100 protein-coding genes, 2 tRNA genes, 1 other RNA gene and 5 pseudogenes (2 of these 108 cut by a window edge) are annotated in these 115,343 nt (G+C 31.6%); 41 read left to right on the top strand and 67 right to left on the bottom strand.

Annotated elements, in window-relative coordinates; translation table 11 throughout:
• On the bottom strand, positions 1-720 hold the 5' portion of the coding sequence (gene aceB, locus CF386_RS05120) for a malate synthase A (RefSeq protein ID WP_089073337.1). Its footprint begins 864 nt before the window's first position; the window shows 720 of its 1,584 coding nt (coding positions 1-720); it begins with the start codon at positions 718-720; the stop codon falls past the left edge of the window.
• Between the two features lie 177 nt (positions 721-897).
• On the opposite strand from aceB, the gene CF386_RS05115 reads away from it, so the two are divergent.
• A complete protein-coding gene (locus CF386_RS05115) occupies positions 898-1,506 on the top strand; it encodes a peroxiredoxin C (protein WP_089073336.1) in 609 nt (202 codons plus the stop codon).
• 44 nt (positions 1,507-1,550) lie between these two features.
• On the opposite strand, the gene CF386_RS05110 is transcribed toward CF386_RS05115, so the two are convergent.
• From CF386_RS05110 to phoB, 7 genes are all read right to left on the bottom strand, one after another.
• Positions 1,551-2,228 (bottom strand): PhoU domain-containing protein, encoded by a 678-nt coding sequence (locus tag CF386_RS05110; protein ID WP_089073335.1) that lies wholly within the window; start codon positions 2,226-2,228, stop codon positions 1,551-1,553.
• Positions 2,221-2,970 (bottom strand): phosphate ABC transporter ATP-binding protein PstB, encoded by a 750-nt coding sequence (gene pstB / locus CF386_RS05105; protein ID WP_404824939.1) that lies wholly within the window; start codon positions 2,968-2,970, stop codon positions 2,221-2,223. The genes CF386_RS05110 and pstB overlap by 8 nt, the downstream gene beginning before the upstream one ends.
• A 12-nt stretch (positions 2,971-2,982) precedes the next feature.
• Positions 2,983-3,612 (bottom strand): ABC transporter permease subunit, encoded by a 630-nt coding sequence (locus CF386_RS05100; protein WP_145955013.1) that lies wholly within the window; start codon positions 3,610-3,612, stop codon positions 2,983-2,985.
• 352 nt (positions 3,613-3,964) lie between these two features.
• Entirely contained in the window at positions 3,965-4,468 is a 504-nt protein-coding gene (locus CF386_RS05095) for a hypothetical protein (RefSeq protein ID WP_089073332.1), read from the bottom strand.
• Between the two features lie 40 nt (positions 4,469-4,508).
• Complete coding sequence (locus CF386_RS05090) at positions 4,509-6,452, bottom strand: ABC transporter permease subunit (protein WP_158522305.1); 1,944 nt, start codon at positions 6,450-6,452, stop codon at positions 4,509-4,511.
• 140 nt (positions 6,453-6,592) lie between these two features.
• Positions 6,593-7,849, bottom strand: a complete 1,257-nt coding sequence (gene phoR / locus CF386_RS05085; RefSeq protein WP_404824964.1) for a phosphate regulon sensor histidine kinase PhoR — start codon at positions 7,847-7,849, stop codon at positions 6,593-6,595.
• A gap of 41 nt (positions 7,850-7,890) precedes the next feature.
• Positions 7,891-8,580 carry a phosphate regulon transcriptional regulator PhoB gene (phoB, locus tag CF386_RS05080; protein ID WP_089073329.1) on the bottom strand — a complete coding sequence of 230 codons (690 nt, stop codon included), beginning with the start codon at positions 8,578-8,580 and terminating at the stop codon, positions 7,891-7,893.
• Between the two features lie 133 nt (positions 8,581-8,713).
• On the opposite strand from phoB, the gene CF386_RS05075 reads away from it, so the two are divergent.
• Entirely contained in the window at positions 8,714-9,598 is an 885-nt protein-coding gene (locus CF386_RS05075) for a recombination-associated protein RdgC (protein WP_089073328.1), read from the top strand.
• A gap of 38 nt (positions 9,599-9,636) precedes the next feature.
• Here the strand turns inward: CF386_RS05075 and dnaJ are convergent.
• From dnaJ to grpE, 3 genes and pseudogenes are all read right to left on the bottom strand, one after another.
• Positions 9,637-10,775 (bottom strand): annotated as a pseudogene (gene dnaJ, locus CF386_RS05070) (molecular chaperone DnaJ).
• A 69-nt stretch (positions 10,776-10,844) separates the two neighbouring features.
• Positions 10,845-12,779 (bottom strand): molecular chaperone DnaK, encoded by a 1,935-nt coding sequence (gene dnaK, locus CF386_RS05065; protein WP_089073327.1) that lies wholly within the window; start codon positions 12,777-12,779, stop codon positions 10,845-10,847.
• 92 nt (positions 12,780-12,871) lie between these two features.
• Positions 12,872-13,483: a nucleotide exchange factor GrpE gene (grpE, locus tag CF386_RS05060; RefSeq protein WP_089073326.1), complete on the bottom strand. Its 612-nt coding sequence runs from the start codon at positions 13,481-13,483 to the stop codon at positions 12,872-12,874.
• A 133-nt stretch (positions 13,484-13,616) separates the two neighbouring features.
• On the opposite strand from grpE, the gene nadK reads away from it, so the two are divergent.
• The 3 genes from nadK (at position 13,617) to CF386_RS05045 (ending at position 16,597) form a co-directional block, all read left to right on the top strand.
• Positions 13,617-14,492, top strand: a complete 876-nt coding sequence (gene nadK, locus CF386_RS05055; protein ID WP_089073325.1) for an NAD(+) kinase — start codon at positions 13,617-13,619, stop codon at positions 14,490-14,492.
• A gap of 67 nt (positions 14,493-14,559) precedes the next feature.
• Positions 14,560-16,224 (top strand): DNA repair protein RecN, encoded by a 1,665-nt coding sequence (recN, locus tag CF386_RS05050; protein ID WP_145955012.1) that lies wholly within the window; start codon positions 14,560-14,562, stop codon positions 16,222-16,224.
• A 67-nt stretch (positions 16,225-16,291) separates the two neighbouring features.
• Positions 16,292-16,597 (top strand): outer membrane protein assembly factor BamE, encoded by a 306-nt coding sequence (locus tag CF386_RS05045; protein WP_089073323.1) that lies wholly within the window; start codon positions 16,292-16,294, stop codon positions 16,595-16,597.
• Between the two features lie 19 nt (positions 16,598-16,616).
• Here the strand turns inward: CF386_RS05045 and CF386_RS05040 are convergent, their stop codons facing one another.
• Together CF386_RS05040 and CF386_RS05035 are read right to left on the bottom strand one after the other, a co-directional pair.
• Positions 16,617-16,880: an RnfH family protein gene (locus CF386_RS05040; RefSeq protein WP_225971741.1), complete on the bottom strand. Its 264-nt coding sequence runs from the start codon at positions 16,878-16,880 to the stop codon at positions 16,617-16,619.
• Between the two features lie 27 nt (positions 16,881-16,907).
• Positions 16,908-17,336 (bottom strand): SRPBCC family protein, encoded by a 429-nt coding sequence (locus tag CF386_RS05035; protein ID WP_089073321.1) that lies wholly within the window; start codon positions 17,334-17,336, stop codon positions 16,908-16,910.
• 102 nt (positions 17,337-17,438) lie between these two features.
• Here CF386_RS05035 and smpB point away from each other — a divergent pair, with 102 nt between their 5' ends.
• Together smpB and ssrA are read left to right on the top strand one after the other, a co-directional pair.
• Positions 17,439-17,921, top strand: a complete 483-nt coding sequence (gene smpB / locus CF386_RS05030; RefSeq protein WP_089073320.1) for an SsrA-binding protein SmpB — start codon at positions 17,439-17,441, stop codon at positions 17,919-17,921.
• A gap of 48 nt (positions 17,922-17,969) precedes the next feature.
• Positions 17,970-18,356, top strand: a transfer-messenger RNA (tmRNA) gene (gene ssrA / locus CF386_RS05025).
• Positions 18,357-18,791: 435 nt separating this feature from the next.
• Here the strand turns inward: ssrA and mglC are convergent.
• Positions 18,792-19,826: a galactose/methyl galactoside ABC transporter permease MglC gene (gene mglC / locus CF386_RS05020; RefSeq protein WP_089073319.1), complete on the bottom strand. Its 1,035-nt coding sequence runs from the start codon at positions 19,824-19,826 to the stop codon at positions 18,792-18,794.
• Between the two features lie 10 nt (positions 19,827-19,836).
• Positions 19,837-21,351: a galactose/methyl galactoside ABC transporter ATP-binding protein MglA gene (mglA, locus tag CF386_RS05015; protein WP_089073318.1), complete on the bottom strand. Its 1,515-nt coding sequence runs from the start codon at positions 21,349-21,351 to the stop codon at positions 19,837-19,839.
• Between the two features lie 411 nt (positions 21,352-21,762).
• Between mglA and CF386_RS05010 the strand changes: the two genes are divergently transcribed.
• From CF386_RS05010 to CF386_RS05000, 3 genes are read left to right on the top strand one after another with little or no spacing between them, the layout of a single operon-like run.
• Positions 21,763-22,524, top strand: a complete 762-nt coding sequence (locus CF386_RS05010; RefSeq protein WP_089073317.1) for a glycosyltransferase family 2 protein — start codon at positions 21,763-21,765, stop codon at positions 22,522-22,524.
• Positions 22,525-22,526: 2 nt separating this feature from the next.
• On the top strand, positions 22,527-23,573 hold the full coding sequence (locus CF386_RS05005; protein WP_089073316.1) for a glycosyltransferase family 4 protein: 1,047 nt from the start codon (positions 22,527-22,529) through the stop codon (positions 23,571-23,573).
• Positions 23,574-23,585: 12 nt separating this feature from the next.
• Positions 23,586-23,798 (top strand): hypothetical protein, encoded by a 213-nt coding sequence (locus CF386_RS05000; protein ID WP_089073315.1) that lies wholly within the window; start codon positions 23,586-23,588, stop codon positions 23,796-23,798.
• On the opposite strand, the gene CF386_RS04995 is transcribed toward CF386_RS05000, so the two are convergent.
• Positions 23,799-24,404: an anthranilate synthase component II gene (locus CF386_RS04995; protein WP_089073314.1), complete on the bottom strand. Its 606-nt coding sequence runs from the start codon at positions 24,402-24,404 to the stop codon at positions 23,799-23,801. It lies immediately after the preceding gene.
• A complete protein-coding gene (locus tag CF386_RS04990) occupies positions 24,401-25,783 on the bottom strand; it encodes an anthranilate synthase component I family protein (RefSeq protein WP_225971687.1) in 1,383 nt (460 codons plus the stop codon). Before CF386_RS04990 ends, CF386_RS04995 begins: the two co-directional genes overlap by 4 nt.
• 277 nt (positions 25,784-26,060) lie before the next feature.
• Here CF386_RS04990 and CF386_RS04985 point away from each other — a divergent pair, with 277 nt between their 5' ends.
• From CF386_RS04985 to CF386_RS04915, 16 genes and pseudogenes are all read left to right on the top strand, one after another.
• Positions 26,061-26,435: an NADH-quinone oxidoreductase subunit A gene (locus tag CF386_RS04985; RefSeq protein WP_089073312.1), complete on the top strand. Its 375-nt coding sequence runs from the start codon at positions 26,061-26,063 to the stop codon at positions 26,433-26,435.
• A 2-nt stretch (positions 26,436-26,437) separates the two neighbouring features.
• Positions 26,438-27,007: an NADH-quinone oxidoreductase subunit B gene (locus CF386_RS04980; RefSeq protein WP_455430253.1), complete on the top strand. Its 570-nt coding sequence runs from the start codon at positions 26,438-26,440 to the stop codon at positions 27,005-27,007.
• Entirely contained in the window at positions 27,004-28,713 is a 1,710-nt protein-coding gene (gene nuoD / locus CF386_RS04975) for an NADH dehydrogenase (quinone) subunit D (RefSeq protein ID WP_089073311.1), read from the top strand. Before CF386_RS04980 ends, nuoD begins: the two co-directional genes overlap by 4 nt.
• Positions 28,714-28,724: 11 nt before the next feature.
• A complete protein-coding gene (gene nuoE, locus CF386_RS04970; RefSeq protein ID WP_089073310.1) occupies positions 28,725-29,273 on the top strand; it encodes an NADH-quinone oxidoreductase subunit NuoE in 549 nt (182 codons plus the stop codon).
• Positions 29,274-29,276: 3 nt separating this feature from the next.
• Positions 29,277-30,545: an NADH-quinone oxidoreductase subunit NuoF gene (gene nuoF, locus CF386_RS04965; RefSeq protein ID WP_089073309.1), complete on the top strand. Its 1,269-nt coding sequence runs from the start codon at positions 29,277-29,279 to the stop codon at positions 30,543-30,545.
• Positions 30,545-30,973, top strand: a complete 429-nt coding sequence (locus CF386_RS04960; protein ID WP_089073308.1) for a 2Fe-2S iron-sulfur cluster-binding protein — start codon at positions 30,545-30,547, stop codon at positions 30,971-30,973. Before nuoF ends, CF386_RS04960 begins: the two co-directional genes overlap by 1 nt.
• 23 nt (positions 30,974-30,996) lie before the next feature.
• A pseudogene (locus tag CF386_RS13635) lies at positions 30,997-31,104 on the top strand (hypothetical protein); the annotation flags it as partial.
• 96 nt (positions 31,105-31,200) lie between these two features.
• Positions 31,201-32,868, top strand: a complete 1,668-nt coding sequence (locus CF386_RS04955) for a molybdopterin-dependent oxidoreductase (RefSeq protein WP_089073307.1) — start codon at positions 31,201-31,203, stop codon at positions 32,866-32,868.
• Complete coding sequence (gene nuoH / locus CF386_RS04950; RefSeq protein ID WP_089073306.1) at positions 32,868-33,848, top strand: NADH-quinone oxidoreductase subunit NuoH; 981 nt, start codon at positions 32,868-32,870, stop codon at positions 33,846-33,848. Before CF386_RS04955 ends, nuoH begins: the two co-directional genes overlap by 1 nt.
• Positions 33,849-33,860: 12 nt before the next feature.
• Complete coding sequence (gene nuoI / locus CF386_RS04945) at positions 33,861-34,397, top strand: NADH-quinone oxidoreductase subunit NuoI (protein WP_089073305.1); 537 nt, start codon at positions 33,861-33,863, stop codon at positions 34,395-34,397.
• 15 nt (positions 34,398-34,412) lie between these two features.
• The gene (locus CF386_RS04940; protein WP_089073304.1) at positions 34,413-34,928 is read left to right on the top strand and encodes an NADH-quinone oxidoreductase subunit J family protein; all 516 of its coding nucleotides are present in this window, start codon (positions 34,413-34,415) and stop codon (positions 34,926-34,928) included.
• Positions 34,928-35,254, top strand: a complete 327-nt coding sequence (gene nuoK / locus CF386_RS04935) for an NADH-quinone oxidoreductase subunit NuoK (RefSeq protein ID WP_089073303.1) — start codon at positions 34,928-34,930, stop codon at positions 35,252-35,254. Before CF386_RS04940 ends, nuoK begins: the two co-directional genes overlap by 1 nt.
• A 133-nt stretch (positions 35,255-35,387) precedes the next feature.
• Entirely contained in the window at positions 35,388-37,115 is a 1,728-nt protein-coding gene (gene nuoL, locus CF386_RS04930) for an NADH-quinone oxidoreductase subunit L (protein ID WP_225971686.1), read from the top strand.
• Between the two features lie 18 nt (positions 37,116-37,133).
• The gene (locus tag CF386_RS04925; protein ID WP_089073302.1) at positions 37,134-38,600 is read left to right on the top strand and encodes a complex I subunit 4 family protein; all 1,467 of its coding nucleotides are present in this window, start codon (positions 37,134-37,136) and stop codon (positions 38,598-38,600) included.
• Between the two features lie 3 nt (positions 38,601-38,603).
• On the top strand, positions 38,604-40,109 hold the full coding sequence (locus tag CF386_RS04920) for an NADH-quinone oxidoreductase subunit N (protein WP_089073301.1): 1,506 nt from the start codon (positions 38,604-38,606) through the stop codon (positions 40,107-40,109).
• Between the two features lie 114 nt (positions 40,110-40,223).
• Complete coding sequence (locus CF386_RS04915; RefSeq protein ID WP_089073300.1) at positions 40,224-40,754, top strand: YajG family lipoprotein; 531 nt, start codon at positions 40,224-40,226, stop codon at positions 40,752-40,754.
• 63 nt (positions 40,755-40,817) lie between these two features.
• On the opposite strand, the gene trpR is transcribed toward CF386_RS04915, so the two are convergent.
• A complete protein-coding gene (gene trpR / locus CF386_RS04910) occupies positions 40,818-41,123 on the bottom strand; it encodes a trp operon repressor (RefSeq protein ID WP_089073299.1) in 306 nt (101 codons plus the stop codon).
• A 58-nt stretch (positions 41,124-41,181) separates the two neighbouring features.
• Positions 41,182-43,128, bottom strand: a complete 1,947-nt coding sequence (locus CF386_RS04905) for a transglycosylase SLT domain-containing protein (RefSeq protein WP_089073298.1) — start codon at positions 43,126-43,128, stop codon at positions 41,182-41,184.
• Positions 43,129-43,230: 102 nt separating this feature from the next.
• Between CF386_RS04905 and ettA the strand changes: the two genes are divergently transcribed.
• A complete protein-coding gene (gene ettA / locus CF386_RS04900) occupies positions 43,231-44,901 on the top strand; it encodes an energy-dependent translational throttle protein EttA (RefSeq protein WP_089073297.1) in 1,671 nt (556 codons plus the stop codon).
• Between the two features lie 358 nt (positions 44,902-45,259).
• Here the strand turns inward: ettA and radA are convergent, their stop codons facing one another.
• The 21 genes from radA to rlmE form a co-directional block, all read right to left on the bottom strand.
• Positions 45,260-46,648, bottom strand: a complete 1,389-nt coding sequence (gene radA / locus CF386_RS04895) for a DNA repair protein RadA (RefSeq protein WP_089073296.1) — start codon at positions 46,646-46,648, stop codon at positions 45,260-45,262.
• A gap of 46 nt (positions 46,649-46,694) precedes the next feature.
• A complete protein-coding gene (gene serB / locus CF386_RS04890; RefSeq protein WP_089073295.1) occupies positions 46,695-47,651 on the bottom strand; it encodes a phosphoserine phosphatase SerB in 957 nt (318 codons plus the stop codon).
• 52 nt (positions 47,652-47,703) lie between these two features.
• Positions 47,704-48,408, bottom strand: coding sequence for a purine-nucleoside phosphorylase (deoD, locus tag CF386_RS04885; protein ID WP_089073294.1), 705 nt, complete (start codon positions 48,406-48,408; stop codon positions 47,704-47,706).
• Between the two features lie 98 nt (positions 48,409-48,506).
• Positions 48,507-49,190: a TatD family hydrolase gene (locus tag CF386_RS04880; protein WP_158522303.1), complete on the bottom strand. Its 684-nt coding sequence runs from the start codon at positions 49,188-49,190 to the stop codon at positions 48,507-48,509.
• A gap of 29 nt (positions 49,191-49,219) precedes the next feature.
• Positions 49,220-50,806 (bottom strand): peptide chain release factor 3, encoded by a 1,587-nt coding sequence (gene prfC, locus CF386_RS04875; protein ID WP_089073292.1) that lies wholly within the window; start codon positions 50,804-50,806, stop codon positions 49,220-49,222.
• 28 nt (positions 50,807-50,834) lie between these two features.
• Positions 50,835-51,281: a ribosomal protein S18-alanine N-acetyltransferase gene (rimI, locus tag CF386_RS04870; RefSeq protein WP_089073291.1), complete on the bottom strand. Its 447-nt coding sequence runs from the start codon at positions 51,279-51,281 to the stop codon at positions 50,835-50,837.
• Positions 51,247-51,654 carry a DNA polymerase III subunit psi gene (locus CF386_RS04865; RefSeq protein ID WP_089073290.1) on the bottom strand — a complete coding sequence of 136 codons (408 nt, stop codon included), beginning with the start codon at positions 51,652-51,654 and terminating at the stop codon, positions 51,247-51,249. Before CF386_RS04865 ends, rimI begins: the two co-directional genes overlap by 35 nt.
• A gap of 51 nt (positions 51,655-51,705) precedes the next feature.
• Entirely contained in the window at positions 51,706-53,829 is a 2,124-nt protein-coding gene (pnp, locus tag CF386_RS04860) for a polyribonucleotide nucleotidyltransferase (protein ID WP_089073289.1), read from the bottom strand.
• A gap of 185 nt (positions 53,830-54,014) precedes the next feature.
• Positions 54,015-54,284, bottom strand: a complete 270-nt coding sequence (gene rpsO / locus CF386_RS04855; protein WP_089073288.1) for a 30S ribosomal protein S15 — start codon at positions 54,282-54,284, stop codon at positions 54,015-54,017.
• Positions 54,285-54,420: 136 nt separating this feature from the next.
• Positions 54,421-55,362, bottom strand: coding sequence for a tRNA pseudouridine(55) synthase TruB (truB, locus tag CF386_RS04850; protein ID WP_089073287.1), 942 nt, complete (start codon positions 55,360-55,362; stop codon positions 54,421-54,423).
• Positions 55,363-55,373: 11 nt separating this feature from the next.
• Complete coding sequence (rbfA, locus tag CF386_RS04845) at positions 55,374-55,742, bottom strand: 30S ribosome-binding factor RbfA (RefSeq protein WP_089073286.1); 369 nt, start codon at positions 55,740-55,742, stop codon at positions 55,374-55,376.
• 58 nt (positions 55,743-55,800) lie between these two features.
• Entirely contained in the window at positions 55,801-58,620 is a 2,820-nt protein-coding gene (infB, locus tag CF386_RS04840; RefSeq protein ID WP_089073285.1) for a translation initiation factor IF-2, read from the bottom strand.
• A gap of 23 nt (positions 58,621-58,643) precedes the next feature.
• Positions 58,644-60,137, bottom strand: coding sequence for a transcription termination factor NusA (nusA, locus tag CF386_RS04835; RefSeq protein ID WP_089073284.1), 1,494 nt, complete (start codon positions 60,135-60,137; stop codon positions 58,644-58,646).
• A gap of 18 nt (positions 60,138-60,155) precedes the next feature.
• Positions 60,156-60,614: a ribosome maturation factor RimP gene (gene rimP, locus CF386_RS04830; RefSeq protein WP_089073764.1), complete on the bottom strand. Its 459-nt coding sequence runs from the start codon at positions 60,612-60,614 to the stop codon at positions 60,156-60,158.
• A gap of 121 nt (positions 60,615-60,735) precedes the next feature.
• Positions 60,736-60,812, bottom strand: a tRNA-Met gene (locus CF386_RS04825).
• A gap of 56 nt (positions 60,813-60,868) precedes the next feature.
• Positions 60,869-60,952 (bottom strand) — tRNA-Leu (locus CF386_RS04820).
• A 13-nt stretch (positions 60,953-60,965) separates the two neighbouring features.
• Positions 60,966-61,346 carry a preprotein translocase subunit SecG gene (gene secG / locus CF386_RS04815; protein WP_089073283.1) on the bottom strand — a complete coding sequence of 127 codons (381 nt, stop codon included), beginning with the start codon at positions 61,344-61,346 and terminating at the stop codon, positions 60,966-60,968.
• A gap of 97 nt (positions 61,347-61,443) precedes the next feature.
• Positions 61,444-62,784 carry a phosphoglucosamine mutase gene (gene glmM, locus CF386_RS04810; RefSeq protein ID WP_089073282.1) on the bottom strand — a complete coding sequence of 447 codons (1,341 nt, stop codon included), beginning with the start codon at positions 62,782-62,784 and terminating at the stop codon, positions 61,444-61,446.
• An 11-nt stretch (positions 62,785-62,795) separates the two neighbouring features.
• Positions 62,796-63,617, bottom strand: a complete 822-nt coding sequence (folP, locus tag CF386_RS04805; RefSeq protein WP_089073281.1) for a dihydropteroate synthase — start codon at positions 63,615-63,617, stop codon at positions 62,796-62,798.
• 100 nt (positions 63,618-63,717) lie between these two features.
• The gene (gene ftsH, locus CF386_RS04800) at positions 63,718-65,637 is read right to left on the bottom strand and encodes an ATP-dependent zinc metalloprotease FtsH (protein WP_089073763.1); all 1,920 of its coding nucleotides are present in this window, start codon (positions 65,635-65,637) and stop codon (positions 63,718-63,720) included.
• Between the two features lie 43 nt (positions 65,638-65,680).
• Positions 65,681-66,316, bottom strand: a complete 636-nt coding sequence (gene rlmE, locus CF386_RS04795) for a 23S rRNA (uridine(2552)-2'-O)-methyltransferase RlmE (RefSeq protein ID WP_089073280.1) — start codon at positions 66,314-66,316, stop codon at positions 65,681-65,683.
• Between the two features lie 116 nt (positions 66,317-66,432).
• Between rlmE and yhbY the strand changes: the two genes are divergently transcribed.
• Entirely contained in the window at positions 66,433-66,726 is a 294-nt protein-coding gene (gene yhbY / locus CF386_RS04790) for a ribosome assembly RNA-binding protein YhbY (protein ID WP_089073279.1), read from the top strand.
• Between the two features lie 67 nt (positions 66,727-66,793).
• Here yhbY and greA read toward each other — a convergent pair whose 3' ends face one another.
• Positions 66,794-67,267, bottom strand: a complete 474-nt coding sequence (greA, locus tag CF386_RS04785; protein ID WP_089073278.1) for a transcription elongation factor GreA — start codon at positions 67,265-67,267, stop codon at positions 66,794-66,796.
• Between the two features lie 347 nt (positions 67,268-67,614).
• Between greA and CF386_RS04780 the strand changes: the two genes are divergently transcribed.
• Positions 67,615-68,787, top strand: a complete 1,173-nt coding sequence (locus CF386_RS04780; RefSeq protein WP_089073277.1) for a porin — start codon at positions 67,615-67,617, stop codon at positions 68,785-68,787.
• 43 nt (positions 68,788-68,830) lie between these two features.
• Positions 68,831-70,198, top strand: a complete 1,368-nt coding sequence (gene dacB, locus CF386_RS04775) for a D-alanyl-D-alanine carboxypeptidase/D-alanyl-D-alanine endopeptidase (protein WP_158522302.1) — start codon at positions 68,831-68,833, stop codon at positions 70,196-70,198.
• Positions 70,199-70,310: 112 nt separating this feature from the next.
• On the opposite strand, the gene carB is transcribed toward dacB, so the two are convergent.
• From carB to murJ, 9 genes and pseudogenes are all read right to left on the bottom strand, one after another.
• Positions 70,311-73,526: a carbamoyl-phosphate synthase large subunit gene (gene carB, locus CF386_RS04770; protein WP_089073275.1), complete on the bottom strand. Its 3,216-nt coding sequence runs from the start codon at positions 73,524-73,526 to the stop codon at positions 70,311-70,313.
• A 4-nt stretch (positions 73,527-73,530) separates the two neighbouring features.
• Positions 73,531-74,672 (bottom strand): annotated as a pseudogene (carA, locus tag CF386_RS04765) (glutamine-hydrolyzing carbamoyl-phosphate synthase small subunit).
• A gap of 87 nt (positions 74,673-74,759) precedes the next feature.
• Positions 74,760-75,569, bottom strand: a complete 810-nt coding sequence (gene dapB, locus CF386_RS04760; protein ID WP_089073274.1) for a 4-hydroxy-tetrahydrodipicolinate reductase — start codon at positions 75,567-75,569, stop codon at positions 74,760-74,762.
• 45 nt (positions 75,570-75,614) lie between these two features.
• Positions 75,615-76,559: a 4-hydroxy-3-methylbut-2-enyl diphosphate reductase gene (ispH, locus tag CF386_RS04755; RefSeq protein ID WP_089073273.1), complete on the bottom strand. Its 945-nt coding sequence runs from the start codon at positions 76,557-76,559 to the stop codon at positions 75,615-75,617.
• 2 nt (positions 76,560-76,561) lie between these two features.
• Positions 76,562-76,996, bottom strand: coding sequence for an FKBP-type peptidyl-prolyl cis-trans isomerase (locus tag CF386_RS04750; RefSeq protein WP_089073272.1), 435 nt, complete (start codon positions 76,994-76,996; stop codon positions 76,562-76,564).
• A complete protein-coding gene (lspA, locus tag CF386_RS04745) occupies positions 76,983-77,486 on the bottom strand; it encodes a signal peptidase II (protein ID WP_089073271.1) in 504 nt (167 codons plus the stop codon). Before lspA ends, CF386_RS04750 begins: the two co-directional genes overlap by 14 nt.
• Complete coding sequence (gene ileS, locus CF386_RS04740; protein ID WP_089073270.1) at positions 77,486-80,323, bottom strand: isoleucine--tRNA ligase; 2,838 nt, start codon at positions 80,321-80,323, stop codon at positions 77,486-77,488. Before ileS ends, lspA begins: the two co-directional genes overlap by 1 nt.
• A 29-nt stretch (positions 80,324-80,352) precedes the next feature.
• Positions 80,353-81,285 carry a bifunctional riboflavin kinase/FAD synthetase gene (gene ribF / locus CF386_RS04735; protein ID WP_089073269.1) on the bottom strand — a complete coding sequence of 311 codons (933 nt, stop codon included), beginning with the start codon at positions 81,283-81,285 and terminating at the stop codon, positions 80,353-80,355.
• A gap of 211 nt (positions 81,286-81,496) precedes the next feature.
• Positions 81,497-82,864, bottom strand: a complete 1,368-nt coding sequence (gene murJ / locus CF386_RS04730) for a murein biosynthesis integral membrane protein MurJ (protein WP_089073268.1) — start codon at positions 82,862-82,864, stop codon at positions 81,497-81,499.
• Between the two features lie 147 nt (positions 82,865-83,011).
• On the opposite strand from murJ, the gene rpsT reads away from it, so the two are divergent.
• Positions 83,012-83,272, top strand: a complete 261-nt coding sequence (rpsT, locus tag CF386_RS04725) for a 30S ribosomal protein S20 (RefSeq protein ID WP_089073267.1) — start codon at positions 83,012-83,014, stop codon at positions 83,270-83,272.
• A gap of 34 nt (positions 83,273-83,306) precedes the next feature.
• Here the strand turns inward: rpsT and nhaA are convergent, their stop codons facing one another.
• The 5 genes from nhaA to rppH are packed head-to-tail and all read right to left on the bottom strand — an operon-like array spanning position 83,307 to position 87,465.
• Positions 83,307-84,449, bottom strand: coding sequence for a Na+/H+ antiporter NhaA (gene nhaA / locus CF386_RS04720; RefSeq protein WP_089073266.1), 1,143 nt, complete (start codon positions 84,447-84,449; stop codon positions 83,307-83,309).
• Between the two features lie 12 nt (positions 84,450-84,461).
• On the bottom strand, positions 84,462-85,310 hold the full coding sequence (locus tag CF386_RS04715) for a thymidylate synthase (RefSeq protein WP_089073265.1): 849 nt from the start codon (positions 85,308-85,310) through the stop codon (positions 84,462-84,464).
• Positions 85,311-85,330: 20 nt separating this feature from the next.
• A complete protein-coding gene (gene lgt / locus CF386_RS04710; RefSeq protein ID WP_089073264.1) occupies positions 85,331-86,125 on the bottom strand; it encodes a prolipoprotein diacylglyceryl transferase in 795 nt (264 codons plus the stop codon).
• Positions 86,126-86,149: 24 nt separating this feature from the next.
• The gene (locus CF386_RS04705; RefSeq protein WP_089073263.1) at positions 86,150-86,947 is read right to left on the bottom strand and encodes a sulfite exporter TauE/SafE family protein; all 798 of its coding nucleotides are present in this window, start codon (positions 86,945-86,947) and stop codon (positions 86,150-86,152) included.
• A complete protein-coding gene (gene rppH, locus CF386_RS04700; RefSeq protein WP_089073262.1) occupies positions 86,944-87,465 on the bottom strand; it encodes an RNA pyrophosphohydrolase in 522 nt (173 codons plus the stop codon). The genes CF386_RS04705 and rppH overlap by 4 nt, the downstream gene beginning before the upstream one ends.
• A 126-nt stretch (positions 87,466-87,591) precedes the next feature.
• Between rppH and mutH the strand changes: the two genes are divergently transcribed.
• The gene (gene mutH / locus CF386_RS04695) at positions 87,592-88,266 is read left to right on the top strand and encodes a DNA mismatch repair endonuclease MutH (protein ID WP_089073261.1); all 675 of its coding nucleotides are present in this window, start codon (positions 87,592-87,594) and stop codon (positions 88,264-88,266) included.
• A 1-nt stretch (position 88,267) separates the two neighbouring features.
• On the opposite strand, the gene lysS is transcribed toward mutH, so the two are convergent.
• The 4 genes and pseudogenes from lysS to xerD form a co-directional block, all read right to left on the bottom strand.
• The gene (gene lysS, locus CF386_RS04690; RefSeq protein ID WP_089073260.1) at positions 88,268-89,761 is read right to left on the bottom strand and encodes a lysine--tRNA ligase; all 1,494 of its coding nucleotides are present in this window, start codon (positions 89,759-89,761) and stop codon (positions 88,268-88,270) included.
• 21 nt (positions 89,762-89,782) lie between these two features.
• Positions 89,783-90,877: pseudogene (prfB, locus tag CF386_RS04685) on the bottom strand (peptide chain release factor 2).
• 66 nt (positions 90,878-90,943) lie between these two features.
• Positions 90,944-92,665 (bottom strand): single-stranded-DNA-specific exonuclease RecJ, encoded by a 1,722-nt coding sequence (gene recJ, locus CF386_RS04680; RefSeq protein WP_089073259.1) that lies wholly within the window; start codon positions 92,663-92,665, stop codon positions 90,944-90,946.
• Between the two features lie 32 nt (positions 92,666-92,697).
• Positions 92,698-93,549 (bottom strand): site-specific tyrosine recombinase XerD, encoded by an 852-nt coding sequence (gene xerD, locus CF386_RS04675; RefSeq protein WP_089073762.1) that lies wholly within the window; start codon positions 93,547-93,549, stop codon positions 92,698-92,700.
• A 146-nt stretch (positions 93,550-93,695) separates the two neighbouring features.
• On the opposite strand from xerD, the gene fldB reads away from it, so the two are divergent.
• From fldB to srmB, 3 genes and pseudogenes are all read left to right on the top strand, one after another.
• Complete coding sequence (gene fldB, locus CF386_RS04670; protein ID WP_089073258.1) at positions 93,696-94,220, top strand: flavodoxin FldB; 525 nt, start codon at positions 93,696-93,698, stop codon at positions 94,218-94,220.
• Positions 94,210-94,926, top strand: a complete 717-nt coding sequence (locus CF386_RS04665) for a tRNA1(Val) (adenine(37)-N6)-methyltransferase (protein ID WP_089073257.1) — start codon at positions 94,210-94,212, stop codon at positions 94,924-94,926. Before fldB ends, CF386_RS04665 begins: the two co-directional genes overlap by 11 nt.
• A gap of 15 nt (positions 94,927-94,941) precedes the next feature.
• Positions 94,942-96,122, top strand: a pseudogene (gene srmB / locus CF386_RS13630) (ATP-dependent RNA helicase SrmB).
• Positions 96,123-96,184: 62 nt separating this feature from the next.
• Here srmB and CF386_RS04650 read toward each other — a convergent pair.
• Positions 96,185-96,760 (bottom strand): PadR family transcriptional regulator, encoded by a 576-nt coding sequence (locus CF386_RS04650; protein ID WP_089073254.1) that lies wholly within the window; start codon positions 96,758-96,760, stop codon positions 96,185-96,187.
• A 154-nt stretch (positions 96,761-96,914) separates the two neighbouring features.
• On the opposite strand from CF386_RS04650, the gene CF386_RS04645 reads away from it, so the two are divergent.
• Positions 96,915-98,090, top strand: a complete 1,176-nt coding sequence (locus CF386_RS04645; protein ID WP_089073253.1) for a Bcr/CflA family efflux MFS transporter — start codon at positions 96,915-96,917, stop codon at positions 98,088-98,090.
• A gap of 54 nt (positions 98,091-98,144) precedes the next feature.
• Here CF386_RS04645 and yaaA read toward each other — a convergent pair whose 3' ends face one another.
• On the bottom strand, positions 98,145-98,918 hold the full coding sequence (gene yaaA / locus CF386_RS04640; protein ID WP_089073252.1) for a peroxide stress protein YaaA: 774 nt from the start codon (positions 98,916-98,918) through the stop codon (positions 98,145-98,147).
• Between the two features lie 148 nt (positions 98,919-99,066).
• On the opposite strand from yaaA, the gene CF386_RS04635 reads away from it, so the two are divergent.
• Positions 99,067-99,246: a DUF3545 family protein gene (locus CF386_RS04635; RefSeq protein ID WP_089073251.1), complete on the top strand. Its 180-nt coding sequence runs from the start codon at positions 99,067-99,069 to the stop codon at positions 99,244-99,246.
• A gap of 5 nt (positions 99,247-99,251) precedes the next feature.
• Here CF386_RS04635 and CF386_RS04630 read toward each other — a convergent pair whose 3' ends face one another.
• From CF386_RS04630 to thrA, 5 genes are read right to left on the bottom strand one after another with little or no spacing between them, the layout of a single operon-like run.
• Complete coding sequence (locus tag CF386_RS04630; RefSeq protein WP_089073250.1) at positions 99,252-99,950, bottom strand: uracil-DNA glycosylase; 699 nt, start codon at positions 99,948-99,950, stop codon at positions 99,252-99,254.
• A gap of 58 nt (positions 99,951-100,008) precedes the next feature.
• Positions 100,009-100,398, bottom strand: a complete 390-nt coding sequence (locus tag CF386_RS04625; protein ID WP_089073249.1) for a PALP domain-containing protein — start codon at positions 100,396-100,398, stop codon at positions 100,009-100,011.
• Positions 100,398-101,282, bottom strand: coding sequence for a threonine synthase (thrC, locus tag CF386_RS04620; RefSeq protein WP_089073248.1), 885 nt, complete (start codon positions 101,280-101,282; stop codon positions 100,398-100,400). Before thrC ends, CF386_RS04625 begins: the two co-directional genes overlap by 1 nt.
• Before the next feature lie 20 nt (positions 101,283-101,302).
• Entirely contained in the window at positions 101,303-102,274 is a 972-nt protein-coding gene (gene thrB / locus CF386_RS04615; protein ID WP_089073247.1) for a homoserine kinase, read from the bottom strand.
• Positions 102,275-102,294: 20 nt separating this feature from the next.
• Complete coding sequence (thrA, locus tag CF386_RS04610; RefSeq protein ID WP_089073761.1) at positions 102,295-104,748, bottom strand: bifunctional aspartate kinase/homoserine dehydrogenase I; 2,454 nt, start codon at positions 104,746-104,748, stop codon at positions 102,295-102,297.
• A 180-nt stretch (positions 104,749-104,928) separates the two neighbouring features.
• Between thrA and aceK the strand changes: the two genes are divergently transcribed.
• Both aceK and arcA read left to right on the top strand, forming a co-directional pair.
• Complete coding sequence (gene aceK / locus CF386_RS04605) at positions 104,929-106,671, top strand: bifunctional isocitrate dehydrogenase kinase/phosphatase (protein ID WP_225971740.1); 1,743 nt, start codon at positions 104,929-104,931, stop codon at positions 106,669-106,671.
• 119 nt (positions 106,672-106,790) lie between these two features.
• The gene (arcA, locus tag CF386_RS04600; RefSeq protein WP_089073759.1) at positions 106,791-107,510 is read left to right on the top strand and encodes a two-component system response regulator ArcA; all 720 of its coding nucleotides are present in this window, start codon (positions 106,791-106,793) and stop codon (positions 107,508-107,510) included.
• 13 nt (positions 107,511-107,523) lie between these two features.
• On the opposite strand, the gene CF386_RS04595 is transcribed toward arcA, so the two are convergent.
• Positions 107,524-109,584, bottom strand: coding sequence for an ATP-binding protein (locus CF386_RS04595; RefSeq protein WP_089073246.1), 2,061 nt, complete (start codon positions 109,582-109,584; stop codon positions 107,524-107,526).
• Positions 109,585-109,880: 296 nt separating this feature from the next.
• On the opposite strand from CF386_RS04595, the gene gltB reads away from it, so the two are divergent.
• Complete coding sequence (gene gltB / locus CF386_RS04590; protein WP_089073245.1) at positions 109,881-114,332, top strand: glutamate synthase large subunit; 4,452 nt, start codon at positions 109,881-109,883, stop codon at positions 114,330-114,332.
• A gap of 18 nt (positions 114,333-114,350) precedes the next feature.
• Positions 114,351-115,343, top strand: the 5' portion of a protein-coding gene (locus CF386_RS04585) for an FAD-dependent oxidoreductase (protein ID WP_089073244.1). It continues 411 nt past the right edge of the window; 993 of the gene's 1,404 nt are visible here — the first part of the coding sequence; it begins with the start codon at positions 114,351-114,353; the stop codon falls past the right edge of the window.

The raw sequence follows: 115,343 nt of genomic DNA, 5'->3' as shown, positions 1-115,343 counted from the left end.
CCCTTCATCTAAACCAAAATAATTTTCAGTAAACTTAAACACATCACTCCACCACTTAGCTTCTTCATGAGATTCAAGTTTAGGAATATAAAAATAAGGTGCGGTTTTTTTATTAATTAATATTTGATAATTATGAAAAAAATACATCGTAAAGTCTAAAAGACAACCAGGAATAACTTCATTTTTAAAAAAAATATTTTTTTCATTTAAGTGAAGACCTCGCACTCTACAGAATAATATCGCTACCTGTTCATTAAGTGCATATTGTTTGCCTCTATCATCAATGAAATCGATAGTTCTATTATTAGCTTCTCGTAAGTAGTGCTGGCCTGCTAATACTTTCTCCCACGTTGGAGAAAATGAATCTTCAAAATCAGCCATAAAAACTTTGACATTTGAATTTAATGCATTGATTATCATTTTCTTTTCAACTGGTCCAGTGATTTCTACTTGTCTATTTAGCAATTCTTCTGGAATAGGATTTATTTTCCAATTACTTTCACGTATTGATTGAGTTTCTTTCAAAAAATCATAATCATATCCATTTTCTAGATGACTATTTCTTTGTAACATCAATTTTTGATGTCCAGAAACCATCTTCTCCAATACAGCATTTAAAAATAGAAAATATTTTTCAGAAAATAGGTATTGGTATTTTTCTGGAATTTTTTTATGACTCAAGTCTGCAGATATATTTTTAGCACTTAAATTTAAATTCATAGCTCATTCCTTTGAGTTATTAATAAGTTACAAACTAGATTTACTTTAGTTTTGACTATATTTCAATCTAAATTTTATATAAATAAGATTACAAATATATTTTTTTTAAATTTCTATTGTTTTTTTGAATTAGGTTCATATATATTAGATGAGTAAAAAAAAACTTAGGAGTTCAAAATGGTATTAGTAGGAAGACAAGCACCTGATTTTACAGCTGCTGCAGTTCTTGGGAATGGCGAAATTATAGAAAATTTTAATTTTAAGGAATTTACAAAAGGGAAAAAAGCTGTTGTATTTTTTTACCCTCTTGACTTCACTTTTGTATGTCCTTCAGAATTAATTGCTTTCGATAAAAGATACAATGATTTTCAAGCTAAAGGTGTTGAAGTAATTGGTGTTTCAATTGACTCTCAATTTTCCCATAATGCTTGGAGAAATACATCTGTTGAAAATGGTGGTATTGGTCAAGTTAAATACCCACTTATTGCAGATGTAAAACATGAAATTTGTCAGGCTTATGATGTTGAGCACCCAGAAGCTGGTGTGGCATTTCGTGGATCTTTCTTAATTGATGAAGATGGTTTAGTTAGACATCAAGTTGTTAATGATCTACCTCTTGGAAGAAATATTGACGAAATGTTAAGAATGGTAGACGCTTTAAATTTCCATGAGAAAAATGGCGAAGTTTGCCCTGCTCAATGGGAAGAAGGTAAAGCAGGTATGGAAGCATCTCCTAATGGAGTAGCCGCTTATTTATCTGAGCATGAAGCAGACCTTTCTAAATAAAATTAGTACAATAATTCCTATACAACTATGTGTAGGAATTATTACTAAAACCTTAAATCAACCCCTGTAACTACGTAATGCAAATAATACATTATTTCTTTACATCTATTTGTAATTCTCTTAATTTCCCTCGCTAAAATAAATATATGCGTCACATTCTCCAAATAAGCCAAATCAATTTTAACAGTTTTTTGCAGACTTTTTATAACATCCTCATATTCTGATTGGAGTAAATTATACTTATATGGTAATGATAAATCTTGAGAAAACTCCATTCTAGCAAAAGAATTTAAAGAGTATGTTAAAATGTCAAGTGTATGATTTGTTAATTTCCAAATCATTAGTATTAATGTTTCAGGTAAATCATCAAAAAAGCCATCTTTTGAAGATTGTGCTATATTAGTTACAGTGTTTGCAATCCTTTCAAGATTAGCAATGACCTTAATAATAGCAACCAAAAGTCTCAAATCACTGGCCATAGGTTGATATTTTGCAATCACTTTACATGAGAAATCATCAATTTTTTTTTCTAATAAATTAATTTTTATATCATTTTCAATGATTTTAGTTGCTAGCAAGTCGTTTCTTTTTTTAATTAGCCCCATAGCATTATATAATTGAGACTCTACCATTCCGCCCATTTCTAATGCATCAGTCTTAACGCGGTCTAAATCTAAATGAAATTTTCCGGTTGTTTGAAATTTATGTTGATTATTATCCATATCTTCCTGTTAAATATGCTTCTGTGAGTTTGTTTTTAGGATTAGTAAATAAATTATCAGTTAAGTCATACTCGACCACATTACCATTGTAGATTAAAGCCGTAAAATCTGAAATCCTAGCCGCTTGGTGCATGTTATGAGTAACAATTAAGATGGTATATTCTGTTTTAAGTTCATCTATTAGCTCCTCAATTTTAAGTGTAGAAATTGGATCCAAAGATGAAGTTGGCTCATCTAATAACAAAACTTCAGGACTATTTGCAATCGCTCTAGCAATTATTAATCGTTGCTTTTGTCCACTTGATAATAAAATTGCACTTGACTGTAATTTATGTTTAACCTCTTCCCATAAAAATGTTTTCCTTAATGTATACTCAACGCTATCATCTAAAACTCTTTTATTTTTAATATTGTTAGCTCTCAAACCAAAAACTATATTTTCATAAATACTCATTGGGAATGGGTGGGGATTTTGAACAACCATTCCTATTTTTCGTCTTAAACTTTCTAATTTATAATTTTTTTGATATATATTCGCAGAATTAAAATAAATTTTTCCAGTAGTAATGCACTCTGAATTCAGTTCATTTATCCTATTGAAACTCTTTAATAAGGTGGTTTTACCACAACCTGACGGCCCAATGAATGCGGTTACTTTTTTAGTTGGAATTGATAAATTAATATTTTCTAACACTAATTTATTATTCAAAACAACATTAAGATTTTCTGTTTTTAATTTCATCAAGCTCATAAATCAATAAATATCCATCTGTTTTTTATATAAAAATTTTAAACTATATAAAAACACATTCAAAATAATTATAAATATAAGGAACACAAAAATAACACCAAACAATAGAGGCTCAGTCTCTCTATAATTCAAAGATTCTTTGACTAATGGAAGTGATTGAAATTGACTGAAATTATTATCTAACTGATTTTTTTTATATATAAAACTGAGGATGGTATATAATACCAATGGAGATATCACTCCCAAAGACTTGGAAACTAATAAAGGTACAGCTGCAATAATTTGATCAAACACATTTGGTAGAATTACTTTCTTAAAAGAAAAAAGATCATTTGCACCAAGAATAACAGTATCTAATAAATAATAACGTTTTATAAATAATAACTTATCTCTAAAAAGAATAATTAAAGACGGCAAACTTATTATTGTCATCGTTATTAGTGGAACTATAAGGTTATAGCCTTTAAACTTATATTGCCATGAAATAAAAAAACCTAGAGCAAAGACACCCCATAAAACAGAAGGAATTGTTGCTAAATAAATTAAGAATTCACTAATAAAGTTTTTAAGTGGTGTTTTTTTATTTGTGTAAAATAAATAATAAGAGACTATTAAGCTTAAAGGTATTAACAAGATACTCATTAAAATTAAAACGAAACAAAAATACAAAATATTATTTATATTTGTGTTTTCATTAATCGACAAATGGTTAAAAGAAAATATATCTTTTAAGTTTTTAAAAAACAAAATCATTTTGTCATAAAAATCTAATTTATTGTTATAAGTTAACTCTCTAATCTTTGAAAGATTTAACTTGTTAAGCGAATTGTCATTAAAGTCATATACCAACTGATATTTGCTTAGTTCCTTTTCAATGTTTGCGATTTTTTTTGATTAATATTATAATCTTGATAAACTCTTTTTTGACGCTCAAATAATTGATTATTACCTACATTACTTTTACCAAATAAATGAAAATCTCTAATTAATTTTTCGATGTTTTTTTTATTTTTTCTAAATCAAGCCTTCTGAAAGATAATTCTTTTAACAAATTTTTCACTTCAAGTTTAGCTTTGTTAAATTTGCTAAGATCCAACACTTTATTTTGGTATTTTAAGCGTAACGGCTTAACAAATATCAAACTCCCATCATTAAGTTCTATTTGCGCAAAGGATTCTAATTTTATTTTACTAGAAACATGATTTGAATTAATATCGAAAAAAGTAGTATGCAATTTTCTATCATTAGATTTGATAATCATCTGTTTTCTATCAAGACTTTCATCTTTATTAACTTGATAAATAATGCCCAAAGCATTTTTTGTTATTTTATTTTTTGTTTCAAAGCTAAATTGATAAATATCATGTGGCCAATAAAAATTTATTCCTTTTAGAAGAATAAAAGCAAACATAACTATAAATAATGAAATACAAAGCATCAATGATAAAAGTGACATCAAATTTATTAAATTATCTTTTTTTGTTTTCATTGTATGTTCTATCCAATATCTTTATCAGAAGTTTATTCAATCAACTATAAAAAATATTACTTGATTTGAATAAGTTTTTATTTTTTGTTCTCAATCGAGAAATAAGAAAATTAATGAATAAAGTAAAAATAAAAACTCCCAGTGTAATCAGGTACAAGTTCTTATAATGACTCATCATATTCTGCACTTCTATATCATTAATATACAGTTCATTCTGTGAATTTGAAGCTAAGCTTAAAAGAAATAAAATAATAGTTATTTCTCCAACCGCACGACCAAAACTTAACATGATTGAAAATATATATGTTTGTGAAATTTGAGGTATGATGAGCCTCTTTATAATAAAAGAATATGAAGCACCGAGCATTATTGATTCCTCAATTAACTTTTTAGAAATTGAGTCTATTGCATCAATTAAAATACTGACCATTGTGGGGATTATAGCAATTCCAACAGCAAACCCAAGAAGCCATACACTTTCATTATCAATATCTACTTTATTAGTCGTAAAGTCTGGAATATGCAATATATCTTTCAGAAAAACAAATAAAATGATTACAGATACTGAAGTAACAAGTAATAAATAAGTATCAATTGAGAGAGTTGTCATCTTTTTTATTGTAAAGTTACTAGAAAAAAACTTATACATACTAATTACCATTACAATAATCAAAAACATTGCAATAACTAAATAAGACAAATTAATATTAATAATTGTATTTACACATAAATAGAAAATTAATGCGATTAATATAGTTGGAAAAACCTGAACTAGATTAAAAAAATATCTTGCTTTTTCTTTTACATATTCTGAGGCAAATATCCCTATGTAAATAGCAGCTAAAAATGACAAACTTAATCCAAGTAATAGAGCAATAAATGTAGCTTTTAAAGCTTTAGTTAGTGTAGGGATAATTTGTAACTTTGGATCTAGAAGTAAAGTATTAATATTATTTAAATATTGTTTATTACTTCCTGTGAAAAAATTATCAAAAATCTCACTCACAGATAATGTGTTGACATTATAGCTGTATAAATTTGAAACCCAACTGTGGCTATTGACTTCTATTAATGACTCAGTGAAAGGAGATAAATCTAGGTAAGATTCATTATTTGAAGGATTAACTACATTGCTTAATTTAAAGCTTACTAAAGGCTTCTGATTAAGAATATTGTACAAATCAACCCAACCGGACTTGTAAATAACAAAAAAGGAACGCTGATTATTTTCAGGAATAATTGTCACAATCTTTTGACTTTTCCGTGTATGAAAAAGCATTCTATTTACCACAGGACCTTTTGTTTGAGCTAGCTCTATGAAAACTTGTCCTTTTCTATTTAAAACCAAAAAATACTTACCTTTTCCGATCAAAAAAATCTTTTCAAAAAAACCGTTTCCAGGAATAAAGTTTTTAAAATTCAATAACTTGGCGCCACCTTTAAAGCTGTATGTGATAACATGTGTTTTATCAAATATATATAGTTCTTGTGAAAATTTATTAAAAATGAATTTTTTGATACTATCTGGTAATGGCGTGATCTTTTCATTCTTTAATAAACTCATCTTACCATTTCCGTATTTATAAAACTGAAGGAGCTGGATAGATTTTTGAGTATATGCAACAAGATAATAATAATCATTACTGAAATAAAGTTTGATCCATTTATATTTCTGTAATATTGGTAAACTTAACCCAGTCTTGTTTATGATTTTTATAGAGTATGTTTCATCTTCTTTATGAAACATAACTTTAATAAAAAATAATTTGAAATTTTTATCCATGACAACTAATAAATTATTTTTTTTTGTTATGAATTTTAGTTTTCCTAAACCCGTATTAATTTTTGTTTTTACCTGATTTTGAGGGTAGTTTGAGATTAAGTTGTATTGATAAAAGTACCCATCTCTATCAAAAGATAATGCAAAATTGTTTGTGAAATCAATAAAATCATGTTTACTATTATCAGAAACATTAAAATACAACTTTCCTTTATATACTGGGACAGATATGCTGGGAAAAGTTTTCAAAAAAATATAAACAATGCTAAAAAACAATACACCAATAATAAATATCGACATTGATGATAAAGTGATATAAAAAAAATTTTTTTTCGCAAAATACTTCATTGGCTTAACACAAATTTTGCATCAATTATAAAATAAAATTTACTACCTTCATTTATTTTGCTTTCAATCTTCAAAGAGGTATCATAATGATTCAAGGAATATTTAACTATAGCTAAACCTAACCCACTTCCGCCAGTTGCTCTAGAACGCGCTTTATCAACGCGATAAAATCTTTCGGTTAACCTTTCAATATGATTTTGCTCTATACCTCGACCTGTGTCAACAACCTCAAACATTATACCTTCGTTGAATTTTTTCAAATTTACTCTCACATCAATTCCATTTGGGTTGTGTTTAATAGCATTAAAAATCAAGTTAGTAACAACACTCCTAAATTGTTCTTCATTTCCTTTAACTCTAATATCTTTATCCACATTAAAGTCAAGATTTTGTTTTTTTGTCTTAGCAAGAGACATAGCTTCTATTTCAATTTGATTTAACATTGTAACTAGATTTATATCATCATTTAAATCAATATCATTATCAGACTCTAATTTTGATAATGTTAATAGCTGCTCAACAAGACTTTCCATTCTGATTAATTGTTCAGACATAACTTTGTGTGCTCTCTGCCACATATCTCCAATTTCATTGGGGTTTTTTGATACCTCAAGGTACCCTTTTAAAACAGTCATCGGAGTTCTTAACTCATGTGAAGCATCAGCAAAAAAAGTTCTTTTCATATCCTCTAATTGTTTTATTTGAGTCGTATCTCGTATAATCATTAAAAATTCGCCTTCATTATATTGCATCGTTCTTAATTCAAGTATATGTGTTCGTAAGACAGGTGAAGGCATCTCAACAGGCTTGTCGAAATTATTTGAATTTAGGTAATTTATAAAGTCTGGTGTACGGATTATTTGCTTAATATTTTGACCTAAATCAGCAGGAAATCTAATACCCAATAACTCCTCAGCAAGAGAGTTGCACCAAACAATGACACCTCTTTGTTTAAACACTAGTACGCCATCAGGTAACGATTCAGAGCCTGATTTAAAACGCCTAATTAGCCGAGTCAGCTCTTTTTTCCTTTTCTGATTCCTAACATTTTTTCGATGTAATAAAATGAAGTTTTTTTCCCATACCCCGATACTAGATGGGACATTTTCAGTTTTTTTATGAAGCCACCCTGAAAACATAAAAAAGTTATAAAGAAGCCATGAATTAAGTGCTAATGAAGCACACATAATAGCAATAGTCGAACTATCAAAAAAATGTATATAAAAAAACCAAAAATAATAAATATTATAGATTCTTTTAAAATATCAAAAAAAATATTCTTTTTATTCATAGCCTACATGTCAGTTGAAAATCTATATCCAGAACCTCTAACTGTCTGAATCAGTTTATCATGGTTATCCTCTTTTATAGCCTTTCTAAGTCGCCTTATGTGAACATCAACTGTTCGATCTTCAACATAAACATTGGTGCCCCATATGTTATTTAAAAGTTGATCTCGGCTAAAAACTCTATCTTGGTGTGTCATAAAAAAATGTAACATCTTAAACTCAGTTGGCCCCATATCAAGCGGTTGATTATTAATAGTAATTCTATGCGAAATTGGATTTAATTTTAGACCTTTAACTTCAATAATTTCATTAAGAGTTGTAGGTGATATCCTTCTCATTACAGCATTGAGTCTTGCAACTAGTTCCTTGGGAGAAAAGGGCTTTGTGATATAATCATCTGCACCAACCTCCAAACCTTTAATTTTATCCGATTCTTCGCTTCTGGCAGTAATCATAACCACTGGGATGTTGCGTATATTCTCATTTTTCTTAATATACTTCAATAGATTGACTCCTGAACCTCCTGGCAGCATCCAGTCTAATAATATAAGATCAGGTATTTCTTCAGTAACAAATTGTATCCCAGAATTATAATCGGGAGCCTCAATTGTTTGATAACCCTGTTGTTCTAAAACGAAACATAACATTTCTCTTATAGATGATTCATCTTCAATAACAAGTACTTTTTTTGCCATGACTTCATATGCCTCAAAATTATTAAGTTTTAATTATCTGACATTTTTATTACAATTTTGTGAAAAAAAGAATTAAAATATTATTTTATTCACCATAAACCTCATTTTACATTCAAGTATACAAGGAAAAATAATGAACGGCTTTAAAAACATCCAATTTTATAAGTTCGAAAATTTATTATTTGAAGATTTACTAAATTTTGAAGAATTATTGCAATCGATAAAATTTGCACCTTGCAAAGAAAATGATATCCAATCCTATGGATGGGTTTCTTCCTATGAAAAAGATTCAAGCCAGTTAGTTTATGAATACCAAAACAATCTATTAATAAAATTAAAAATTGAAGAAAAGAGAATACCTCAAAATGTTTTAAATGAAGAGCTCAAAAAAAAAATTAGTTTACTGGAAAAATCGTCAAATACACGAATTTCATCTGACCAAAAAGCTATCATAAAAGAAGAAGTACATAGACAACTTATACCACGGGCGTTTTCAAACACCTCATTTATTCAGGCATTAATTATACCATCTGAAAAGCTAATTTTGATTGATTCTTCAAGCCAAACTAAAGCTGAATTTTTTTTAAAAGTGCTTAGAAAGACAATCGGAAAACTTCCAGTGCAACCATTAGATAAAAACACTAGTATTGAGCACTTATTATATTCATGGCTAACAAAGAGAAACCTCCCAGATAAATTATTACTTACAAATGAGTTAGAAGTTAAACCATCATCAAATGAAAAAACAGTCATAAAATTTGCAAATTATGATTTAGAATCAAATGATAATTTTGAATTATTAAATAACAATCAATATGTGACAAAGATCGGATTAGAATATAATGAATGTATATCCTTTACTTTAACTAACTTATTACAAGTCAGGAAGTTAAAACTTATGAATTCTCAAAAAGAAGAATCATATGATGATGATGAGAGTTTTGATACGGAACTAATATTGATGATTGAAAGTCTAAAAGAGTTAAGTGGTTTTGTTAAAAGTTTAATAAAACTTTAACTATAAAAGGAGAGTTTAACTCTCCTTAATTATGGTAACTAGCTTGTAAGGTCATCTATAAATTTTTTAACTCCGGTAAAAAATCCATGTGACTTTGGTTTATGCTTACTAGAATTTTTTCCTTCAAAAGTTGATTCAAATTCTTGTAAAAGCTCTTTTTGACGCGAGCTTAAATTAACTGGAGTTTCAATGACTAATTTACACACCAAGTCACCTTTTGAGTGACTTCTTATAGATTTAACCCCCTTGCCTCGCATTCTAAACATTTTGTCAGTCTGCGTCTCTGAAGGGACTTTTAAATTAACCTTTCCATCTAATGTAGGAACTTCAACATTTCCACCTAAGGCCGCCATTGTGAAACTAATTGGCACTTCACAATATAGATTATTCCCATCACGTTGGAATATTTCATGCTGTTTAATATGAACTTCAACATACAAGTCACCAGCTGGTGCGCCCTTTTCACCTGCTTCACCTTCACCTGTAAGCCTTATTCTATCGCCAGTATCAACACCTGATGGTATTTTAACTGAAAGATTTTTTTTCTTTTTAACTCTTCCTTCACCAAAACATGACTTACATGGATTTTTAATTATCTTTCCTGTTCCATGACAAGTCGGACATGTTTGCTGAACAGCAAAGAAGCCCTGTCTCATTTGAACCTGTCCTTGACCATGACAAGTTGGACATGTTGTAGCAGAACTGCCTTTTTCGGCACCTGAACCGTTACATTTTTCACATTCTGATAATATATTGATTGAGATGTCTTTAGTACAACCTTTAACAGCTTCTTCTAAAGTAAGCTCAATATCATATTTTAAGTCTGCACCTCTTTGTGCTTGATGTTGATTACCACCTCTTCTTCCACCACCAAAAATATCTCCAAAAACATCACCAAAAATATCTCCAAAATCAGCTCCACCAAAACCGCCATGTGCACCATGACCTCCTTGCTCAAATGCAGCATGCCCATATTGATCATAAGCCGCTTTTTTTGAGGATCAGATAAAATTTCATATGCTTCTTTTATTTCTTTGAACTTTTCAGCAGCCTTATCATCACCTGAATTTCTGTCTGGATGATATTTCATTGCTAATCTTTTATATGATCTTTTTATTTCTCTATCAGTGGTAGTTTGTGTAACTTCAAGTATTTCGTAGTAATCTCTTTTTGACATTTTTGAACAACCTAATATTAATTACAAAATGGGCGCAAGAATGCGCCCTTTGAATAACGTTTACTAAAGTTATTTTTTAGTTTCGTCTTCTTTAACTTCTTCAAATTCCGCATCAACAACATTGTCATCTTTAGCAGTATTATCTTCAGAAGCATTAGCGGAAGCTCCAGCCTGTTGAGCATTTTGAGCATTTTGTTGAGCCATTTCCATTAGTTTTTGAGATGCTTCAACTAGCTTTGAAATTTGTGCTTCAATTTCTTCTTTGTTATCAGATTTAACTGAAACTTCAAGTTCCGAAATAGCCTTTTCGATATTGGTCTTCACATCCGCAGGTAGATTTTCTCCAGCTTCTTCTACTTGCTTTCTTGTTCCATGAATCATTTGATCAGCTTGGTTTTTTACAGCAACTAATTCTTCAAATTTCTTATCAGCTTCTGCATTAGCTTCAGCATCATTTACCATTTTTTGAATTTCATCGTCATTTAAACCACCAGAAGCTTGGATTGTAATTTTCTGCTCTTTACCTGTATTTTTATCTTTTGCTGAAACATGTAAGATTCCGTCAGCATCAAGGTCAAAAGTAACTTCAATTTGAGCCATTCCTCTAGGTGCAGGTTGAATACCTTCAAGATTAAATTGACCTAATGATTTATTATCTCCAGCTCTTTTTCTTTCACCTTGTAAAACATGAATTGTAACTGCAGATTGGTTATCTTCTGCCGTTGAAAAAACTTGGTTAGCTTTTGTTGGTATCGTAGTGTTTTTTTCAATAAGCTTCGTCATCACTCCACCCATTGTCTCAATACCTAATGACAATGGAGTAACATCTAATAGTAAAACATCCTTAACATCACCAGATAACACTCCTGCTTGAACAGCAGCACCCATAGCAACAGCTTCATCAGGATTAACGTCTTTTCTAGGTTCTTTACCAAAAAACTCACTTACTTTTGTTTGAACCATAGGCATTCTTGTCTGACCACCAACAAGAATAACGTCAGTTATTTCATTGGCATTTAAATCAGCATCAGCAAGAGCAATTTTCAGAGGCTCAAGAGAACGCTCAACTAAATCTTCAACTAAAGATTCAAGTTTAGCTCTTGTAACCTTAATATTCATATGTTTTGGTCCTGAAGCATCCGCTGTAATATAAGGAAGATTTACATCAGTTGCTTGTGCAGATGAAAGTTCAATTTTGGCTTTTTCTGCAGCTTCTTTTAATCTTTGCATAGCTAAAGGATCATTTTTAAGATCAAATCCTTGCTCTTTTTTAAATTCTTCTACTAGGTAGTTAATTAACCTTGTGTCAAAATCTTCACCGCCAAGATGGGTGTCACCATTAGTAGCTAAAACTTCAAAAGTTTTTTCACCTTCAACTTCATCAATCTCAATAATTGAAATATCGAAAGTACCACCACCTAAATCATAAACAGCTATTGTTCTATCACCACCTTTCTTGTCAAGTCCATAAGCTAGAGCTGCGGCAGTGGGTTCGTTGATAATTCTTTTTACTTCAAGTCCAGCAATTCTTCCTGCATCTTTGGTAGCTTGTCTTTGCGCATCATTAAAGTATGCAGGGACAGTAATAACAGCACCAGTTACTTTTTCTCCTAGATAATCTTCAGCTGTTTTTTTCATCTTTTTCAAAATTTCTGCTGAGATTTGTGGGGGTGCCATCTTTTCATTTTTAGCTTCAACCCAAGCATCACCATTATCAGCCTTAACAATTTTATAAGGCATAATGTCAATGTCTCTTTGAACTTCTTCATCTTCAAATCTTCGACCAATCAATCTTTTAATCGCAAACAATGTATTTTCAGGATTTGTAACTGCCTGACGTTTTGCTGGCTGTCCAACAAGTGTCTCACCATCTTGTGCATAAGCAATAATTGAAGGAGTAGTTCTTTCTCCCTCTGCATTTTCAATAACTTTAGGCTGGTCACCATCTAAAACAGCAACACATGAGTTTGTTGTACCTAAGTCTATACCAATAATTTTACCCATTAATTTTTCTCCAGAATAATTTTTTATAACTAATTAATTTTATATATAAGGTCAATTTAATTTATTTCAACCTTTATTGATTTTTTTTTATTTTATTTTGATACCATTACCATTGCAGGCCTGATAACTCGCCCATTTAAGATATAACCTTTTTGCATAACTAACATACATTTGTTTGAATCAAAATCTGGACTTTCTTGAATTGACATTGCTTGATGAAGTTCAGGATTAAAATCTTCTCCAATTGGGTTTATTGTTTCTAAACCAAACTTAGAAACTGTATCATGTAAAGTTTTAAGAGTAAGCTCTACTCCTTCTGTAATAGCGGTATTATCATCACTCTTATCTGCTTTTGCTGAATCTAAAGCCCTTTCTAAATTATCGATTACCGGAAGTATCTCAGACAACAATCTTTCAAGAGCAAACTTCTTGGCTTTCGTAATCTCTCCTTCACTTCTTTTTCTAATGTTATCAACTTCGGCTCTAGATCTAAGCACGATATCTTTTTGTTCTTTAATAGTTTTATCACTTTGAGCTAATGCTTTTTTATACTCTTCAACTTTTTCCTCTAATTCATTAACATAGTCAATATTTGTATTTTGAGAATCTTCTTGTAACTCTTGATTCATATCTTCATTTAATTGTTGCTCATGATTCGCCTGACCGTCATCATCAAGAAAATTTTCATTATTATCAACGTTCATATGGAACTCCATAGTAAATTACTGTTTAATTAAAAATATATATATGTCCTAAATTATATTTATCAAGTCTTTATTTGAATAGAAAAAAATAATAGTTATAATTTATTAAATTTCAAAATATGTAAAATCATAGATGGATAAAAACTTCAAAAAAATTGCTCTTATTGGATATCCAAAAAATACAGATGTCATAGCTACCATCAAAAGTCTGTATTCATGGCTTACAAATAAAAATGTGGAAATTCTTTTAGATCAAAGGCTATCAAATATAGAAGGATTAGATAGTGAATTTTATGCATTAGATTTAATTGGAAGCTCTGCGGACCTAGCTATCATAATAGGTGGAGATGGTGTCATGCTAAATGCTGCTCGAGTTTTATCAAAATTTGATATTTCAGTTATTGGCATAAATAAAGGAAATCTTGGGTTTCTAACAGATATATCACCTGAAAATTATCACACTGAAATAAATGGAGTTTTAGCAGGAGATTACTATTCAGAAAATAGATTTTTGCTTTCATTTTCGATATTAAGAGACAATAAATTCATAATTAATAAAGTTGCATTGAATGAGGTAGTTCTTCATCCTATTCAAATTGCAAATTTAATTGAGTTTGATGTCTTTGTGAATAAGCGATTTCTATTTAATCAAAGATCTGATGGACTTATTGTTGCCACACCAACTGGCTCAACAGCTTACTCCTTATCTGGTGGAGGTCCAATTATTTCACCAAATTTAAATGCTATTACTTTAGTACCTAAATTTCCACATACACTATCATCAAGACCTATTGTGATAAGTGCGGATAACACAATCAATTTAAAAATAACTTCGGATAAAAACCCACTAGCTATAACTTTTGATGGGCATGAAACTATTCCTTTGCAACGAAATGATCAAGTTATCATAAAAAAAAGTAAGCATACATTAAATTTAATTCACCCAAATAGTTATGACTACTATAACGTTCTAAGAAATAAACTTGGTTGGTCTAACAAATTTTTCTAATAAATATTTTACTGTTTATAAATACAGTGTATACTGTATTTATAAACAGTTTATTTTATGGTTTTTTATGCTAACTAACATTAATATTTCTAACTTATCAATTTTAAAATATTCTGATTTAAAAATTAAATCTGGTATGACAGCAATCACGGGAGAAACTGGCTCTGGTAAATCTATCTTTTTACAAGCTTTGAACCTTTCATTAGGCCACAGACATGACTCTAGTATTATCAGAGATAATAAAAAACCAGCCGTAATTACTGCTTCTTTCGAAATCGAAAAATTAAAAAATATAATCGAATGGTTAAAGGATAACGACTTAATCGATGACATGAACTGTATTTTAAGGAGAGTTATATACTCTAATGGTAAATCAAAATCATATATTAATGATTATCCTGTAACATTAAAGAAGCTAAAAAAACTTGGTGAAAAATTAATTAACATCCATGGACAAAACTCTCATAATGATATTTTATGTAAAGAAAAACAACTTTATTTCGTGGATCATTTTGCAAACAATAAAGATATTTTAAAAAGTTTTCAATATTACTACTCAAAACTGAATGAAATTGAAAAAGATATATTAATAAAGTTAGAAATTAAAAAAAATAATGACTCTAAGAAGGAACTGTTACAATTTCAGTTATTAGAGTTAAAAGAATTGAGTTTAAAGAAAAGTGATTACGAACATTTTGAGAAACAATATAACTCTTTGAGTAATGCTGATATTCTATCTGATACCTTATATCAAGTTACATCTAATATAAACTCTGAAAGTGATGGGATTGTAAAGACTTTACAACAGCTAAAGAAAAAACTGTGTGAAATTATGCATTTAAACAATTCAGTACAAAATTCTATTAGTATGTTAGAAGATTCAATCATCAACTTACAGGAAATTGATAATGAACTTTCAAGTCAAGCTCAAAATATAGTCTCCGATAATACTCTTCTTCAAGAGTTAGAAAATAAGATATCAAAAATAATATCTTTATCAAGAAAGTATAACACGACTCCGAATACTTTATATAATAAAATTGAAGATATAGAAACTGAACTTTACAGACTTGAAAATTGCGATGAAGAAATCAGTCATTTAGAACAGAAAAAGATGGCTTTAAAAAAAATAGTTAATGAAAAGGCTGACTTATTAACTGAAAGAAGAAAAAAAAGTCTGCTATTGTTTTCTAAAGAAATAAATAAAAAACTAAAACATGTTAATTTAGAAAATGCAATTTTTAAAGTTGATATAACTAGCAAGAAAGCAATTTCTGAAAGTGGTAATGATTGCATTTCTTTTTTAATGACAACCAACGATAAATCAAACTTTACAGATCTAAAGTCTATATCAGGTGGGGAGTTATCAAGAGTTGCATTAGTCATTATGGCTACTTGTGCCAGTAAATTTAAAATGCCAACCATAGTATTTGATGAAATTGATACAGGCATTAGTGGAAAAACAGCTAGAAAGGTTGGTAATTTACTTCATCAAATTGGTACAGAAACACAATTAATTTGTGTGACTCATTTGCCTCAAGTAGCTTCTTTTGCAGATACTCAGCTATTTGTTGAAAAACATAGCGATAATTATATTAATGTCAAAACTCACATCATTGAACTCTCTAAAGAAGAGCGCATTAATGAGGTTGCAAGATTATTAGGGGGTGAGTATGTCACAAAAGCATCAAAAGCTAATGCCATAGAATTACTTGCTCATCAAATCAATTAATTTTTTAATTTACTATTTTTATTGAGTTGTTTAATATAGAAATAAACGTAAACCCATAGGAAATTACATGAATTTGAAAAGTACTTGTTGCATAGCTTTATTGGTTTATATGCTTACAGGTTGTGGCTTAGTTCATAAAATGACAATAGATCAAGGAAATTATATATCGGAAGAACAAGTCGAACAGTTAAAAATTGGTATGTCCAAACAACAAATCAGATATGTTTTAGGTACCCCTATGCTTTTTGATGAATCAAGACCAAATACTTGGCAATATGTTTTTTATGTCAAAAAAGGCTACCAGCCACCTGATGAGAAAAAAATAATCATTCAATTTGACTCTAATGGTAAAGCTATGAGTATTCAAAAATAAATTGACTTATTTAGAAGGGCTATTTTCTTGCTGCCCTTCTTCTTCTTACTTCTTTTGGGTCAAACATAAGTTTTCTGTATATTTCAATTCTATCTTCAGGACAAACAGTAGTTTTTAAATCTATTAGTTTTCCCCAAATACCAAATTTATTATCCACTAAAGATATTTCATTATTCCTGTCTAAAATTCCAGATTTTAGAATAACATCCTCAACTGTATCGCCGATCTCAAATTTCATATCGACAATATCTTGTTTTTTGGGTGTTAAATAAATTATTTGCACTTTATTCAAAATAACATCTTCCTATTCTTAATTATATATTTCTCGGGCTCTGTTAGTAAAAGCAACTACCATATTATTAGCCAATTCCTTAAATATTTTCCCAAAGGCGAATTCAATCAGGTAACTTTTAAACTCAAAATCTAAACGAAATTCAACTTTACAGGCAGAATCATCTAGTTTAATAAAAGACCACTGGCCATTTAACTTAGAAAAGGGTCCGTCAACCAAATCCATTATTATGTTTTCATTAGATGTTGTATTTTTAGTGGTAAATGTTTTACTAATACCTGCCTTTGAAACATCAACAGATGCCAAAATATAATCTTCCTGATTTTCTAAAATTTTACTACCAGTACAACCAGGCAAAAAATCCGGATAGGACTCTATATCATTAACTAGCTTGATCATTTGCTCTGCACTATAAGGCACAAGTGCTGTTTTATTTATATTTGCCATTTAAAATTTCCTGTTTTTAAAATTTATTATAACATTTGATTGCAATCCAAAAAAGGATACTTAAAATATGTTGTTAATAATTTAATCAATTAATAAAACTTTATGGCTAAACAAAAAAATAAAAAGGTATCAAACAATACCATAGCAAAAAATAAAAAAGCTCGTTTTGAATTTGCTATTCATGAGGAGTTTGAATCTGGACTTGAGCTTCAAGGCTGGGAAGTAAAATCAATCAGAGAAGGTAAAGTTAATCTTAGCGAAAGTTTTGTACAATTTCACAACAATGAACTTTTTTTAATGAACAGTACAATACAACCTTTAAATATGGCTTCTACACATGTCATATCAGAACCTTTAAGAAGAAGAAAGTTACTTCTGAATCATAGAGAAATCTCTAAAATTTTTGGTTTAGTAAATCGAGATGGCTATACAATAGTTGCTTTAAGTATGTATTGGAAAAAATCATGGGTAAAGCTTAAAATTGGTGTAGCTAAAGGTAAAAAATTATATGACAAAAGAAAAGATATTAAAGATAGAGATTGGTCGATAGATAAATCAAGAATTTTGAAAAAAAGTACTAGGTAATATTGACAATTTATTGTAAATCAAATATTTTATATGTTAATTACTCAGGGGGCTGATTTAGGATTCGACAGGATCATGAAGGCTTTTGGAGCATGTCGTGGGGCGGTTGGCCACGTAAAAAGCCGCAAAAAAATAGTCGCAAATGACGACAAATTTGACTCGTACGCTCTAGCAGCGTAATTGTAGCTTAATAAACTACCAGTCTGCTTTTGCCCTAGCTTTCGCTTGTAAGACGGGGAACAACAAAAGTTCAAACCCAAACAAGATAGCGACCGAAGCTTTGTCTAGAGAGCTAAAGCGCGAAATACTAATTCTGGAAGACTTTTAAGTAGTTTGTTTTGTAGCAGCTTAAAAGTTAAATATACAAAACTAAGCATGTAGCGCCATTTGTTTTAGTGTTTTTGGACGCGGGTTCAAATCCCGCCAGCTCCACCAAAATTTTGGAAAGGCCTATAACTCTCTGAGTTATAGGCCTTTTTGTATTTATACATTTCCGTTTAGGCACTTTAAACTATCGTTTGGTACTAAAACATACACTTAGTATACATCTCAAAATCAGGAATTTGACAGTTTCGTTATCAAGTCCGACCACACTATTGTTAACTGTTTGATAACCATGGTGAGATCAAACCTTTTTTTATCTCTCAGCTCTTCATTATATTATGTGGAAAAAATATTATTGATGTTTGTAGTTTGATAACTCTATTCTTCGTGAGAAACCTTAACTTTATCGGACTTCATTTAGTTAAAGTCCCACACTTCACCCTGATTGGAGTTATTGCTCTACCTTAAAATAATAAAATCAGAAGTTTAGAAACAAAAAAACGTTTGGTTAGACCAAACGCTAAATTTTACTAGAGATATTTTAAATCATGATTTTTTGGCATTAGTTAAACTATCAACAGCAACTGCAAATATTATAATTCCACCTTTAAAAATTAGTTGCCAATTTGGACTAACTCCAATATATGTTAATCCATAAGCTACAATTGAGAAAATTAAAACACCTAAAATTACACCTGTAATTCTCCCTATTCCACCGAATAAAGAAACACCGCCTACCACACAAGCAGCAATAGCATCTAACTCAAACTGTGTTCCCATTGAACTTGTTGCACTTCCAACTCGACCAGCTTCTAAAAATCCTGCGAAACCATAAAATGCGCCTGCTATTACATATACAATAACTAAAGTTTTGGCAACATTAACACCTGAAACTTTTGCAGCTTCTGGGTTACCGCCTACTGCATAAATATTTTTTCCTAGTGTGGTCTTATTCCAAATAATCCACATTATTACTGATGCAATCGCAGCATAAATCAATAAGTAAGATATATTAAAATGACCTAATGATATAACTCCCTGAGTCATATTAGCATATGCATCTGAAAAGTTTGATATTGGTGCTGCTCCTAAATAATCATAGTACAAACTATTAATGCCTAAAAATACGAAAGAACTACCGAGAGTTGCTACAAAGGGAGTTACTTTCAAGTAAGCTACAATTAAACCATTTAGAAATCCTAAAAAAGCTCCTAGAAAAATCATTGCTATCAAAACTGGTAGTACTGGAATTTCGCCTAAGTTTGGAAATACTTTTCCAACAGTATCTGAAGCTTGAAGTAAGCTTGCTGATACAACACCTGCCATTCCAACCATCTTTCCAACTGACAAATCACATCCAGCTGTTAAAATAATTCCTCCAACGCCTAAAGCCATGATAAGTTTAACTGAAGATTGTGTTAATATATTACTTAAATTTCTTAAACTTACAAAAGAAGGTTCCTTATATATAATTAGAGCCAGTAGTAAAAGCAAAACGGTATATATTCCTCCTGCTTTTAAGTATTTTAAAAAAGTATCTTTTGTAATAAATGTGTTTGGACTATTTTCAGAAAGTTCCATGTTATACCTCTTATAAATAGCGAGAAGCTAAATTTAAAATTTCATTTTGTGTTGTGTTTTTTGTATCTACTATTCCGGCAACTTGACCATTGCTCATAACTAATATTCTATCGGTGATTCCCATTAATTCAGGCATCTCTGATGAGACAATAATGATACCTTTATCTTTGTTAGCTAAATCCAAAATAAGTTGATAAATTTCAAATTTAGCACCAATATCTATTCCTCTAGTTGGTTCATCAAGCATTAAAATTTCGGGTTGACTCAACAACCATCTCCCAATTATAACTTTTTGCTGGTTTCCTCCTGATAAAGACCCAATACTAGTTTGATTTGATGGAGTCTTTACTTTCATAGACTCTACTACCCAGTTGGTATCCTTATGCATATTACTAGCGCCTAATAAATGAGCTGAATTTTTATAATTTTTAAATGTTGAAACAAGGCTATTAAAAGTAATGTCTAAATCACTAAAGATACCAGTCGAACGTCTTTCCTCAGTAACTAAAGCAAAACCATTTTTAATTGCCTGTTTAGGCGTCCTATTAGCAATAGATTTTCCATGAAGTTTTACCTCTCCACTATCTATTTCTCTCAAACCAAATAAACTTTCAACTATTTCAGTTCTTTTTGATCCAACTAGACCAGCTATCCCTAAAATTTCTCCCTTTTTCAACTCGAAAGAAATATTTTTTATTGATGGCTGATGTTTAGCAGTTAAGTCATTTATTGATAGGATTGTTTCTTTTGGTATATTGGTTTTTTCAGGAAATCTTTGGTTAAGATCTCTGCCGACCATTTTGCTGACTATTTGATCCATTGAAATATCTTCAAGCGAACTATGACCGACCCATTGACCATCTCGAAGAATAGTTATTTCGTCACAAATTTCATAAATTTCATCCATTTTATGTGAAATATAAACTATTCCACATCCTTTATTTTTAAGGAGAGTTATTATTTTAAATAAATGTTTAACTTCTTTTTCCGTCAATGAAGAAGTAGGCTCATCCATAATTACAACTTTTGCATTATATGAGAAAGCTTTTGCTATTTCTATCATTTGCATTTGTGATACTGAAAGCGAAGAAACTAAAGATTGAGGATCAATATCTATTTGTAGCTCTTCAAAAATTTTTTTAGTATTATTGTACATTGATTTTTTATCAACCATGAAATTTTTAGTTGGGTACCTCCCCAACCACAAATTATCCATAACCGTAGTTTGTTGAACGAGATTTAGTTCCTGATGAACCATAGAAACACCTGATTCTAGAGCTTCTTTTGCTGAGCTAAATTGTATTTCATTATTTTCAAAAGTTATTTTTCCATCATCCTTTTTGTATATTCCAAAAAGACATTTCAATAAAGTTGACTTCCCTGCACCATTCTCACCCATTAGAGCATGAACTGAGTTCGGTTTAATTTTGAGATGGACATTATCCAATGCTTTGACACCTGGAAAGCTTTTATTTATGCCCTCCATTGTCAATAAGTAATCATTTTGTTGAGAGTTAGTAGCCATAGTTTAAATTTACATCCATACAATATTATTTTTATAATCGTTGTTTTTTAAAGGGATTCTGATAAATAATTAATAGATCCCTAAACTGGAAATTATTATATTCTTAAAAAATAAAAAATTATGTGATAAATATCTCTTATTATGTAAACGTTTACTTGCAGTAACACATATAAAAAAAACAAACTTCACCCAAGATTATTGCCATATAAATCAATATCTTATTAATTTGAGGGGCATCTAATTATTTACTTTAATTATGAGTTTCAAATAATTAATATCTCTTTCTGTGATCTAGGTTCAACTAGTTTTTCAAAAAGTTTTATTGTAAAAAAACAAATTTTTTATAAATAAAACATAAATAAAATAATTTATGATATGATTTATATTAAATAATATTTTTATAGAAAAGTTATGTCTGAAAAAGCTACAGTAGGTGTTCTGATAATTACACTAAATGAAGAAAAAAATTTGAAAAATTGTCTCGACTCTATTCAAGGATGGGTAAATGAAATAGTTATTTTAGATTCAGGCAGTACAGATAAAACTAAGTTTATTGCAGAACAATACCCAATCAAATGGTTTGAAGATTCAAATTGGCCTGGATTCGGTATACAAAGACAAAAAGCTCAAGAAAAACTCAGTACCGATTGGGTTCTTGCTCTAGATGCAGATGAAATTGTTACAAGTAAACTTAAAGCATCCATACTAGCTGCAGTCAAAAAAAATGACCAATCAAATTGTTACATGATAAACAGATTAAATAATTTATTTGGTAAATTTATTAAGCACTCAGGGTGGTCTCCTGATTGGATTGTTCGATTATATCCACGAAATAAAACTAACTATAATTCAGACTTGGTTCATGAAAAAGTTATAATTAAAAAACTAAACACTAGTAAATTAGATGGTAAACTTTTACACTACACTGGAGAAACTATTTCTAGTTATTTAAAAAAATCTTCTGGTTACATTGATCTTTGGGTAAACCAAAATTTACATAAAAAATCTTCACTAACTCAAGCAATAATTCATGCAAAATCACGTTTTTTTAAAACCTATATTTTAAAATTAGGTTTTTTGGATGGGAAACATGGTTTTTTAATCGCTATAATGGCTTCATATCACGTTTTTTTACGTTATACTGCATTAGCATTAAGAAAAAAAGAGAAATAAATATGCATATTTGCCATATTAATTTAGCATCAGAGTTTTATGGTGGCGAAAATCAAACATTTTTAATGATTAAAAAGCAAATTGAGATTGGTATACAAGTCACAATAGTATGTAAAAAAAACTCCCCTTTTGCATTAAAAGTTAGAAATTTGAATTGTAAAAAACTTGAAATTGCCCAGTTTTTATTTGGGCATATATCCTCTTTGTTCTTAAATTTTGATATGATCCACGTTCATGAGGGCAAGGCTCTATATTGGGCGCTTATACAAAACTTTCTTAGAAAAAAAAAATACATAATAACAAGAAGAATTGATAAACCAATTAAAAATAGACTTTTTCTGAAAATTGGTTATAGACGATCTTCATATTTAGTTGCACTAAGCAATAAAATAAAAGCAATTATGAAGCTAGAATTCCCATCTCAAAATATTGAAGTAATACCTTCTTCACCAGAAAAAGATTCATTGGACCATCATGATTTGCTCAAACTAAAAAATATAACCCAAGATCAATTTGTAATTATTCAGGTTGGCAAGTTGCTCAAACTTAAGGGGTATGAAACTTCTATTGAAGCTGCAAAAAAAGTTAAGAAAGTAATTCCTAATGTACACTTTTATTTTTTAGGTGACGGTCCTCAAGAGTCTAATTTAAGAAGACTTATTAACGATGAAGATTTTATTCATTTAATGGGATATCAAGCTAATACTACCTCATGGTATAAAATATCAGATATACAAATACATCCCTCCTTGCAAGAAGGTTTAGGTAGTTCAATTTTAGAGGGACTACTAAATGGAACAAATGTGATAGCTAGTAATGTCGGAGGGATACCAGACATAATTCAAAACAACATAAATGGTCTTTTGTTTGAACCTAAAAATGCTCAAGAATTATCTAAAAAAATACAATATCTATATGAAAACCCGATGTTAACTGAAAAGTTTTTTCAAAATAATAAGAAAATCCTAAAAAAGTTTGACATTAATTATACTTGTAAACAATATATACAGATATATGAAGAAGTTCTTTCTAACGAGAAAATTAAATAATGGAGCCAGTCAATGGATATTAAATTACTTAAAGAATTACTTGATGATACGTCAAAAATTATAATTGATTTAAAGTTACATGAAGAAGAATCTGATAAACTTAAAAAATTATCAAATGTTCAATCTAATCTCAATATAATCATTGATAATTTTTCATCTTTAGATGCAGATAGACAGTCTCTGTCAGAGTGGTATAAAGAAAACAATAAATATTGTGAAGAATAGCTAATTAACATCTAAAAAATTAGACACAATTTGTTTGCCTGCCTCTGTTGCAAAAGATTCAGGGTGAAATTGGATTCCATAAATGGGGTAACTTTTATGTTTTATAGCCATGACAGTTTCCTCTTCTTCGTTGCTATCCATACACGTCGCCGTGACTTCTAAATTTTGGTTGCAATTTCTATGGATTACTTTCAAAGAATGGTATCTCATCACGCTAATATTTTGAGGAACATTAATAAAAAGATCCTCCTCATTATGGGTAATAGAGCTTTGTTTCCCATGAACTGGAATATTAGATTTTGTTAAATCACAACCAAAGGCAATTGCAATACCTTGCATACCCAAACACACACCTAAAGTTGGTATAACTTTTGATGCATTTTGAATTATATCTAGACAATTTCCAAAATAATTTGTACTTTTAGGGTTTCCTGGTCCTGGCGAAATAATAATTCTGTCATAATTTTTATTGTATATCATAGTACAATCAACGAGATTATTTCTAATAACATCAATCTCAAAATTTGTTTCATTTAGGATTGAACCTACCAGCTGATATAAGTTGTATGTAAATGAGTCATAATTATCTATTATTAAAATTTTCACTTCAAATCTCCATTAAATTTATCCAAAACAATCTTAGAAGCAGCCAATTTTTTTTGTATTTCATTATATTCTTTACTAGCTTCGGAATCATAGACAATACCTCCACATGTTTGAATATACGCTTCATTTTTGTTAATGAAAATACTTCTAATAGGTATGGCAAAGTTACAGTTTCCATTAAAACAAAATTCCCCTACTGCTCCTCCATATATGCCTCGTGCTTCAATTTCCATTTCATCTATAAGATTCATTGCCTCTATTTTTGGTGCACCAGTCAAAGTTCCAGCTGGGAAATTTGCCCTCAAGCAAGAAAACATATCATATTTAGGACTTAATAACCCTGAAATCTCAGATGAGATATGCTGAACATGTGAAAACTTTTTTATATCCATTAACTTTCTAATTCTTACTGTACCAAAGATAGAGACTTTGCCAATATCGTTTCTATGTAAGTCAACCAACATGTTATGTTCCGCAATTTCTTTCTGATCTTGAAGTAATTTTTTAGCTAAATCTTTATCTTCAACTTCACTTTTACCTCTTTTAATGGTTCCGGCCAAAGGATAGCTTTCAACTTCATTATCTTTTAATCTAACTAATAATTCAGGAGATGCCCCTATAATACATTGCTCCTTAAACTTAACATAAAACATATGTGGTGATGGATTTATCTGTCTAAGCTCATCATAAATTTTTCTTTTATCACCTTGAACCGTGTATTTTGATTGATATCCCAACTCACACTGAAAGAGATTTCCTAATTTTATATTTTCTTTTACTTTATTCATTAAAAGTTTATGCTCTTTTTCTGATAGAGTGTCCTTAATAAAGGATATATCTAAACTTTTTTCAATTGGAATCTCCTGTTGTATTAAATCATTTATGATAGAAATTCTATTCTCGTTATAATAAAAATATTCAATAGAATTAGTTACGTTATCTAATATGAGACCATCAAGATAAAGTGCAAATTTGAAAGTTTCAAAATCTGTATGTTTCTTTACACATACAGAACTATCAAAATAATTAATACAATCATAAGCACAAAACCCAACAAGGCCACCTGCATATTCCCTTGACAATATGTTTTGTGGTATCAATTTTCTGAGTTCTTCGTAGGCATTTTCACATTCAATCTTATGAATACAATTATGTTGTAAATCTTCGATGATCAATTCATCTATTTTCACAGAGGAAATTATACTTCTGGGCGAAAAACCAATGACGTGGTATCTATTTCTAGTACTATCTTCGCCTAAAGATTCAAATATATGACAATACTCATTTTTACTTTCAATTTTTTTAAAAAGATCATAAAAGCCTAGTTGCATATCTAGTTTTATATATTTAGGTTTACCTGATACCTCACTATGGTACATTATATACATCCTTAAAAATGATAAATCCACAAAAACTAAACTACCACACTAGTACATTAGTTTCAAGAAAAAAACACTCACTTTCATGTTAATGATAATTATTATTATTATCATGTAGTTACTTGTTTACGTCTATGCAATTCTAATTTGTAAAATTGATATGAAAATATTGCAATTCTAGTTTGAATTGATGCTTAAGTAAGAATATAATTAGGTGCTTTATTTTAACAATATAAAAACAATTTATTTAACAACATAAATAACGAAGGAGTATAAAATGAGTGCCTTCCACTCTGGAGTGATGATCGGGCTGTTTGCTCTAATAGCAACAGGTATTATCGTTGCGATATTAGTAGTAAACCGGTTATTAGGTGATTTTAATAGACAAAAAATCCATGATGAAGATGTTCCTTTCGAAAGTGGTTTATTACCATCGAGTAGTACTCAACGTCACTTCTCTATTAGTTATTATTTAATTGCAGCCGCATTTCTAATCTTTGAATTAGAAGCAGCAATTTTATGGGCTTGGGCAATTGATTATTGGAGTTTAGGTATTTCTGGTACCATTGCTGCGCTTGTTTTTATGGTCATACTTTTACTTGGATTAGTATATTTAATCCGTAAAGGTGGACTTAACTTTGGAGGAAAGTAATTTTGACTAGTAAAAATCAATCTATTGATATAAAAAATATAGGTGCACCCAATAGTCCGTCAGGTACTAAAGATGGAATGTTTAGCTCGATGGTGGGAAAACTTGATGATATGATTTCCTGGTGTAGAAATTACTCTCTATGGCCATATAACTTTGGGACATCTTGTTGTTTTGTCGAAATGATGACTGCAGTAACACCTAAATATGACATGGCGAGGATGGGTTCTGAAGTACTTAGAGGTTCACCTAGACAAAGTGATGTTCTAATTACTGCAGGTACTTGTTTTATTAAAATGGCTCCTCTAATGAGACATATATACGACCAAATGTTGGAGCCTAAATGGGTCATTTCCATGGGATCTTGCTCAAATTCAGGTGGCATGTATGATATATATAGCGTTGTCCAAGGTGTTGATAAAATTTTACCTGTAGATGTATACATTCCTGGTTGTCCACCAAGACCTGAAGCTGTTTTAGAAGCTCTCTTAATTCTTCAAAAGCACGTTAAAGAAAACCCAGTCTCAGTTCTCAAAAAATCACGAAAACCTCTTGGTATTGAGGTGTCAGTATGATGGATAAGATTAGTTCTTCACTGCATGAAATATTTAATGCTCAATCGTTTAATGATAAATACAAGGGTAGCTCTAGCTTTGTGCTTCCATACGAAAATTTTCATAATGCATTGTTGTTTTTAAAGAAAAATGAACATATAAATTTTGATACTCTCCTTGACATGTCTCTAATTGACGAGTCTGAACGTTCATCTACTTGCAACTTCACTTTATTCGTTCATCTCTTATCAATTAAAGATAATACTTTTATATCTCTTCGTACAACTATAACAAAAGATTCAGAACCCGATACATTATCAAATATTTGGCCCTCAGCAAATTGGTATGAAAGAGAAATTTATGACATGTTTGGTATTAAATTTAATAATCACCCAAATATGAAAAGAATTCTTCTTCCAGAATATTGGGAAGGTCATCCTCTGTTGAAAACTGAAGAAGGCAGAGCAACAGAAAGACCAGAGCCTTGCGGTTTTGATCCTGATTCATTAAAAAAAGTTCTCGAAGGTTACCATAGTGATAAAGTTGTTGATGAAAGAGATGATGGGAAGACACTTGTAAATATAGGCCCCAATCACCCGGGTACTGATGGTGTGATCAGACTGATGGTCAAACTTAAAGGTGAAACTATTACTGAGCTTGATCAAGAAATTGGTTATCATCATAGAGGTGCTGAAAAAATCGCTGAAAATCATACTTATCATAACTATATTCCATATACTAATAGAATTGATTACCTTGGTGGAGCAGCAGGTGAGTTACCATATGTACTAGCTTGCGAGCAACTAACTGGTATAAAAGTCCCCGAAAGAGCTGAAGTTATTAGAGTAATGATTTCAGAAATATTCAGGATATGTTCTCATTTGGTGTGGATAGGAAGCCTTGGTCATAACCTTGGTGCCATGGGACCTGCTTTCTATACTTTCCTTGAAAGAGAAAAGCTGTTCCATATTATTGAATTAATTTGCGGTGGAAGAATGCACCCTGCATTTTTTAGAATTGGCGGTGTTGCCGTTGATCTACCTGATGGATGGTACGAAGATGTGATGTCCAGTTGTAAAGCTGTTGAAGATAGAATGTCTGAAATTGAGGCCTTGACCGTTAAATCTAAAATTTTCCAAATGCGAACTAAAGATATTGCTGTTTATTCAAAGCAACAGGCGTTAGATTGGAGTTTAACTGGACCAAATTTACGAGCAGCAGGTTTCGATTACGATTTAAGGAAGCAAAAACCATACTCTGGATATGAAAATTATGAGTTCGATGTTCCAACAGCTGACAAGAGCGATGCATTTAACCGAATGATTCTAAGACTGGAAGAAATTAGACAAAGTATAAGAATTATAAGACAAGCCGCAAATAATATGCCAAGTGGTGAAATATTATCTATAAATCAACCTAGATTTAGTCTACCCAAAAAAGAAAATGCACTTCAAGATATCGAAACAATGATATATCACTTTACTGATGTTGGTAAAGGTTTGAGATTTCCAAAAGGTGAGAGCTTTTTTGCTACAGAAACTTCAAAAGGAATCACTAGTTACCATATAGTTAGTGATGGCTCTTCGAATCCTTATAGAGTTAGAATAAGAACTCCTTCTTTCGCTCACTTTCAGTCAGTCGGTGCGGTATCAGTAGGAGATAACCTTGGTAATGTTATATGTCTTATTGGTTCAATAGACTACGTATTAGCTGATATAGATAGGTAAAGGTAATTATAATGAAATTAAATGAACAAGAAATTGCACACTTAGTTGAACACATTGGACATTATCCAGAAAAAAGAGCAGGTGCAATATATTGCTTGTACTATGTTCAGGATAAATATGGTTATATTCCAAGAGAAAGTTTAGATGAAATTAGTGAGCTAACTAGTCTATCACCTCTTCAACTCGATGAGCTTATTACTTTTTATACTCTTTTAAGAAGAAGACCTGTAGGTCGAAACCTTATGAGAGTTTGTACCAGTATATCCTGTCATATCAGAGGTGGTGAAAAGGTACTTAGTGCTGCTCAGAAAGAAACAAAAGTGCCTTTAGGTGAAATAACTTCTGACGGCTCAATGACTGTATTACCAAGCATTTGCTTAGGTTTATGTCAAAAGGCTCCAGTTGCTTTAGTTAATGATGTTGATGTTTTAGAAAATTTAACTCCTGAAACTATTAGTCAGCATATTAATAAATATATGAATGAAGCAGTATCAGCAAAAGCTCCTACAGCTAATGGTAGATTGATAACTACATTAAAACCTCAAAGTGAGGAGAAATAATCCATGGAAAAAATTCTATCAAGAAATTTTGATGAAAAAGAACCTCTAGACTTAAGCGGCTTTCGTGATAAAGGTGGATATGCATCATTAAACAAAATTTTAGGCAGACCAAGGAATGAATTAATTCAAGAAGTCAAAGATTCAGGCCTTAGGGGTTGCGGAGGAGCTGGCTTCCCTACTGGTGTTAAATGGAGTTTCCTTGCAAAAGATGCCCCTCACCCAATTTATTTGGTCATAAACCTTGATGAATCAGAGCCTGGCTCATGTAAAGATAGAGAAATACTTTATAGAGATCCTCACACAATAATTGAAGGAGTTATCGCTTCAGGTTATGTTCTTGGAGCAGACAAAGCCTTTGTTTTTGTCAGAGGAGAGTATCGTATTGGTGCAGAAAAGCTTGAAAAGGCAGTTAATGAAGCAAGAGATGCTGGATATTTAGGAAAAAATATACTGGGATCTGGTTATTCATTAGATATTGATGTTCACCTTAGTGCTGGTAGATATATCTGTGGAGAAGAAACTGCACTGTTAAATGCTCTTGAAGGCAGAAGAGGTAACCCAAGATCTAAGCCACCCTTCCCTATTGTTAGTGGATTATGGGGTAAGCCAACGATAGTCAATAATGTTGAAACCGTCAGCCATGTTCCTTATATTTTAACAAAGGGTCCTGAATGGTTTAAGGGACAAGGAGTCAATGGTGGTGCTGGGACACATATCTATCAAGTTTCTGGATGCGTGAAGAATCCTGGTACTTTTGAGCTTCCTATGGGGGTTACAGCAAGAGAGCTTATTTTTGAACATGCTGGTGGTATGCTTGAAGGTAGAGAGCTTGTTGCTTTTCAACCAGGTGGAACTTCCACACCATTAATGTTACCAGAGCACTTGGATATACCACTAACGTGGGATGGCCCATCTACAGTTGGGTCGAGATTAGGTACCGGTGGGTTAATAGTTATGGATGATAGTATCTGTCCTATTGACTTCTTAATTAATGTCGTGACATTTTATGCAATGGAGTCTTGTGGATTTTGTACGCCGTGTCGTGATGGACTGCCTTACTTAGTTCATGTACTTAAAAAATTTGAAGAAGGAACAGCTACGTCCAAAGATTTCGACTTGGTTTCTGAACTATGCGATACAATCTATCCAAGTACACACTGTGCTCACGCTCCAGGTGCAGTAATGCCTGTTCAAGGAGCTATACAACAATTCAAACATATATTTGAAGAACACATTCAAATGAAACATTGTAAATATAAAGGAGGTCTCTAATGGGTACTATTTACATAGATGATCAGCCTGTTGAGTTTAAAGATGGTGATAATGTATTAGATGCTGCAAAAAATGCTGGAATAGAGGTTCCATATTTTTGTTATCATCCAGCCATGGGCTCCGTCGGTTCTTGTAGGGCATGTGCAATGGAAACTGTCCCACAAAAAGAAGGTGAAAGACCAAGACTTGTCATGTCTTGTACAGTTAAAGCTGCTGATGGTATGAAATTTACTTTAAATAGCGGTAAATCTGAACAAGTACACAAAAATGTAATAGAATTTAATATGACAAATCACCCTAACGATTGTCCAGTTTGTGATGAGGGTGGAGATTGTCAACTACAAGATATGACTGTTCTAAGTGGACATGCATATAGACGATATGATGGTAAAAAAGAACGGTTAATAACCAATACCTCGGTCCATTAGTATGGAATACTGCAAATAGATGTATCACCTGTTACAGATGTTCTAGATTCTATCAAGATTATGCTTTAGGTGATGACTTTGGACCATTAGGTTCTCGTAACCAAGTAGTTTTTAAAAGAATCGATGATGGTCATTTTGATAGCCCATTTGCGGGTAACATCATTACGGTCTGTCCAACAGGAACTTTCACTGATAAAGTTTACAGACGTAAATATTCAAGAACATGGATGTTAGATAAATCAGAGTCCATATGTAATCATTGTAGTGTTGGTTGTAATATCGAAGTTGGTAGTCGAAAACAAACTTTGAGAGTCATAAAACCAAAAGAAAATGAATCTGTTAACAAATACTTTATTTGTGATAAAGGTAGATATGCTCCTCATGCAGCAGACTCTTCTGATAGACCATTAGATGTTTATATAAATGGTACGAAAGAAGCAGAACTAAATCATGACGCAGGGAAATTGTTAAAAGAGACCTTACAAAATGATTTCAAATATGGAGGTATTTTAGGGTCTGAAAGAGAGGATCTAATTAGTAATGTAACTCTTAAAGAATTATCTGAAGAGTTAAATGTACCATTCAGTAGTTTTAATGATTCTGATGTTGAAGATAAAGTGAAGCTTGCAGTAAGTTTAAGTGCAAATTCCCCATCAATTGATGACATTGAAGTTGCTGATTGCATTTTTATTGTTGGTGAAATTACAGAACAAGCGACAATGCTTGATCTTGCTGCGCGTCAGGCTTTAAAAAAGGAAGTTCCTGTATACTTAATAAATTCAGCACCTACTTTGTTTGCTGAATTAGAAAAAAAGTATTCTAATTTAAAAAGACTCTCAATACCAACAAATGAAATTAATGATGAATTAACTAAAATTAAAAATCAAAACGATGATGATGGTTTCCACGGTAATTTGCAAAACGACATTGCCAATGCAAATAAGCCAGTTATATTAGGTATGGTCGACTCCTTATCATTAAAAGGCATTCAACTACTTAATGAGATAAATGAAAACTTTGAAAAATCAAAACTTGGTTTTGCACTTCCCGCTTCAGGTTCATATGGCGCAGCTTTAGTATCACAACCACAAAGCTGTGATAAACTTTTAACCTCAATTGAAAACGGTAATTTAAAAACACTTTTAATTGTAGGGAATGATCCATTATCTGGAAATCAACGTAAAAGATGGAAGAACGCAATAGCAAAATTAGAGAAACTCGTTGTTATTGATTACATTTACTCAGAAACGGCTAAAGAAGCTAATCTATTTCTTCCTTCCACAGCACATGTGGAAAGAAATGGTGTCCTAATCAATTTTGAAGGAAGAGTACAATCTTTTGAAGCCTCTTACAAAAAGGAACTGCCACTTTTTGATCCTGAAGGCCTAAGAAAAAGTTTAAGCTCAAATGTACAAACAAAAATTAATGAGTTTCTAAACAAACTATTCATAACGAAGCCAAGTGTTAAATCTCAGGGAGTTTTACTAACTGCTGCTCAGATAAAATCACTTATTAATACTTCACATATAAATTTCAAAGAAGTGAAAACTTCTAACGGAATAAACGTTGAAGTTTATAGATGGTTTGGTGAAGAAAGTGTTGCTAATTTTTCAAAAGAAATAAGTTCACTTAGTCCACAAAAAAATGTACTAATTTCGAAAGAAATAATTGAAGACAATAAAGGAACTGAGTGCTATGAAGTTAAATTAAAGAACAATGGTAAAGAAATAATTATGCCATTTAAAGTATCTAAGCAACTTCCAAAAAATTCAATTGCTCTTCAAAAAGAAAAATTAAATGAACTAAACATATTTGAACTTTCAAATATTCAATTGGAGTTCATAAAGCCACTTTTTACCGATGCTTCACAAAGTAATAACACAGGAGGTTACTAATGAGCGAGATATTAATCTGGGTAGGCGTTATCATAGGTATGGTAATTACATCCTTAGTTTTAATATTAGTCTCGGGCTATGTCGTTTTTGCTGAGAGAAGAGTTTTAGCTCTTCTTCAAGATCGTTATGGTCCTAACAGAGCTGGACCATTTGGCATGCTGCAAGCGTTGGCTGATGCACTAAAGCTAATGACTAAAGAGTCTTTTCTGCCGGGGTTTGTTGATAGGAAACTGTATAAACTAGCTCCTGTTATTGTTGTTGTAACTGTTTTAACCAGTTTTGCACTAGTTCCTTGGAGTAAAAACTTTTATTGGGCCTCCGACTTCAATGTAGGATTGCTTCTTATTCTCGGTTTAAGTTCCTTGCATGCATATGGGGTATTTTTGGGAGGTTGGTCCTCAAGTAGTAAATACACTGTATTAGGCTCAATAAGAACAATAGCTCAATTGATTAGCTATGAGTTATCTTTAGGGATATCTTTATTAGGCGTTGTAATGATTTCGGGTAGCTTTAGCTTATCTGAAATAGTAAACCATCAGTCATCATGGTGGTTTATTGTTTTACAACCTATTGGATTTCTTGTGTTTTTCATTGCTGGTATAGCAGAAACTCATAGATTACCTTTTGATATGCCAGAAGCTGAAAATGAACTTACTGCGGGTTTTAATACCGAATATGGAGGCATGCCTTTCGCAATGTTCTTCTTAGGAGAATATCTTGGTGTTGTTTTAGTTTCTGCATTGACAACAACCCTATACTTAGGTGGCTGGCATGGTCCTTGGGCTGAGAGCTCTCCAATAGTGGGCTTTATTTGGTTTTGTATTAAGACATTATTACTTGTATTCTTTTATATTTGGATGAGAGCAAGTGTACCAAGAACAAGATGGGATCAATTAATGTCATTTGGTTGGAAGTTTCTGCTTCCTCTTGGAATCGCAAATACAATTATAACAGCTGCAGTTGGCTTAATCTGGATGTAAAAAGGCAAAAAAATGAAAATTACTCAATATATAGGTGAAATTACTGGTGCTTTTTCAGCAACAATAAAGCACGCCTTCGCAAAAAGGGATACAGTACTCTACCCCGAAGTTAAGCCGGATATACCTGGTAGATGGAGAGGGAGAATCATTTTAACAAAAACACCAAAAGGTGAAGAGAGATGCGTTGCTTGTTATCTATGTTCTTCTGTTTGTCCCGCTCATGCAATCACAATTCAGGGAGCAGAGAGAGAAGAAGATGAAAGAAGGTATGCAAAATCATTTGAAATTAATTTTGCTAGATGTATCTTCTGTGGAATGTGTGAAGAGGCTTGTCCTACTAGAGCAATTCAAACAACGAATGATTTCGAAATGGGCGAGAAAAATAGAGACTCTCTAACATATGATAAAAAAGCATTGTCTGTTGATGGGGTTGGAAAATATCCTGACTTTGATTACTTCGAACACACTGGTGTTCCAATTAAGGGTAAAGAAGTTGGTGATAATGTCGATGAAAACAAACCTGTAGATGTTTATTCTATCTTACCCTAACACAGAGGATTTAAAATGTTTCTATTAACAATCGTATTTTACATTGCTTGTATAGTTACTGCAGGCAGTGCCTTTTGCTTGTTATTCGTAAAAAAACCAATGCATGGTGCGTTGTACTTAACTTCGTCAATGTTAGCATTATCAATTATTTTCTATTGTTTGGGCGCACCATTTTTATTTGCCATGCAGTTAATTTTGTATATAGGCGCAGTTATTGTTTTATTTGTGTTTTTTATCATGTTAAGTCCTCTAGATAAGACTTCAACTTTTAACTTAAATGAAATGAATACTGTTATTCCAGTCGGTATTATTGTGATTTTGACACTATCCATTATTACACTCTTTACTACTGGTCCAAGCATGCCTTCAACTGAATTTTCTTCCATACAAATTATAGACAGTAAATCTGTTGGTTCTTTACTTTTCACACACTATAAATTAGCAATTGAGCTCATTTCAACCCTACTTCTTGCTGCTATGGTTGCTGTGATTTATTTCGCTAAGAATATTGAAAAAAATGAGGCTGAATAATGAGTTTACTACATATCATATCTTTTTCTATTCTACTATTTCTTCTTGGACTTACTATAGTCTTAGTTAGAAGACAACTTCTATTTATACTAATGGGTTTAGAAATAATGATAAATGGAGTTGTTTTAATTTTTATTGGTGCTGGACAGTATTGGGGTAGTGCAAATGGTCAAGTTATTTCTCTATTTATAATGCTTGTTGCTGGCAGTGAATTAGCAATAACTCTTTTAATAGCAATGTTAAGCTATCGTTACTTAAAAACAACAAGAATCGACAACTTAAACCAGCTTAGCGATCGATTAAATAAGGAAAATGAACTATTATGAATCATTTATTATGGCTAATACCCTGTTTGCCTTTATTTGGCTCTCTAATTATTTCTACCGTAAATGGTTTACCTACAAAAACCTACTCCTATATTGGAAATCTTAGTGTATTTTGACTGCCCTTCTAGTTGGCATGCTTTGGGTTGATGGAACATGGAATCAACCAGTTACCCAAGAACTATTTAATTGGATGCACGTAGGCTATTGGAACATTTCTATCGACTTTAGAATTGATAAGTTTACTCTTATAATGTGTAGTGTCACAAGTTGGGTAGGCTTTTTAATCCATATGTATTCTGTTCAATATATGGAAGATAAGGCTGGTTCAAGAAGATACTTTGCATATTTAAATATGTTTGTTGGAGGAATGCTTTTATTTGTCACCTCAGATAATTTAATATTTTTATATGCTGGTTGGGAGATCATGGGCTTGTGTTCATATGCCTTAATATCTCACTTTTATCAAACAGAAAAAAATGTGTTTGCAGGAAGGAAAGCTTTTGTTGCCACAAGAATTGGCGATACAGCTCTTGCCATTGGTATTTTTCTCTGTTTCAAAGAGTTTAATACCGTAAATCTTCAAGAAATATTCCAACTTGCACCAAATGTCGATAAAACAACATTATCTGCTATTTGTATTCTTTTCATGATAGGAGCATTTGCAAAGTCAGCTCAATTTCCTCTTCATATTTGGCTACCTGATGCTATGGCGGGTCCCGCAACCGTTTCTGCTCTAATTCACGCAGCAACAATGGTCACAGCTGGCGTATATCTAACAACTAGATGTCATGTTCTGTTTGACTTAGTTCCTGATGTCAGATGGTGGATTGCTTTTGTTGGGTGTATCACGCTAGTTTACTCTGCGGTTGCAGCTATAGGTCAAAATGAACTCAAAAAAATCTTAGCATATTCAACCATTAGCCAAATTGGTTACATGTTTGCTGCTGTTGGTGTCGGTGCATATTCTCTTGCTTTATTCCATTTAATGGTTCATGCATGTTTTAAAGCTCTTCTATTTATGGGCTCAGGAGCTATTATTGATATCTTTAATGGTGAGTATGATGTCAGAAAGATGGGAGGTCTTCATAAAAGGCAAAAAACCTTATCATACTGCTATCTTGCAGGATCACTAGCATTAGCTGCACTTCCATTAATTACAGCAAGCTTTTATAGTAAAGATGCTATAATTGCCGCAGATTTTGCAGGTCAAAATGGTCTAATTTTAGCTGGCTTAGGGTTAATTGGTGCCATTTTTACTGGAGCGTACAGTATGAGAATGTACCTAATGATCTTTAGTGGTAAGCAACGAGGGAAAATTCTTGATTATAAAATGCGTATCGGAATGAAACTTCCTCTAATCATTCTTGCAATTGCCAGTATTTGTATAGGATTTATTCAAATGCCTGAGGGATGGCCTGGACCTCACCTACTTCTTAAGTGGCTTGCTCCTGTCTTAGGTATGCCTAAAATGCCGGAAGGATCTTCAGATATTGTATTAGAAATTATTGGGGCATTAGCTTCTATTATTGGTATTTTAATTGCAGTCATAATTGTTCCAAGAGAATTGAGTAAAAGTAAAGGAACTGGAAGTATAAAAATCCTTAATAAGGCATTTTACTGGGATGATATATGTTTCAAAGTATTCGTAGCTCCATTCGTGTTCTTTTACAAACTTTTAGATTCACTTATAGAAAAAGTTGTTTTAAACACTCTGTTGGTTAATGGAACGAAAAAAGTACTTTCATCATGCTCTTCTGGTCTTAGTTTTATACAAAGCGGTATTGTAATAAAGTACGTTATTTATATGATAATCGGGGTGATATTTATATTATGTTACTTACTAAGCGCAAGCCCATTTTAATTAAGGGATAATATTTTTATGTTTTTTTGGTTAAATTTTATTATATATTTTCCATTAATCTCAGCTATTTTTATATGGCTTGGATGTAATGGAAAAAATGAGTTAGCTCGTTCTCTTACGCTGAGTGTAGTTACAGTCGAAACGTTAATACTAACATTTATGTATTTAAATGGTGCGTTTCCTCTAAACTATGAAGCTAGTTGGATGCATGAAACACTAGGTTTTAATTATGTTTTACGACTAGATGGCTTCTCTCTAGCATTAATTCTACTGACTTCATTTTTAGGCGTTATTTCTACAATTGTTAGCTGGGAAAGAGTAAAAAACTGGGGTTCTTATGGTCCTCTTCTACTTGGAACAATAACAGGATTAGTAGGTGTCTTTACAGCATATGATCTCATACTGTTTTATACATTCTGGGAAATAATGTTAATTCCTATATATTTTATGCTTAGCTTTTGGGGTGACAAAAACAGTAAGCAAGCTGCATTAAAATTTATTATTGTTACAGTTTTTTCATCCTTGCTAATGCTTTTAGGTTTAATATTCCTATGCTTTATTCATTATGCAGAGACAAATGAATTCACTTTAAATATACTTGATTTAATTAATTCGCCCATAAAAGACGTTACTGCAGCGAAATGGATATTTGCAGCAATGTTTATTGCTTTTGCTGTAAAAATACCATTATTTCCATTTCACTTTTGGGCACCAGATACATATAAAAGTGGCGAACCAGGTGCGATCATTCTCCTTTCTGGAGCTATGGCAAATGCGGGTATATATGGTGTCATTAGATTTTGTGTACCATTATTCCCAGAAGTCAGCTCTGTATTTGTTCAAATGGGTATGGCTTTAGGTGCTTTTGGTACTGTTTATGCTGCCCTTCTTGCAATAAAACAGACCAATATTAGATCCGTTTTTGCATACTCGAGTATAAGTCATATGAACATCATTGTGGTTGCAATTTTTGCTTGGCAAATTGAATCATTAAATGGAGCTGCTCTTCAACTTATTGCTCATGGTATTTCCATTGCAGGACTTTTTACTATAGTAAGTATGCTTTTAGATAGAAATAAAGATGGAAATATGCAAGAACTCGGTGGCCTTTTCAAAAAAATGCCAGCATTAGGTCTAGTTTTTCTTGTGTATATAGTTGCTACTATTGGTATGCCTGGCCTAGCTAATTTCACAGGTGAAGCATTGATTCTTGCAGGTTCTTTTAAAGTTAGTACAGTTTGGCCAAGCTTAGCGGCAATATCTATACTATTGAGTGTCATTTATGGGGTTCGTGTTTATGGTAAATCCATGTGGGGCCCATTAAAGAATGCTGATACATCAACATTAGTCCTAGATTTAAATGCAAGAGAAAAAGCAATGTCTGCAATGCTAATAATTTTATTATTTTTTATTGGGTTATATCCAAATATTGTATTGGAACCAATCCATAACTCAATAGCAACTTTAATGAAAATAGGACTATAAATAATGATGTCATCAAATATTTTAGATTTATTACCTATAATGTTAACAGGGCTTGGTGGTTTATTAGTCCTTCTTATCGGAGTATGGCCTGGGGTTAAATCATCTCAACCTGCATATATAACCACTATTATTTTATTAGGTCTTGCTATTTTATACGTTTTAAGAACTGATAGTAGTAACCCTTCTGAATTTGAAAACCTCATTAGGTTAGGGACTGTAACAACCAAATATTTTTGGGCTTTATTTTGTTTGGGTGGTATTTTCACAGTTACATTAGCAAATTCAAACAAATCTTTAAGTGGTGAAATTGATGAAATATTTTATTCATTAATTTTATTTGCTGTCACAGGAGCACTCGTACTAAGTTCATCGGTAGATCTATTAGCATCTTTTATAGGTATGGAATTAAGTGTCATATCAATATTAGCACTTATAGCATGGCAGCCAAAAAGATTTGGGGCTATTGAAGCTGCAATCAAATTTGCGATTACAGCGACGATTGGTGCAGCTATCTTCTTACTAGGTATAGCATTAATATATTCAGGTACTGGTACAACATACATACCTCAAATTGTTAATCAACTACAAGCTAATGTTCATTCAATACCGTTTTTAGTATATATTGGTATAGGTTTAATCATAGCTGGTATTGCTTTCGATATTGCTATTGTTCCCTTTCATACTTGGCTTCCTGATGTTTTCCAAGGTGCTTCAGATCCGGTTGTCGCATTTATCGGATCTGTGGGTAAAATTGCGATGTTAATATTCTTATTAAATTTTGCAATTATGGTTCAAGGAGTATGGTTTTACTACAAAGGACTAATTTGGACTCTAGGTATTCTGAGTATTTTAATTGGAAGTATTATGGCCTTAAAACAGAACAACTTGCGTAGGATACTTGCATATTCTTCTGTTTCTCATTTTGGTTATGTTTTTTTAGTAATTGCAACTATATCACCAAATTCACAAGATCAAGTATTTAATGATTTAGTAATTGAATCAGCAATGTATTATGGATTAGCTTATTCAATCATGAATATAGTTTGTTTTGGAGTATTAAACTTCTTAAACAAAGAAAGCTCTTCAGGTAAATTAGCTGAGTATAGAGGTCTTGGCAGAAAATATCCAATATTAGGGTTTGCTTTTGCTTTATCGATATTGTCATTAGCTGGATTTCCACCAACAGCTGGTTTTATTGCAAAATATAATTTATTTATGGCATTGATTGCTCAGCAAAACTTCCTTTCAAATAGCTCAATGATTTTCCCTTTAATCATTGCAGTGATTGGAGCAGCAATTTCTATTTTCTATTATTTACGTGTTCTTATTACATTCTTTAATAAGCCGGAAAAATCAAATAGTGCTGATTTGAATATAAGCTCACAAAATCAGACCATTACTTTCAACTCGAGTTTTGGTTCAGTTTTTACAATGATTATTGGAAGTCTTTCTATTGTATTTGTTGGTTTAGCTGCTAACCCAATAATACTTGCATTTCTTAACAGATAAAATAATATGGACTAGATAATTTATCATCTAGTCCATACATATTTACAAAAATTTATTTCTATCCCTACTCTAAGCATCTATACTAACTACTAAACTTATCTAAAACGATCCTTTATGAAAAAAATAATTTTAATCCTATCCATTTTTACAATGATAGGTTGTGCGAAAAAAACAACTACTGTAAATATAGAGCCGAAATTAACGTTAAATAAGTCTATTATCATCAAATCTAACATTAATTTAGATGTAAATGATTTGCGTGAAAGGAATAAAAGCTATGTGAATTTTGGTAATGACCTAAAAAAAGAAACTTACAATACAGTTGCTAATGCTTATCGATTAAATATAAGTTCTGAACAAAAAAATAATAAGTTGAATACTTTATCTTTAAATATATTACAACTAGGCTTCAATCAAAAACAAGAAACAGTAACAGTCGAAAGTAATTTAATCTGTGAGATTTCAGTTGATGTTCAAACAGCGAAGACAAACTATAAGAATAAATATATTTATAAGAATACTTATAATACCATCACTGAACCAAGTATTTCAGACAAAAATACTTATATCAACACAATCTTTGATAAGTGTTTAAATAAAGCCCTTAATGACCCCAAAATATACGAAGTTTTAAATCAAAATTAGATTATATAATTCCATGGTTTATCTTCAACCCATTTAAGGGGATGAAGATAAACACTAACTTTTCTAATTTATCGTAGAAGTTATTAACTTTTGAATAGTTTTTTTTGTTTGTTCATCAGTCCGTTTAAGTTCGTTTGAACCGCGTGTAATTGTGGCAACTCCTACACCTAATAATTTACTTATATTACGTTGACTCATCTCAGAATTTAATAGTAAATCTAAAATATTTGCACGTGATGTCAAAGCAAGTCGTTCATCTTCAGTTAACAGAATATTTAACAACAAGTCATGCTCATTATTTTTAAAAGCAAATTCTATCAAAGCCAGAACATCATCCCAGCTCTTAAATTTTGCAATCACGTCTTCCATTTAAATTTTCACCTTAAGTTTTAATATAATCTTAGTTTATTAAATATATATACCTTATTCAATATATTCTAGCTAATTCATTATTATCCAGTAGTCTAATGTTGGATTCATTTAAAATAGTTTTGTAGTAGATATCATACATTAAAATATTTTTAACATAGCCCCTTGTTTCCTTGAATGGTATGCATTGAATAAAATCATATACATCTAAACGACCTCGAGATTCTTTTAACCATTTAGTCACGCGATGTGGTCCAGCATTATATGATGCAAATGCAAGTATTCTATTGCCATTGTACTTATCTAACATCATCGATAAATATGCTGTCCCCAACTCTATATTAACTTGTGGAATATAAAGAGAAGAAAGCCCTGCATAGGGTAAATTTATTTCTTTGGCTGTTTCATATGCTGTTGCTGGCATTAATTGCATTAACCCTCTAGCACCTGCATGCGATTTAGCTGTTGTATTAAATGCACTCTCTTGTCTTGATAGAGCATATAATATAGATTCATCAACGCCATATTTTTTACTATAAAATTGGAACCACCATTTATGAGCCAATGGAAATCTCGTGTCTATATAATCAAAGAATTTACCATGGATTGTGGCTAGTACTGTTAGATAATTCCAATGATGCTTATGTGCATATAATGATAGAGTTTCATGTTCTTTACGATTTGTTTTATTTAAAAGAAAATTCCATTCTTTAATTGCATAATCAATTTGATTAATTGCTATTAATTCACCTACAATGGATAGCTCCGTTTTATACTTATTAATTACAGTTTTATTGAATCTTAATTTTGGAACAGGAAATGAAATATTTTTTTCTAATATAGTTGCTGCAGCTGCACTATAAAAGTCCCTTTTACCAACAATTTGATTTAATAAACGCCTGCCTTCTTTTTTATTGCCTAATTTTTCTGTAAATCTAGCATGCCAAAATCTCCACTCTAGTGATTTTTTTGATTTAGTAGGCAAAAAGTTGTACCAATATTCAGCAGATTTCCACTTAGCCTCTCTCATTTCCATTCTAATTCGAGTTGCTATGAGCGCTTCATCCTCTGAGTTTCTAATAACATTATCTCGCCACTTATTATTAGAAAAATTGTCGTAATTCATTAATTTTTGAGCAGTATAATCTTTTAAATACTGGAAAGAATATGCAGGAAGATTTTGTGATAATTTTATACTATTTAGGGATTTCACAGCTAAATTAATATTTGTTCTAACTAAACGTTTATAAGCTTCTGTAACAATTTTTTGATTATAGTTATCTACAAGGTTTTTTTTAGCAAACTTAGTCACTAAGTTGGGATTTTTATACAAATCGACTATCTGTCTAGCTAGTTGCTTACTTTTTAGGTCTTTAATCGAATCACTCAATCGCGTTATTTCATTTAAGGAGCCGTTGCTTTTAAATAAAAATAATAATCTCGATAGTTTATCTTTATCTGTAATTTTGTTTGTGTTTTTCCAAGCTGAAATTAATTTTTTGCAATTTTTGGGGAATTGCTTGTAACCTGACCAAATTTCTTTTGCACCAGACCATGCTAGACTCTGGTTCCCAACTTTTAACTGACTATAATAATAATCACATTTAAATCTTAAACTTTTAGGTTTATAATTCTGAACCTTCAGATAATCAGACCATTTACTATTTGCAATTAAATAAAGAGCATATTCATCTTTTATGGGATTTGAAAACGCGTAATTATTATGGCTACGAGAAAAATTCAAAATTTGGTTCACACTATATTTTGAAAAATTTTGTTTGATATGTTGATATCTTAAGTAAGGTGTGAGCGGATATTTACTTTGATTAAGCTTTCTGTATATCTTATTAAAGGAGCCAATATCTCCATTCAAAAGATATTTTTGAGCTCTTAAATAATCTACCCTTTCAGAAGATTCATTCTCGTTAGCATTAATTGACAAACATGTTAATAAACACGGAATAAAAATAAAAGGATAAAGTATGAAATATTTTTTGATATTCATAAACGAGCTCCCTGTTTAATTGAAATAAATACTGTATTCATTTTTAATATTAATCTATATAAGTTAAAATGATATTTTTTTTAGCAAGAGAAATCAATCATTATGTCTGATTATGTTTATACAATGTCACGAGTTAACAAAATAGTTGACCCCAAAAAGGAGATTCTTAAAGATATCTCATTAAGTTTTTTTCCTGGTGCAAAAATAGGCGTCCTTGGGTTAAATGGTTCTGGTAAATCATCTTTGTTAAGAATTATGGCTGGAATAGATAAAGATTTTCAAGGGGAAGCCTTTCCACAAAAAGATCTTAAAATTGGCTATTTACCCCAAGAGCCAACTTTTGATGAGAGTAAAACTGTCAGAGAAGTTGTAGAGGAAGCTGTATTTGAAGTTAAAAATGCATTGAAGGAATTAGATTTAGTTTATGCTGCATATGCTGATGAAAATGCTGACTTTGATGAGCTTGCTGCAAAACAAGCAAAGCTTGAGAATATTATAGCCACCCACGATGGTCATAACATTGACAATATATTAGAAAGAGCTGCTGATGCTTTAAGATTACCTGATTGGAGTGAAAAAATTAAAGTTTTATCGGGTGGTGAAAAAAGACGAGTCGCATTGTGTAGGTTACTCCTAGAGAAACCTGAGATGTTACTACTAGATGAGCCAACTAACCACCTTGATGCTGAATCAGTAGCATGGTTAGAAAAATTTTTAGTCGACTACAACGGTACTGTTGTCGCTATTACTCACGATCGTTACTTTCTAGATAATGCTGCTAACTGGATTCTTGAGTTAGACAGAGGACATGGTATTCCTTGGGAAGGAAATTACACATCATGGCTAGAGCAAAAGAATAACCGACTGGAAAATGAAAAAAATCAAGAGTTAAAACTAAAAAAAAGTTTAGCACAAGAGCTAGAATGGGTTCGACAAAATCCAAAAGGTAGACAGTCTAAATCAAAAGCAAGACTAAACCGGTATGAAGAATTAAGCTCTACATCTTTTCAAAAACGAAATGAAACTAATGAATTATATATTCCTTTGGGAGAAAGGTTAGGCGATCAAGTAATAGAATTAAAAAATGTTAATAAATCATTTGGCGAAAAATTGCTTATTGATAACTTAAGCTTTTCAATGCCCAAAGGAGCTATTATTGGCATAACTGGGCCTAATGGTGCAGGAAAATCCACCCTGTTTAAACTCATTCAAGGACAAGAAAAGCCAGATTCTGGCGATATTATTATAGGTAAAACAGTCAAAATTTCTGCTGTAAGTCAATTTAGGGATTCTATGAATGGTGATGCTACTATATACCAAGAAATTTCTGATAACCATGATATTATTAAAATAAATAATTATGAAATACCTGCTCGTGCGTATGTATCTAAATTTAACTTTAAAGGGAGCGATCAACAAAAGTTGATAAATAATTTGTCTGGTGGTGAGCGTAATCGAGTACACTTAGCAAAACTTTTAAAGTCTGGTGGTAATGTTTTATTATTAGATGAACCAACAAATGATTTAGATGTCGAGACATTAAGATCTCTTGAAGACGCACTTTTAAATTTTCCAGGATGCGCATTAGTCATATCTCATGACCGTTGGTTTTTAGACCGAATTGCAACACATATTCTAGATTACAGAGATGAAGGGAAAGTCAATTTTTATGAGGGAAATTACCAGGAGTATAGTGAATGGATGAAGAAAGAACACGGAACTGATGTGTGTGATCCCCATCGAATTAAGTATAAAAAAATCAGTAAAGCTTAATCTATTAGCAACTCATATTTAAATGAGTCATTAAGACTATGTAAAAAAATTTTAGTAATTAAATTTAGGTTGTAATGTTACTATGCACCTCCATTTAATTACTAATAAAATAAGCAAATAAGCTCAAAAATATAGTTAGGAAAAATTCTCTAACATATCTCTACTAATTGGTTCATACCAAACGATAAGGATGAAAAATTTATGTTCTCAAAAATTACGATCAAACAAATAATGAAATTTTAAATAAAAATGGCTTACAGTTTATAGATTTGAGAGTATATTTCTTGTCGTAAAAAATTGAATTATTTTTTACGCATTAGACATATACATCCATAATTACTTATGTTGAACAAAATTTTTAGCTAATAATATCAATCAATTTACTTAAAGCATCTTCTATTTTATCTACATAAATGATTTTCAAGCCATCTGGCTTATTTTTCTGAAGATTGGCTTTGGGCATCATGGCTATATCAAATCCATGCTTAAAAGCTTCACGAACTCTTTCTTGTCCATATGAAACAGGTCTTATTTCACCACCCAAACCCACTTCCCCAAAGACCACTAAATTTTCTGGTAATGATTTATTTTTTAAACTTGAAACTAAGGCCAGAATTAAACAGAGGTCAATGCTGGTTTCACTTACTTTAACTCCTCCAACAACATTAACATAAACATCTTGATCATAAATTTGTATATTTCCATGCTTATGTAAAATAGCAATCATTAAATTGAGTCTATTTTGATCCAATCCAACAGATATTCTTTTAGGAATAGAAGAAGCTGAAGTATCTACTAGTGCTTGTAATTCTATTAGTAAAGAGCGTGTCCCTTCCCATAGAACTGAAATAACACTTCCTTCAGTATTATTATTTTTATTTGTTAAGAATATTGCTGACGGGTTTCTGACTTCTTTCATTCCCTTTTCAGTCATTGCAAATATTCCTAATTCATTGATTGCTCCAAATCTATTTTTGTGGCTTCTTAAGATTCTAAAACGAGAATCGTCGGATATATCTAGCATTATTGACGCATCAATACAATGCTCTAATACCTTAGGCCCTGCAATAGAGCCATCCTTAGTTACGTGTCCCACCATAATTATAATGACATTATTTTTTTTTGCATATTGAGTTAAAGCTGATGCAGACTCTCTAACTTGAGATATGCTTCCGGGAGAAGAAGTTAAATCATCTAAATACATAACTTGTATAGAATCTATGATAATTAATTTCGGTCTTAATTGATTGCTAATATCACATATTTTGTTGATACTTGTTTCAGAAAGGATATTCAATTTTTTTTTAGGTAGATTAAGTCGATCTGCTCTCATGGCAACTTGTTGAAGAGATTCTTCTCCGGTTACATATAATATCGTTTCATTTAATGATAAATTACATGCTACCTGCAGAAGTAAAGTACTTTTCCCTGCACCAGGATTTCCTCCTATCAATACTGCTGATCCAGCAACAAAGCCTCCGCCTAAAACTCTATTGAGTTCATCAAAAGATGAATCCAATCTGGGTAATTCCTCTATTTCAATTTCAGATAATTTGCGTATTTTAGATTCAAGCATTCCCGAAAAACCAGATAACTTATCATTTCTAGTTACTTGAGGTGAAGAACTAACTCTAAGCTCACTAATTGAGTTCCATGCTTTACATCCAGAACATTGTCCTTGCCACCTTGGAAACTCTGTTCCGCACTCAGAGCAACCAAATACTTTTTTTACTTTATTTACTGCCATTTTATTTTCTTAATATTAAAATTTACCGAAATAAACGATTACCTATTTAAAATTTTTTCGTATTGTCAATAACTTTGCCAACAGAAAAGATGCAAATCAAACCCACTAGAGAGTTAAAATTTATACTGTTGTTAACAGATTCATTCACAATTTTTTTTGCTTTATACGCTATACCTAAATTAGCAGACATGAGCATTGGTATATCGTTAGCTCCATCTCCAACAGCTGCTACATTATTTTGATTAATTTGAAATTCATCACGTAATTTCAAAAAAATCTCTCTTTTCATCTCAGCATTGACAATTCGTCCATCAATATTTCCAGTAAACTTTCCACGCTCAAAGTTAAGAGTGTTAGCATAAGAAAAATTTAATTTTAAAGTTTCTTTAAGATGATCAGCAATATCAGTGAAACCTCCAGAAATTAAACCAATGTTACAATTAAACTCATTACAAAACTTAACAAGATCTAACAAGCCATCGTCTATTGTTACATCATGTTTCATTTTTTCAATAATTTGAATAGGAAAACCTTTTAGAGCTTTAAGACGTTTATTTAAACTTACATCAAAATTTATTTGTCCTTCCATAGCCTCCTTAGTTATCAAAGAGATTTCATCTTTTTTATTGAATAAATAAGCTATCTCATCAATACATTCAGTTTTTATAGCTGTTGAGTCCATATCAAGGGCTAATAATTGGGGCATAGCTATATCATTTGAATCTTTATAAATAAAATAATCAAGTTGGAGCTCAAATAATTGACTTTTTTGCTGAGTAGTTAAATTACCATGAAAAAAGAAAACTAACATGTTTTTAACTAACCAAACTCCATTCAGGTAATTTTCCATATTATTATGAGAAATAAATTTAATAATGGATAATTCAAATTCCAACTTAGAGTAAATTATAAAGCATGTGTCATCCTGACTTGGAAGTCTAATTTTATTTTCTTCAATTTTGAAGCTTTTCATTAAATCATTTCGTATTTTGAAAAAACTCATATCACTTACCCTCAAAAATCATCAATGAATAATATCAATTAAATAAATGGAATTAAATTAATGCGTCTAAAGTTAACCTGATCATTTCATCAAAAGATCTTTCACGCTCATCAGAAGACATAGCCTCATTTGAAATAATATGATCTGATACTGTGTAAATTGCAGCCGCTTGTATATCGTATTCTTGGGCGATGCCTAATAACCCAGCGGTTTCCATTTCGACGGCTAAAAAATTATATTTACGAAGCAAATTTATTAAATCATTGTCTAAACTGTAAAAAGAGTCCGTAGTAAAAACATTTCCTACTTTAAGGTCAAGTTTATGATTCTTTGCTTGAATAAACAACTTATTCATTAATTCAAAGTCACTAGAAAGAGAAAATTGATAACCATTTAATCTAATTTCATTCACTTTGGAATCAGTTGATACAGAATGAGCTAAGATTAAATCTCTAACTTTAATTTTATCAGATACTGCTCCACAACTGCCAACCCTAACAATTTTTTTTACACCATAAAATTTAATGAGTTCTGTTGCATATATTGAGCAGGAAGGAATCCCCATTCCTGAGGACATTACAGAGATTTTTTTTCCTTTATAAAGTCCTGTGTACCCTAACATGTTTCGCACATTTGTTACTAGTTTCGCTCTAGTTAGGTAATGTTCACTAATATATTTTGCTCGCAAGGGATCTCCTGGCATAACAACAGTATCAGAAAAATCATCAGTGTTTGCATTTATGTGAGGTGTGCTCATATTTTTTCCTATATATTAAGTAATAAGACTTAACGTATTTTTTGATATTTGAGAAGTTATTTCTTCTTTAGATTCATTCCGCAAAAGACAAATTTCATCTAAGATTTTTTTATGTTCTCTGGAGTATTTGCTTTACCCTGCTCACCAAAAATAGGCATAAATGGAGAATCTGTTTCTAAAACTATAGAACTCAATGGTATAGAACTAATAGTTTCTCTAGTTTTTTTTGCCCTTTCATATGTTATCACTCCACCGACACCAATTTTTAAACCCAAATCAATAAATTCTTGGGCTTGGTGTAAGCTACCGGTAAATGCATGAATTATTCCAGAAATTTTTTGTTTTTTTTGTTTTAATAACTGAACTAAATCATTATGTGCTTTTCTTGAGTGTAAAACAATATTTAATGAATATTTTATTGCGATATGTAATTGAAAATTTAAAAACTCTATCTGTTTCGTTTTATTAGTTTGTTTGAAAAAATCTAGACCAATCTCACCTATGCCGAAAAATTTAGGATTAGATATATGTTTTTTAACGTAATATTCAAAAGTTTCTAGGTCTTGTTTACTGAGAGAAGATACGTAACAAGGATGAATGCCTAATTGAAATAATATACCAGGGAATCTATTGCTTAAATATACAACAGTATCCCAATTAGATGGGCCTACAGAAGGAACTATAATTTTATTAACTCCTTCTGATTTTAGATTATGATAGTATTTTTCATAATCTAAAGAGAAAGGCTTGAAATCAAAATGACAGTGGGTATCTATTAACAAAAATAAAGCCTTTTCGAATGTTTCACAATTTAATGTTCTCGAGTAGATTTTAAAATAATAGACGGAAATCTATCTTTAACCAAATTTAAATTGACCATAGAGGGGGCAATATATGTCAAGTTTTCAGCTCCATCTAAAGCAAGATTATTTTGATTTTTACGTTTAAAGTTTTCTAATTCTTTTTTATCATTACATTCAACCCATCTGGCAGTTGTTATATTTATAGCTTCATAGATTGCCGAAACTTTATATTCTGACTTTAATCGAGCTACTACTACATCAAATTGAAGTACTCCAACAGCACCAACAATTAAATCATTATTTTGTAAAGGTCTAAATAGTTGAACTGCACCCTCTTCTGATAGCTGAATTAAACCTTTGAGTAATTGTTTTTGTTTCAACGGATCTTTTAATCTAATTCTTTTAAAAAGCTCTGGTGCAAAATTAGGAATACCAGAAAATTTCAAATTTTCTCCTTCAGTAAAAGTATCACCAATTTGAATAGTTCCATGATTATGTAATCCTATAATATCTCCTGCGTATGCAAAGTCAGCTCTCTCTCTTTCACCGGCCATAAATGTCACTGCATCAGAAATTGTCAATTTTTTTTCAATACGAGGATTATATAACTTCATTCCCTTTTGGTATTTACCAGAAACTAAACGCATAAAAGCAATTCGGTCTCTGTGCTTTGGATCCATATTAGCCTGAATTTTGAAGACGAATCCAGTTAATTTTTCTTCATCATTTCCAACAAACCTATTGAGAGTTGCTCTTCCTTGTGGTGCTGGTGCCCATGAGGTTAAACCCATCAACATTTGGTCAACTCCAAAATTACCCAATGCGGTACCAAAGAAAACTGGTGTAATTTTTCCAGCTAAGAAGTCTTCTCTATCAAACTCATTCGTTGCCCCTTGCACCAATTCGAGCTCTTCTTTTAAGTCTGATATTTGTTGTTCATCCAGTAACTCCTTTAGTTTGGGGTTATCAATTCCATCAATATATTGAACCTCATGTAATTTATTTCCCCTTCCGGATTCATATAGATAGATTCTTTTTTCAGAAAAATGATATACCCCTCTAAACTCTTTACCACAACCAATTGGCCAAGTAATTGGAACACAGTGAATATTTAACTCATTTTCAACATCATCTAACAATTCCAGCGGGTCAATAATGTCACGGTCAAGCTTATTCATAAATGTAACAATGGGGGTATCTCTGAGCCTAGTAACCTCCATCAATTTTTTTGTTCTATCCTCAACACCTTTTGCTGAATCGATTACCATTAAACAAGAATCCACAGCAGTTAGAGTTCGATATGTATCCTCCGAAAAATCTTCATGTCCCGGAGTATCAAGTAAATTTACCAAACAGTTATTAAAAGGAAATTGCATAACGGATGTCGTAACTGAAATTCCTCTCTCTTTTTCCATTTCCATCCAGTCAGATTTAGCATGTTGATTAGAACCTCTACCTTTAACAGTTCCTGCTGATTGGATTGCCTGACCAAGAAGCAATACTTTTTCAGTTATCGTGGTTTTACCAGCATCAGGGTGAGAGATAATAGCAAAAGTTCTTCTTTTTAAAATTTCATCTTTTGTAGTTTGTGACATTAATTAATCTCTTTTTAAAAATATTTGTTCATTCATGTATATATTTGACCATAATAATAGCATCTTCAAAGTCTTTATTATTTCGATAATAATTTTTACGCTGTTCAACTTCAATAAATCCAAATTTATTGTATAAATTAATTGCTTTTATATTTGATTCCCTGACCTCTAACCATATTTCACGAACTCCATTTTGAGCACATTCTTCAGTCAAAAGCTTAATCATATAATTACCAATTCCTTTTCCCTGAAAGCTGGGAGCTACAGTGAAATTAAGTAAAGATAACTCATCTTTAATTAAGGTCGCATAAAAATAACCAACTATTTCATAATTAATTTGAAAAAGATAATTAAAATTATTTAATGGACTAATTTCAAAAGATTTTTTGGACCAAGGATATTTTTGGGATATAGATTCTATGTTATATAAATCTTCAATATCACCTTGAATTATAGCTCGATAAGTAATGTGCATTTTTACAAAATTGTTTCCATAAATCTTTTTTAAATTGGGCTGACTGCATTAAAAGTGAAATTTTAGGAGATTCTAAAATAACGACTTCGTTTATTTCGACTGATGGAGTTCCAACGTACCATACTATAATAAGTTGATGTTGATCTAATAACCACAATTCCCTTTTAGAGATAACAAAAACTTCATCAAAATCAATTGCAATTGAAAACAAAAAATTTTTTACAAAACATTCTTCTTTATGAGAAAGATGTTTGTTTTTAGACACTAAAAGAAACTTATATTTCTTATCTAAGTTTATTGGGTTATTTTTTTTAAATCTCTCCGGCGACTTCAAATCAAAAGAGATTAAATCTAGCTCTTTAATAAAGTTCATAACATTTACAATCCAAGATGGGTATAGTACCCATCTTGGATTACAGCAAGTTTACTCTTCAGACTCTTGACTTTCATTTGAATCGACAGGTGGCTTTGGTTTAGCTTCTTTCATACTTAACCTTATTCTACCTTGTCGATCAATCTCGATGACTTTAACTTGGACTTCCTGACCTTCTGATAGATGATCTCGCACTTTCTCAACTCTTTCATGATCAATTTGAGATATGTGAACCAAGCCCTCTTTACCTCCAACCACGGAAACAAATGCACCAAAATCAACGATTCTTACAACTTTGCCAGTGTAAATTTTCCCAACTTCGACTTCTGCAGTTAGGTTCTCTATTCTTGCGATAGCTTCTCTAGCTGCATCACCAGAAGATGCTGCTATTTTAACAGTTCCATCATCCTCAAGTTCAATTGTCGTACCGGTTTCTTCCGTTAAAGCTCTTATAACTGAACCACCTTTTCCTATAACATCTCTAACTTTCTCAGGTTTTATTTGAATCGTATGGATTTTCGGAGCAAAATCGGATAAATCTTCTCTTGGTGAACTAATCGCTCTATCCATAGTTTCTAAGATGTGGGTTCTCGCTCCTTTTGCTTGATTTAAAGCAACTTCCATGATCTCTTTAGTAATACCTTCAATCTTAATATCCATTTGTAAAGCTGTTATACCTGTATGTGTTCCAGCTACTTTGAAGTCCATATCTCCTAAATGGTCTTCATCACCTAAGATATCGGATAAGACGACATACTTTTCATCTTCTTTAACAAGGCCCATTGCTATACCAGCGACTGATGACTTGATTGGAACACCTGCATCCATTAAAGCAAGAGAAGAACCACAAACAGAAGCCATTGAAGATGAACCATTGGACTCAGTAATTTCTGATACAACTCTTACAGTATAAGGGAACTCTTCTATACTTGGCATAACAGCCGCAATACCACGTTTAGCTAATTTACCATGGCCAATCTCTCTCCTTTTCGGCGAACCTATAAATCCGACCTCACCCACACAATAAGGAGGAAAATTATAGTGTAATAAGAAATTTTCTTTCGTTTCACCTGTCAACTCTTCAACTAACTGTGCATCTTTTTGAGTACCTAGAGTAGCAGTTACCAATGCTTGAGTTTCGCCTCTTGTAAATAAAGATGAACCATGTGTTCTTGGTAACACACCAGTTCTCACGTCTAAAGACCTAACCATGTCTTTTTCTCTTCCATCAATACGAGGTTTTCCATCAATAATTCTACTTCGAACGATATTCTTTTCTAATTTGGAAAATAAGTTTCTTACATCATTTTCTTCATTATCATTTTCTTCATTAACTAATGCATCAATTGTATCTTTCTTAATTAGATCAATTGCTGCGTATCTCGCAATTTTATCAGTAATTTGATATGCCTCTGTAAGAGCACTTTCAGCAACTTCTTTAACTTTAGAAAATAATTCATTGTTAAACTCTGGTGCGCTCCAGTCCCATTTAGGGGTAGCAACTTCATTCGCAAATTGATTAATGTTATCAATCACTATTTGCTGTTGCTCATGTCCATATACAACAGCCTGAAGCATTTGAGATTCTGTTAAGCAATCAGCTTCAGACTCTACCATTAATACCGCACTTTCAGTTCCAGAAACCACTAAGTCTAACTTACTATGCTTTAATTCATCGACATTTGGGTTCAACGTAAACTTTTCATTGATATAAGCCACTCGCGCAGCACCAATAGGACCATTGAAAGGAATTCCGGATATAGAAAGTGCAGCAGATGCACCAATCATTGTGATAATATCAGGGTTAATCTTTGGATTTGCAGATACGACAGTTGCAATAACCTGAACTTCATTAAAAAAGCCATTAGGAAAAAGTGGTCTTAATGGCCTATCGATAAGTCTAGCTATCAAAGTTTCATTTTCAGATGCTCTACCTTCTCTTTTAAAAAAACCACCTGGAATTTTACCTGCAGCATAAGTTCTTTCTTGATAGTTTACTGTTAATGGAAAAAAATCTTGACCATCGGCAACATCCTTTTTTCCTACAACAGTTACAAAAACAGATGTATCGTCCATACTTGCCATTACAGCAGCTGTTGCCTGACGAGCTATAATCCCAGTTTCTAATGTGACGGTATGGTTACCGTATTTAAATGATTTGACAATTGATTTCACGGATAATCCTTAATATAAATAAATTCCACACCAAAAGTAAGCACGACTAACAGATACCATCTTTCAAAAAAAGTATGTGTTAGTCGGCGCTAATACTTCAAACAATTACTTATGATGCATGTTAGTTTTACATTATACACTGTAAAAAAAAAATTCACAAAAAAAGGAGCAATTGCTCCTTTTTTTTATCTTCTTAAGCCTAAACGACTTATCAAACTTTGGTATCTAGAAAGATCTTTGCCTTTCAGATAATCTAAAAGCTTTCTTCTATGTGATACCATTCTTAACAAACCTCTTCTACTATGATGATCATGTTTATGTTCAGCAAAGTGGCCTTGTAAGTGATTGATTTGAGCAGTTAGCAAAGCAACTTGAACTTCTGGAGAACCAGTATCATTTGCACTTTGAGCATATTCAGCTACGATCGCAGCTTTTTTTTCAGCATTCAGAGACATAATATATATTCCTGTGTAAAATTAAAAGTTGTAACAGCCAATCTCTGATTCAGCTGATACGCGAACCTAAAATTATACTTGTAATACATTTTTATGCAAGAGTTAATTTAGCAATCAAGCCACCTCTATCAATCAACTAATCTCTATTCTTTCTAACTCTTTTAGGAATAATAATATTATTATTTATAGATGCAACACCTAGCAAATCAAAATTAGCCTCGTTATAAACACGATAAAGCTCCAGATCATGCAATAAATCTTTTCTATCTTCTAATTGATCTAAATTGATTTTCTGTCCATGCAAAAATTTTTCAGATAAGTGTTCTGGAAGATTCAAAACATCTAGTTTTGATAATAGTGTGTCTAACGGTTTTAAAAATTTGTCTATATCATTCAAATCATTTTTTTCTTGAAATTGTTTTTCAATATCCTCTAAAGATAATGCTTCATCAATTTCCAGATCATTAATACCAGTTCTTCTTAGCTCAACAACATGTGCTCCACATTCTAATTTTTCCCCTAAATCATCAATAATCGTTCTTATGTAAGTCCCTTTAGAACAATGAATACTTAAATCTATGTAAGGCAGATCGATTTCATTGATATCTATACTAAATACATGAATATCCCTAATTTTTCTCGGAACAGAAATATTTTTTCGAGCATAATAATAAAGAGGCTTTCCTTCGAATTTTAATGCTGAGAATATGGAGGGCATTTGTTTTTGTTTACCGACAAAAGAATAAATTGCTTTTTTTAAATTATCAATTGTAATATCAATATTGCGAATATCAACAATATCTCCATCAGCATCAGAAGTAGTTGTTCTAATTCCTAATTGGGCTTTAACCTTATATTTCTTATCAGATTCAAGTAAAAAACTAGAGTACTTAGTTGCTTCTCCAAGACAAATTGGCAAAACTCCCGTAGCAAGAGGATCAAGGGCACCAGTATGCCCTGCTTTTTCTGCAGAATATAGTTTTTTTATTTTTTGAAGTGCTGAATTTGAAGAAATACCTTTTGGTTTATCCAAAAGCAAAACTCCATCAATTATTCGTTTATTATTTGCATTTTTCATAATGGATGAATTTACTTTAAGTTATTATCTTTTTTTATTACTTTAGAAACTAAGTTCGATATTCTCATACCTTCCGTAAGGGAGTTATCATAAATAAACTTTAGTTCTGGCGTTACTCTTAATCTTATTTTTTTTCCCAGTAATGACCTTAACATCGGTGATATTTTATTCAATAACTTTGAAGGATCTTTTTCTAAATCACTATCGATATTAAGCGTTGTGAAATAAACCTTAGCATAACTTAGATCAGTTGTAACCTCTACATCTGATAAAGTAACCATTCCTATACGCGGATCTTTAACTTCACGATGAATAATCTGGGCTAATTCTCTTTTTATTTGTTCTGAAACTCTTTGCGTTCGGCTATATTCTTTTACCATATATAATTCCTGAAATTGTTTTGGGTTAAATAATTAACCCAAACACATTTTAATAAGGTTAATCTAAGGTTCTTTTAATTTCTACAATTTCATAAACTTCAATTTGATCGTTGACTTTTACATCATTGTAATTTTTAACACCTATACCGCATTCATAACCATTCTTAACTTCATTGACATCATCTTTGAATCTTCTTAATGACTCCAGTTCACCTTCATAAATGACAATATTATCTCTCAACACTCTGATAGGGTTATTTCTTTTTATTATACCTTCTGTAACCATACAACCAGCAATAGCTCCTAATTTTGGTGATTTAAAGACATCTCTCACTTCAGCTAAACCTATTATTTCTTGTTTAACTTCAGGAGCAAGCATACCACCCATTGCAGCTTTTACCTCATCGATTAATTGATAAATAATCGAATAATATCTTAAATCCAGATTCTCTGTATCAATAACTCTTCTCGCTGTTGCATCTGCTCTAACGTTAAAACCAAGAATTATTGCATTTGATGCTGTTGCTAAAACAGCATCTGTTTCTGTGATTCCACCAACACCAGATCCAACAATATTAACTTTAACTTCATTCGTTGATAGTTTTAATAAAGAATCACTAATAGCTTCAACTGAACCTTGCATATCAGCTTTTAATACAACATTTAATTCTGCAACATCACCAGATTCCATATTAGCAAACATATTCTCTAATTTTGCTTTTTGTTGTCTTGCTAATTTAACCTCTTTGAATTTACCTTGACGGTAAAGTGCCACTTCTCTTGCTTTCTTTTCATCCTTAACTACGGAAGCTTCATCACCCGCAGATGGAACTCCTGATAACCCCAAAATAGATACAGGAATAGATGGGCCTGCTTCAGTTATTTCCTTACCAAGCTCATCTTTCATAGCACGGACTCGTCCATATTCTAATCCGCAGAGAACAATGTCTCCTTTTTTTAATTTTCCTGACTGCACTAATACAGTTGCAACAGGTCCTCTTCCTTTATCAAGTTTTGACTCAACAACGACACCATGAGCCATCCCTTCTTTAATAGCTGTTAATTCTAAAACTTCTGCTTGTAATAAGATTGTTTCAAGAAGCGAATCAATATTGGTTCCTTGCTTTGCAGAAATATTAACAAACATATTATCTCCGCCCCATTCTTCTGGAATTACATCATATTGAGATAATTCATTTTTTACGTTATCAGGGTTGGCATCTTCTTTATCAATTTTATTAACAGCAACAATCAAAGGAACATCAGCGGCTTTAGCATGTTGGATTGCTTCTATTGTCTGTGGCATTACTCCATCATCAGCAGCAACTACAAGAACGACGATATCTGTAGCTTTTGCTCCTCGAGCACGCATAGCTGTAAAAGCAGCATGACCTGGTGTATCAAGAAAAGTTATCATACCATTTGGTGTTTCTACATGATAAGCACCAATATGTTGCGTTATTCCACCTGCTTCACCTGAAGCTACATGAGCTTTTCGTATGTAATCTAAAGTTGAAGTTTTTCCATGATCCACATGACCCATTATAGTTACTACTGGAGCTCTAGGTGCAACATTAGCTTCTGATTGATCATTTTCAGACAAAATAGAATCTTCTAAATCACTCTCTTTTCTCAAGATAACTTTATGCCCCATCTCTTCCGCAATTAATTGAGCTGTTTCTTGATCGATTACTTGATTTATTGTTGCCATGGCTCCCATTTTCATCATAACTTTTATTAATTCTGATGATTTAACAGCCATCTTGTTAGCAAGCTCAGAAACTACGATAGTTTCACCTATAACAACATCATTTTTTGCAACAACTGCAGATTTATCAAATGCTTGTGTAAGTGTTGTTTTGTTTGGACTATTTGTTTTTTTTCTCTTACCTTTTTTGTTAGTATTATGTTTAGTATTATCAGCTACTAATTCTTCATTATCTTTTGAATGTGTTTTTTTACGTTTTTTCCTTCGTTGAAAATCATTTTTTTGATCCATTTCATCTTCAGCATCTCTTGCATATTTAGAAGTGGTTGTATGAAAATCACTTGAATCCGTCTCAGGAGAAATACTATCGTCCTTAGCTGTATCCCAATCTTGGTACTTTTCTTCAGCCATTTTTTTTGCCTCTTCAACTTGTTTCTGGCTTTTTTCGATTGCCATCTGTCTGTTAATTTCTTCTCTTCGACTCTGTAATTTGTCTTCTTCAGATCCAGCTGAATTTCGTTTTTGTTTTTTCTTTTGTGTTGATTGTTCTGTACCTGAATTCATTTTTACTTCTTTTTGTTTTTTCAGATCAACTTCTTTTTCTTCAGCCAACTCAGCTTCTTTCTTTGCAGCTAACTCAGCTTCTTTCTTTGCAGCTAACTCAGCTTCTTTCTTTGCAGCTAGCTCAGCTTCTTTCTTTACAGCTAACTCAGCTTCTTTTTTTGCAGCTAACTCAGCTTCTTTCTTTGCAGCTAACTCAGCTTCTTTCTTTGCAGCTAACTCAGCTTCTTTCTTTGCAGCTAACTCAGCTTCTTTCTTTGCAGCTAACTCAGCTTCTTTTTTTGCTTCCAATTCTGCATTTTTTTTATCTAATTCACTTTTTTTAATATAAGTCTTCTTTTTACGAACTTCTATTTGAACATTTTTACTTTTACCATTATTACCCGATATACTTAAAGTGCTTTTTGTTTTTCTTTGCAAAGTAAGCTTCGTTGGTGATGCCTTTTCACCATGAGATTCTTTGAGATAACTTAGCAACTTTCTTTTTTCTTCTTCATTTACTGTATCATTTAAATTTTTAATTATGCCTGCACTTTTAAGCTGATGTAATAACTTATCTGTAGTGATATTAATTTCTTGTGCTAAAGCATTTACTGTAATTTCCGACATAGAATACACTCCATTACTTAATATTATGACTTATCACCAAACCAACAAATTTCTCTCGCTTTCATAATTAAATTACCTGCATCATCAGAGGACATCTCTTCCACATCAAGTAAATCATCTATAGATAAATCTGCTAAATCTTCTAAAGTAATAATTTTTGACTTAGCAAGTTTTCTTGCTAAATTATCAGTCATTCCTTCTAGATCTAATAAATCTTTCGCTGGTTCAAAGCTTTCGATTTCTTCTTCTTTCTTAAGAGCTAAAGTCGTTAATGCTTCTTTGGCTCTTTCTCTCAAAGTTTCAACTAAATCCTCAGTTAAGAAGTCTATATCAAGTAGCTCTTGAATCGGAACATACGCGACTTCTTCAAGTGAAGTAAAGCCTTCATTTACTAACATTGAAGCAAACTCCTCATCAATCTCGAGGTTATCCATAAACAACTTCAAATATTCACCAGATTCTTCTTCATGCTTCTGTTTTTGTTCTTCAATAGTCATTACATTGAGCTCCCAGCCAGTCAATGAAGAAGCTAATCTAATGTTTTGACCATTCCTTCCAATTGCTTGTGCAAGATTATCTGATTCTACTGCAATGTCCATTGAGTGATTATCTTCATCAACAATAATAGAACTTACTTCAGCTGGAGCCATTGCATTAATAACAAATTGAGCCGGATTTGAATCCCACAGAACAATATCAATTCTTTCGCCACCTAGTTCTCCCGAAACCGCTTGAACTCTAGCTCCTCTCATTCCTACACAAGCACCAACTGGATCTATTCTTTTATCATTGGTTTTTACAGCAATTTTGGCTCTTGAACCTGGATCTCTAGAAGCTCCCATGACTTCAATAACTTCTTCTCCAATTTCTGGAACTTCTACTCTGAATAATTCAATTAACATTGAAGGCTTAGAGCGAGTCATAAATAATTGATGTCCTTTAGCTTCAGGGTTCACTTCATAAAGTAAGCCTCTGACGCGATCTCCTGTTCTGAAGTTTTCTCGGGGTAACTGATCTTCTCGTTGAATGATAGCTTCAGCATTATTACCTAAATCTATTATAACTGAATCTCGATTAACTTTTTTAACTATTCCTGTCAGAATATCTCCCTCATTGTCAACAAACTGATTTACAATTTGCGCTCTTTCTGCTTCACGAACTTTCTGAACGATTACTTGTTTAGCTGTTTGCGTTGTAATTCTATCAAAAGCAACAGATTCAATCTCTTCTTCAATATATTCATGCTCTTGAATTTCGGGATCATCTATTCTTGCTGCTTCTAAAGTGATTTCCTTTGTTGGGTTAGGCAATATTTCTTCATCTAGGACTAACCAACGACGAAATGTTATATAACTTCCAGTTTTTCTTTCAATGGATACCCTTGCTTCAATATCAACATTATATTTTTTCTTAGTAGCGCTAGCTAATGCAATTTCTAAGGCTTCAAATATTTTTTCCCTCGGTAAAGACTTTTCATTAGATACAGCCTCAACAACAGCCAAAATTTCTTTGTTCATTTTAATTCTCCAAAACTGTTATTCAAAAACAGGAATAAGGTTTGCTCTTGATATATTCGATAGAGGGATTTTCTCCACTATTTCATTAACTTTTAAATGTAAATCAGAACTTATCACATCAACTATAAATCCTTTAAATTTTCTTTGATTATTAATCGGCAAATTTAATATAAGAGATATTTCATATCCTTTGTAATTAATGTAATCTTGTTCTTTAAATAGAGGTCTTTCAAGACCTGGCGAAGATATTTCTAAAGTATATTCACTTGATATTGGATCTTCTACATCTAGAACAGAACTTACTTGTCGGCTTACTAAAGCACAATCATCAACATTAATTCCATTTTCTTGGTCAATATAGATTCTAAGAACAGAATGTTTTCCGGAACGGATAAATTCTAAACCAACAAACTCAAAGCCCAAATCATATACAGAGCTCTCAAGTAAATCACTTAATTTTTTTTCTAAATTAGTCAAATTAACCCCACAAATAAAAAAAGGGCTTAAAGCCCAATTACATTTAACCAAAAAAAAACCCCCATATCGGGGATTTTTTAATCTTTACATATATATCATATTAAATACATATCAAGTAATTTGGTTGCGGGAGCTGGATTTGAACCAACGACCTTCGGGTTATGAGCCCGACGAGCTACCAAACTGCTCCATCCCGCGTCCGATATACGACCATTATACACTTGGTAATTATCATAATTCAAGTATTAAAATAATGGTGCCGAGGGTGGGACTCGAACCCACACACCATAGGTACTAGCACCTCATGCTAGCGTGTCTACCAATTTCACCACCTCGGCAAATATTCGTCATTTACTTTGGAATTTCAGATTCAGGTGAATTGCTTTTAATGGATTTATTTCCATTCACCTTTGTTTCTGATTTACCTATATTTTCTTTTTGAATCTGCTCACTTTTATTAGAATTTAAGCCAATATCATTCCAACCAGAGTCGTCACTCGAACTCCCAGAACTCATTTTTGCTAAAATCAAACTTATTACAAAAAACAAAATTGCACATAGTGAAGTCATTCTTGATAAAAAATTTGCAGAACCTGTTGATCCAAATACTGTAGCAGATGCTCCAGATCCAAAAGAAGCTCCCATATCAGCACCTTTACCCTGTTGAATAAGAACAAGGCCAATAAGAATAAGTGCTATTAATATGTAAAGAACTAATAAAAAATCATACATTTTTTTCACCAAGTTGAAAAAATTAAAAAAAATAATTAAGTCGACATATTACATAATATAAATAAGTCATACAAGAAAAAATTTATTTTTATTAGTTTCACTGTTTACTTTTTAATCTTTCTACAATCTCTGTTGCTATTTTTTCAATAAATGATTTGCTTTCACCTTCAACCATAACTCTAAGTAAGGGTTCAGTACCTGATTTACGAATTAAAATCCTACCTTTATTACCTAATTTTTTTTCTATGTTACTAATAAAGTTTTGATTATCTTTGTCACCCAAAGGATTATCTCCCTCAGATAATTTAATATTTTTTAACACTTGTGGGAATACTTGCATATCTGACGCTAAATCTTTTAAGCTTTTTCCACTTTCAATAATAACTCTAAGAACTTGAAGAGCAGCTACAATCCCATCACCGGTTTTTGCTTTGTTAGAAATAATCACGTGACCAGAGTTTTCCGCCCCTAATATCCAATTATTTTCTTTCATTTTTTCATGAACATAACGATCTCCTACTTTCGCTCGAATAAATTCCACACCTAATTCAGATAAACTTTTTTCTAATCCCAGGTTACTCATTAATGTTCCAACAACTCCAGAGTTATTCATAATTCCAGTATTTTTATAATGCTTAGCTAAAATAAAAGCAATTTTGTCACCATCAATTTCAAACCCATCTTCATCAACCATAATTACTCGATCACCATCTCCGTCAAAAGCAATGCCCAAATGAGATTTTGTCTTCAATACTTCAGCTCTAAGGTTTGCTGTATCTGTTGCTCCATATCCCTCATTAATATTGACTCCGTTTGGTGAGCAGCCAATTACTTTGGTATTTGCACCTAATTCGGAAAAAACTTTAGGAGCAATATCATACGTGGCTCCATTTGCACAATCCAAAACTATATTTAATCCAGCTAGAGACAACTCGGATGGAAATGTTCCCTTAGTAAACTCAATGTATCGACCAGCAGCATCATCGATCCTAATAGCTTTTCCAAACTTATGAGCTTCAACACAAATAATATCCTTAGTCAGTTCATTTTCGATTTGTTTTTCAATATGATCTGGTAGCTTAAAGCCATTATTAGAAAAAAACTTAATGCCATTATCTTGATATGGATTATGAGAAGCTGAGATCACCACACCTGCTTCAGCCCTAAATGTTTGCGTAAGGTATGAAATTGCTGGTGTTGGCATAGGACCAGTTAAAATTGATTGTAACCCTGCAGCAGCAAATCCTGCTTCAAGTGCTGACTCTAACATATAACCCGATATGCGTGTATCTTTTCCAATAATAACTTTTTTTGTACCATTTTTTGCTAAAACTTTTCCAGCAGCCCATCCTAGCTTTAAAACAAAGTCTGGTTGAATAGGAAAACTTCCAACTAATCCTCGAACACCATCTGTTCCAAAATATTTCCTCTCTGACATATCATTACCTACTATTTATATTGATTATATTCATTGAAAATTTGTAATGCCTGTGATGTCTCAAGTACATCATGTACTCGAATAATATTAGCACCATTTAATGCAGATAAAATCGCTGCGCTAACACTTCCAATGACAACTTCATCTGGTTTACGTTTTAATATATTGTATATCATAGATTTACGAGAAAGTCCTACTAATAGAGGAATTTTTTTAATTTTAAACTTTGATAAATTAGCTAATATTTCATAATTATCTTGTAGTCTTTTTCCAAAACCAAATCCTGGATCAAAAATTAATTGATTTTCAAAAGTAGAATGTGAGACTAGCTTTTCATGAAAAAACTCTTGTATATCTTTTACTACATCATCATAATATGGATTATTTTGCATGTTCCTTGTTTCGCCTTTTTTATGCATCAAGCAAATAGGCACACCTAGTTCAAAAATTTTATTTGGATATTTACATAAAGATAAAGCCCTTACATCATTTATAATATCTGCTCCGTTTGCAACAGACTCATAAATTACTTTCGGCTCACTGGTGTCAACAGATATCCAAGTATCGAACCTTTTTCTAATATCAATCAGTATTTCTTGAGTGCGATCCAATTGTTCATTTGCTGATACGGGTATACTTCCTGGTCTTGTAGACTCACCTCCAATATCTATAATTGATGCTCCAGAATTAATCATTTTTTCAACTTGTCGAAATGCATTATGTTTTTTATTAAAACGACCTCCATCTGAAAATGAGTCTGGGGTTAAGTTCAAAACTCCCATAATAACAGGCTTGTCTAGATTAAGAGTTTTATTTTTACTACGAAGTTCCATAATTTAATAATCTTATGTGGTATAATGGTAATTATTGATAGAGATAAATGAAGAAGTGCGAAAATTTTATCGCACTTTTTTGAGGGTAAATGTTAGATTATTACTCTTTATTGGAAGTGTTTTCTTGCGAATCATCTACATTTGTATCACTATTCTTCTCATCTTCGGCTTTATTATCCTTAGATTCAGTAGTTTGATCACTCCATCCCTTAGGCTCTCTTATTTCTTCTTTTCGTTCCATCAAGTCATCTATTTGATCCACATCAATAGTTTCATATTTCATTAGTGCATCTTTCATAGAATGCAAAATATCCATATTATCTTCAAGAATTTTTCTAGCCCTAGCATAATTGGTATCAATAATACTTCTAATTTCTTGATCAATTAATTTTGCAGTATCATCAGCTACATGTTTAGTTTGAGTAACAGAGCGCCCAAGAAAAACCTCTCCTTCATCTTCAGCATACAGCTGAGGACCTAATTTTTCTGAAAACCCCCATTGAGTAACCATTTTTCTTGCTATATCAGTAGCTCTCTCAATATCATTCGAAGCTCCCGTTGAGACATTCTCAGCACCATAGATTAATTCTTCAGCAAGTCTTCCACCATATAATGATGATATCATTGATTCAAGTTGTTTTCTGGAATAACTGACTCTATCTTCTTCTGGTAATGCCATAGTTACACCCAGAGCTCTACCCCTAGGTATAATAGAAACTTTATAAACGGGATCATGCTCAGGAACTAATCTCATGATGATAGCATGACCTGCTTCATGATAAGCTGTAGACTCTTTTTGATCATTAGACATAACCATTGATTTTCTTTCAGCTCCCATCATAATCTTATCTTTAGCTAACTCAAACTCCACCATTGAAACTGTTCGTTTATCGCTTCTTGCCGCAAATAATGCTGCTTCATTTACGAGATTTGCTAAATCAGCACCAGAAAAACCAGGTGTTCCACGTGCAATAATTAATGGTTTAACATCATTGTCCAAAGGCACTTTTTTCATATGTACTTTTAAAATTTGTTCTCTACCTTTAACATCTGGTAATCCAACAACCACTTGTCTATCAAATCTCCCTGGTCTTAATAACGCTGGATCTAAAACATCTGGTCTGTTAGTAGCTGCTATAACAATAATCCCTTCATTTCCTTCGAATCCATCCATTTCAACAAGCATTTGGTTAAGGGTCTGCTCACGTTCGTCATGACCACCACCGACACCTGCACCACGCTGTCGACCAACTGCATCAATTTCATCAATAAAAATAATACATGGGGCTGCTTTCTTAGCTTGTTCAAACATATCCCTAACTCTTGAAGCACCTACACCAACAAACATTTCAACAAAATCTGAGCCTGAAATAGTAAAGAATGGAACTTTAGCTTCGCCAGCAATTGCCTTAGCTAATAAAGTTTTACCTGTACCTGGAGGTCCTACTAATAAAATACCTGTAGGGATTTTACCACCCAACTTTTGAAATTTACTAGGATCTCTTAAATAATCGACTAATTCTTTAACATCTTCTTTTGCTTCGTCACAGCCAGCAACATCAGAAAAGGTGGTTTTGATTTGTTCTTCACTCATCATTCTTGCTTTAGATTTACCAAAGGACATAGCGCCTTTTCCGCCTCCGCCTTGCATTTGACGCATAAAAAACAACCAAAAACCTATAATCAGTAACATTGGAAACCAAGATATAAAGATTTGTAAAAGTATACTTGGTTGTTCTGGTGGAGTTCCTTTTACGGCAACATTATGGTTGATTAAATCATCCATAATTTTGCTATCTCCTATAGAAGGAATATAGGTCACAAACTTAGAATCATCAGACTTAGTAAAAGAAATTTTACTCTGATCAAACGTCGCTTGCTTAACCTGATCTTGTCCAACTGCTTCAACAAATGTTGAATAGTCCACTTGATTTTTACTTTTATCGCTTGGGCCAAAACTCTGAAAAACAGACATTAAAACCACCGCGATAACTACCCATAAAATTAAATTCTTTGCCATATCACTCAAGGGTCAAACCTCGCCTAAAAATTGTGAATAAAAACTATACGTTTGGATTAAAACCTATAGCAACGATGTAAACTTCTCTAGAGCGATCCCGAGAGGAGTCTGGTTTTCTAATTTTTACTGTTTTAAAATTTTTACGAACTTCTTTAAGATAACTGTCAAAATCAGCTCCTTGAAATACCTTTACCACAAATTTACCATTTCGAGTTAGCACTTGTCGACACATATCTAATGCTAATTCGACCAAATACATAGATTTAGCTTGGTCTGATACACTATTTCCACTAAAGTTTGGAGCCATATCTGAAAGGACAACATCAACTGGTTTATTTTTGATTTTTTCAAGCAAAGCATTCAGAACACTTTCTTCTCTGAAATCACCTTGAAGAAAATGAACACCAGCCATGGAGTCCATGGGTAGGATATCACAAGCAATTACTGCTCCTGAATCCCCTATAACTTCCGCTGCAAATTGTGACCAACCACCCGGTGCAGCACCTAAATCAACAACTAAAGAACCTTTATTGATAAGCTTTTCTTTTTCGTGTATCTCTTTTAACTTGAAATACGCCCTTGAACGATAACCTTTTTTTTGAGCTTCTTGAACGTATTTATCATCAAAATGCTCCTTCAACCATCGACCAGAACTTGAAGATTTATTTTTAGTGGACATGCGAACCTATCATTTGTATTGGTTATTTTTCATATTTTTGTTAATATATCCTTAATTATTAATTTATGGGTTAAATATTTACATTTCAACCCTTTTAAACAATTTTATTAAAAAATATGAAACTAACATCAAAACAAATTAAATTTTTAAAGTCTGAAGCACATCATTTAAAACCTATCGTTCTTATGGGAGCGAATGGTCTTACTGAAGGCGTTATAGTAGAGATAGAATCAGCTGTAGCATTTCACGAGCTTGTAAAAGTCAAACTTGTTTCATCTGATAAAGAAACTAAAGATCTCATTATAGATGCAATCCTTAGAGAAACTCACTCAGAGTTTGTACAAGTAGTTGGAAATATCTTAACGCTATATAAATCAAGTCCGGAAAAAAAATATAACCTTCCAAAATAAGACTTTTTGATCATAGATAGTTCGATTCATTTTTAATCTCATACTTCGAACAATCTATGCATTCAAGTTAAATATAATCAACTTTGTCTATTTCAAACTCCTTTAAGCCACCAGGAGTATTTATTGAAACTTCATCGCCTTCTAATTTTCCTATCAGGCCTCTGGCAATTGGTGAATTAACTGAAATTAAATTTTGCTTAATATCAGATTCATCGTCACCAACGATACAATAAGTCACACTAGAGTCATCATTTACATCTATTAAGGTAACGGTTGAACCAAAAATAATCTTATCTGATTTAGGTTGCTTTGTAACATCAATCACTTGCGCAACTGAAAGTTTATATTCGATATCTCTAATTTGTGCTTCACAAATTCCTTGTTCTTCGCGAGCAGAATGATATTCAGCATTTTCCTTTAAATCACCTAGCTCTCTTGCCTCAGCGATAGCTTTAGAAATTTCGGGTCTACGTTTTAACAATCTATCTAATTCTTCTCTTAAAAGTTTCTCACCCTTAACCGTCATGGGTACTTTGTTCATTTAACATACCTTTAATCGTTCATAATTAATAAAAAATTACATTATATATTAAGTCTTTTGTATTACCAAATCTAAGAAATCTGTAAACTAAATACAAAAAATAATAAATTAATAAGATTATTATATAATAAACTTTTTTTTTAATGTATGTAAGTTTTTATAAAATTTCAAAATGTTCATACATTTGTAATAATTTAAATTTATGATAACCATCACAAAACAATGTTCAAAAAAAACAAAAAAAAGGTTGTTTTTCAAATTGAACCTTTTTACAATGATCGAGATTTAAATCTAATTATTACTTTTGGTCGAGTAATAATTAACCAAACTAAAATCAAGGATAAAACATGAAAAAAACTCTTTTAGCTGTAGCTCTTACAGCTGTTACTGCAGGAACAGCTCACGCTGCAACCGTATATGATCAAGATGGCACTTCACTTCAAATTGGTGGATTTGTTGAAGCAAGAGCTGAAATGGAAAAAAATCCAACTTCTTTTGATTCTAATGACTACTCTTACCCAACTACTAACTCTATGAGTAATGTAAATGATGAGAGTCGCTTTAGATTAAATATGACTGGTAAGTCAATGATCAATGACACTCTATATGGCATTGGTTTCGCTGAACTTGAATTTGATGTAGGTTCATCAAATGTAGACACACGTTATGTTTATGCTGGTATTGGTGGTGATTTTGGTCAAGTAACTTATGGTAAACAAGACGGTGCTTTAGACGTTATTACTGATTTTACTGACATAATGCCTAATAACGGAGCTACTGCTTCAAATAAAATTACATCTGCTGACCGCGTTGCAAATACATTGGCTTATGCAGGTACATTTGGCGATATTTCAACTCGTGTAACATATAAAGCAAAACAATCTGATGTTGATACTGTCGGTCAAGGTTTTGGTGGTTCATTAGTGTGGAATCTAGGTGATTCTGGATTTTCAGCAGGTGCTGGTTACGCTTATGAAAGAGATAACTTAGCTGGTAACGCTGCCGGAACAGTTATTGATAGAGCAAGTACTTATAACACTATGTTAGGTTTGTCTTATAATGACGAAATGTTATATGTTGGTCTTTTAGGTTCTGTTGGTAAACATCTAACTACTGGAACATTTGTTGGTGATGATAACGCAGGTTTTGCAAATAACAACGAAAATGTTGATGTTACTGTGTCTAATGTTACAAATTTTGGTCAACAACAAGTTGGTGCTGCTAAATACTGGGGTGCAGAATTTGCTACAGCAGTTACTTTAGATCAATGGATTTTACAAGCGACATATAACTATGGTAAATACACAGATCTAGATAATGCTGGTTCGTACTTAAGTGGTGTTGCAGCAAAAACTGGTGATAATGATCCAGTATCTGCAAACAATGCTGACTTTGCTGTGAACTATGTTTGGAATAAGCAATTCACAACTTATGTAGAATACCAAGCTGACTTCCTAGATAAGAAAGATCAATACTACCGAGGTGACAATGCTTGGTTAGGTGCAATGTACTCTTTCTAAGAATTTAAATATTCAAATATACACATACACCACCTTAAAGGTGGTGTTTTTTTTTGAGGGATTTTATGCGATTTTTATTTTTTTTTTTATTTTTTCAACACATCTTTTTGCTACTCAACTATCTGATATAACAAATACTTTTCCCAAACAAGCAGGTTTATCTTTAATTATTTATAACATTGAAAAGGACCAGTTTATAATTAAATTAAACCCAGATAAATACAGACAACCAGCTAGTCTGCAAAAAATTAGCACAGCTCAAGCCATCGAAAATGAATTTAAATCAAATCAAAAGTTAGTAACTACCTTGTCAATCAATCGTAATAGTCTAATTATAAACTTTTCAGGCGACCCTTCTCTGACTTTAAATGATTTAAAAACCTTAATAATTAAAAACAAGACAAAAATTAATCATTCTAAAATAAAAAATATTTACCTTCAGTCATCAGAGATAGAAAATGGAAATGCAATAGGAGAACCTTGGGATATTTTAGCTTCCTGTTACGCAACTCCATCTTCAGGCATCGTTATCAATCACAATTGTCTACGTGGAAAAATCTTAATTAACCGTAAACAAAATAAAATAAAATTAAAAATTCCCTCACATGTTACAATTACGAACCGGGCATTTCTTACAAAAAGTTCAAAATTTTGTAACCTAACGTTAACACCAACATCCAAAAATAATTACATTCTCAAGGGCTGTATTAATAATACTATTAAAAGTATCCCTTTAAACATAGCTATTTATGATTCAGCAGATTATGCAAAATCAATTTTAAAAAAATTATTAAAAGAAAGTAAAATTCATTACAGTGGTTCAATTTACTTATCTAATAAAAAATTTAAAGGGGAAGTTATTGCAAGTCATTATTCTCAAAATATTAATTTGCTTCTCAGGCATATGCTAAAAAAATCTGATAACTTGTACGCAAATTTTTTTATAAAACTGCTTGGTCATAAACAATTCAAACAAAAAGGAAATTTTTCAAATGGCGTTGCTGCCTTAAAAATTTCATTAATGAAATATCAGAATATCAATTTAAAACGTTTCAATTTCGTTGATGGTTCTGGTTTATCGAGAAACAACCGAGCACCAGCATCTTACTTTCTAGATATATTAAAAGAGTTATATTTAAAAAACTCAACAATAATTGATATGCTTCCTGTAAGTAGTGTCGATGGTACTTTAAAATATAGACCTAGTATGCAAAATACCACATTTACCAATCATTTTATCGCAAAAACTGGTAGTTTATTTGCCGTTTCTAATCTAGCAGGAGTTTTGAAAACAAAATCAGGTAATCATCTGATTTATATCCAAATGACAGATAACTTGTTTCCCCAACAAAAATTTAACATATATAATTTTGAAAAGAATATGCTTAATTTTTTATATTCTAATTACTAAAAAAACATCAATATCGAGTTTATATTAGAGCAATTTATATAACACATTAATAAATCAAAGCCCCTTAAACAGGGGCTTTGTTTATTTAAATATACGATTAAATTTTATCGTTTTAGATTTGTTTGTGTAACTCTTGGATGGAGTTGACTTTATAAGGCTCATCCGCATTGTGTGCCTTACATGTAGCAAAAGCGGCATTCATTGTGGTTGTATACTTAACCTTTTCCTGCAGGGCTGCTCTTCTTAAAACCTTAGAATCCTCTATTGCTTGTCTACCTTCGACAGTATTTACAATATATGTATATTCATTATTTTTAATACGATCTAAAATATGAGGTCTACCTTCATGCACTTTATTTACAAGCCTAGGATTTATTCCAGCTTCACCAAGCACAACTGCTGTTCCATGAGTAGCATCTAATTGATAACCTAAGTCTTGCAACTGTTTAGCTAATAAAACTACTTTTTCTTTATCATTATTTCTCACTGATAAAAGAACACGTCCAATAGAATCATACTCTTTACTACATCCAAGTTCAGCTTTAGCAAATGCATCTGAAAAGGAATTACCTATACCCATAACTTCACCCGTAGAGCGCATTTCAGGACCCAAAATAGGATCAACGCCTGGAAATTTATTAAAAGGTAATACGACCTCTTTTACGGAATAATAAGGCGGAATTACCTCTTTAGTTATCCCTTGCTCTTTCAAACTTTGACCAGCCATTACTCTAGCAGCTATTTTAGCGATCGGTAAACTTGTGGCCTTTGATACGAAAGGCACCGTTCTTGCTGCTCGTGGATTTACCTCAATAAGATAAATTTCATTATCTTTTACAGCAAATTGTGTGTTCATTAATCCATTAACACCAAGTTCTAAAGCAAGTTTTTTAACTTGTTTTCTCATTTCATCCTGGATAGTGTTACTTAATGAGTGAGCTGGAAGTGAACAAGCAGAGTCTCCAGAGTGAACACCTGCTTGCTCAATATGCTCCATAATACCACCAATTAAAACCGATTCACCATCAGAAATAGCATCTACGTCAACTTCAATAGCATCATCTAAGAAACGATCCAATAAAACAGGAGAATCATTTGAAACACTGACTGCTTCGTTAAAATACCTTTTCAAATCTTGCTCATCATATACAATCTCCATAGCGCGTCCGCCCAACACATAAGATGGTCTTACAACTAAAGGAAATCCAATTTTTTTTGCTTCTTCGACCGCTTTCTCAATACTTGTTACAGTCGCATTTTCTGGTTGTTTTAAATTCAACCTATCAACAGCTTCCTGAAATCTTTCTCGATCCTCTGCTCTATCAATAGCGTCTGGACTTGTTCCAATAATAGGAACCCCTGCAATTTCAAGTTCCCTAGCAAGCTTTAATGGTGTTTGTCCACCATATTGAACAATGACGCCTGTTGGTTTTTCAATTCTTACAATCTCTAAAACATCTTCTAAAGTAACCGGTTCAAAATATAATCTATCTGAGGTGTCGTAATCTGTAGAAACTGTTTCAGGGTTACAATTAACCATGATAGTTTCATAGCCATCTTCTTTTAAAGCCATCGCTGCATGAACACAACAATAATCAAATTCAATTCCCTGACCAATTCTATTTGGTCCTCCACCTAAAACGATTATTTTATCTTTATTGGAAACATTAGCTTCACATTCCGAATCATATGTAGAGTACATATAAGCTGTATCTGATTGAAATTCAGCTGCACAAGTATCTACTCTTTTGTATACTGGATGTATATTATTTTTATCCCTTAACTTTCTGATTTCATTTTCAGACACACCAATAAGCTTACTTAATCTTTGATCTGAAAAACCTTTTCTTTTTAAATCATATAAAAATGATGCATCGAGTCCTGAAAAGCCTCTTTTTTTCATTTCCTTTTCATCACGAATGAGATCTTCTATTTGAATTAGAAACCATCGATCGATTTTGGTTAAGTCAAAAATACCATCTACAGACATACCTGCTCTAAATGCATCCGCAACATACCAAATTCTTTCAGCACCCGGCTCTTTAAGTTCTCTTCGTATTGTACTAAGTGCATCGGCATCATCTAAATCAACTACCTCATCAAAACCAGATGCACCTACTTCTAAACCTCTCAAAGCTTTTTGTAATGACTCTTGTTGGTTTCGTCCAATGGCCATAACCTCACCAACGGACTTCATTTGTGTTGTTAGCCTATCATTTGCTCCAACAAATTTCTCAAAATTGAATCTAGGAATTTTTGTAACAACATAATCAATACTCGGTTCAAAAGATGCTGGCGTAACTCCACCCGTAATATCATTTTTTAATTCATCTAACGTGTAGCCTACTGCAAGTTTTGCAGCAATTTTTGCTATAGGAAATCCAGTCGCTTTTGATGCAAGGGCTGAGGAACGAGATACTCTGGGGTTCATTTCAATAATTACCATTCGACCATCATCTGGATTAATTCCAAATTGAACATTTGAGCCTCCAGTTTCCACTCCTATTTCTCTCAAGACTGCAATTGAAGCATTCCTCATTAACTGATATTCTTTATCCGTTAATGTTTGTGCGGGTGCAACAGTGATAGAATCACCAGTGTGAACCCCCATAGGGTCAAAATTTTCAATGGAGCAAACTATAATACAGTTGTCATTTTTATCCCTTACCACTTCCATTTCATACTCTTTCCAACCTATAAGGGATTCATCGATTAACAACTCATTTGTAGGGGAAAGATCTAGACCTCGAAGACATATTTCTTCAAACTCTTCCTTGTTATAAGCAATGCCTCCACCACTACCGCCCATAGTAAAGGATGGTCTAATGATACATGGAAAACCGACTTCATCTAAAACGCCATAAGCTTCTTCTAATGTAGTCGCAATGCCTGCTCTTGGGCACTCTAGTCCAATGGATTTCATTGCCTTATCGAATCTTGAGCGGTCTTCAGCTTTATCAATAGCATCGGCCTTAGCACCAATCATCTCAACAGAATATTTTTCTAAGACCCCTTCCTTTTCAAGTTCTAATGCACAATTTAAGGCGGTTTGTCCACCCATAGTAGGCAACAATGCATCAGGTTTTTCTTTTTTTATAATTTCTTCAACAATTTTCCAATTTATGGGCTCTATATAAGTAGCATCTGCCATTTCAGGATCAGTCATGATTGTTGCAGGATTAGAGTTTACAAGTATGACTCGATAACCTTCTTCTTTTAAAGCTTTACAAGCTTGAGCTCCAGAGTAATCAAACTCACAGGCTTGTCCAATTACGATAGGTCCTGCTCCTAGTATTAAGATACTCTTTATATCATCTCTTTTTGACACTTGATTACTCCTTATGACTGCTTATTTTTTTTATTAAATCAATAAATTTTTCAAATAAATACATTGCATCTTGTGGTCCAGGACTTGCTTCTGGATGCCCTTGAAAACTAAATGCTGGACATTCTGTATGTTCTATACCTGCCACTGATTGATCAAATAAAGATTTATGAGTTACTTTCAACGTCAAAGGAATATTTTCAGGATCAATAGCAAAGTTATGATTCTGGCTTGTAATTAAGACTTTTCTAGAACTTAAATCCTGAATAGGATGATTTGCTCCATGATGTCCAAATTTCATTTTGAACGTTTTCGCACCTGAAGCTAAACCTAATATTTGATGTCCGAGACAAATACCAAAAATTGGAATTTTTTGTTTAGAAATATTTTTGTTGCATTTATAGCATAATCACAAGGCTCAGGATCACCTGGACCATTAGACAAAAAGATTCCATCAGGTTTCATTTCTAATACTGTTTCTGCTGAGGTTTGTGCGGGAACAACAGTAATTTTACAATTCATGTTAGCCAAAATTCTTAAGATATTATTTTTAACACCAAAGTCATAAGCTACGATATGATAAAGTGCATCATTTTCTGTTAAATAAGAATAACCACCTTTCAAATCCCATGTTTTCTCAGTCCAAACAAAACTGTTTTTTGTGGTCACTTCTTTAGCTAAGTCAAGCCCTTTTAAGCCTGGAAAAGAAGCTATAAAACTATCTGCCTTATCTTTATCCAAAGAACCTGTCATAATGCAACCAGTCATAGTGCCCTTTTCTCTTAGCATACGAGTTAACATTCTTGTGTCAATATCATAGATACCAATAATATTGTTTGTTTTTAGGTAATTAGATAACGTATCTTCGCTTCTAAAATTTGATGGAATAATGGAATTATCTCTGATAATTAATCCCTTGGTATGTATATTTTTTGATTCGATATCTTCTGAGTTAACGCCAGTATTACCAATATGGGGGTAAGTTAATGTGACTATTTGATCTTTATATGATGGGTCAGTTAGTATTTCTTGATATCCAGTCATTGATGTATTGAAAACGACTTCACCGACAGTACTTCCAGAAGCCCCTAATGACTTACCTTCAAAAATAGAGCCATCTTCTAAAACTAAAAATGCTTTACAAACCAAATTTTCCTCCAATTTTTATCTATGATCTCCAGACAAATTGTCTGGATAGTAGAGATGATTTCATCCTAAGTCAAGTTATATTTTTATTTATTTATTTAAGCCAATAACATCATGCATATCAAAAAGCCCATTTGGTTTTGATTTAATTAGCCATTGAGCTGCCTTCAATGCTCCCTTTGCAAAAATTGATCGATTCAATGCTTTATGATTTATTTCAATAACCTCATCTTCATCAGCAAAAATCGTTGAGTGATCTCCAATAATACCACCAGCACGAATGGTAGAAAAACCAATTTCTCCATACTTTCTTTCACCAATTAATCCTTCTCTACTGTATCTAGCTAATTGAGATAAGTCGCAATTTAATTCTTCAGCAATTACTTCTCCTATCCTTATTGCGGTACCTGACGGAGCATCTACTTTTTTACTATGATGAGCTTCTATAATTTCAATATCAGTTTTATTTCCTAGAACCTGAGTTGCTAGTTGGACAAGCCGTAGCATTACATTAACCCCAATACTAAAATTTGGGGCCAACAAAATTGGTATACTTTTACTAAAGTTATGAATGTTCTCTAACTCATTTTCTTTAAAACCAGTCGTTCCTATTACAATCCTTTTATTATATTTACAACATAACTCAATATTTTTTAATGAATTGCGTGGTGTGGAAAAGTCAATTATTAAATCCGAGTTTACAATACAATCTTCAATATTACTTGTTACCAAAATATTTGATTTTAGGTTATTGCTAAGTTCATCTGTACTTTTATTAAGATACTTGCTTTTTTCATGCGTAATTGCGCCAACTAACTTTATATCTTTAAAGACTTCTATATTATCTAGAATACTTTTACCCATTCGACCAGTAACACCAGATACTATAACTTTAATCATATTTACCTCAAAAAAATTCAAAAAAAAGCCTTTTTAAAAAGGCTTTTAAATAATCTGTTTAATTTTAAGCTCCTTGGGGACCTCAAAATACATATCCTCTCTACAACCAGAATATTCTCTTACTTCGCCACCAAAATCAGTCACAATTTTCTTTAAAATTTTCTGGATGAGTTCCTCTGGTGCAGATGCACCTGCAGTAATTCCTAATTTATTGACTTCAATAAACCAACTTTTATTCAATTGATCAATAGAATCAATTAAATAACTTTTTGTGCCAAGGTTTTCTGCAAGTTCACTTAATCTATTAGAGTTAGATGAGTTTTTAGAGCCAACAACAATCATTAAATCCACATTTTCAGCTAATTCTCTCACTGCATTTTGACGATTCTGAGTTGCATAACAAATATCTTCTTTTCTTGGTCCCTGAATATTTTTATATTTTTGTTTCAGCTCCTCAATAATATCATGTGTTTCATCAACAGATAGAGTAGTCTGAGTTACGAAATGTAAATTATTTTCATCAATAACCTTTAAACTTTTAACATCTTCAATTGACTCAACTAAATAAATTTTTCCTTCTACATTGTTGTATTGCCCCATTGTGCCTTCCACCTCAGGATGTCCTTTATGGCCAATTAATATAACTTCCTGCTTTTTTTTACTAGCTCTTGCTACTTCCATATGAACTTTAGTAACTAGAGGACAAGTAGCATCAAAAACCTTCAAGCTCCTTGCAGCAGCTTCCTTCCTTACGGATTGAGATACTCCATGTGCTGAAAATATCACTACGCTATCTTCAGGAACTTCCTCTAACTCCTCTACGAAAATTGCACCTCGTGACTTCAAGTCATCTACAACATATCGATTATGAACAACTTCATGACGAACATAAATCGGTTTCCCAAAAAGAACAAGAGCATTTTCAACAATTGTAATGGCTCGATCTACTCCAGCACAAAAACCTCTTGGGTTTGCAAGTAATATTTCCATTCTTATTCTTTCTCTATATTGATTATTTCCACATTAAATTTAACCGTTTTTCCTGCTAATGGGTGATTAAAGTTTACAATGACACTGCTCTGAATAATTTCCTCAATAACACCTATTGTCTCACTCCCATCAATTCCTTTAAAAGTGTGAACCATGCCTTCTTTGATATTTTCAATATCGCCAAAAACAGATATATCAAAAGATATAACTTTATCATTCTGAATATGTCCAAAAGCTTGATCTTCGCTTAGAGTAAATTCTCGAATGTCTCCTTTTTGAAGTCCTATTAAGCAATTTTCAAAGTTTTCAGTTAATTGTCCTGTACCCATCTCTAGACAACTTGATTCACCTCTATCCCATGTTGATTCAATAATAGTTCCATCTATAAGAACTAAAGAAAAATGTAATTGTACTATTGAGTTCTTATTTATTTTCATCAACAACCTTCTTTACGAATAAATAATCGAATATTAAAAGTATCGCTCCAATACAAATCGCAGAATCAGCAATATTGAAAACGGCAAAACTAAATTCACCCCAATGAAAATGAATAAAGTCAACAACAAATCCATTATAAATTCTATCAACTAAATTGCCCAGCGCACCACCAATGATAAGACTGAACGACAAATTACTTAAACTAAAAGATTTTTTGCTTTTATATAAAGAATAAGTTAATACAAAAATAATGACGACGGCAATAAAAGAAAAAAGCCACTTTTGCCATCCACCAGCATCATTTAGAAAGCTGAAAGCTGCCCCATGGTTACGAACATAGGTAATATTTAAAAATGGAAAAATATTTTTAGTCTGATACAAAGTAAAATATTGAGTAATCAATATTTTACTAATGATGTCTAAAAAGAATGTGATTAAAGATAGTATTAGCCATCTTAGGCCAGTATCACAAATTCTTGTCCTATTCATTAAGCATAATTCCTTACTTCACCTTCTCCTTTGATATTTGAGACACATCTTTGACAAATATCATTGTATTCCGAGTCTAGCCCCACATCATCCGTATAATGCCAACATCTTTCACATTTTTTTCCACCTGAAGGTTTTATCAATAATGATAAACCTGAAAGCTCTGTATCTTTAGCCTCTGAACTTTTTTCACTTATATTTTTCACTTTAACATTCGATGTCAATAATACAAACCTTAACTCATCACCAAGTTTCATCAATAATGCTTTTAAATCTGTATCAGCATATAAGGTAACATCTGCTTGAAGAGAACCACCTAGCACTTTATCTTTTCTTAAACTCTCAATTTCTTTATTGACAATATTCCTAATGACCTGGATTTCACTCCAGAATTCCGAGTTTAATTCTTCATGCTCAGACAATGTATTAAGTCCCAAATACCATTCACCTGTGAAAACATACTCATCTCTTTTGCCAGGCATATTCTCCCATACTTCATCCGCTGTATAAGATAAAATGGGAGCAATCCAACGAACTAATGATTCAATTATATGATAAAGAGCTGTTTGACAACTTTTTTGAGCAATAGAATTTTTCTTAGCTGTATATTGTCTATCTTTTATAATATCTAAATAAAATGAACCCATCTCAATTGAACAAAAATGAAGAATCAATTGAGTTACATCATGAAAATTAAAGTCACTATATGCTTTAATTATTTTATTTTGAAATTCATTTGTCTTTGATATAGCCCATCGATCTAATGCAATCATTTCATTAAAATCAATAAGATCATCTTCCGGATTAAAATCGTGTAAATTTGATAGTAAAAATCTTGCTGTGTTTCGAATACGTCGATAGGCATCAGCACTTCTATTCAAAATTTCATTTGATACTGCCTGCTCACCGGTATAGTCTGTCGAGGCTACCCATAACCTTAATATATCTGCACCTAATTTAGAAACCACATCATTAGGAGCAATTGTATTTCCAAGTGACTTGGACATTTTTTTGCCATGCCCATCAACAGTAAATCCATGCGTCAAAACTTTTTTGTATGGTGCTTTACCATTCATACCAATAGATGAAAGTAATGATGTCTGAAACCACCCTCTATGCTGATCTGAGCCTTCTAGGTATAAATCCGCAGGTAGTTTCCCCTTAAACTCTTCTCTTTGAGCAAGTACAGAGTAATGAGTTACTCCTGAATCAAACCAAACATCCATAATATCGTTAACTTTTTCATAATGGGCAATATCTTCTGATTCTAGAATATCTTCATTTTTAAGATCCCACCATGCTTGTATTCCCTTTTCTTCAATCAATAAAGCAACTTTTTCAATCAATTCTACTGAGTTAGGATGAATTTCCTGTGTTTCTTTATGAACAAAAAGAGTAATAGGAGTTCCCCAAGTTCTTTGCCTCGAAATACACCAGTCAGGTCTATTCTCAACCATAGAACGAATTCTATTCTCTCCCCAGTCAGGTAACCAGTCAACATTTTCTATTGCTTCTAAGGCGTGCTCTTTCAAAGAGTTTTTTTCCATGGAGATAAACCATTGAGGAGTAGCTCTAAAAATTAGAGGAGTTTTATGTCTCCAGCAATGCGGGTAACTATGCTCATACTTTTCATGGAATAAAAGCTTACCATTTTGTTGTAATAACTCTATTATTTCTGGATTGACTTTATTAATATGCTTTCCTGCAAAAATAGATGTATTAGGTAAATAAACGCCATTTGCACCTACAGGATTAGCTACTTCAAGATTATATTTTTTACCAATAACAAAGTCTTCTTGCCCATGTCCTGGAGCAGTATGGACTGCACCTGTACCTGCATCAGTTGTAACATGTTCACCTAATATAACGGGTACAGTGAACTCATAAAATGGATGTTTTACTTGAAGGTTCTCTAACTTACTACCAACAGTTTTTCCGATTATCTCATAGTCTGAACAATTAATTTTTGTCATTACATTTTCGATTAAAGAACTGGCTAATAATAAACGTTTAGCCTGTCCATTAAGCTCTAATTTTACTACACTATATTCAAGTTCAGGATGAAGCGCAACTGCTCTATTAGCAGGTAGTGTCCAAGGTGTTGTGGTCCATATTACAACTGATACTGTATCATCTGTCCCAGGGCTTTCTGACCAATTTATATAATTAGCTAATTCATCAGTATTGTCAAAGTCAAACATTACATCAATTGAGTCGGATACTTTATCTCTATACTCAACTTCAGTATCAGCTAATGCCGAACCACAATCGATACACCAATGAACAGGCTTGAAACCTTTTGATACATGATTATTTGCAACAATTTTACCAAAAGCTCTTACAATATTCGCTTCTTCTTTGAAATTCATCGTAGCATATGGATGGTCCCAATCTCCTAGAACCCCAAGACGTTTAAAATCTTTTTTTTGTAATTCTATTTGTTTTGAGGCGTACTCTCTACATTTTTTTCTAAAATCAGCTGCAGATATTTTTTTTCCAACCTTGCCAGATTTTTTTTCTACCATTAACTCAATCGGAAGACCATGACAGTCCCAACCAGGAACATAAGGCGCATCAAAGTTTGATAAGGTCTTTGATTTAATAATAATATCTTTTAGGATTTTATTTAATGCATGACCAATATGAATATTTCCATTTGCATATGGGGGGCCATCATGAAGTATAAATAGTTCTTTTCCCTTTTTAGATGCTCTAATTTTCTCATATAAATCATCTTTTTGCCACTTTTCAAGAAACTTTGGCTCTTTTTGAGCTAAGTTTCCTCTCATTGGGAAGTTTGTTTCTGGTAAATTTAAAGTGTTTTTATAATCGCTCATGAATATTTTTTTCCGATCTATCGTATGTTCTATTTATTTTTTATGTAATTTTTTGCTTGATTCATATCAATATTGATTTGTTGCTTCAAATCATTCATTGTTTCAAATTTCATTTCATTTCTTAATTTTTTAAGAAAACGCACTCTTAATCGTTTTCCATAAATATCACTTCCAAAATTTAAAATGTGCACTTCTAGTACAATTTTTTTACCATCTATTGTTGGACGATTGCCTATATTTGCAACACCATACAATTTTGTATTATTTAACAACTCAACCATAACAATAAAAACACCTCTCAAAGGATAGTTTGTATTTTTAGTTGCTATATTAGCTGTTGGAAAACCAATAGTTCTTCCTAATTTGTTTCCATGAACTACAGTTCCTGTTATAAAAAAATTCCTACCTAAAAAAGAAGAAGCTTGTGATAAATCACCATCTATCAATTGCTTTCTTATGGCCGTGCTACTTACACGCTCATTATTAATTAAATAACTGTCTTGCGCATATGTTTTATAATGATATCTTGATTCAAGTTTTTTTAGTAGTTGAAAGCAGCCTTCTCTTCGATATCCAAACTTAAAGTCATCACCAATTATAATTATTTTAGCTTTTAACTTTTTAACAAGGATATTCTCTATAAAATCATAAGCAGACATATTAGCAAACTTTTGATTAAATTGTAAGCACACAAACTCTTCAATCCCCTTTTGAGCAATTAAAGTGTATTTATCACGAAGATTATTAATCTTAAAAACTTTCTCTTTATCTTTTGAGAAAAACTCTTCTGGATATGGCTGGAAAGTAACTAAAATTGATTTTAATTTAAAAACTTCGGAATAATTGGAAACTTCATCTAAAATATTTTGATGTCCTAAATGTAAACCATCAAAATTACCTATAGTTATAACACTCCCACAAACTCGCTTCGGAAGATTTTCAACATGTCTAATTATTTTCATCCCATAAACCTAAATTAACTCATTTTCATTAAAGTTTTGTATGGATTAATTTTTAAAATCAATATCGAACCAATATATACCAATATTCCTATGAAAAGAACCTTGGAAATTGCAAAACTTATCTCTAACTTTGTCATAAAAAACAAATTGGAACTAATTGGTACAAAGTAATCGATACATAATAACATAATAAAACTTGCTATTAATATTTTTAAAGAAAATAAATAAAATTCAAGATTAACATTGATTTTTTTAATCTTTTTAATTTATTAAAGAGAAGAGAAAACTGTATAAGAGATGATAAGGCTAGACCGAAACACACCCCAAGAAATCCAAAAAAACTTGAAAATGATAAACTTAAGATAATATTCATAAAAATTGTTAAATAACCTATTTTAATTGTCGACTTAATTTTATTAATTGCAGCAAAAATAATCATTAAATTTTTACAAAAAAGGATAAAGATTAATGAAGCTAGAAGAACATAAGTTGCATTAACAGTATTATCAACATCGACTTTATTGAATTCATTACTATAAAAAAGAAGAATAATGATAGGTTTAGCTAAATATACAAGTCCTATTATCGCAGGTATTCCAAAGATCTGAATTACTTTAAATGACTGCAGAATTAATTTATTAAAATCTTTTAATTCAAGTGCAGAAAACTTCTTGCTAAAAATAGGTACAAATAACAGACTAAAAGCCATACCTATAAATGACTGGGGGAAATCTATCAATCTTTGAGAATAATAAAACCAGCTTATAGAACCAGTTTTTAAAAAACTTAAAATGATAGTTGATATTAACACATTAATTATAATAACTGAGTTGCTCAAAGAAGCATAATATAAATTTTTACAAGTTTTTCTGAATAATGGATGCTTGAAATCTATCTTCAAATACTTCAGTAGGTTTAATTTGTAAAGATATACTATAGACATAAAAAATTGACATAATCCACCAAAAAAAACGCCAATTACTACTGCCAACTCCTTTTCTATGCCTAAATAGGAATAGTTATACAAAAACAATAAGATAACAATATTCAAAATCATCGGTAAAATCGCTGGAAAATAATATTTGCCTAAAAAGTTTAATATTGAGCAAGAAAGCCCTGCTAAAGAAATAAAAAACAAATATGGTAAGGTATACTTTATCAAATGAGATGCCAAAACATAGCTCAAACCTCCAGTACTGTATGGATCATTTAAATATTCCTTGAACCATCCTATACCCATAAATATGACAAAAATATTTGATAATAAAATGAATAGAGTTGATGCGATTAAAAAGAACAGACCAAAGGTTCCTATTAAAAGACTGACATTACTTTCAAAATCTTTATTAAAATTTGAACTGTTATGATTTAAAATAGGAACAACTGCTTGGTTAAAAACACCATCAGTAAAAAGTCTCCTTAAGATTAAAGGGATGTTTAATGCAAGTATGCATGCATCTGCCTGATATCCGCTTCCTAAAGCCCTAGCAACAAAGACATCTCGAAATAAGCCTAATACTTTAGAGGAGATTGTGACTATCATTAACCAAAGACTTGTTTTAAATAAGTTTAACTGCATTTAAAAATGAAATTGCTTTAAAAGTTAATTTATTATACCTTTTCAAAAAAAATATCGCCATGACTTGATATTTTTATTGACATTTTGTTATAAAATAGGCAAAATTTTGCTCTAAAAACTATATTAATTTGAATACTGGAGTTTACTTTGGCTAACATAAAATCAGCTAAAAAACGTGCTTTAACGTCTGAAAAACGCAGACAGCACAACGCAAGCCGTCGTTCTATGATGAGAACTTATATGAAGAAAGTATTTTCTGCAATTGAAAGCGGTGAAAAAGAATTGGCAACAAAAGCTTATGCCGAGGTTCAGCCAATTCTTGATAGATTTGCAACTAAAGGCTTAATTCATAAAAATAAAGCAGCTAGACATAAAGCTAGAATTTTAGCGAAAATTAAAGCTCTTTAAATTGAGTTTTTAATTGTTTGAAAAAAGCAGAGATCTAATATCTCTGCTTTTTTAATGCATATTTCAACGCAAAAAAACCAATAACAGCCGATAAAAAAGAGCCTCCTAAAATCCCAATTTTTGATAAATTAATATAATCTTCATTCAAAAAAGCTAAACTTGATATAAATATAGACATTGTGAAGCCAATACCACAGAGAATAGAAACACCAAATATTTGTATTAAATTTACACCCGCTGGTAATTTGGCCATTTTGAATTTTAAAGACAAATAGCTGAAACTGTATATACCAATAGGTTTTCCTAAGAAAAGTCCTAAAACTATTCCTATTGAAAGCGGATTTATAATTTGATGCAATGAAATATCTAGTAGGTGAATTCCTGCATTACAAAATGCAAAAATAGGTAAAATCAAAAAATTCACCCAATAATGCAATTTATGCTCTAATAATTTTAAAGGTGATTTACAGTTTGGATTTTTATGTTCGATTGGCACCAAAAAGCCAAGAATTACACCTGCTAAAGTAGCGTGAATTCCTGATTTTAGAACAGCAATCCAAAGGATAAAACCTACAATTAAATACCAAGATATATGCATGACTTTTTTTAGATTAAATATAGCTAATGTGAGAGTAGCCATTGTAGCAATAAGCATTGGAATAGCATTTAATTTAGTACTATAAAACAGAGCAATAATAAGAATTACGCCCAAATCATCAATTATTGCAAGTGCTAACAAAAAGCTTCTTAAGTTACTAGGAACATTAGGAAGTAAAGCTAATATACCCAACGCAAAAGCAATATCTGTTGCAGCTGGTATTGCCCAACCTTGACTTAATTCCATGCTCGAATAATTCAAAGATAAATAAAATAAAGCAGGAATTAACATACCGCCTACTGCTGCAATCAAAGGGAAAATTGCTTTATCTTTTGAGTTTAAAGCCCCTTCAATCAATTCGCGTTTCACCTCTAGACCAATTAATAAGAAAAAAATTGCCATCAATCCATCATTTACCCAGTGCCCAACAGATAAACCTAATATTTTATAACTCAAGGCATTGAAATAGTGATCAGAGATAGGTGAATTAGCAAAAATTAAAGCCAGAATAGCAGAGCATAAAAGAATAATTCCACCAGATGATTCGAGTTTAACAAATCTCAATATTGTTTTAGTCATGATGAGCGCTCTCTATACCGAAAATGGATATTTTATAGCATCGTGATGCTCATAACCAATGACTTCAAAATCATCTAAAGTAACCCATGATTCAAGGTCTTCTAATGATTTTATGTCTGGGTTTATATTTAAGGAGGGTGACTGAAAGGGTTTTCTTTCAATTTGAACTTTCATTAGATCGATCTGATCTTCGTAAATATGCGCATTTACAATTTTATGATATGCTGTTTTAGGCTTTTTTCTCGTAATTTGGGCAACTAATTTTAATAACGTAAAAACTTGTATTTGGTTAAAGTTTAACCCTAGTGGAACATCACATGACCTTTGATAGCTAGTCAAATATAAGTCTTCATTAATAAGAGAGAAGGTATGTGTATGCATACATGGGCGTAAACAACCTTTGTCAAACTCACCTGGGTTGTAAAATGTTAATATCTCTCCTCTATCATCAATTCCAGAGTTTAAATTATTTATAATTTTTTTTAATTGATCAATAACACATCCATCAGAGTTAACCCAAGACCGACCTTGAACTCCGTATACTCTTCCCATATCATCTAAACCTTTTCGGTTAGGATTGGATAACCAAACAGAATTGTCGTTTGCATTAGCATCCCAAGATTTAGTTCCAAGTTTTCTAAAATCTGCTGCATTATCGTATCCACGAATATAACCTAATAGCTCTGCTATTGCTGATTTCCAAAAACTTTTCCTTGTGGTAATAATTGGGAATACATTATTCTCAACATCATATTGTAAATCGGCGTTAATTAATGTTAAACATTTTTTATTTGTTCTTTTATTCTCGACCCACTGTCCATCATTTATTATTTTTTTGCATAACTCTAAATATTGATTCATATCCTAAAATTCCCGATATTTTATTTAACCATAACTTTTTTCTTATATGAAACAAAAACTATAATAAAACCACCCAATATCATTGGAAGTGATAGTATCTGCCCCATACTAATAACATTGAAAAACAAACCCAACTGTTGATCTGGCTCTCTAAAAAACTCAATTATAAATCTAAAAAGACCATAAAAAATCAAGAATAATCCAGAAACAGCGCCAACTGGTCTTGTTTTTTGTCTAAAGACATTGAGTATTATAAACAATAAAACGCCCTCTAAAAAAAACTCATAAAGTTGAGAAGGATGCCTTGGAAGTGGTCCCGCATTAGGAAAAACAATGCCCCAGGGAACATTAGTTACTCTCCCCCAAAGCTCGCCATTAATTAAATTCCCAATTCTACCCATACCTAAACCAAATGGAACTAGAGGTGCAATAAAGTCTGATGTAACAAAAAATAACTTTTTTTTCTTCTTACTCCAAATGAACATTACAACTAATACACCCAACAAACCTCCATGAAATGACATCCCTCCTTCCCAAACTTTAAAAAGGTAAAGCGGGTTTTGAAGAAAAATAGGGAAATTGTAAAAAAGAACATATCCGATTCGACCACCAATAATTACTCCAAAGAAGCACCATAATAATAAATCAACTACTTCATCAGTGCTCCATGAGTTATCTTTATTTTTGGCCCGATAATATGCTAAACCTATAGCAAACAACAAACCAATTAAATACATGGCTCCATACCAATGAATGGACAAAGGTCCTATAGAAAGCATAATTGGATCAATTTTTGGTAAAGTATAGTAACTCATATAAAAGCTCTCAATTTTAAGAAGTTATGATAAAAACATAGTGATAGATACGATTAATAATAAAATAGCAAAACATATTTTCAAAGACAATGTTGAAATATGTGACGCTAACTTTGCTCCTAACGGAGCTGTAATAGAAGAAGCTAACACGATAAAAAATAATGCGGGCAAATACACGTATCCAAGACTATGAATAGGCAACACTTCTTGGCTGTGTAATCCAGTATATATCCAACATAAGCTACCAAATACAGCCATAAACATTGCTAAAACAGAAGAACATCCAATAGCGGTACTCATCTTTACTTGTCGAGAATTTAAATAAGGAACAGTCAATGACCCCCCACCAATGCCCGATAGTGCAGAGATAACGCCAATTACAAAACCAAAAAAAATATTATAATTAGCTTTGGGGTATTTTGATAATGTTTGTTTTTTATTTTTTAAACATTGCAAAATAATCTGTAAAGAAAGAAAAAATAAAATTATCGAAAAAATTTTAGTTAAATAATTTGAAGGAACAGAAGTAGCAAAAAAACTTCCTGCAATCGAACCAATAACTGCAAAAGGTATAAAGCTTTTTATAATGTTAAAATCTAGGTTTTTAAACTTAAAGTGAGAAAAGCTAGCAACACTAGATGTAAAAAAAATAGAGCTTAATGAAGTTGCAAGTGCCATATGTATACTTATCTCATGTGAAAAAGCTGCTAAGGAGAATAGATAAGTTAAAACTGGTACTATTACGACTCCACCACCAATTCCTAATAAACCAGCAAGAAACCCGGATATTACTCCTAAAAAAATATAACTAAGATAAATCATTTTTGATGTCTACTCTTTTTTGGTTTTCTATATTTTTTGACTTTAAAAGGCATAGCGATAGAAGAAAAATCTCTCAAGGTTTTTCTATAAACTTCTTTCTTAAATGAAATGACCTGCCTCACTGGATACCAATAACTGACCCAACGCCAACAGTCAAACTCAGGATTCGATGCACTTAATAAATTTATCTTATCTTCAGTAGAGGTCAGCTTCAACAAAAACCATCTTTGCTTTTGTCCAATACAAAGCGGTTTAGAGTCATGCCTAATTAGGCGTTGTGGTAAATTATATTTAATCCAGTGTTTTGATGAATATAAAATTTTAACATCTTGTTTTGATAATCCTACTTCTTCTTGAAGCTCTCTATACATAGCTTCTTCGGGCAATTCACCTTCATTAACTCCTCCTTGAGGAAATTGCCAAGAATTCTGTCCGTGTCTTCTAGCCCAAAATACTTGCCCTTCAGCATTTACAATTATGATCCCAACATTGTAGCGATATCCATCACCATCAATCACAAATTACCTCATGTCTTATAATTTAGTTACAATTTTTTTTATGTTTAAAATAAAAAAAACTACTTATATAATAAAGTATAATTAGAAACTAATAATTAAAATATATAGCCTTATGTTACTACCAAAATGAAAAATAAACCAACGAAACCTGCAACAATATTAGAATTAATCAATAGAGCTGAACGCATTTCAGGCTATAATATCAAGCAATTGGCTGATATTGCAGAAACTCAATTACCAAAATCTTTATCAAACAACAAAGGATTTATTGGACAACTCATAGAGTGGCATCTTGGTGCAGATGCCGGTAGTAAACCAACTCCGGATTTTGAGGAATTAGGTATCGAATTAAAAACGCTACCTATCGATACTAATGGAAATCCACTAGAAACAACATTTGTTTGCATGGCTCAATTAATCAATAACACTCCGTTAACTTGGTCTAATTCGCCAGTAAAAAAGAAATTAAATAAAATCTTATGGATTCCAATTATTGTTGGAAAACAAGCCCATTTTTTCGAACGTATTGTAGGGAATCCACTAATTTGGACCCTTGAAGGTAAAAAAGAAAGAATTTTAAAAAATGATTGGGAAGAAATAACAGAAATGATATCTTTAGGAATGGTAACCGAATTAACAGCACACAGAGGACAATACCTTCAACTTAGACCTAAAGCAGCCAACAGTAATATTAAAACAAAAGCAATTGATCAAGAAGGTAATATTGTTATGGTAAACCCAAGAGGTTACTATCTCAGAAAAAATTTCACTAAAGAGATTTTTTCTGAGATGATTACATAAACTAAATATTTCGAAGAGTAGGAAATAAAATTACATCTCTAATTGTGTGCTTATCTGCAAAAAGCATCACTAAACGATCAATTCCAATACCAAGTCCTCCTGTAGGAGGTAAGCCGTACTCCAGTGCTTTTATGTAGTCATGATCGAAGTGCATGGCTTCATCATCACCCTGCTCCATTGCATCAACTTGAGCTTGGAACCTGCTAGCTTGATCTTCCGCATCATTCAACTCTGAAAAACCATTTGCTAACTCTCTTCCACAAACAAAAAGTTCAAATCTATCGGTAATAAATTTATTTTGATCATTTCGTCTTGCTAAAGGAGAAATATCTGCAGGATATTCTGTTATAAATGTTGGTTGAATAAGCTTTTTCTCGGCAGTTTCTGCAAATAGCTCTTCTAAGACTTGACCTTTGCTCCAAAAAGATTCTATTTTAATTCCTAGCTTAGTGGCTATTTCTTCCAAAATTGTTGTTTTTTCAATCATTTCATAAGATAACGTCTGAATCAACTCATTATCTTCGTTGTATTTTTTCACAGCATCTAACATGCTAATTCTATCGAAATGACTGAGATCTATTTGATGTTCGCCATAATGAATAGTTAAAGAATTAGATAATTTATGAGCAATAACTTTAAATAACTCCTCAACCAACGACATAACATCTTCATAATCAGAATAAGCCATATATAGCTCAAGCATAGTAAACTCTGGATTGTGTCGCGTCGAAATACCTTCATTTCTGAAACTTCTATTAATTTCAAATACTCTGTTAAAACCACCAACTATCAATCGTTTCAGAAATAATTCTGGAGCTATTCTCAAAAACATATCCATATCAAGTGTATTATGGTATGTTTTAAAAGGTTTAGCTGAGGCACCACCAGGAATTGTATGTAACATTGGGGTTTCAACTTCAAGGAATTCTTTACCAGAAAGAAAACTTCTTATAATGTTTAAAATTTGTGATCTTATTTCAAAAGTTTTTTTAGAATCTTCGTTAACAATTAAATCAACATATCTATTTCTATATTTTAATTCTTGATCACTTAATCCATGAAACTTTTCTGGAAGAGGTCTCAATGATTTCGTTAATAAATGATATTCATCCATATTAACATAAAGGTCTCCTTTACCAGATAGATGTAATACACCTCTAACTCCAATAATATCGCCAATATCCAAGCCTAGATATTTTTCTTTAAGATCTTTTTGCACTTGTTTGGGGGCATATGCCTGAATTAAACCTTTATGATCTTTAATTACTAAAAAAGGCCCTCTTTTAGCCATGATTCTTCCAGAAATTGATGCCAGAATATTTTTTTCTTCTAAGCTTTCTTTCGTTTCTTCATTATATTTTTCTTTCAAATCTTTTGAAAAATCAGAAGGTTTAAAAGCATTCGGGTGACCATTCGTTTCATCTAAAGAACGTATTTTATCTAACTTAGTTCTTCTTTCAACTATTAACTTGTTTTCATCTATATTTGTATTCATTTTTTTTACCAATAATTAATTTTATAAACCTGATTTTAAGCTTGCTTCAATAAACTTATCTAGGTCACCATCTAAAACACTTTGCGTATTCCTATTTTCGACACCAGTTCTCAAATCTTTTATTCGAGAATCATCTAAAACATAAGACCTGATTTGGCTTCCCCATCCAATATCCGATTTATTATCTTCATTAGCTTGTTTTTCAGCATTTTTTTTCAACAATTCAAATTCAAAAAGTTTTGCCTTTAATTGCTTCATCGCTTGTTCTTTATTTTTGTGTTGTGAACGATCATTTTGACATTGTACCACAATATTGGTGGGGGTATGCGTGATTCTAACAGCAGATTCTGTAGTATTCACATGCTGCCCTCCTGCTCCAGATGCCCTATAAACATCAATTCTCAAATCAGCTGGATTTATATCAATGTTAATATTATCATCAATTTCTGGGTAAATGAATGCTGATGCAAAAGAGGTATGTCTTCTACCACCTGAGTCGAATGGTGACTTTCTAACTAATCTGTGGACGCCTGTCTCAGTTCTTAACCAACCATAAGCATAACTACCAACAACCTTAATTGTCACTGATTTTAAACCAGCAACATCTCCATCGGAAATTTCAATGATTTCGGTTTTAAATCCTTTTTTTTCGGCCCATCTTAAGTACATTCTCATGAGCATTTCTGTCCAATCTTGAGCTTCAGTTCCTCCTGATCCAGATTGAAGATCTAAATAACAATCTGATGGATCATGTTCCGAAGAAAACATTCTTTTAAACTCTAATTTTTCTAACTTTTTAAGTAATACTTCTACTTCTTTAAAAATTTCACTTTGTAACTCATCATCACCATCTTCTAACAAAGCTAATAATTCAAAGATATCGTCAACACCAGACTCCAGTGAATCAATCGTTTCAATTATTTCTAAAAGTTGAGTTCTATTTTTTCCAAGATTCTGTGCTTTAAGGGGATCTGTCCATACGTCAGGTTGTTCTAGCTCAGCCTCTACTTCTTCAAGTTTTTCTTTTTATTTTCATAGTCAAAGATACCCCCTAATAACCTTCGTTCTAGAGGCAATATCTTCAAGATTATTTTTTATTGAGTTTATTTCAATCATACATAATTTCAATTTCAAAAGGATATCGATAGTTTACAAAATATATCATCATTAATAAATAAGAATTTAATTCGGTTCTGTTATGTAGTCAATGAGTAATTGAACTGAAGTATCTCCTCTAAACTTGTTTTCATTTAATTTGTAAACTATGTGAATAATTGCACCAACTTTCAACTCAAAGTATTCAACTGGAACATTGAAAGCTATAGCTGGGATAGTAGCATGACTATCTAATAAACATAGTTCAAGTTTTAAATGGGTATCTTTTAAAACTTTAAGATCTTTAATTTCAAATAGATCATTAAATCTAGGCTCAACAAAGGATTGTCCCCATGGGCCACTCAAAGCTAGTAAGTTAGCCGTTTTTAACGTTATTTGGTTTTCTTTCAAACTCCCATCAGTAAAAATTTCTTTATTAAAAATTGATTCTGGAAATAATTGTTTATTTAGAGTTTTATCAAATAAATCACAAAATTGATCATAAGAATCTTTTTTAATCGAAAGACCTGCTGCCATTTCATGTCCCCCATAAGATACCATAATATCAGAATTCATTTGATTTATTGTATCCAATAAATTTTTAAGGTGGATACCTTTAATAGATCTTCCAGACCCCTTTAAAATACCATCTTCAGCCTCCGCAAAAATAATGGTCGGTTTATGATATTTATCTTTAATTCTTGAAGCTAATATTCCACTTACACCTTGGTGCCAATTATTATTAAAAAGCACAATAAACTTTTTAACCCTATTTTGTTCTTCATAAGTTTGCAATATTTCAATTGCTTCTCTTATCATTTTTTTTTCTATCGATTTTCTGCTTTGATTTAATTGACTTAACTTATTTGCTAACTCAAAGGCCTTGAATTTGTCTTGACATATCAAAAGTTCGACGCCAAAAGACATATCCTCCAATCGACCAGCAGCATTTAATTTAGGGCCAATTAAATAACCAAGGTCTGATGCTGTAATATCTTGAAAGCTCTTATCAGAAACTTCTATTAAAGCATTAATTCCAATTGATCCTTTTCCTGCCCTAATTCTATTTAAACCATTATGAACTAAAATTCGATTGTTATAATCAAGAGGAACAACATCTGCAACAGTCCCTAGTGCAAGCAAGTCAAGATACGAACCCAAATTAGGATATCTTATTTTATTATCAAAATAACCCAGCTCTTTTAATTTAGCTCTAACTGATAACATTAAATAAAAGACAACCCCAACACCACATAAGTTTTTTGATTGGAATTTACAATTAGATAAGTTTGGGTTTAGGATAGCATCAGCTTCAGGTAAAGCTTCACTTGGCAAGTGATGGTCAGTAATCAAAACTTTAATATTATTTTTTCTAGCTAAATTCACTGCTTCAATAGAACTAATTCCATTATCAACAGTTATTATCAACTTTCCAGATAATTGAATAACTCTTTCCACAACTGATTCACTTAACCCGTATCCATCTCTAATCCGATGAGGAATAATATACTCAACATTTGCTCCCAAGTTTCTTAATACTTTTATAGCTAAAGCAGTGCTGGTTGCACCATCAACATCAAAGTCTCCGACAATTACGATTTTTTCATTTTGTTTTATAGCGAAAATAATTAGATCAGTTGACTTTTGAATATTTTTTAACTCGTGGTAAGAAAGTAAATTATTTAACTCCAATTCAAGTTCTTGTTCATTGGTTATTCCTCTCGCAAGATATATTCTTGCAAGCAGCTCATCTATTTTTGTTAATTTACTTTCGCTAGTATTAACAATTCTTTTTGTTATTTTAATCATTTTTAACAATCCCTACAAAAAATACACTCACATTAAAAACTTCTTGGATGATGTTCAAGATGAATACTTTTCAATCTTTCATTTGCCACGTGAGTATAAATTTGTGTTGTAGATAAATCACTATGTCCCAATAGCATCTGGACAACTCTTAAATCAGCTCCATTATTTAAAAGGTGTGTTGCAAATGCATGTCTCAGTACATGAGGTGATATTTTATCCTCTTTAATTCCTGCTTTTAAAGCATAATACTTGATCCTATACCAAAAAGTTTGTCGCGTCATTTTAGATGAACGCTTACTAAGAAAAACAATATCTGAAGTATTATCCTTCTGTAACGAAGGTCTTCCTGTTTTGAGGTACTTTTCAAGCCAATCAATAGATTCCTCTCCTAACGGAACCAATCTTTCTTTATTACCTTTACCAATAACTCGAACAACTCCTTGAGAGAGACTCAAATTTTCAATAGTCAAATTAATCAGCTCTGATACTCTCAGTCCTGTAGCGTAAAGTAGCTCTATCATAGCTTTATCTCTTAATTCTACTGGACTTTGAATGTTAGGTTGTTTTAATATTGAATCAACCTCCTCTTCGGATATGTTCTTTGGTAGTCTTTGAGGTAATTTGGGAGAGTGCATTATGGAAGTCGGATCATCCTCCCTGTACTTTTCTCGATAGAGATATTGAAATAAACTTTTTAATGAAGATAAACTTCTAGCTCTAGTTGTTCCCTTCAAGTTATTTTCGAAAAGATCATGCATATAATCTTTTAAATCTTCAGATGTAACTGATAATAAATGCAATTTTTTCGTCTGCAACCAAAATAATAACTTTTTAAAGTCATTGCGATAGGAAAATAAGGTATTTTCAGAAGCGTTTTTTTCCATCCATAAAGAATCCAAAAAATTATCTATAATTTTTTGTGTTTCAAAATCAGCCAATTTATTATCCTCAATTATTTTCTGAAACTATTTTACATTTTACTAATAAAATTGGAAAATAGAATCAATTTATAATCAAAGAGATCAAATAAATGAAAATTGGCCTTTTTTATGGTTCGTCTACCTGTTACACAGAAATTACTGCAGAAAAAATTAGAGACAAACTAAAACCCGAATTTGAAGTTCAATTACACAATATAAAAGAAGACAGTTTAAAAAAATCTGAGGAATATGATATTGTGATTTACGGCATTTCAACTTGGCATTTTGGCGAACTTCAAGAAGACTGGGAAGATAAATGGGATACTATCAAAACTCTAAATCTTAACGATAAAACCATAGCCTTATATGGCTTAGGTGATCAAGAAGGTTACAGTGAATGGTTTCTGGATGCCATGGGTAGGCTTTATGATGAAATTGTTGCCCACAACAAAAGTAACTTTATTGGGTTTTGGAAAAATGAAAATTATTTCTTTGAGAGCTCTGTTGCTCTGAGAGAAAACAAGTTTGTAGGATTAGCTCTCGATGAAGATAATCAATATGAACTATCGGATAATCGACTAAATTTATGGTGTAAACAACTAAAAGCCGAAATAAATCGATTGCATGAACAATAAAAATTTTTTCAAGTTTAAAGAGTTTTCATTGGACTTTACCAACTGTGGAATGAAGTTATCGACAGATGCTGTTATTCTTGGAAGCATTTCAAGTTTAAAATCTCATGAAGTTTTAGATATTGGTACCGGCTCTGGAATTCTTTCATTAATGATTGCCCAAAGAATGAAAAACATTCAACATCAAATCACGGCAATTGACATAGAGCCCAATGCAATAGCTCAAGCAACTAAAAACTTCAAAAAAAATAATTGGTCGAAAAATATCACCGTTATACAAAAAGATGTTAGAGAGTACCTTAAAATTAGTAATAAAAAGTTCGATTGTATTATTTCAAACCCTCCTTACTATGAAAATAGTCTGAAACCTGCTAATAAAAAGAATGTATTGGCAAAACATACTGACGCATTATCATATAACTCTCTCATACACTCAATAAAAGAACTGTTAAGTCCATCTGGAATTGCAAATCTTATTCTTCCGACTAACTGTTTAGAGCGAGTAATGAAATTAATTGATTATCATAGCTTATATCTGATAGAAAAAATCATGATTCACGGTGTACATAACAAAAGTGCTAATCGAGTGGTTTTAAAACTTAGTAATTCATATAAGGAATTAACAAAAAGATTGATTTGCATTAGAGATGATAAAGGGTATACTTATGAATTTAAAGAACTAACTAAAAACTTCTACCTTAAATTTTAATTAAGTCACATCATAATGAGCAATAAATTTGAAGAACTAGGTCTAGACAGTATTATAACCAGTCAATTAGACTATAACCTACCAACTGACATTCAAAGTAAGTTTATTCCAGAAGCTTTAAATGGAAGGGATGTCCTTGCATCCTCACCTACAGGAACCGGAAAAACACTTGCTTATATTTTACCTGTTTTACAAAACTTAATTGATTTCCCTAGGAAAAGAAAAGAAGCACCAAAAGTTTTAATTTTATGCCCTACTCGTGAATTAGCTAATCAAGTACATGATATATTAAATATATTTTTATCTAAATTAAATTTAAAAAGTATTAATATCACTGGAGGTGTTACCTATGACACCCATGCCAACTCTTTAAAGGAAGAAATTGATATAATTGTCGCAACACCAGGCAGGTTGAAAGAATACATCGATTCAAATTATATAGATTGTTATTCTATCGAGTTATTAGTTCTTGATGAAGCAGATAGAATGCTACATATGGGGTTTAAACAAATTGTATTATCAATTTGTAAAAAATTTGATCAAAGAAAACAAACACTTCTACTTTCAGCAACGATAGAATCTGATGAGGTTATTAAATTTGGAGATTTGATTCTTAATAATCCTATTATGATTGAAGGAAATCCTTCCAGAAAAGAAAGAAAAAAAATAAATCAATGGTATTACAGAGCTGATACTTATGAGCATAAATTAAAATTGCTATTAAATATTTTAAATAATGATGATACAAAAAAAGTATAATCTTTGTGAAAAAAAAGGAAGGAATTGCTAAATTATCAAGTTATTTGTCTGAAAATGATACTAGTTTTTTAATACTTCATGCTGATTTAAAGCAATCATCCAGGAATAAGGTAATTACTGAGTTTGACTGCGAAAAATCTACTATTTTAATTTCAACTGACTTATCTGCTAGAGGAATTGATTTTAAAGATATATCTCACGTCATAAACTTTGACTTACCTTATACTGGGGACACTTATGTTCACAGGATTGGAAGAACAGCCCGAGCAGGTAAAAAAGGAAATGCAATATCATTAGTTGAAGCTCATGACCAAAGACTAATAGAAAAGTTTAGCCGATATACTGATGAGTTAATCAAAGAACGGTTTGTAGAAGGGCTTCGCCCCTCACATAAAAAACCAAAAATCACTAAAAAGAAGAAGAAAAAAAAGAAATGAAATAAATAAATTAGAAATTATATTTACGATTAAAATATTTGTGTGTATTTAACTCATTTTTTTTATTTAAGATTTTCGTTTGTTTGAAAGTCTCCATTTTTGATTTTCTTTAATATACTTTCGCACCACTTCACTTTTGCTTCAGATAATAAAATTCCATATTCATATATTGAAGAAATATACAAACAATCTTTACGGCCTTCATGCTCTTTTCTAATTCTTTGCTCACCATCGATAAGGATATTTTTTTTAACCTTCACTTTTACTAATAAGTTTTCAATATGATTTTGTAGTTCATTTTGATCTAAAAATTGACCAAGACTAAATTTTAAAAGATATTCATCTTTATGCTTCGCTAATTCTTGGGGAGGTTTAACCAACCACTTCATTAGATGATTCATTCCCTTGGGAGTTATTTTATAAAGTAATTTTTTTCTTGGTCCTTGAGAATCTTCTTTTAACTCTACCATTTTTTCAATCAATAGCTTTTTTAATAATGGATAAATTTGTGCATTATTCTCGGCCCAATACATTGCAGACATTTTTTGCATAATTTGCTTTATGTCATAGCCAGTCATCCATTCTCTTTTCCCCAAGCAACCCAGAATAGCATATATAGACTTATTTTCCTTTGCCATTAATTACCTCATAAATTTTAAAATTATATTCGTTATAAATTGTAACAAAAAAAAAAATTGACATCAATTTAATGCATATGTATATTTTACCTATGCAATAAAAACCTATAAGTTTTAACTTAGAATTTTAAATAATAATTAGGTGTTATTTTTAATGAAAAAAATAAGTTTTATAATAATTTTATCTACCTGTATCTTAGGTCCCATGGGAAATGACATGTTTATATCTTCTATGCCTGAGATGAAGAGTTTATTTAACACAAATCACATTCAATGGTTTATGAGTGTTTATTTAATAGGACTTGCTACCCCACAATTGGTAGTGGGTGGATTAATTGATCAATTTGGGAAAAAGAATATTCTTTTAATTAGTCTACTCATTTTTTCCATTGCTAGTATTTGTATAACAATGACAAACAATTACTTTATATTACTTATAATAAGGTTTTTGCAAGCAATAGGAGCTTCAGCGATCATACCGTGCATAATATCAATTGCTAAGGCCACTTTTAAAGACAATAAACAAAAGTTGGTAACCGTCATTTCCTTCATCATGTTAGGTATTTCGCTAATCCCCATTTTAGCACCATCAATCGGAGCTTGGCTTCAGTTCTATTTTAATTGGAAAGGAACATTCTTCTTTCTCTTTTTACTTTCTTGTTTTTATATTATTTTAATTAAGACTAAGTTTAAAGAGAAACAAAAAAGCTCCACCAAATTTGACATGCTACTTTTCTTAAACAACTATGCAACTTTGTTAAAAAATAAGCAGTTTATGGTATATAGTTTAACAACTGCTTGCTCTTATGCTATTTTATTTTCATTTTTAGGCTCAGCAACTTTAATTTATTCAAATCAATACCATGTATCTCCCTTATTATCCGGTAACTTGATCGGTATCAATGGGTTAAGTTTATTTTTAACTGGGGCTCTAGCACCTTATTTCTCAAAAAAATTAGGTATTGACAGATCAGTAAGAATTGCAACTTATTTATTATTATTAGGTGGAGTTTCGCTCGTTATTTTTAATACACTTTTTATAAATGATTATCTTGTCATTGTTATTTCAATGCTTATTACATCCCTTGGGATTGGAATAATAAGACCACTCGCTCAAGCTGGTGCCATTCATATAATCGATGAAAAAATGACAGGATCGGCTGTTTCGTTAATGAACTTTCTAACTTTTGGGTTTGGTTTTACTATAAATTTAATTTTAGGATTTATTCATAATATCAACACAAGTGACCTATCTTTAGCCAACATAATACTAGCTGTTTCAGCTGTGTTATTGATGTCAGCCATTACTCATAAAAAACACATTACATGAATGCATGATACACCTTAAATAATAATTGTGAGTGGGCTTAAACATTTAGAATGTTTAAGCTAACTTTCTTTTAAAAACAAGTGTTTCCATGCTTGACTCTTCATCACAATAGCTATATCCATCATAATCAAAAAGTTTTAAGTTTTCATATTTTGTGATTTTATTTTTAATCATGTATTGAGCAAAAAGACCTCTTGCTTTTTTGGCATAAAAACTAATAATTTTATACTTTCCATTTTTGAAGTCTAAGAAAGTGGGGGTGATAATTTGAGCATCGATTCTTTTGGTTTTTAAAACTTTGAAATATTCATTAGATGCTAAGTTGACTAAGTGTTTTACTCCTTTTTCATTCATATAAGAGTTTAATAAATCAGTTACTTTGGTATCCCAAAACTCATATAGGTTCTTACCATGAGCATTTTCTAATTTCGTGCCCATTTCAAGTCGGTATGGTTGTATCAGATCAAAACTTTTTAATAACCCATATAATCCTGAAAGAATATAGAGATTCTCTTGTGCCCACTTCAAATCAATTTCATTCAAATTTTGAGCATTAAGTCCCTGATAAACATCTCCTTTAAAAAAAAACAATGCTTCTTTAGAATTTTTTTTATCATAATTTTTAGAGAAGTCATTAAATCGTGCAACATTTAATGATGCAATACTATCACTTACTTTCATTAGCCTAGAAATTTCTGGAGCATCAAACTTTTTACAAATTTCTATCAATTCCTGCGTTTCTTTCTGGAAGAAAGGAAGTGTCGATGGGTTAAAACAATTTTTATTTTCAAAATCTAATGATTTTGCCGGTGATATGACTATAAACATCAATCTATCCTTATTTAAACTTTTAAAGTATAAATTAATTAATTATTTGTCTTAGATCAATTTTTTTATAACAAAATGTTTTAATTTTTTTAAAATTATTCATAATTTAAGTGTGATTTATAACTTATCAGATGGAACTGGAGTTGTTATGGATGAATTTAATGAAAATATTTTAGAAGAAATAGACACTAAACAAATGAGCAAACGTTCCAAGAGAAAGTGGAGAGAAATTGAAGCTTTTAAAGAAAAAGCTCGTTTAAAAAGAGAGTTAATGGACATAGATGAATTAAATAATGATTTACTAGATAAAGAATTAGAGTTTCTCTGAGTAAATTATTCTAAATTCCAATTAATCGGTTCAATATTGTTTTTCATTAAAATCTCATTTACATTGTTAAAACAGTTTGAACCAAGAAATGCAGAAAAATCAGTTCCTTTTTTTCTTGCTCCTAAAGGGCTTGGATGGGAGGTTTTAATCAGATAATTTTTACTTGAGTCAAGTATATTCGAACATATTTTATGTGCATCTTTACCCCATGCTAGAAAAACAATATTTTCATGCTCCTTATTTATAAGTTTTAACGCTTCGGATGTAAAAATTTCCCAGCCTCTATTTTTATGAGATTTGGGTTTACCTGCTTCAACGGTTAAAATACAATTCAATAGAAAAACTCCTTGTTTGGACCATGATGTTAAATTATTATTTTCATCCTTAAATCCATTACTGGATAACTCTTTCAAAATATTTTTTAGTGATCTTGGAGCTTCAATACCATCATCTACACTAAACGCAAGTCCATTGGCCATTTTAGGTAAAAAGTATGGATCTTGTCCAATAATACAACATTTTATTTTATTAAAAGGCGTAAATTTAAACGCATTAAAAATATTTGAAGATTTTGGAAAAATTGGAACATTATTTTCTTCACAAGAGATTAAATAATTCTGCAATTTCTTAAAATAATCTTCATTCATTTGTTTTACAAAAAAATCATGCCATGAATATGGCAATTGATTTAAACAAACATTCATTTGATGAACCTTCTCTTTTTTTAAATTGTTATCTAAACTCTAGTAATTTGTATGTCAATTAAGACAGCAACTTCTTTTTAAATGGGACATAATCAGTCCCTAAAGTTTCTTCTTGAGATGGTTTTACCATTAATTCTTTGACAATTTTTGGTACTATTAGACTCTCATGTAGTATTTCTTCCACGACACTCTTAAACTTTATTGGATGCGCCGTTGATAAAAAAACACCTAAATGATCATCTTCCAAGTGGTTTTCTAAGCTTTGGTAAGCAATAGCTGCATGAGGCTCAGATATATAACCTTTATTTCGAAGCATTTTTAAGGATTTTTTCGTCTGTTCTTCATTTACCGACTCACAAATAAATTCACAAAAATTTTCTTGTCTTAACAAATCTGTTCTAATCCAGTTACTAGGGTTACTAACATCCATAGCATTTGACAATGTCATTATTGTTTTTTTGGCTGCCACTTATTGGTGGATAAGTATCTAGAAACAGTGTCATTAGAATTGGTAGCAGCAATGACTTTTTGAACTGGCAATCCCATCTTTGTAGCCATCATGGCAGCAGTCACATTTCCAAAGTTTCCACTCGGAACCGAAAATATCAATTTTTTATCTCGTAACTCATGTCTCAAGGTAAAATAGGCCTCAAAAAAATAACATATTTGAGCCATTAATCGACAAATGTTTATAGAATTAGCTGAATTTAGTTTTCTTTTTAATAAAACATCTTCATCATTTACAGCTTTTTTTATAAGTGCTTGACAATCATCGAAGGTACCATCTATTGCAAAAGTTCTAACATTATTTCCAAGAGTTGTAAAAAACTTTTGTTGAATATAACTTACCTTATTTTTAGGATATAAAACGACAACCTCAAAATCTTCCAAATTAAAAAAGGCTTGGGCAGCTGCGGCACCAGTATCTCCTGAAGTCGCTGTTAGAATTGTGGTTAATTCATTATTATTCAAATGTGATAAAACATTTGCTAAAAATTTTGCACCAAAATCTTTAAAAGCTAATGTCGGTCCATGAAATAACTCTAAAGTTTTAATGTTCTGATCAATTGAGCACACTTTAATCTCAAAATTAAAAGTTTGTTCTATAATAGTTGAGAAATCTTTTTCGGAAATACAACCTTGGACAAAGGGGTATAAGATAGAAAAAAATCTCTCATGACTTGTTAATTCAGCTAACTTCATCAAATCCTGAGAAGAAAAGTAGGGTAAGTTTTCAGGAAAAAAAAGCCCCCCATCTTTGGCTAACCCGTTGGTTACAGCACTTTTAAAAGTTACTTTTTCAAGCTTATTTTGTGTATTATAAAACAACATATTATAATATCTCCCTTAGACTAAAAATTACTATCGGTATAAACTGCCCCACCACTATTAAGCTTGCAAATTTTAACGAACCCATTTTTTTTATTTATATAATTTTGTTCTAACCATGTTTTAACTGTATTTGCTGTTTTAATATCCTTGACGATATTAAAAATAGTAGGGCCCGCACCAGAGATGTTTGTATTCAAACAACCAATTTTTTTTAGTTCTTCTCTAGCATAAACCAAATTTGGCATGAGTACCCTTCTATTTGGCTCCACAATGACATCTTTAATATTATCTAATACTAAGTTTTCATTTTTAGTTTGGAGGCCTACTAAAAAGCTACTTAAGTTTTTTGTATGTTCAATGTGAGCTCTCAAGGGTAGGTTTTGGGGCAATACAGATCTTGCATCAATTGTATTAATTTTTTCTCCTGAATATGCTATCACATATAACCACGAATCAAATATTTCTAATCTTTTAGATAAGCCATTTGATAAAATTAATTGCAAGCCTCCTAGAAAGGATGGCGCAACATTATCTAAATGGAAAGTTCCAGATATTTTTTCTTCCATTTTACCCATTAATATTAATAATTCATCTGGATTTAATAGTTTATTATATAAATAATTTAAAGCTGACAAGCTTGCAACAACCGAGGAGGCACTTGAACCTAACCCTGAACCGATTGGTAAATTTTTAATCAAATGAAGCTGGATGTTTTTTTGTTCGATGTTCTTTTTTTTTAAAATTTCATTAAATGCTTGTAAGCAATGATATACAATATTTTTATTTGGTAATTCAGGTAAACTTTTAGCATAATTGCCAGAAACCACTAAACAATTTGAAACTTTCATACTTTCATCGTATTCAAGAACTTCAACAACATCTCCTAATTTTTCGTTATCATATGGGGTAATTGAAAGTCCCATAATGTCAAAACCTATTGCAAAGTTCCCTATAGATGCTGGGGCATAACTACTAACTTTTCTAATATACATAATAATATATTACTCCACTATTATCTTACTAACCTCATCATATCAGAAAATATACCTGCTGCAGTAACTTCGTTTCCTGCGCCATAACCTTTAAGTACAAATGGTGAGGGTTTATAATATTTACTGAAAAAAGCTAATGCATTCTCTCCATTTTTTACAGTATAAAGTGGGTTTGAACTTGAAACAGGCTTAATTTTAACTTCGCAAATTCCATTTTCAATTTCAGCTACATATCTTAAGACTTCATCATTACTTTTAGCCTCTGCTATAAGCTCATCAAAGTATTTATCTACTTTATAAAGTTCTTTTAAAAAGTCCTCAAGACATTGTGAGTGATTACTTACTATCGTCTCTGGTAAAATGTTTTGGACTTTAATATCTTCAAGCTCAAGTTGATATCCCATTTCTCTAGCAAGTATTAAGAGCTTTCTAGCAACATCCTTTCCAGATAAATCATCTCTAGGGTCTGGCTCTGTATAGCCTTTCTCCATAGCTTCAATAGTTGCTTGGCTAAAAGATACACCCTCATCAATCCGACCAAAAATAAAAGATAGAGAACCAGATAAAATACCCGAAAACTTTTCGATTTCATCCCCAGCTGAAATTAAGTTCTGTAAGTTCTCAATGACAGGAAGACCCGCGCCTACAGTAGTTTCGTACATGAATTTTCTATTATGTAATTTGCTAATTAAGTGTAATTTCTTATAAAAATCGTAATTTGATGTACTTGCTTTTTTATTTGGTGTTATAACATGGAATCCAGCAGAAAAAAAATCAACATATTTATTTGAGATAAACTCGCTCGATGTGCAATCAACTATTACAGGATTGATGACATGCTCATTTCTCACTGATGAAAACAAATGATTAAAACATAATTTTCTTGGAGATTTTGAAAGTTTTTTTTGCCACTCATGAAGTAAAACCCCCTTGCTATCAAAGTAACAAAATTTACTATTTGCTATACCAATTACCCTTATAACAATACCATTTTTCTCAAGCGCCTCCCTCTGTCGCTTAACTTGTTCTATAAAAGCTGAACCAACACCACCTACGCCAATTATAAAAACATCAATAAAGTGTTTGGAAAAAAATAAATTTTCATGGCATGCTCTAATAACTTCAACAACTTTCTCTGATTTTATAACAGCTGAAATAGCCCTTTCAGATGACCCTTGAGCTAAAGCAATGATATTCGTATTTGTTTCAGTAATGGAGCTTAGAAAAGTTGCTGCAATCCCTTTTTTTCTTAACATACCATCACCAACAACAGTTACAATAGACAAATTATCTGTGTATTCAACAGGATCTAAAAGTTTTGTTTTTAATTCCAAAGAAAGATTTTTTTCAAGAGAAAACTTTGCAATTTTATAGTCTGATTCAAGAACACAAAAGCTAATACTATATTCAGAAGAAGCCTGAGAAATAAGTATAATTGAAATTTTTTCTGTAGCCAAAATATTGAAGATTTTGGAGGCCATACCTACTTTCCCTTTCATTACCGGACCAGAGATATTTATCAAAATAATATTATTTAAATGGGTAATACCTTTTATTGAAGGGTATGACTCATTTTCAATCATAGTACCTTTCCCATGAATATTAAAGGTATTCCTAATAGAACAAGGAATACCTAAAGTAGCTATTGGTTGGATAGTTTTTGGATGAAGCACAGATGCTCCAAAATAAGCAAGCTCCATAGCTTCTTTGAAATTAAGGTTAGGTATATATTTCACATCATCAACTAGCCTTGGATCTGATGAAAAAATGCCATCAACATCGGTCCAGATCTCTAAAGATTTAGCTGATAACATTACAGCTAAAATTGCAGCAGAATAATCCGATCCATTTCTACCTAATAGTACTGTTTCACCTGACTCATCTTGGGCAACAAAACCCCTCATTAAAAAATTTTTATTATTTATATTTTTATCTTGGGAGTAATGAGAAAAAAAAAGCTTTTTTGAAAGCTCAACATCAACATCAGCATCTAATTTAGAGTTTTGCCCTCTCATAATTTTTTCGGGATTTAACACTTCAAAATTTAGATCCATTTTCATAAGCATATAACTAAGAATTATTTCAGTAAACTTTTCTCCATATGATAAAATATTAATGTATGAATTTGTTGAACATTCATTAACTAAGTAACAACCCTCAACTTTTTTTGTTAATTGATTAATTTCTTCATCAAGCTTATCTAGAACCTCTTGCATTTGTGAAAGGCTGAGAGAGCAAGAGAAATCTTTTATCAAGGAATGTAGAAAGTTATGTATTTCATTTATGGTTTGCTTCACGCTAGACTTGTTTTTAAAGTTTTTTGTTAAACAGACTAATTTATTGGTTGTGTCCTTCGGTGCTGAAAATACAATTGAAACTTGAGATAATTCTGCGGCACTTTCAATTATTTTAAAAACATTTAAAAAAGATTTTTTACATCCTAGTGAGCTTCCTCCAAACTTTAATATTTTCATTACTTCCCTCATGCTTGCTTATATAATGAACGAATTCCATTATAGTCATGTAGAAGTAAAGAAGTCTATAGTAATTTTTATATGTTTATCATAAATTTAATTATAAAATGTTTACAGACCCTTAAAAAAAAGGAATATTAACAATAAACTAGTTACATACCTTATAAAGTAAATACTATGATGAGAAAATCCAATAGTAATATGATTGAAGACATCGAATTATTAGAGATAGAAAAAGTAATAGCCAAAACTATTTTGCAAGGTGCAAATGCAATGTATGGGAGCTTTCTTGACATAACTTCAGGGGCACAAGATCGTTTTGAAAAAGAAGACTGGCCTGAAGTACAAAATGCTCTAAAAAAACGAATTAAAATCTATGACCAGCATGTTAAGTTTGTTACATATCAATTAAAACTTTTATTAAAAAATACAAAGATTAACAATTCATTATTAATCAATGTAAAAAAAGCATATGAATCAGAGTTACTTGGATTTTGTCGTTTTGATATTGCAGAAAGTTTTTTCAATTCAGTATATTGCTTAATCTTTTCATATCAAAAAATAAAAGAACATCGCTTTTTTATAAAAAGTCAAACAAAGTTGGAAATAAAATCATACCCTCAAGTTACGAAAAAATATTATTTTTCTAGTGGTAACTACCATAATATTTTTACTAATATAATAAGCGACTACGCCTTTACTTTAAAATGGGAAAATAAAGAAAAAAACATCAGCGATATCGTAACAAGGCTTTCAATTGAAAGCTCATATGAAGATAGCTATATTGAAATGATAACAGAACCTTTTTACAGAAATAAAGCTGCGTATTTGGTTGGAAAAATATCCCATAACAAAAAAACCATACCTTTAGTTATCCCAATACTGATAAATAATAAGAAAAAGTTATTTGTTGATACCATTATTACCAAAAGTTCAGATATTAGTATTATATTTGGTTTTGCACGATCATATTTTATGGTTTACGCCCCTATTCCTCATTTAATCGTTGGTTTTTTAAGTACCTTAATGCCACAAAAAACAAAAGCGGAACTTTACACATCAATTGGTTGCCAAAAACATGGTAAAACTGAACTTTATAGAGAATTTTATAATCACATAAATTCTCATGATGATAAGTTTATTGTCGCCCCTGGGACAAAAGGTATGGTGATGCTTGTTTTTACTTTACCTTCATATGATTTTGTTTTTAAATTAATTAGAGATAAATTTGCCCATCAAAAACAAATTACAAAAACTACTGTTAAAGAAAAATATAAATTAGTTAAAGAGCATGATAGAGTCGGTAGAATGGCTGATACGCAAGAATATAGTAACTTTCTTATTCCAAAAAACAAATTCAACAAAGAGCTTCTTGAGCAACTGCTTCATGATACATCCAATATCGTAAAAGAAGTTGGTGATAATCTTTTAATAAAACACCTTTATATGGAAAGAAGAATGACACCTCTGAATCTTTATCTATCTGAAGAGTCAGGCAAAAATATAGAAAAAGTTATCTATGATTATGGATTAGCGATTAAACAACTCGCCGCAGCAAATATTTTTCCGGGTGATATGCTTTTTAAAAATTTTGGTCTGACTAGACATAATAGAGTTATATTCTACGATTATGATGAAATCAGTTATATGACAGAAGTAAATTTTAGGGAAATTCCCAAAACTAGAACATATGAAGATGAGTTGCAATCTGAGCCATGGTTTAGTGTGAGTGATAATGATGTGTTTCCAGAAGAATTTGCTACCTTTTTGTTAAGAAATAACGAAGTAAAAAAAATTTTTGTAAAACATCACCCTGAGCTCTTAACTACAACTTATTGGAAACAACTGCAAAAAAATATTTTATTGGGAAACTTTGAAGATGTATTTCCCTATGACGAAAGAGTTAGATTTAATCAAAATTAGTTTTTTATTTATGGCTTAAAATAAAAAAATAAATTCATATGATGAAAATTTACATTTATTTGATAAATAAAGTTATAGAAATACTACAATTGTTTTATTTGCAAATAATTTTTTTGACTATGGAAATTTCTAAAATATTAATCGTGGATGATGAAGAGATTACTCGTCAAGCTTTAAAACTTCTTTATGAAGCTGAAGGCTATGATGTATTCGAAGCCTTTGATGGCGACTCAATGTTCGAGCAGATCCACAAAAATATTTTTAATTTAATTCTGTTAGACATCAATATGCCTGGAAGAAATGGGTTATTATTAGCTAGAGAATTAAAAAAATATTGTAATACACCTTTAATATTTCTCACGGGTAGGGATAATGATATAGATAAAATTCTTGGACTTGAAATTGGCGCTGATGATTATATTATCAAACCGTACAATCCCAGAGAATTAACAATTCGTTCACGTAACTTATTAAATCGAGTATCTCATAAGGACATAATCGTAAGCTCCCTTAAGGAACATAATGCTTTTTCATTTTGTAACTGGTTACTTGACTTAAATAGTCACTCTTTAATTTCTCCAACGAAAGAGTCTTTTAATCTTCCTAAGTCTGAATTCAGAACTCTGAAACTTTTCTGTCAAAATCCAGGAAAAATTCAATCAAGAGCAACTATACTAAAGTATATGAATGGGCGATTCTTGAAACCAAACGATAGGACAGTCGATGTAACAATTAGACGTATAAGAAAATACTTTGAAATCGACACTAACATGGGAGATGTTATTTCAACTGTGCATGGCGAGGGGTATAGGTTTTGTTGTAAAGTTGAACCCCAATAAATTATTTTAACAATTATAACCTATCTAAAAATATAGAAAGTGCAAAAAGATTATATGTTAAGAGCTCTTTGAGTTTTAAAAAGTCATCTTCTTTTTGTTCTAATTCAATTTTTCTAGCATAGTTTTCTAACTGACTTAATCCTATTGAACCACAGGCACTTTTCATCTTATGTCCTATTGAAATAATGGCATCTGTATTACTTTTCTCAAATTCATGATTCAGTGTATCAATATATCTTATTATGGTTGTCTTAAATAAGTTAATACTCTGCACAAACTTTTCTTTAGGAACAATAGATACATATGATTCTATTAATTCATAATTTAGCAAACCCTTTTGTCTATTATGAATATTCTTTTCTAGTTTCGAAAAAAAAGAAAAAGTTTGATCTAATAGCCTTGGATTTAAAGGTTTATATAGAACTTCATGGAATATTAATTTTTTCGAATTTAATTTATTTAATCCCACATCTGCAGTCAGGCAGATTAAGGGTACAGTCTTACATAATTTTTCTTCAATTAAAATTGCCAGATCTTCACCCAAAATATCTGGTAATTGGTTATCTATTAAGAAAAAATCAAAACTATCAATATTTGTGATTTCATCAAACTCTTTTTTATTAGTACAAATGAAGACTTTATGTCCCTTTTCCATCATTGCATTAGCCATTACCTCGACATTCAACTCAACATCTTCAACTAATAATACTTTATGAAATGATGCAAGTCCCTCAAAAGATGAATCATCAACTTTATCAACAATAATATTAAACTTAAAAATACTTCCCCTTCCCTCCTCACTACTAACACTAATATTACCACCCATTAGTTCAATTATTTCTTTGCAAACTGATAATCCAATACCTTTTCCTTCTTTACTATTAGTGAGATGGTTTTTAGACCGGTAATACATATCAAATATTTTAGAGATATCTTTTTCTGAAATACCAAATCCCTCATCCCTAATTTCAAATTGGATGTTAATTTCTTTTTTATAAGTTTTTCGTAAACTTATGAAAATGTTAACTTTACCATTATCTGAATATTTGACTGCATTTTCCAATAAATTTAATATTATCTGTTTAAATCTAACCTCATCAACAACAACTTTACTTGGAATTTTATCCATGCCAGATAATGTAATATTTGTTTGTTTATTGTGGTTAAATTCTTTGATTAAATCAACAGATTCAATTATTAATTCATGAATGTTTGTTGGTATGGGTTTTAATTTAACCTCTAAACTATTCGAGTATTCAATATTAATTAAATCTTGAAACAAACAATCGATACTAGATGCACTTCCATCAATAACTTTTAAAAGTCTAGATTGCTCCTTATCTAAAGTTAATTTTTTTAACATTTGAACACAGCCTAAAATACCATTCAACGGTGTTTTTATTTCATGACTGATTGATGAGATGAACCTTTTCTTCTGTAATAAATAATTTTTTCTTTCCGTAATTTTTCTACCATACCCAACTAAACCTACTCTTAAACCATTCCTATTAAACAAAGGAAGCTTTCTAAACTCAACACACTCTTTATGCCCATCAGCATAAGTAAGCCATTGTTCATATATAAGTTCTCTATTTGTAATTAAAACCTCACGATCAGTTTTTAAGACTTCATCGGCTATATCCTTATCATAAACATCAATTGGACTTAACCCTTTCAAATCCTTTTCTTTTTTTCCAGTTAAAAGCTCCATCTCATAGTTACAACCTAAAAATTTACTTTGTTCATCTCTAAAATAAATCAAATCAGGTGAAGTATTTAGAATTGTTCTTAATAAAAAATTCTTAAATTCAAGTTTTTTTTGAATCCGTTTAGTTTTTTGAACAGCATAATTTAATTTTTTTATTATGGAATTAAATATTAGAACGAGTATAAATGTTAAAACCACACTCAAAATAAAGGAGTACAAAAAAAGTATATATTCAATTTTTTCGTTAAATAAAATATAGATACCTAACTTTACCACATTTGATATGAAAACAATCAAAAAGCATATAATTAGACTAGAAATTAAGATGTTTGATTTATATATTTTATTAATGACAAAGTTTATCATATCAATTTTTTTTTCATTTTAGTCCCTTTCTTAAAACCCATCAAAATAATGAGTAAAAATTCATTTACATTGCATTTATAGTCGCTTCAAGGAAGTTTTAATTTAAAAAACAATATAAATTAATATGTTAATTTATAAATTTATATATATTTGATTAAAATATCATTTAAATATAATATGGTTAGATGAATTTAATTTTTTGTTCAATTCATAAGAAAATAACATAAAACAATTAATATCAAAAAATAAATGGATAAAATTTTGAGATTAATTCAAGAACACAACAGGCAGAAGAAATGACTCTTTATAATAATAAACATGAAAAAGATAACTGTGGTTTTGGTTTAATGGCTCAAGTAGATGGTATTCAAAGTCATAAAATTATTAGGACTGCAATACAGGCCTTAGATAGGATGACACATAGAGGTGGTATTGCATCAGATAACAAAACTGGAGATGGCTGTGGTTTATTAATTCAAAAACCTAAAAGATTCTTTGATGAGGTTGCTCAAGAAAACAATTGGATTCTTTCAAAAGAATATGCAATTGGTATGTTCTTTTTTAATACCGATGTGAAATTAACAAAAGAAGCAAAACTTTGCATCGCAGAAGAACTTGAAAAAGAGACTCTATTTATTCAAGGTTGGCGAACAGTACCCACGAATGAAAAAGTTCTAGGCGAAATAGCTCTAGCAGAACTTCCAACAATAGAGCAAGCCTTTATAAATGCACCGGCTGGTTGGTCTAATGATGACTTAAATAGAAGATTATTTATTGCTCGTAAAAGAATCGAAAATAGACTATCTCATGACAAATTATTTTATATTTGTAGCCTTTCATCTAATATAGTTGTTTATAAAGGTCTTTGCTTGCCTGAAGACTTACCTAGATTTTATGCTGACTTATCAGATATAAGACTTGAAACATCTATTTGTCTTTTTCATCAGAGGTTTTCAACTAATACTCAACCTAAGTGGCCATTAGCGCAACCATTTCGATATTTAGCTCACAATGGCGAAATAAATACAATTACTGGTAACAGAAACTGGGAAAAAGCCAGAGCTTACAAGCTTCACTCTCCAATCTTACCAGACCTCCAATCAGCTAAGCCATTCGTCAACCAAGAAGGTTCAGACTCTTCAGCACTAGATAATATGTTAGAGGTTTTCTTATCTGGTGGTATGGATTTATTTAGAGCAATGCGTATGCTAATTCCACCAGCTTGGCAAAACAATAACCTTATGGATGAAAATTTAAGAGCATTTTATGATTTTAACTCAATGCATATGGAGCCTTGGGATGGTCCTGCTGGTATAGTCATGTCAGATGGAAGGTATGCGGCTTGTAATCTAGACAGAAATGGACTTAGACCAGCCCGTTATGTCATAACAAAAGATAATTTGGTTACCATTGCATCTGAAGTTGGGATTTGGGACTATGAACCAGATGAGGTTTTGAAAAAAGGCAGAATCGGACCTGGCGAACTTTTGGTCATTGATACCCATAAAAAAAAGATTTGGTTGTCAAATGAAATTGATGAAGAGTTAAAAAAAAGACACCCATATAAAGAGTGGATGGATCAATGTGTTCATAAACTTATTCCATTTGAGGAACTCGATCATAACTTGAGTGGTCGGAGAGAGAAAACATCGGATGATCTTCTTGTATACAAGAAAAATTTTAATGTTTCACTAGAAGAAATTGAAAATGTAATTAGAATCATGGGGGAAAATGGGCAAGAAGTGACATCATCCATGGGTGATGATACTCCAATGGCGGTTCTTTCTTCAAAAATAAGACCAATTACCGATTACTTCAGACAAAAATTTGCACAAGTTACAAACCCACCTATTGACCCACTCAGAGAAAAACATGTCATGAGTCTCTCCACTAATATTGGCAAAGAGATGAATGTTTTTTCTGAAACAGATGGGCATGCCTTTAGAGTCTCTTTTAAAACGCCAGTTTTGTTATATTCTGATATGAGACAGCTATTGGGTCTTGATCAATTACACTATAAAAGCTCTAAAGTCAGTCTCCAATACAACCCAGCTCAACAAAGTCTTAAGATGGCAATCTGTGAACTAACTGAGAAAGTAATAGAACAAGTGAAGAACAATGCAGTTTTAATTATAATTTCAGATAAAAATTTACATAAAAATTTTAACACAATTCCTGCAGCAATGGCTGTGGGTGCAGTTCATAAAACACTTGTTAAGGAAAACTTAAGATGTGATACAAATATCATCGTTGAAACTGCCTCAGCTAGAGACCCTCATCAATTTTCTGTTCTGCTAGGTTTTGGTGCTACAGCGATTTACCCATATCTTTCATATGAAATACTTGCTGAACTCATCGATTCAGAGGTCATCAAACTTGGTTATAAAGATGTGATGATAAATTATAGAAATGCTATCAACAAGGGTTTACTTAAAATAATGTCCAAAATGGGTATTTCAACAATTTCATCATACAGATGCTCACAACTTTTTGAAGCAATTGGTATTCATGATGATGTAATCTCTTTGTGTTTTGAGGGAGTAGATAGCAGAATTTCAGGTGCCAATTTCAGTGAGTTTAATGAAGATCTCTCAGTTTTAAGTCAGAGTGCTTGGGATGAACTAGAGCCTGTCAGTCGTGGTGGGCAATTAAAATATACTTTTGACGGTGAGTTTCACGCATATAATCCCGATGTTATTTCACTTCTTCACAAATATACTAAATCCAATCAGGATAAAGATTATATTCAATATGCAAAGCAAATAAATGAAAATAATATCTCAAGTCTTCGCAACTTACTTGAACTTTCAACAAAGAGGCAACCCATTGAGTTGACTAAGGTTGAACCAAAACAAAATATATTAGAACGTTTTGATACTGCAGCCATGTCAATTGGAGCACTGAGTCCCGAGGCTCATGAAGCCCTGGCAATAGCAATGAATACAATTGGCGGAAATTCAAATTCAGGCGAAGGTGGAGAAGACTCCAAACGATTTAATACAATCAAAAATTCAAAAATAAAACAAGTTGCATCAGGTAGATTTGGTGTCACTCCTCATTACTTAATGAATGCTGAGGTGATCCAAATCAAAGTTGCGCAAGGTGCAAAGCCAGGAGAAGGAGGTCAATTACCAGGACACAAAGTAACTCCTGAAATTGCAAAGCTCAGATTTTCTACTGTTGGTGTCACTTTAATATCTCCTCCGCCACATCATGATATCTACTCTATAGAGGACCTTGCTCAATTAATTTTTGATTTAAAGCAATTAAATCCATCTGCATTAATTTCAGTTAAACTTGTTTCTGAACCTGGTGTAGGAACAATTGCTGCAGGTGTAGTTAAAGCTAATGCAGATATGATAACGATATCGGGTTATGATGGAGGTACTGGTGCGAGCCCGCTATCATCTGTTAAACATGCTGGAAGCCCATGGGAGCTTGGTTTGGCTGAAACACAACAAGTTCTTGTTAAAAATAAACTTAGACATAAAATTAGATTACAAGTTGATGGTGGACTAAAAACTGGTCTAGATGTCATCAAAGCTGCCATTCTAGGTGCTGAAAGTTTTGGTTTTGGGACTGCTCCTATGGTAGCCCTAGGTTGTAAATATCTTCGTATATGTCACTTAAACAATTGTGCTACAGGTGTCGCAACTCAAGATAAAGTATTAAGAGATAATTTTTTTAAAGGTCTCCCAAATCAAGTGATAAATTTTTTCACTCATATATCTGAAGAAGTTCGTCAAATATTAGCAAATTTAGGCGTTACTCAATTAAATGAAATTATTGGTAAAACAGAATATCTCAAGGTAATTGAAGGATTAAACCAAAAACATAATAATTTAAATCTAAATTCTATTCTTTATAGAGAGAAGAGTAATCTACTTTATCAAACAACTAAAAATAACCCAATAGATGAAGGTATTTTAAATAAAAAAATCTTGGATGCTTTTATTAATAATTTAGATAATTCATTTTCAAGTCAATTTAATTTTAATATTAGAAATACAGATCGTTCAGTTGGTGCATCTTTATCTGGTTTTATTTCAAAAAAATTTGGTGCCGAAGGATTAATAAAAAAGCATGTAAACATTAACTTTACTGGAACTGCTGGACAATCATTTGCCTGTTGGAACTCAAATGGTATGAATATGAATTTAACTGGCGATGCTAATGATTATGTTGGGAAGGGAATGAATGGTGGAACAATTATAATTAAACCTCCTATGGGGTCGAGTTTTAAAACTAATGAAACACCAATAATGGGTAATACTTGCTTATATGGAGCAACCGGTGGACAATTATTTGCATCAGGCATGGCAGGAGAACGTTTTGCTGTTCGTAATTCTGGTGCGCTAGCTGTTATAGAGGGCGTGGGGGATAATGCTTGTGAATATATGACTGGAGGCATTGTTGTTATCCTTGGAAAAGTAGGGATAAACTTTGGTGCTGGAATGACTGGGGGGTTTGCGTATATTCCAAAAATTAAACATGGGCTTAATATAGTAAATGATGAATTTATAGAGTTAATCGAATTAGACGGGTTAAATATCCATAGAGAGCATCTTAGAGGCTTGATTTTTACACATGTAGAAAAAACTCAATCCACATTTGCTAATGATATTTTGAATAATTTTGATAAATTTGTATCTGATATGCTCCTTGTAAAACCTAAACTTGCAGATATAAATACACTTTTAGGTCATGAAAGTCGTTCCAAAAACGAAATTCACTTTCAAGCACAATAATCTAGAGGAGAAAAAATTATGGATCAGAATATTTATCAGTTTATTGATGTTAAAAGAATAGAACCAACTAAAAAAAATATAAATAAGCGAAAAAAACAATTTGTTGAAATTTATGAGGATGTTTCTGACAAACAAGCGAAATCACAAGCAGACAGATGTCTAGACTGTGGTAATCCATATTGTCAATGGAAATGTCCTGTTCATAACTATATTCCGCAATGGTTAAAATTAGCTAATGAAGGAAGGATTATAGAAGCTGCTGAGCTTGCTCATCAAACAAATTCTTTGCCTGAAGTTTGTGGTCGAGTTTGCCCGCAGGATAGGCTATGTGAAAGTGTTTGTACATTAAATGATGATTTCGGTGCAGTAACAATCGGAACAATTGAAAAATATATCGTTGACACTGCATTTAAACTTGGCTGGAAACCTGACTTATCAAAAGTAAATAAGATGGGTAAAAAAGTAGCTGTTGTTGGCGCTGGTCCTGCAGGACTTTCATGTGCCGATATCCTTTCTAGAAATGGGGTGGATGTCCATGTCTTTGATCGATATCCTGAAATAGGCGGCTTATTAACATTCGGAATACCAGCATTTAAACTGGATAAAAACATTATTAAAAATAGAAGAACTATTTTTGAGGAAATGGGAGTTAATTTTCATCTTAATACTGAAATAGGTAAAGACTTACAATTTTCGCAACTATTAGATGAATATGATGCTATTTTTTTATCGGTAGGGACATATAAAAGCTTAATACCTCAATTTCATGATCCTAAATTACAAAATGTCACTAATGCCCTACCTTTTTTAGTAACTCAAGGTTATAAAAATATTGGTTTAGAAAAGCAAGATTACGACTTGAGCCAAATTAAAAACAAAAATGTTATTGTTTTAGGTGGTGGCGATACAGCTATGGATTGTGTAAGAACCTCTATTCGTTTAGGTGCAAACTCAGTAAAGTGCATCTACAGAAAAGACAGGGAGACAATGCCAGGATCGAAACAAGAAGTT

This window comes from Paraphotobacterium marinum (assembly GCF_002216855.1).
In the GTDB taxonomy this organism is placed as follows: domain Bacteria; phylum Pseudomonadota; class Gammaproteobacteria; order Enterobacterales; family Vibrionaceae; genus Paraphotobacterium; species Paraphotobacterium marinum.
Note: the sequence above shows the minus strand (reverse complement) of the source record. Positions and strands in the feature narration are given on the sequence as shown.

What these genes read in the sequence shown, in the direction of transcription:
- folP (WP_089073281.1), bottom strand. Translation starts at nt 63,617, where the DNA reads ATGGAACTTCGTAGTAAAAATAAAACTCTTAATCTAGACAAGCCTGTT.
- rpsO (WP_089073288.1), bottom strand. Translation starts at nt 54,284, where the DNA reads ATGTCTCTGAATGCTGAAAAAAAAGCTGCGATCGTAGCTGAATATGCT.
- truB (WP_089073287.1), bottom strand. Translation starts at nt 55,362, where the DNA reads ATGAAAAATGCAAATAATAAACGAATAATTGATGGAGTTTTGCTTTTG.
- serB (WP_089073295.1), bottom strand. Translation starts at nt 47,651, where the DNA reads ATGAGTTTTTTCAAAATACGAAATGATTTAATGAAAAGCTTCAAAATT.
- CF386_RS04985 (WP_089073312.1), top strand. Translation starts at nt 26,061, where the DNA reads ATGAGTGCCTTCCACTCTGGAGTGATGATCGGGCTGTTTGCTCTAATA.
- CF386_RS04635 (WP_089073251.1), top strand. Translation starts at nt 99,067, where the DNA reads ATGGATGAATTTAATGAAAATATTTTAGAAGAAATAGACACTAAACAA.
- thrA (WP_089073761.1), bottom strand. Translation starts at nt 104,748, where the DNA reads ATGAAAATATTAAAGTTTGGAGGAAGCTCACTAGGATGTAAAAAATCT.
- CF386_RS04915 (WP_089073300.1), top strand. Translation starts at nt 40,224, where the DNA reads ATGAAAAAAATAATTTTAATCCTATCCATTTTTACAATGATAGGTTGT.
- recN (WP_145955012.1), top strand. Translation starts at nt 14,560, where the DNA reads ATGCTAACTAACATTAATATTTCTAACTTATCAATTTTAAAATATTCT.
- thrB (WP_089073247.1), bottom strand. Translation starts at nt 102,274, where the DNA reads ATGTATATTAGAAAAGTTAGTAGTTATGCCCCAGCATCTATAGGGAAC.
- radA (WP_089073296.1), bottom strand. Translation starts at nt 46,648, where the DNA reads ATGGCAGTAAATAAAGTAAAAAAAGTATTTGGTTGCTCTGAGTGCGGA.
- ileS (WP_089073270.1), bottom strand. Translation starts at nt 80,323, where the DNA reads ATGAGCGATTATAAAAACACTTTAAATTTACCAGAAACAAACTTCCCA.
- greA (WP_089073278.1), bottom strand. Translation starts at nt 67,267, where the DNA reads ATGAACAAAGTACCCATGACGGTTAAGGGTGAGAAACTTTTAAGAGAA.
- trpR (WP_089073299.1), bottom strand. Translation starts at nt 41,123, where the DNA reads ATGGAAGACGTGATTGCAAAATTTAAGAGCTGGGATGATGTTCTGGCT.
- smpB (WP_089073320.1), top strand. Translation starts at nt 17,439, where the DNA reads ATGGCTAAACAAAAAAATAAAAAGGTATCAAACAATACCATAGCAAAA.
- deoD (WP_089073294.1), bottom strand. Translation starts at nt 48,408, where the DNA reads ATGAGCACACCTCACATAAATGCAAACACTGATGATTTTTCTGATACT.
- CF386_RS05075 (WP_089073328.1), top strand. Translation starts at nt 8,714, where the DNA reads ATGAACGGCTTTAAAAACATCCAATTTTATAAGTTCGAAAATTTATTA.
- rlmE (WP_089073280.1), bottom strand. Translation starts at nt 66,316, where the DNA reads ATGTCCACTAAAAATAAATCTTCAAGTTCTGGTCGATGGTTGAAGGAG.
- CF386_RS04955 (WP_089073307.1), top strand. Translation starts at nt 31,201, where the DNA reads ATGTTAGATAAATCAGAGTCCATATGTAATCATTGTAGTGTTGGTTGT.
- CF386_RS04705 (WP_089073263.1), bottom strand. Translation starts at nt 86,947, where the DNA reads ATGATTTATCTTAGTTATATTTTTTTAGGAGTAATATCCGGGTTTCTT.
- ispH (WP_089073273.1), bottom strand. Translation starts at nt 76,559, where the DNA reads ATGGAAATATTACTTGCAAACCCAAGAGGTTTTTGTGCTGGAGTAGAT.
- CF386_RS05110 (WP_089073335.1), bottom strand. Translation starts at nt 2,228, where the DNA reads ATGGATAATAATCAACATAAATTTCAAACAACCGGAAAATTTCATTTA.
- CF386_RS04925 (WP_089073302.1), top strand. Translation starts at nt 37,134, where the DNA reads ATGTTTTTTTGGTTAAATTTTATTATATATTTTCCATTAATCTCAGCT.
- CF386_RS04650 (WP_089073254.1), bottom strand. Translation starts at nt 96,760, where the DNA reads ATGGCAAAGGAAAATAAGTCTATATATGCTATTCTGGGTTGCTTGGGG.
- lgt (WP_089073264.1), bottom strand. Translation starts at nt 86,125, where the DNA reads ATGAGTTACTATACTTTACCAAAAATTGATCCAATTATGCTTTCTATA.
- CF386_RS04990 (WP_225971687.1), bottom strand. Translation starts at nt 25,783, where the DNA reads ATGTACCATAGTGAGGTATCAGGTAAACCTAAATATATAAAACTAGAT.
- CF386_RS05115 (WP_089073336.1), top strand. Translation starts at nt 898, where the DNA reads ATGGTATTAGTAGGAAGACAAGCACCTGATTTTACAGCTGCTGCAGTT.
- ribF (WP_089073269.1), bottom strand. Translation starts at nt 81,285, where the DNA reads ATGAAAATAATTAGACATGTTGAAAATCTTCCGAAGCGAGTTTGTGGG.
- CF386_RS05095 (WP_089073332.1), bottom strand. Translation starts at nt 4,468, where the DNA reads ATGAAAACAAAAAAAGATAATTTAATAAATTTGATGTCACTTTTATCA.
- rimI (WP_089073291.1), bottom strand. Translation starts at nt 51,281, where the DNA reads ATGCACATTACTTATCGAGCTATAATTCAAGGTGATATTGAAGATTTA.
- murJ (WP_089073268.1), bottom strand. Translation starts at nt 82,864, where the DNA reads ATGCAGTTAAACTTATTTAAAACAAGTCTTTGGTTAATGATAGTCACA.
- nhaA (WP_089073266.1), bottom strand. Translation starts at nt 84,449, where the DNA reads ATGACTAAAACAATATTGAGATTTGTTAAACTCGAATCATCTGGTGGA.
- lspA (WP_089073271.1), bottom strand. Translation starts at nt 77,486, where the DNA reads ATGAATAGGACAAGAATTTGTGATACTGGCCTAAGATGGCTAATACTA.
- fldB (WP_089073258.1), top strand. Translation starts at nt 93,696, where the DNA reads ATGAAAATTGGCCTTTTTTATGGTTCGTCTACCTGTTACACAGAAATT.
- glmM (WP_089073282.1), bottom strand. Translation starts at nt 62,784, where the DNA reads ATGTCAGAGAGGAAATATTTTGGAACAGATGGTGTTCGAGGATTAGTT.
- rbfA (WP_089073286.1), bottom strand. Translation starts at nt 55,742, where the DNA reads ATGGTAAAAGAATATAGCCGAACGCAAAGAGTTTCAGAACAAATAAAA.
- infB (WP_089073285.1), bottom strand. Translation starts at nt 58,620, where the DNA reads ATGTCGGAAATTACAGTAAATGCTTTAGCACAAGAAATTAATATCACT.
- CF386_RS04665 (WP_089073257.1), top strand. Translation starts at nt 94,210, where the DNA reads ATGAACAATAAAAATTTTTTCAAGTTTAAAGAGTTTTCATTGGACTTT.
- CF386_RS04645 (WP_089073253.1), top strand. Translation starts at nt 96,915, where the DNA reads ATGAAAAAAATAAGTTTTATAATAATTTTATCTACCTGTATCTTAGGT.
- CF386_RS04920 (WP_089073301.1), top strand. Translation starts at nt 38,604, where the DNA reads ATGATGTCATCAAATATTTTAGATTTATTACCTATAATGTTAACAGGG.
- nuoE (WP_089073310.1), top strand. Translation starts at nt 28,725, where the DNA reads ATGAAATTAAATGAACAAGAAATTGCACACTTAGTTGAACACATTGGA.
- CF386_RS04625 (WP_089073249.1), bottom strand. Translation starts at nt 100,398, where the DNA reads ATGACATTGTCAAATGCTATGGATGTTAGTAACCCTAGTAACTGGATT.
- nuoD (WP_089073311.1), top strand. Translation starts at nt 27,004, where the DNA reads ATGATGGATAAGATTAGTTCTTCACTGCATGAAATATTTAATGCTCAA.
- aceK (WP_225971740.1), top strand. Translation starts at nt 104,929, where the DNA reads ATGAGAAAATCCAATAGTAATATGATTGAAGACATCGAATTATTAGAG.
- CF386_RS04595 (WP_089073246.1), bottom strand. Translation starts at nt 109,584, where the DNA reads ATGATAAACTTTGTCATTAATAAAATATATAAATCAAACATCTTAATT.
- CF386_RS05000 (WP_089073315.1), top strand. Translation starts at nt 23,586, where the DNA reads ATGGATATTAAATTACTTAAAGAATTACTTGATGATACGTCAAAAATT.
- pstB (WP_404824939.1), bottom strand. Translation starts at nt 2,970, where the DNA reads ATGAAATTAAAAACAGAAAATCTTAATGTTGTTTTGAATAATAAATTA.
- CF386_RS05010 (WP_089073317.1), top strand. Translation starts at nt 21,763, where the DNA reads ATGTCTGAAAAAGCTACAGTAGGTGTTCTGATAATTACACTAAATGAA.
- secG (WP_089073283.1), bottom strand. Translation starts at nt 61,346, where the DNA reads ATGTATGATTTTTTATTAGTTCTTTACATATTAATAGCACTTATTCTT.
- nuoL (WP_225971686.1), top strand. Translation starts at nt 35,388, where the DNA reads ATGCTTTGGGTTGATGGAACATGGAATCAACCAGTTACCCAAGAACTA.
- dnaK (WP_089073327.1), bottom strand. Translation starts at nt 12,779, where the DNA reads ATGGGTAAAATTATTGGTATAGACTTAGGTACAACAAACTCATGTGTT.
- mglA (WP_089073318.1), bottom strand. Translation starts at nt 21,351, where the DNA reads ATGGCTACTAACTCTCAACAAAATGATTACTTATTGACAATGGAGGGC.
- CF386_RS05035 (WP_089073321.1), bottom strand. Translation starts at nt 17,336, where the DNA reads ATGGCAAATATAAATAAAACAGCACTTGTGCCTTATAGTGCAGAGCAA.
- nuoH (WP_089073306.1), top strand. Translation starts at nt 32,868, where the DNA reads ATGAGCGAGATATTAATCTGGGTAGGCGTTATCATAGGTATGGTAATT.
- gltB (WP_089073245.1), top strand. Translation starts at nt 109,881, where the DNA reads ATGACTCTTTATAATAATAAACATGAAAAAGATAACTGTGGTTTTGGT.
- CF386_RS04780 (WP_089073277.1), top strand. Translation starts at nt 67,615, where the DNA reads ATGAAAAAAACTCTTTTAGCTGTAGCTCTTACAGCTGTTACTGCAGGA.
- mglC (WP_089073319.1), bottom strand. Translation starts at nt 19,826, where the DNA reads ATGGAACTTTCTGAAAATAGTCCAAACACATTTATTACAAAAGATACT.
- prfC (WP_089073292.1), bottom strand. Translation starts at nt 50,806, where the DNA reads ATGTCACAAACTACAAAAGATGAAATTTTAAAAAGAAGAACTTTTGCT.
- grpE (WP_089073326.1), bottom strand. Translation starts at nt 13,483, where the DNA reads ATGAACGTTGATAATAATGAAAATTTTCTTGATGATGACGGTCAGGCG.
- recJ (WP_089073259.1), bottom strand. Translation starts at nt 92,665, where the DNA reads ATGATTAAAATAACAAAAAGAATTGTTAATACTAGCGAAAGTAAATTA.
- CF386_RS04715 (WP_089073265.1), bottom strand. Translation starts at nt 85,310, where the DNA reads ATGAATCAATATTTAGAGTTATGCAAAAAAATAATAAATGATGGACAG.
- CF386_RS04940 (WP_089073304.1), top strand. Translation starts at nt 34,413, where the DNA reads ATGTTTCTATTAACAATCGTATTTTACATTGCTTGTATAGTTACTGCA.
- ettA (WP_089073297.1), top strand. Translation starts at nt 43,231, where the DNA reads ATGTCTGATTATGTTTATACAATGTCACGAGTTAACAAAATAGTTGAC.
- yaaA (WP_089073252.1), bottom strand. Translation starts at nt 98,918, where the DNA reads ATGTTTATAGTCATATCACCGGCAAAATCATTAGATTTTGAAAATAAA.
- CF386_RS04865 (WP_089073290.1), bottom strand. Translation starts at nt 51,654, where the DNA reads ATGAACTTTATTAAAGAGCTAGATTTAATCTCTTTTGATTTGAAGTCG.
- CF386_RS05005 (WP_089073316.1), top strand. Translation starts at nt 22,527, where the DNA reads ATGCATATTTGCCATATTAATTTAGCATCAGAGTTTTATGGTGGCGAA.
- lysS (WP_089073260.1), bottom strand. Translation starts at nt 89,761, where the DNA reads ATGAATACAAATATAGATGAAAACAAGTTAATAGTTGAAAGAAGAACT.
- ftsH (WP_089073763.1), bottom strand. Translation starts at nt 65,637, where the DNA reads ATGGCAAAGAATTTAATTTTATGGGTAGTTATCGCGGTGGTTTTAATG.
- CF386_RS04630 (WP_089073250.1), bottom strand. Translation starts at nt 99,950, where the DNA reads ATGAATGTTTGTTTAAATCAATTGCCATATTCATGGCATGATTTTTTT.
- nadK (WP_089073325.1), top strand. Translation starts at nt 13,617, where the DNA reads ATGGATAAAAACTTCAAAAAAATTGCTCTTATTGGATATCCAAAAAAT.
- arcA (WP_089073759.1), top strand. Translation starts at nt 106,791, where the DNA reads ATGGAAATTTCTAAAATATTAATCGTGGATGATGAAGAGATTACTCGT.
- phoB (WP_089073329.1), bottom strand. Translation starts at nt 8,580, where the DNA reads ATGGCAAAAAAAGTACTTGTTATTGAAGATGAATCATCTATAAGAGAA.
- yhbY (WP_089073279.1), top strand. Translation starts at nt 66,433, where the DNA reads ATGAAACTAACATCAAAACAAATTAAATTTTTAAAGTCTGAAGCACAT.
- dapB (WP_089073274.1), bottom strand. Translation starts at nt 75,569, where the DNA reads ATGATTAAAGTTATAGTATCTGGTGTTACTGGTCGAATGGGTAAAAGT.
- nuoI (WP_089073305.1), top strand. Translation starts at nt 33,861, where the DNA reads ATGAAAATTACTCAATATATAGGTGAAATTACTGGTGCTTTTTCAGCA.
- CF386_RS04905 (WP_089073298.1), bottom strand. Translation starts at nt 43,128, where the DNA reads ATGAATATCAAAAAATATTTCATACTTTATCCTTTTATTTTTATTCCG.
- mutH (WP_089073261.1), top strand. Translation starts at nt 87,592, where the DNA reads ATGAAAAATAAACCAACGAAACCTGCAACAATATTAGAATTAATCAAT.
- CF386_RS04750 (WP_089073272.1), bottom strand. Translation starts at nt 76,996, where the DNA reads ATGAAAATAAATAAGAACTCAATAGTACAATTACATTTTTCTTTAGTT.
- xerD (WP_089073762.1), bottom strand. Translation starts at nt 93,549, where the DNA reads ATGGAAAAAAACGCTTCTGAAAATACCTTATTTTCCTATCGCAATGAC.
- CF386_RS04960 (WP_089073308.1), top strand. Translation starts at nt 30,545, where the DNA reads ATGGGTACTATTTACATAGATGATCAGCCTGTTGAGTTTAAAGATGGT.
- CF386_RS05045 (WP_089073323.1), top strand. Translation starts at nt 16,292, where the DNA reads ATGAATTTGAAAAGTACTTGTTGCATAGCTTTATTGGTTTATATGCTT.
- thrC (WP_089073248.1), bottom strand. Translation starts at nt 101,282, where the DNA reads ATGTTGTTTTATAATACACAAAATAAGCTTGAAAAAGTAACTTTTAAA.
- nuoK (WP_089073303.1), top strand. Translation starts at nt 34,928, where the DNA reads ATGAGTTTACTACATATCATATCTTTTTCTATTCTACTATTTCTTCTT.
- nusA (WP_089073284.1), bottom strand. Translation starts at nt 60,137, where the DNA reads ATGAACAAAGAAATTTTGGCTGTTGTTGAGGCTGTATCTAATGAAAAG.
- nuoF (WP_089073309.1), top strand. Translation starts at nt 29,277, where the DNA reads ATGGAAAAAATTCTATCAAGAAATTTTGATGAAAAAGAACCTCTAGAC.